Genomic DNA, 115,343 nt, shown 5'->3' with positions numbered 1-115,343 from the left:
AAAAGGTTGTTTGGCAAATTTTATCGACACCAAGCTCTGGTAAAACATCACCAATATAATCGATAAATAACTTATTCGGTGCTAAAATCATAAGCTGCTCAGGGTTAAAATGTTCGCCCATCGTGTAAAGGAAGTAAGATATTCTGTGTAGGGCAATTGTAGTTTTTCCACTACCAGCAGCACCTTGTACGATAATAGGCTGACGAAGATGTGCTCGTATAATTTCGTTTTGCTCCTTTTGAATAGTGGAGACGATTTCTGTTAAACGTACATCTGCTTTTCCAGCTAACGCTTCTTGCAGTAATTCATCGTTTGTTGTTAAATCAATATCCCGTAAATCGAGCAATTCACCATCATTAATTTTATATTGGCGTTTGGCAAATAGATGTCCCTTATGGATTTCTCCACGAACATCATATTCCATATCCCCAAGGCGACCATCATAATAGACGTTTGCTACCGGTGAACGCCAATCGACTATTATAGGCTCATGGGTTTCCCGATGAAACAAAGACGTTTTTCCGATATAAAGAAACTCTTCAGGATCTCCTGTCTTTTGGAAATGAATTCGGGCAAAGTAAGGCTTTTTTTGAATAGCTTCTAAGCCTTCCTTTTGGTTTAGGGCCATTTCAAAGAAACGAGCATTTGCTAAAATATTAATATAGCCCAAACTTGAATCTAAATAATCAAGATCTGCCATTGACTTACGAATATTCTCCTGAGCAGATTGCAAACCTCTTTGTGATTCATTTAAAATTTGCTGCATGTAATTTTTAGTGTAAGCTAGCCGCTCGACTTCAGCCTGAAAATCTGGATGTTGTGCAGTCATTTTTTAGCACCTCCTAAGTACTTGCATTTTCAAATAGATTCTCATACTACTATATATAATATTTACCATCAAGTGAAATTGTAATAGGCTTATTAAGAAAGAAGAGAAATCGAAATTTTAATGGCCCACCTGAGTTGAGAGTTGGGCGAAATAGGAGGTTATCGAATTTGGATATTTTTTCCCATAGAGGCGTTTCGGCACATTACCCAGAAAACACTATGGCTGCTTTTATGGCCGCATCAAAGCTTTCGATTACAGGGATTGAACTAGATGTTCATTTAACAGCGGATAGGGAGTTGGTCGTTATTCATGATGAAACGATCGATCGCACATCTAATGGCTCTGGCTACGTAAAGGATTACACGCTACAAGAGCTTCGTGCATTTGATTATGGTTCATGGTTTTCTTCTAAATTTGAGGAGGAGAGTATACCAACTCTAGGAGACGTTTTAGAGCTATTTGCAGGCACAAATCACCGCATTAATATTGAGCTCAAAACCGATATATTTCCATATAACGGGATAGAAGCGCTTGTAATTAAGGAGGTCGCTGCATATCAAATGACAGAGAGAGTCATTATTTCCTCCTTTAATCATGAATCTATTCAGATCGTCGCACAAAGAGCACCATATATTGAAAAAGCGGCACTGTTTGCGGAAATTTTAGTTGATTTTAACTGCTATACAGCTCAAATACCTGCAGATGCTATCCATGTTAGCCTACCTACAGCATTTCGGAGATCCATTCAAGAAGCTCTTAATGAAGGAGCAACTGTCCGTGTCTATACAGTTAATGATGTCGAGCATGCAAAGCAATTACAGCAGCTTGGTGTACAGGCAATATTTACAGACGACCCGGAAAAGATAGTATCTGGATTGACTGATTAGGAGGGTTGAATGGCAGGGGGGATAGAAATTAGAGTGACGGAAAGAAAAGTCAAAGCGACGGATAGGAAGTTCGGAGGATGGAAAGAAAAGCTGAAGTGACGGATAGAAATTAGGGCGACGGAAAGAAAAGTCAAAGCGACGGATAGGAAGTTCGGAGCGATGGAAAGAAAAGCCGAAGTGACGGATAGAATGGTCAAAGCGACGGATAGGAAGTCCAGAACGACGGAAAGAAAAGTCGAAGTGATGGATAGGAATCAGAGAGACGGATAGAAGAGTCGAAGTGACGGATAGAATGGTCAAAGTCGTGGATAGAACAGCCAAAATCGAGAATCAGCCCCGACAGATTGACGAGGATAGAACCAGCTAAAGCGGCGGATAAAACCGCCAATCGCCGAAAAAGGCGCTATTAAGGGCTTTTTCGGATTTAACGCGCTGAGGTGTGCGAATCAGTGCGTTAAATCCTAGTATGTGAAGAGTATAGTAAGCCATTAATTTTTGGTTCTTACCACTTTGCGCGGTTTTCTTCGATACTGCCTAGCATTTGTTTGATGACAAGTGTTTCGCCATTGTCTAGTAATACGGAGCCGTCGAAATAGCCAAACATTTGATGTACTTCAGATTTTATGAGACCAGCTTTTGTGACGGATACACGTTCGAAAAATGGGGAGAATGTTAATGAAACTTGGTTCGTGAATTTAGTTTTAATTTTCCATCGTTGCATTAAATCCTCTCGATTATAATTGAACAGTACATCCTCATGTATTTTTGTCATTTTACCTTCAACGAAAACAGCATTTTCCGTCATTCCGGTTCCGTCTGTCCATTTACCCCCTAAATTGAGTCCGATTCGTCTGCCTCGAACTCGCTGTGAGGCCATTCCCCAAGTCCATGTGGATTCACGGGGCCAAACGCCACGACTGTATTCTAGGACAGAGAAGTTTTCCTCAGGAGAAAACATAAAACGGCGATTACCAATCGTCACAAACCCAGAAGTGGGGAGTATATGATGCTTACCTGTGAATTGGAATGTTTTACGATTCCAAGGGATGACTACATTCAATGACTCATCTGTAGGCGGATGCTGAATGACAAGCTTTGCACGTAAAACATCTCCATCGAAGTCTGGGATTGAAACGGATAGATGTGTTTCATTTTGTACATATGTCATATCAATCATCATTTCACTATTTTTGAAGGATACTGAATCTAGCACCTGCGTAGGCATTTTTAACTTTCCACCCAATGGAATTGTAATTGTTTTTTCAAAGTAGCGCTGTGTTTCATATTCAAGGAAATAGACGAAGCAGACCGCTGCGTAGTCTAGATGGCTAATAGTAGCTGAGAAGATGATCTCATCGCCATAGACACACCAATAATTCCATTTCTTTTTGCGCATGATATGGCCACTTAAATTGCTGTTTATGAGAGGTTTACGAGCAAATCCAATGGCAGCTGGATTTAAATTACCTTTTTTATCGCATAAAAGAGTAGGTTGTATAATTTCTTTCTCAGCATGCTGCTTCAATTTCAACATCCCTTCTGATTCGTAATATAAAAGCCTATAATTCCTTACCCTTATTGTAGCAAAAACTATCTCAAAATTGGCAATGATAGTGCCAAATAAGACCACATTCGACATTTTTATGAATAAGGACCTAGCTAATAGAAATCCCTCATTATACATATGTTGAACTTAAGGAGGGGAAGCGTGGCAAAAATGTATAACAGACAGGCCGCTGTACAGTATGCAAACTTGTGGTGGAACAGGCGTAATCCAGCATTTCCGAATTTTACTGTTGATTGTACGAACTATATATCCCAATGTTTACTTGCTGGAGGAGCACCGATGCGAGGTGCTCCAAATAGAGGGAAAGGTTGGTGGGTTCAACATGGAAATTGGAGCTTTAGCTGGTCTGTTGCACATTCCCTTAGATGGTATTTGGAAGGCTCTACAACGGGATTGAAGGGTAGGCGTGTACAATCTGCGGAAGAATTAGAACTTGGGGATATCATTTTTTATGATTTCCAAGGGGATGGAAGAGTTGATCATTCCGTAATTGTGACAAGTATCCAAAATGGTATTCCATATGTTAACGCACACACTTCAGATAGCATTAATCGACCGTATTTTTATGAAGACTCAACGGCTTATACGCCAAGCATGACTTATCATTATATTCATATAGAAGATAGTTTTGCTTAAGGTGATAGTAGTGTTAAAGCTCATCATTTTGTGATAATGTGAAAGAGAGAAGATATTAATTTTGCCTTGGCGTAATTGCGTCCAGATTTTGAATTGTGATTACAAAATCCGTGAAATCCGCCAGAGGCTTTATCTTCATTCAGTAGGTATGTGGATACCAAATAAAGGAACTATATCTGAATTTATCTCATCACTTTCAGAGAAGGGAGTCTAGTCTTCTGTACCTGTCGCTTTGCTTTCGGTACAAGAGAGATTTGTAACGGCCGTTTCACTTACGTTACATAAAACATTTGCTGAATGAAGATAAATCTTAATTATTGTAGTGTTTAGAAGGAGATAAGAGTAAATGAGCGAACAAATTTTATCTGTTAGGGATGCGATTATTGAGCGTCGATCTATTAAAAAGTTTAATGGACAGCCGGTAGATCGTGAAGACTTATTGGCCATTATTGACGATGCAGTGTGGGCACCGAATCATGGAAATCGAGAGCCTTGGCGTTTAGTTGTTGCATGTGGTAAGGAGTTAGATGGTCTTCATAATTTATTGCGTGATCTAACGATACCGAAATGGCAGGAGCTTTCAAGTGAAGATTTAGCGAAGCAAATGACGAAATTTACATTACCGGGTGGCTATGCTTTTGTCATCGTTCCAGAGGATGCTCGACAAAAAGAGCGTTTAGAAGATTACGGAGCGGCAAGTATTTTTATTCAAAATATGCAATTGCTAGCTTGGGATAGAGGAATCGGCTCATGTTGGAAAACACCTGGGTTCCTAGATAACCCGAAATTCCGTGCAGCTCTAAAGATTCAGCCAGGTGAGCGCGTGATCGCGATGCTACAAGTTGGCTATTTTGATGAAGTACCAAAAGGGAAAGAACGAAAAAAATCAGTAGATATCGTTTCAATTTTTGGAGAATAACAAAAGTAAAATCCCCTCGTTTAAAATGGACGAGGGGATTTATTTAATTTATTTTTGTAATTCAGCTACCTCGAATAAATAATCACTTAAAACGCGTAATCCTTTATCGAAGTTTTCTAAATGGAAGTGTTCATTTGGTGCATGGAAGTTTTCGCTTGATAAGCCGAAGCCCATTAGCACTACTGGCAATTCTAAAATTTCATCAAAGGCAGCTACGATAGGGATGGATCCACCTCCACGTGTGTAAGCAGTTGGTACATTATATACTTTTTCGTATGAGCGACCAGCAGCTTGGATAAATGGATGATCAAATGGTGTTAAGAATGGGCGACCTTTATCGAATTCAGAGATTGTCACTTCAACGCCAGTTGGCTTATGTTTTTCAATATGTGCTTTTAATAGTGCTACAATTTCATTAGGCTCTTGATTTGGTACTAGACGGCATGTGATTTTTGCGCCAGCCTCAGCAGGAAGCACTGTTTTAATGCCTTCGCCAGAGAAGCCACCAAACACACCATTGATCTCTAATGTTGGGCGTGCCCAAGTACGTTCTAAATAGGAATAACCAGCTTCACCGAATAATTCCTTCACGCCAACTTCTTCCTTCACGGATTCTTCATCGAAACCAAGCCCACGGTAAGCTTCGCGTTCCTCTTCCGATAATGGTAAAACTTTATCATAGAAGCCCTCAACTTGAATTGTGCCATGCTCATCGCGGAAGGATGCTAAAATGTCAGCTAATGCATGAATAGCGTTTTGGACACCGCCACCGTAAAGACCAGAGTGAAGGTCGCCTTTTGCACCACGAACATCGATTTGAACACCTGTTAAGCCACGTAATCCATAGCATACAGCAGGCTTACCAGGGCCATATAAACCTGTATCAGAAATCAAAATTAAATCAGCAGCTAGTTTCTCCTTATGCTCTTCAACATAGGCAGGAAGGTTAGGACTACCAATTTCTTCTTCACCTTCATAGATGAATTTCACGTTCACTGGTAAAGTGCCAGTTGTCGCAAATAATGCTTCAATCATTTTTAAGTGCATAAACACTTGCCCTTTATCGTCACTAGCACCACGAGCGAATAGTTTGTTGTCTCGGATTGTCGGGTTGAATGGCTCTGTTTCCCATAAATTTAGTGGGTCAACCGGTTGTACATCATAATGACCGTAAAATAGAATTGTTGGTTTATCCTCTGCGTGTAACCAATCCGCATAAACAACAGGGTGACCTGCAGTTTGCGTAATAGAGACATTCTCAAGATTTAGCTTTTTAAAAGCATTTGCTAGCCACTCAGCCGCATTTTGTATATCTCCTTTATGCTCTGATAAAGAACTAATACTTGGAATACGTAAAAATTCATTTAATTCATTTAAATGTGCTTCGCGATGTACTGAGAAATACGCATCTAATTGCTGTAAATTTGTCATCTAGCATCCCTCTTTTCAAATATTTCGATAATAGAAATAGTATAGCATAATGTGGTTGGGGAATCTTGTTATAGCAATGGTTTCTAACGTTTCTCTTAATGCGTAGCCTCACAGATGGGCCCTGCAGTGAAGCGGTTCACGGACGCCCCAAGGAAAGCGCCCAGTCGGAACGGAAATCAACAACACGTTATGGCGATGAGAAAAAAGTAGTTATTGAAACTTTTCGTAATTAAACCTCGTAAATACATTTAATGTTTTATTTATACATTAATGGGGGTTGTTGTCGTGAGGGAGTTCGGTAGTCCAGAAGAAGTCATAGATATTTGGTTAAGAGAAGGTTACGAAAAAATTTATGATGCTACATCAAAAGACTTTCAGCAGATCGTCACTTTAGAACAATTCATTGAGCTAAGCACATCTTTTAATAGTGGCGTGGAAAATTATCAATTAGAATCAAAGACGATATTACAAAATTTAACGCATTACGTATGGTCAGATGATAAACGAGAGAAAGTAGTTGTAGCTTCCTTTGATGAACTCAATCAAATACAACGTTTTTATTTAAAGCCTTTTACTACATATCCAAAAACGGACCAACAATATACGAAAAATAAATACATAATGCCAATTAGAGATGAGTGGTTTGTTGTTTGGGGTGGTACGAATGAATTTGTAAATTATCATTATGTATATGAAAGTCAGCGATATGCTTACGATTTAGTAAAAGTTCAAGATGGGGAATCTTATCAAAATAGCCAAATTCGAAATGAAGATTTTTATGCTTTTGACGAAGATCTTATAGCGCCAGCAGATGGTAAAGTCGTAAAAGTTGTAGATGGAATAAAAGATAATGTGCCTGGTGAAATGGATGAACATAATCCAGCAGGAAACTATGTCGTGATTGAACATGCTAATCATGAATTTAGTATGATTGCACATTTTAAAAAGAACTCAATTTTAGTAAAATCAGGAGACAATGTAACAGAAGGGCAACTTATTGGGAAATGTGGAAACTCTGGTAATTCATCAGAACCTCATATTCATTTTCAGGTAATGGATTCCCCTGATCTGGTATATGGAAAGTCCATTCGTATTCTTTTTAAAGATGGTAAGAAGCCAATACAAGGGGATACGGTATCTTAAACATACGAAGCTCAGTTACAGTTGTTATATGTAGCTGACGCTTTGCTTTCGCTACATAAAACATTTTCTGAAAGAAGTTAAAAAAGATCACCATACAATAGATGATCTTGAATACTCCGTTCTCGAGTTTGTTGCTATTTACCAAATAAAAGGAACTAGTTTTTTAGTTGTCTGCTTATATAGTGTAAATTGTTCTCCGTACTTGTTTTGTAAGTAATCATCAGATTTTGGAATATAGCCAAAAACAAATACTAAGAATAAACCTAGAGGGATAAGCAAACTATAAATATTGTTAGAGATTAGCGCTAAGCCTAGTACCCAAAGGCAATCTCCAAGATAATTAATATGAATCGCATATTTAAACAAACCATCTGTATATAGTTTACCTTGGTTTACAGGATTATCTTTAAAAGGTTTTCTAAGTAACTCTGAAATTGTGTTTAACATACTGCCGCCTAAAAATAATATCCAGCCAACAATAAGTACCGTTAAGTTTGCATCCTGATTACTTGTAATCATTAAAATGGGGAAACCTAAATAATAAATCACAAAAGCTATACTGTTCATGATGGCTTCTTGCCATGCAATACCCCTAGGCAACCATATAAACATCATAGCTGTTAATCGTAAAGCTGTAATAATTAAAGCAATAAAAAGTCCTAGTGAAATGCTAGATTTGACATAGGTAATGAAAAGTAAATAATAGGCAATGATTAAATAGATAATCTCAGCAACTAAAATCAAGATTTTTTCTTTTATCGTTGGCTTTTTTATACCGTACATTGTATGACGCTCCCTCATTTATTCTATGGGAAAATATACTTCAATGATATTACTCTCCTCCGGTGTGCTATAGGGGTCCGTTTGATAAACTTCAAACGGGAGCACCGTTCAGTTTAAAGTTATTTTCATCAATCCAAACATGCAGCTTTGTATGAATAGAAGGTAATTCATCGTAAGATCCAATAAGCGTAGCCATTGCACAAAGACCAGGATTAAGCACCCTTGTTTTATTTGTGGCCATTGCAAGGGGTATCGCAATTTCTACATCATAATTTTCAGGTTCATATTCTGAACTATGGAAAATAGCAAGTGGCTTTGCAATAGATGATAAATTTTCAAACAAAATTTTGCTAAACAACTATTAAAATCAGCGGTATTTATTTGTTTTCGTTGAGATAATATATGATAGGTTAAGTGATCCACAAGTTTAACCTCAATCTGATCTAAATAACCCATGATATTTTCCTCTTCTTCTAATAGTTGAATATCATGCTTTAATTTTTTTAACAACGAAGAATAAAATGTAATCTGCTGTGTCAGATTTTCTTGCTTGGCTTTCATTTTAGAGTTAAGAAGTTCGGTATTCTCCCGGTTAGCTAAAATAACCTTAATTTCTTCTAATGAAAATAAATAGCTTTTTAAGCGTACAATCAATAAAGCTGTTTCTAATTGAGAAATATTATAATAGCGATAGTTGTTTTTAGCGTCTATGAAGGCAGGTTTTAAAAGTCCAATTTCATCATAATAACGAAGAGTCTTCAATGTGAAATATGAGATCTTTGAAAACTCACTGATTGTAAGCATAACAATCACCCCCTTTTTTAAATATAATGCTTCCTCTAAGGGGAGGGTCAATCAATGTAGCTAAATTTTTTTATCGTCCCGAATGGATTACGAGACTGAGTCAGGAATAATTTTTTTGGATTCGATTTAGAATCAAGTTGGGTATACACTTAACAGGTGTTAATTTACAAACGAGTATAATTATGTTGTTTAAAAATATTGAATTTTTAGTTTTGTGTTAATGTATTTAATGAACTATATTTTAAGGGGGTTTTTAAATGTCTTCTACGACAACTTTAATCGAAGATTTTCAAAGTTTTTTTAATCGTTTTCAAAAAGTATGGAATGGTTGTAACGCTGATGAAATGAACGCTTTGATTTCACGGGATATAGCAGTACGGTGGGTAGGGCCTGGTACTGATATTTCAGATTGGGGATACGAAGAGACTTGTAACGGTTGGGTAGAGGCATATAAACATTATGAAGGTCATGATCCACAATGGCACTTTAAAGAATTGTATATTACACCTGCATCTGAAAATGAAGTGATTGCAACGTTTTGGGTAACTTTTGAAATGGATGGAAAATTTATAGAGGTAGTGAAATTATTTGTTCAGAGATTTAGGAAAGAACAAAATGATGAATGGAAACTAATAAGGGAATATTGTGAGCATCTAAATTCGGAATCTTTTATCTCAAACTAATAGAGGAATGTACATTTTTATTAAACTTTAATAAGTTTTATTCAACCACTCGTATTTGAGTGGTTTTTATTATGCTCTAAGAAGCGGGGCAGTGTCCCCCAAGAACCCTACTGAGCGTTGGCCAAAGACTTCCACATATGTCGGAGTGTGCTTCCTCGGATTCAAAAAAGTTTTGTAGAAAAAGAAGATTCCAAATATCAATCAAAACAGTACATTCAGCTAAAATAAAAGGTAAATCTATAGCAGAGTGTGTGGATATGTCTATTGATGATTTATTGTCATTTGTACAAGCTATCAATAGTCCAGCCGTATCACTTATTATTGAAGATTTAATTGGAAAACTTGCAAGCTTACAGTTAGTAGGGCTAAATTATCTCACCCTTAACCGAAATATAACAACACTTTCGGGCGGAGAGTCTCAAAGATAAAGATGACAAAGCATTTGACTAGTTCATTGTCTGATGTTTTATACATTTTTGATGAGCCAAGCATTGGCCAGAGAATATTGTTGGCATCAATCGAATTTTCCATGGGGTTGAAGAAAAAAGGAAACACAGTGGTTTTAGTTGATCATGATCCAGATATCATTAAAACGGCTGATCATATCGAGTATGCGGGGGCAAATGGAGGAAGGATAATCCTAATTTCTGATACGCTCACTGGTAAAGCTTTATCAAAAAAACATACAGTCAACACAGACAAAATGGCTTTTCCATCATTATACACTTGATCATGTCAATCTTAATAATGTTCGGGATGCAACAGTCAAAATATCAAAACAGGCTTTAACTGTTGTGACAGGTGTTGCGGGCTCTGGGAAAAGTACATTGATACGTTATTTATTTACTAAAAAGTATCCTAAAACTAGAGTACTGGATCAAAGCCCTATACATGGGAGCAATCGATCCAATCTGCTAACTTATTTCAATGTATTCGATAAAATAAGAGAGTTGTTTGCTCGTGCATCCCATAAAAGTGCATCTTTATTTAGCTTCAATGGAAAAGGTTTGTAAAGGGAAAGGTCATGTAACACTCGACTTGGCCTATATGGGAGACGTTGATCAGGTTTGTGAGAAATGCTATGGGAAAAGATATAACGACGAAGTACTCTCAGTTAAGTGGAAGGGATTGAGCATTCACGATGTACTTCAGCTGACGCCCTTAGATGCCAAAGGATTTTTTAGTGATCAAGGTATTCAAAGGTTTATGGCCAATTTAATTATGGCGAATTTAGGTTATATACACTTAGATCAAAGTTTAGACACCTTTTCGGGTGGGGAGCTTCAAAGGGTAAAAATGGCAAAAATATTGGGCGATCCAAGTAATGACCTTATTGTGTTGGAACATAATTTATCAATTATGAGCCAGGCACAATGGATCGTTGATATGGGGATAGAGGGTGGAAACTTAGGTGGAAATGTTCTTTTTGAAGGTTATCCTATCGATTTATTGGATATAGAAAACTCATATACAGCAAAACATTTACGACGTTATGTGAAAGCAACATAAAAGAAGCTGAATGAGAGAGATCATTCAGCTTTTAGTGTTTATTCACGAATAACCAATAGTACACCACTAAAGATTAATGCAGTTCCAGCCCAAAAGGATAGGCCGATTTGTTCCCCTAGTAATAGCCATCCTAGGAAGGTACCGACAATTGGTTGAAAGAAGAAAAATAAACCACCACTTGCGGCATTAAGCATCTGTAATCCACGATTCCATAGTAAGAAGCCACACGCTGTAGAGATAACGCCTAAGTAGAGTAGGCCACCCCAGATAGATGGCTCTGCCATAGCATGTAAGTCTAATTTTATTAGTCGTGGAATGGCTATAGGTGTTAAGACCATGATAGCGACAAGTGTTCCGTAGCTAGTGACAACGATTTGTGAATACTGCTCTGGTACCCGTTTAATAAGGACAGACATCAATGACCAGGTTAGGGCAGCGATTAGTAGAGCAACCCCACCTAACTGATGGGAGGCATCGATATGTGCATTACCTACGATCATATAGACTCCGAACGTCGCTAGAAGAATAGAAACAGCTTTTTTTAAAGTGATTTTTTCTTTTAAAATAAATCGCGCAAAAACAACCATAAATGCCGGTGTCGTTGCTGTAATGATGGCGCCCATTTGAGCAGTAGACAGCATAGTACCAATTTCTTGGGCAACGATAGAAATCGTATTTCCAATTAAACCAATCATAAAAATTAACAGCCAGTCCCGCTTATCAATTTTCCACGATTGCTTTGTAATAGTGCCAATGATGAACAAAGCGATAATGGCAATCATATAGCGCAGCCATACTAATTCTAAAGGTGGTACGGTATCGACAACTACCTTTACTACTACATACATGCCGCCCCAAATGCTAGCAGCAAGTGATAAATATAAGGAACCTAATAAGGTTTTTTTCATTTTTTCCCCTCCGTTAGCTCTAGACAATGCCTGTCCTTAAAGGAGAAATGATGATTCTCCGTTAAGGGAGAATAACTTCAGGTACATCGTGTTCAAATAATGGTGAAAAGATCATAATAGCCAGCTCCTTTTTATAGTATTTCATTTATCATATAACATTTTTTTGAATTTGATTAGAAAAAAATGGTCTAAACTCGGTCGAACGAAAAACTTAAGTTGCTGCTTCTGAATTAAGTGTTTGAAAGGTATGAAAAATCTGATTTCCTTTGCGCTAGGAATTTCAAGGGAATACTATTGAATATTTAATAAAAAAGAAGAGGGAGGGGCGTGTGATAAAGCTTTTCTCCGAATAATAAATATAGTAATAAAACATTATTTACGAATATTACAAGTGAAAGCATTTAAGCTTACACGATTGTAATGTAATTGAAAGCCAATACGATAGAGTGTAATACATTATTTTGCGAGAATGTGTATAGAAGCAATAACAAGAAGCGGAGGAATACACAATGAATGAAAAATTAGAAGGCGTATATGAGGAATACAATCGTTACATATACCATTTATGTTTAAAACTTACTCGCAATAATGTAGAAGCTGAAGATTTAATGCAAGAAGTATGGGTAAAAGTTGTGCGCTATGAGGATAGCGTTGCCGAGGTAGAGCATATTAAAGCTTGGCTAACAACAATTACAATGAATACATTTAGAGATCGCTATCGTAAAAAAACACGACGTAGTAAATACATGATGAACCAACCTGAAACATTAGACGTACCGATATTAGATTTGGTTCCCAATAATGACATTTCAACAGAAGAAAAAATTGAAAAAGATATTGTTACTAAATTAGTACAGGATAAAATGGGTCAATTAGATACAATCTATCGTAAAACATTATGGTATTTCTACATAGACCAATTTTCACTAGCAGAAATCTCTTCAATTATGAAAGTTTCAATTGGTACTGTGAAATCGCGTTTATTCCGTGCAAAAGCTCGTTTAAAAGAAATGCTAATGGCCGATGCATCCATAGTAGAGTCTGTGCTACCAGCATAATGAAATGCATTGGTCGCACTAGCATAATTACTTAGACGGAAGTATTCGCCCGGCCAATCCAATCCAAGAAAAGATGCATTGCAAAATTATTTTGCGATGCATCTTTTTTTGATGGATTTTTATAGCCTGGAGGATGAACATCGATGGTGGTAAAAGTTGATATAACGTGGACATCGCTGATAGAAGAGCAAGAATCGCTGATAAACCCTCGAACATCGCTGATAGAAGAGCAAGAATCGCTGATAAACCCCCGAACATCGCTGATAGAAGAGTAAGAATCGTTGATAAAGCATCGAATATCGCTGCTAACAGTGTTAGAAACGCCGGTAAACCGAGTCAAATCTTTAATATTGTGTAAGATTTTATACAAAGTTTTTCAACCCGATTTTAGTTTTTCTAAATTTTCCAGCTTATGTTGGAATTCGCAGCTAAAACTGTGAATAGCGCCGCCAACCAAGCAAAGAACGCCGCAAAACCATAGAGTTTCGCCGCTAACCAAGCAAAGAACGCCGCAAAGCCATAAAGTTTCGCCGCTAACAAGCAAGAAACCCCGCTAAACCTCGAAATCCCACCGTTAGGCACAAGACTTTAGTCAAGTCACTTTGCCTGTTCTAACCATCACTCCGGGAGTTATTTCCGTCAAAACCTCGGACTCTGCTGATAAAGCGAAAGGGGTGGGGAATTACCGTAAACTAGCCCAAAAAGAAAAACACCGTAAAAAGTTAGATTGCATGTCTAACTTTTTACGGTGTGAAAATGAAGCGTTTACTCATGTCGATTAGGTTCAGCGTTGAGTAATTTTGCAAAAATATCACGTAATGTTTGTACTTCCTCAGCTGACAGCATACCAAACATATTTTGTATAATTGCGCTAACTTGCTGGCGGGAATCTTCTAAAATATTTTCGCCATCAGCAGTAATTTTCAATTGGGATGCTCGTCGATCCGTTGCATGCTGTGTTTTTTCAATAAAGCCAGCATTAATGAGCTTACTTGTTAAAACAGTGACACCACCTGTCGTCACTTTTAACCGATCAGCAATGGCAGAAGGGCGTTTTGGTCCCTCCTGCGATAAGTAGTCTAAAATTAAAATATGGGATTTTGAAAAGCCGAGTACATTATGGTTATTCCACTCGTTTGCCCACTTACGCTCTATGGAAGATACTACTTCAAACAACGAGGTAATGGCTCTTTCTTTTTCTTGATCCATATAAGGTCAACTCCAAAACTGTTTTAACTTTCTTGTGCCAATCTTGTCATCGCGTTTAACTCATAAGCACGTACTCTTCGTGGAATAAAACGGCGAATGTCCATCTCATTGTACCCAACTTGAATACGTTTTTCATCAATTAAGATTGGGCTTCGTAACATTCTTGGTTGAGCTTGGATGATAGCAAACAACTCTTGGATAGAGAGCTGATCAATATCAACATTTAAATTTTTAAAATCATTTGAGTTAGTTGCAATGATTTCGTCTGTTCCATCTTCTGTCATGCTTAAAATTTCTTTAAATTCAGCAAGTGTTAGTGGATGCGAAGTAATACGTTTTTCTTTATATTCGATTTTGTGATCTTTTAACCATTTTAATGCTTTTCTGGATGAAGAACAGCTCGCTTGTGAATAAATTGTAACTGTCATTCTTCATTCCCCGCTTTCTTTTTTAGAATTATATTTAATATATATCTTATTAGTAAGTTAATTAGGTTATACATATATCTTACTAGTAAGCTATATATAAATCAATAGTTTTTTGAAAATTTTTAAACAGAAATGAATTTTTTCTACTACACTAAAATATACGCATAAAAGAGCGAAAAGTTTCGCGAATTCAGCTTACAATGATGTAAGTTTACTCAATTAATAATAGAAGCTCATAGAAAAAAGAGAGTTGTTCTAATATAGAGAGAAATAGTCTGATTTGAAGGAGATAGCTATATTGTTAATCCACTGATTATTATTATGATTTAATGCAGGTTTTTATGCATAGATAAATAAATTTTTATGTCGGTGCTGAGAAGTGGGCTGTTTTCAGGCTTGAATGGGCAAGGGAACTGCTCAGGTAGGTCAGAGAATAGATTGAGTTGGACAAGGAACAGATCTGGTAGGCCAGGGAACCGCTCGAGTTTGCCAATAAACCGCTCGGGTAGGCCATGGAGCAAATCGGGTTTGCCAATAAACCGCTCGGGTAGGCCATGGAGCAAATCAGGTTTGCCAAGAAACCGCTCGGGTAGGCCGAGGAACTTAATCAGATAGCTCAAAAAACCACTCATGTAGCTCAAAGAACCACCAAATTGCTACAATCGACACTCGACTTCTAGACAAAAAAGAGGGCAGCCCCGATTTGATCCATGAATCACAGCGGTAACTGCCCATATTGATAATATTTCTAGCTTTGTTGTCCTGAAGTAAACCAGTCTTGGACATTCCAAACCTTTGTTGCTAAACCTTCATAGAAATCAGGTTCATGGCTTACTAGTATGATTGTGCCTTTAAATTCTTTCATGGCACGTTTTAGCTCATCTTTTGCATCGACATCCAAGTGGTTTGTCGGTTCGTCAAATAGAAGCCAGTTTGCTTCATCCATCATGAGCTTACATAAACGAACCTTTGCTTGCTCACCACCAGATAAAGAATTAAGAGGGCGAGTAATATGCTCCGTTTTTAGTCCTGCGCGTGCTAATGCTGCACGTACTTGTGCTTGCTCCATAGAAGGGAAGGCATTCCATACGTCATCAATAGGTGTAATTTTTTCAGCTTTTACTTCTTGTTCGAAGTATGATGGGTAAAGATAGTCACCACGAATTACTTTTCCATCTAGCGGATTTATTTTGCCTAACATTGTTTTTAATAATGTTGATTTACCTACACCGTTCATACCAACTAGAGCAATTTTTTCCCCACGTTCAATAGCAAATGTAAGTGGAGGAAGTAACGGCTTATCCTTGTCGTAGCCAATGACTAAGTTTTCAGCCTCTACTACATAACGACTTGAAGAACGTGCCTCTTTAAAGCCGAATTCAGGCTTTACAGCTGTTTCAGGACGATCGATACGCTCTAAACGGTCAAGTTGCTTGGCGCGAGATTTTGCACGACCAGTAGTTGAGTAGCGAGCTTTATTTTTCGCAATGAAATCCTCTTGTTTTTTAATGAACTCCTGTTGTTTTTCATAAGCATCAATATGCTGGCGCTTATTGATTTCAGCAAGCTCTAAAAACTTTTCATATGTCGCTGTATAGCGAGTTAATTTTGAAAATTCTAGTTGGAAGATAACATCCACCGTGTTGTTCATAAACTCGGTATCATGCGAAATTAATAAGAAAGCGTGTGGATAGTTCTTTAAGTAGTTTTTCAACCATGTAATATGCTCTTCATCTAGATAGTTCGTCGGCTCATCTAGTAATAAAACTTTTGGTTTTTCAAGTAATAGCTTAGCTAGTAAAACCTTTGTACGTTGACCACCTGAAAGGGCAGCAACATCACGTTCTAAGCCAATTGCATCAAGACCAAGACCGCGTGCAACCTCTTCAATTTTCATATCAAGAGAATAGAAATCTCCTGCGTCCAGAGCATCTTGCACTTCAGCCATTTGCTCTAGTAAATCTTCTAATTCTTCAGGTGTTGCTTCAGCCATTTTTCCTGTAATTTCATTAAGCTCTTCTTCTTTTTTATATAAAGGAAGAAATGCGTCACGTAATGCATCACGCATAGTTCGGCCAGCTGTCAATACAGTGTGCTGATCTAAATAGCCGTAATGCGTTCCTGGAAGCCATTCAACTTTACCAGTATCGTGGATTGTTTGGCCTGTAATGATGCCCATTAATGTTGATTTACCAACACCGTTTGCACCTACAAGACCAATATGATCACCTTCAACTAGACGAAAAGAGACATCTTTAAAAAGCGTGCGGTCACCGAAAGAATGACCTAAATTTTCAACTGTTAATATTGCCATATACGTTCCTCCGAGAGAGCGGCCTAAGTTTTTTTATGACCGCCGATATCATTTTTATAGTTCTGCTAATTGTTTATTTAATTGCGCTAGCGTTGCTTCCATATTTGCAAGACGTTGCTCTGCTTTTGCTACTTGATCATTATGGCCTGTAGATTCAAGCTTTTCGATGTCGCCTTGTAAATTCATATAATCCATTTTTAATTCTCTAATTTGATATTCAATATCACTTTTTGATGGCATGATGACTGCTCCTTTATGTGTTTAGTTGTATAACGAATGCGTATCAATTATGCCTCGGCATAATTGTGTCCGGAATGGGCTTTGTGTTTGCACAAAGAACTCCTTTTCGATTCCGTGACATCCGCCGGAGGATTTAACTTCTTTCAGCGGGTGTTTGGACACCTGCTGAAAGAAGTAAAAGCGATGGAGGTTTTTTAATCCCCCACCGCTTATTAGTTACTATCAATCGGGTACTAATGTTGCTTGAATTCACTTTTATAATTAAAGATGAAATTCTTCTACATTGTATCATATCCACCTTCAAAGAATCACTAAGTAGAAGCGATATTGTGTCGATCGTAAGCGAAATCTAAAAGTAGTGACTGTAGTGCTTCATTATTACTTGCTAGATTGAGCTGTCGTTGTTTTTTTACAGCTCGTTCGCTTCGGGCCTCATGTAATAAAAACTCCATGACAGCGTTTTGGATTTGTGATTGCTTCATTTTGCGACCAAGTCCAAGGTGAATAAAGCCGTTCTGTTCGCGAGGGAAGGCATGTAATAGCTCAGCCTCAGTTTGTGCAAGAGTAATACAAGGTACACCATAAGAGGCGATTTTATAAGGTGTATAGTTAGCATTGCAAATAATTACATCTGCTTTTGGTAATAGTTTTAGGAGTGCGTTTTTATCACGAAGAATGGCGGTATTACGACGACTAAGCACCATCATTTGCAGATCATCGGTTGCGTGGCGATAGCTTTCATCAATCATCACTGTAATTTGTAGTGGAATTTGTAGCTGCGTTAAGTGTCGAAGAGTACGGTAGGTTAAGTTATGCTCGTCCCCATCCTCAAAAGCAACAACAATATGAGGTGGATTTTCAGGTATTTTACTGTCTGGTCTATCATCAAACTTCTGAAAAGCTTGTGGTAATGCGAAGTTGAAACTCCCCCCAATATAATGGGATGGTAAATAATCTTTAACTTCTTGATAGAGTGCTAGCAATACACAGTCACAGGCTTGGCCACCCTCACCAAAATCATCAAAATGAATGATAGTTTTGCAGAACGGTCGTAAATTTTGGATTTGCCAGCTTTCGGAGTTACGACCATCTCTTACAATTAAATCAGGCTGAATACCTTTCATTTGCTTTGGTAGCTCATCGAAATGTTCAAATAAGATTGGCGAGAGATTTTCATTCATTAAAATTTGAATTCCATCGTTTGAAGGGGTCTTTACAAATATGAGAACTTCTTGATTTGTAAGTAGCTTTGCCAGCGTTGCAACCCGTTCAAAAGGATACAGCCCTTTATCGATACAGCTTTCAATAATGAAAACAATCGTCTTTTTTAGTTCCGTTGTTTGAATTTCGTTTTGCAAATGTATCCCATCCTTTCATCCGTCTATTTAAACTATGGTGAATGATGGGCAAGTATGTGTAAAAAATTAGGATTATTAAATCAATTTTACCGAGGCATAATTGCTAAAAACCTAAAATTAAATGCGTAAGAGCTCTTTCTTTGACCGATAAATAAAGTAGAGTTTGCAAGAAGATACATAGGATTGTTGCAGTTTTTCAGCAAAACTTTTGTTCCGGCAGAGTAACTTTTGGGGCAAATGAGCATAGAAGGGGGTACAACCAATGGGAATGCGCGCAGCGATTGTTGTAGGGGCTACTGGATTAACAGGTACCTCTCTTGTAGAACAATTATGTGAAAATGATGAATACATTTCAGTTACGGTTATTGCACGAAGAGCGCTAGCATTTACGCATCCAAAGCTAGAAGTAAAAATTCGTAATTTTGATGCTTTAGAGGAAAAAGATATCGAATTTGCACATGAGCTTTATTGTTGTTTAGGAACAACAATAAAAAAGGCAGGATCACGTGAGGAATTTGAGAAAGTTGATTTTGAATATCCGTTAACGATTGCTTCATTAGCAAAAAATCGAGGAATCCCACATATGTTAGTTATTACGGCGATGGGTGCAAATGAAAGTTCTCCATTTTACTATAATCGAGTGAAAGGAAAGCTTGAACATGATCTTATGGAGCTAGGCTTACAGAGACTTTCAATTATTCGCCCATCTCTATTGGTTGGCGATAGAGAGGAATTTCGCTTTGGTGAAAAGGCGGGAGAGAAAGCTTTAAAATTAGTAAAGCCATTATTAGTTGGGCCATTAAAGCGTTCAAGAGCTATAGAAGCTTCCCAGGTTGCGAAGGCGATGATCGTTATTGCGCTGTATGGTGATAAACAGTCAGTTACAATTTATCCATCACAGGAATTGGCTAAGCTAGATTTCCCTGAAACGCAGGATGATGATGTTTCAAGAGAGCAATTATTTAATTGGAATAAGCACAATTTATTAGGTTCTAACGATGAAGAAGATAAAGTAAATCGTGAAGTCGTTATTAATCGAGATAAATATAAGATAGAGGAAACCGTTGTAGATAAAGAAGTAAAATTCCAACGTCGTGAGGATAACTAAAGGTCCATTATCGAAATTTAATCAATGCAGACAAGTCGATTGGACAGACTGGGCGACTCTTTGGGGATCAGCGAGTGTTTTATCTGCGCGAAAGCGAAGCGTCAGCAAAAAAGCGCTCAGCCGGAACGGAAATCACCCCCACGTTATTAGCCAAGCATATTTCTTGTGTAGACTCCGTTCCGCCTAAAGACTGAATTTACGGATTTAACTACTACATTTCTTTCCGTGCCTCTTCTCATTTGTTACAATATTATTGTAGAAATGAATGTGGAGGCAAAGTGAAAATGAAAATTTTACTCGTTGATGGCACAATGTTTGGTCGTAAAACTGGTGCTATTTTAGAACAAGTGGAGCAATATATTAAAGAATTAGATGCAGGTTTCAAGTTAGAAATTATGCATTTTAGTCAATATAAGCATCAAATTGTAGACGGTTCACCGCTAAATGATGACATGAAAGAAATGATTCAAAAGTTCGAAGAAGCGGATGCGTATATTATCGCTACACCAATTTTCCAAGCATCGATTCCAGGCGTTTTAAAAAATGCATTTGACTTCTTGCATCCGAAAACAATGCGCTATAAGCCTGTATCGATTGTGGCAAATGGTGGTACGTATCAGCACCATTTAGTAGTAGAAAATCAGTTGAAACCAATTTTAGACTACTTCCGTGCACTTGTAACTCCGAACTATGTATACACACACACATCTCACTTTGATGCAAATAATAATATAGTCGACGAAGATGTTCATAATCGTTTACGTGAATTGGCTCGTGTTTTTGTACAGTATTGTGAAATGAGCAAAACATTGCCGAAAGAACCGATTGATCAACATTAAATTAAAATTCATCCCTTGTGCAGTGGAAAGAAATCACTGTGCAGGGGATTTTTCTTTTCAAGTATCCTTTTACGATGTGATAAAATAGTATTTTAGTGAAACGGAAGGGAGGGCTGCTCATGCAGGACATCGCTATACTAGAAAAACAACGCTGTAGTCTAATATTGACTAATAAGGCGAAGGAAGCGGTAGAGGAATGCTCAGCAAACGAGCATGCCTTTTTTGCCTTACAAAAAACAATCACCGTCTATATCGAAAAGCGCAAAGCAAAAACGGTTGGTGAAACATTTTTATCGATTTATTTTAATGCGGAGCAAAATGAAAAGTTAACCGACGTTCTTGCGGAGAAAACAGCCATTATGGATTGTGTGCTAAAGGTTGAAGGATTATTAGCTACAAATATTCGTTTTGTACATATGCGAGGCCCAATTAATACAAACCGTCGTTTACCGGCAGCATTACAACTTGTCACAAGACCGAATAATGGAGCAGGGATTCCGCTTGATCTTCATAAAAAAATAAGAGAGCTACCAATAGCCGAGGAACGCACAGAATATGTGAAAAAGCGTATCTCAAGCTGGGAAGGCTATTTAAAAATTCAAGAACGCGATGCGACCATTGATGATATTCATACAGAGTTTAAGCAAAGCTATTTTAACGAAGATTTTACTAGGCTGACAATTGTCTGCCCTTATATAAAATCGAAGGAATGGAAGAAGCTTGAAGGGTTAAGTGTGAGCATTCAAGGGGTACGCGGTGAAATTGGACAAGTATTGAAGGCTAATGCAGGGAAGCAGACAATAGAAATTGACTTAAAGCCTTTTGTGCAGGATTTAGCACGTAAAGATCAAATTAACCTTCGTTCAAAGCAAGCGAGCTTTAGTAATTTTGCGACATTGAGTCAAATTAGAAGATTACGCAATGGTTTTACAAAGCTAGAAAAAGGCGAGGCAGTTAACCCTAATTTAGAGACAATACTATTTGAAAAACGCCCAACTGTCCGAGCTTCCAAGCTTCAAGAGGATATTGTTTTTCACAATAATTTAAACGAATATCAAAGGCGGGCTGTTTTAGGAGCATTGTCTGTTGAAGATTTGTATGTGATTCAAGGACCTCCTGGCACAGGTAAGACAACTGTTATTTCTGAAATTTGTCAGCAAAATGTTAAGGCGGGCTTAAAAACACTCGTAGCTTCCCAATCAAATCTCGCCGTTGATAATGCTTTAGGACGACTTCTTTCCAATCAAGAAATTCGAATTTTACGTTACGGTAGAACGGAAAGCATAGAAGAAGAGGGTAAAAAGTTTATTGAGGAAAATGTTGCGCTGCATTGGCGTGAGCAAACTCTCGTAGCGATTGAAGAGGAAATAACAGCTTTTACAGAACGTGAGCAAGAACTAAAATCAAGTATTATCAAGGCTGAAGAAGAGCTAGCAAAGCTTGAGGCGTGGCTTGAGGAGTTAACAAAGGAAATAGCTGCAAAAGAGCAGGCCACAATTGACGAGCCAATTTTACAGCAGGAAATACAAGCGTTAAAGAAAGAATTAAAGGCTGCAAAAGCTGAACAACAGGAGAATGAGGCACATAAAGAGCATTACGAAAAACAGTTGGCGCAAATCGAGCCTGCTGTAAAGTCTCTTGAGCAAACCCTTACTGAAAGCCCATCTATAGAGCAGCTGAAGCTTACTATAGAAGAAACTACTCAAAAAATTGAGCAATTGGAAGCAGCTGCTCAATATAAGGAGCTGCAAGAGCAAAAGCAGCATTTAGCACTGCAGTTCAAAGATATCCAATCGAAATATGAAGAAGAAAATAATCGTCTTCGATTAATGAAGGAAGCCGAACAATATATCAGTAATTTAACGTCCTATGAGCGAATTGAACGATTTTTACAGCACTATCACATTCGTCCATCCTATGTGCTGTCACAGCAAATTAATCGCTTGCAGCATTTAGAGGATGCCAAAGATTTAGAGGCATGGGCAACCATCAATTCACGTTTACAAAAAGCAATCGCAAAGCTTGAATCGTTAGTATCCGAAGAAGAAAAAGAACGTGCCCTTGCTAAAAGTAGAGTGCAGCAAGTTCAATCGTTTTCGTTGCAAAATTTAACAGGTGTTTTTGCACAGCTCAATACAGCCTTTCAAGATGATCAAACACCACCTACCGAGCAAATTGAGCATTTTTTGCTCGGATTATATATGCGTCGTGATTTTGTCTGGCAAAAGGGTGTAGCTCTTAAGCAACAACAAGATCATAAAGATCGGGAGTTTGAGTCCTTGCGTAAAGGTATTGGAGGCCTATTACATCAAGAATGCGCGATTACTAGCTTTGACGTTCAAAGCTTGCAACGACAATTGCAGCCATTTTTACAGCATACAGAACGACTTCAGCAGTTAGCTGAGGCATTCCAATTTGATGCTGAGCCAGAAGAGTCTGTAGAACATTTAAAAATGCTCGTGTCACAATCGAAATCTTCTCTTCAAACAGCACGTCAACAACTTGAGGCAGTGGAGCATGCTAATACACAGCTCCTACCAAAGAAAGCGGCACTTCAAACAGCGCAGACTAGCTTACAAGAGATTGAACTACAGCTAACACAATTAGAAGAAAATATAAAAGAAATTAATATAGCTGGATTGAAGAAGGAGAAGCAGCTCACAGCATGCACAAAGCTTCTACAATCAACACCAGAGCGCACTTCCGAGGAAGTAGTGGAAGCAATGGCATCCTCGCAAACAGCAATAGTGGAATTACAGCGCAAGGAACAGCAACTACCTCTTCGAAAAAAGTTACAAGAGCAATGGCGTGACAAGCTACAAAATGCTACTGAATATGATTTAGATGAAATTCGTAAATTATATGTGCGTCATGCGAATGTTATCGGTACAACATGCGTTGCTTCGGCAAGTAAGGAGTTTATGGAGAACTACCCGACATTTGATGTTGTTATTATTGATGAAGTTTCAAAGGCAACACCACCAGAGCTATTATTGCCAATGCTTAAGGGTAAGAAAGTTATTTTAGTAGGCGATCATCATCAGCTACCTCCACTACTTGGAGACGATACGTTGGAAGAAACATTAAAAGCAATGCTCGATGAAAATCCAAACTTTGACGGCGCACAAGAGTTAAAAAATTTACTGCGTGAATCACTGTTTGAACGTTTATTCAATAATTTACCGCAAACACATAAGCAAATGCTGGCATTGCAGTATCGAATGCATGAAAAAATTATGCACAGTATTACACCGTTTTACGCGAAAGAGGAAAATGGTCTGCAATGTGGTTTGCCAGATTCGGATGCAGCACGAGACCATTGCCTAGAAGGACAATTTGTGAACCGAGATGATCATTTGCTATGGGTTGATATTCCAACTGAAAAACCTTATCTAGAGGAGCAGGTAAAGGGCGGAACGAGTCGTTATAATGAGGGTGAACTACAAACAATTCGACGTATTTTAATAGATATGAACAAGGCTGTTATTGAAGCTAAAACTGCTGGCCGCATGCCTCAAGATGCACAAAAAAGTGTTGGGGTAATTAGTTTCTATGGGGAGCAAGTTAAGAAAATTAATCGCCTTCTACAACAGGAATTACAGCTACCACATCTTCAATTTAGAACCGGGACAGTTGATAAGTTCCAAGGTATGGAGATGGACGTCATATTAGTTAGTATGGTACGTAATACGCCTAAAGGGGGAGACGTTGGCTTTGCAAGAGATTATCGTCGTTTAAACGTTGCCTTATCTCGTGCTCGAGAACTATTATTACTTGTCGGAAGTGCTGAGATGTTTGCCAAACGTGCGAAGCATCCAGATACACGAGAGATGTATAGCAATCTGTTAGAGACCGTGAAATCCTATAACGGCTTGCGTAATCATGAAGGACAGGTGATGTAGATTGTCAAAATTACAGCAGCGCTTAATGCGTGAAATTCAGCAAAATCGAAATATTAAAATCGTCAAAACCAATGAATGGTGCATCCCGATTCGAACAGTAGAAGTAACCTATGAGCCAGTTCGTCGTTCTACTATGGATGTCTTGATGACAATGCTGTTAATGAGCATACAGGAAGCGGATTTTGCAAACGCACAAGAATTAAGTGAGCTATTACTAGTTGATCCGTTATTTATTGAGGATTTAGTATCGTTAATGTCCCGAGTAAGTCTTATTGAGCAAACGGAAGACTTCTATAGATTAACTGCTAAAGGACAGCAGCAGCTGGAACGTGGCATCTTCGAAGAGGAGCTAGATGTCGAAATGGCTAACCTTTACTATAGCCCATGCCATCTTGCATTTCTTGCTGTCGACGAGGACAATATAGAAGAATATGATGACCTACCAGAATTATATCGCTATGTGGATGAAGAGGCTGAGAAGCAGGAGCAATTCGAAGAAGCAATGTTAATAGAAGCGCTACAGCAAGAGGATGAAGAAAAAGCTGAAGCTGGAGCTGGGGCCTCTCAAAAAATAATTTCAAAAATTGTTGAAACAGACGCTAAACAAATCAATGATATCCCATGCCTTGAATTTGTCCTTCACGATAAAGAACAAGATATTTTGTTCGTCCGAGTTTGGAATGCATTCTTAAATCAATGGGATTCACACCTAGAACAACAGCTCACAGAAAAAGAACAACTAAAGTGGCGTGAAAAGTATTTATAAGACAAAAAACGAACGTATGCAGCGTTCGTTTTTTTTGATGGAAGAGTTGGGTGATAAAAACAAAAAGTTAGGAGATAAAATGGTAAATAGCCTCGTTAAATTTTTAAGCTTGCATATATTATTACAAAAAAAGGAGGGGACCGATGTTTACGATTAGTTTATGTATGATTGTTAAAAATGAAGAATGTACTATTGAAAGATGCCTAGACTCCGTTCAACATTTAGTGGATGAAATCAATATTATTGATACAGGCTCAACTGATCGTACAAAAAATATCGTCCGGAACTATACCTCACGAATTTTCGACTTTACCTGGTGCGATGACTTTGCCAAAGCTCGTAACTTTTCTTTTCAACAAGCGACGAAAGATTTTATTTTATGGCTGGATGCTGATGACGTGATCACAACAGAACATCAGCAAAAGTTCCTACAACTTAAACAATCTCTTTTTCATCCTAATGTCGATGCTGTTTCCATGGATTATTATGTAACGCTGGATGCTGATGGCTATGTAGAATCAAGTGAAAAAAGATTTCGTCTCGTAAAACGTGCGCGTAATTTCCAGTGGCAGGGCGCCGTCCATGAATATTTAGATGTAACAGGCCAGCTCTTTCATAGCGATATAGCAATCACACATTTACCAAGAAAAAGTGATATCCATCGCAATATTACTATTTATGAGCGTTTAAAGAAAGAAGGGCACCCATTTTCAGCTAGAGAAACTTTTCATTACGCAAATGAGCTTAAATTTCACCAGCGATTTTTAGAAGCAATCAATCATTATACTATTTTCCTAGATTCCACAAAAGGCTCTGCTGATGATCAAATTCAAGCTTGCTTAAACTTAGCGGATTGCTACCAACAGCTACATGATTCAAAACAAGCAACACAAACTATTTTACAGTCATTATTATATGATCGACCAAGACCAGAAACATGCTGTCGAATCGGTCATTTTTTTATGGAGCAATCGAAAAATAAAGAAGCTATTTACTGGTATTCACAAGCATTACAGCAACCTATAGAGCAGACAATGGCTATACACAAGCACGCTTATTCCACATGGCTTCCACATTTACAGCTAAGCTTGTTATACAATCGCTTGCGTCTCTATGAAAATGCATATCAGCATAATGAAGAAGCACGTAAATTTAAGCCAAAAGATCAGCGCATACTAGACAACCGAAAGTTCTTGTTAAGTCAGTTAAAGAAATAAGGCCGTCATGGAAAAGGAACATCAATAAAATTAATATATATACCGTAACCAATTAACATCGATACAAAAACAACAATTGTCATAAAAATCACATTCCGAGGTCTGAAAGTTCGAGCATCCATTCATTCATCCCCTTTCGATTTTGTGAACATTCTGTTAACTCAGCATATGTTTTGAGCGTTTGAGTATGCAGTCCATTTTCGATATTTTTATTTGAAGCATAGTAAAAGAGCAAATTCACAATTAACGTGAATTTGCTCTTTAAATTAGGCTATTTTCTAAATTGTTGCTTTTCAATTAACGGTGCAGTTTAGCCTAATAAGCAGTAATGGATTCTGTAGATTTTAAATGGTTAAATTGGTTGAAAAAGGAACAAATACTCATTTCGTTCGTCATTATAGAATTAAGGAGGAGGTAAACAATGCTCAGTAAAAAAGGGATATTATCAACATTATTTTCTGTAGTAGGACTTATTTGTGTAGCATGTTTTTATTACTTTCAACTTAATACTGCTTGGCTATTCTTTGTTGGGGCTATTATGTTCGTCATAGGAATAATATTTAGTGTTCAGAGCTTTAAAAAAAGAGAAAAGGGATTTTGGAAGTATTCCCCTATGATTGTTTTTGGGATTTATGTCATTGGCGTTTCATTGTCAATCTTACTACTTGTGTTTATGGGCGAAACTTGAACTACTCCCACTTATAGAAGTGGGAGTTTTCTGTCGGAAAATGATAAAGGTTATATTATAAATTTTCCTCTTAAACAAACGGAGTACTTAACTTGAGGATCGTTGAGTTACATCTTTCTTATTAAATTAACTATTGAAGTTTAGATATTACTTAGGAGGAGAACAGTGAAATTATATAAAATCTTAGGTTCTGTATTTCTTTTGTCAGTATTGATTTTAAGTGCTTGTTCAGGTGATGGGAAAAAATATAATTTTTATGGAGAAGGTAACAATTGGGTTGTTAAGTACGAAACTGAAGTTAATAAAGAAAGAGAACTTGGAGAATATACAATTAAATATATTGGAAAAGAACCTGCACCTGAAGTATTCGCATATAAAATAAAGAGTGCATCGCTTGATGTTGGTATTGCTGAAGACACTTTTAACGAAGAAAATAATGTACATTCAGGTAATGTCGAATGTACAGGTTGTGAAGTTTATACAACTGAAAATGAGAAGATTGAAGCCAAATTGGAGTGGAACGGAAAATCGGAAATTATTAAATTGGACAGTAAATAATAGTGAAAGAAAACTTACAACAAATAAAGACACTCAATATCGATTGTCTTTTCGTATTCAACGAAACCAGCTAATAGATTGTCAATAAAAATCTTTTAAATTAATAAACACTTCATGCTATACTAAAAAGCGCAACCCAAATAACCCTCCAAATTCAATTTGGAAGGTTTTTGTTGTATTTGAAAATGCTGTTACTAAATGGTTTCTTGGAATGGTGTTTTCGTTTTTAAAATCGCATAAATCCAATGTAAAAGCTTAAATTGAAGCTTTGTTTGAATCATAATTCCCGTCATATTTTCATGTTGCCTTGTTAGATGCCGAAGGTTTAATAACTGAACACCACGCTTTTTCTGAGGCGCTAAATCCTCTGTGTAATACAGTTTGCCTAAGTGATAAGCATCAATGGCATCTGTTTTGGTTTTGCGCAAGCTAGAACTTTTTGTTCGGTAAGATACTAGTGGATTTACGATAATGACAATGTATTCTCTTGCTTCTAAAAACTGTACAACTGGGGCATGATAGTGACCCGTTGATTCCAAAACAACAGGTGGCTTCACCCCTGTTTGACGCTCTATATCTAATAAATAACAGTGTAACTCTTCCAATCCATCCACCGTATGATCAACTTTCACGCTGCTTTTATAGGGCATTTTTTATCCAAGAACATTTGAACCTGACTTTCACCTTTTGCGACATCCAGACCAACTACTGGATTCATGTTTATCTCCTCCTAAGGTAGTGTATTGACCGGTAACCTCTATCTAGCTTGTTATTCATATCTTCGCTTGTTATACGAGATCGTAATGTCCCAACCAGCCTAATCATGTGTTAACAAGTAGAGGGCGAACAGTTTAGTTGTCGGGATCTAGTCCCACGGGTGCTTCCGTTCGCCCCCGGCTACTATCAATCTATAAATTGAATAAAAAATAGTCAACCAGATTACTCTGGCTGACTTTATAATACGCAGGGTGCTTTACTTGAAGACAGACCATTGAGCTGCTTGGACAGCTCTTTTTTTATTGTACTAACGGTGCAGATTAGTTGATATTTTAATATCCTTTTTTTAGTAGTATTATGTAATGGTATAAATAAATATTTTTTAAGAGAATTAAAAGTTTATTCAAAAAAAGGATTTATCCTAAAAGGAGTGTTTTTATAAAAATGTTAGGTTTATTTATAGGTATAGTACTTATCATAATAGGATTTTTTATAATTCCTATTGGCTTTGTCCAATTAAAAGATGAATTAGGGGATTATAGTGATAAGCCAATTTATAAAAGAATTTTTGTTTATACTATTGAAATTTTTAGTTTCTTAAACCTTAGTAACTTCATTGGTTGGTTATTGGGTATAGGGTTTTTACTAGTTATTTCAGGTTTCTATTTTGTAATTTTATTTTTTTCTAAATTATAATACTATTTATGGCAATTAATTAGTAAAATTTAGTTGGATAAATTTTAATATAGTGGTATAGTTTACTGGAGGTGAAATAAAATGGGAATTAAATCAACATTAAACAGTTGGAGCAATTCAAATACGATTACAAAAAATATTGCAACGTCAGCTGGTCAGGGAGCAGCAATTGGTGGTATTGCCGGTACAACGGTAACAGCAACTTTTTCCTCTCCTAGATTTACATCTAAAGGTAGTGTTACAGCAGGCGGAGTTGCTGGAGCAACTCTAGGTGCCAATGTGGGTGCCATTAAGGGTGCTGTTACTGGATCAGTGAAATACGCAGCTGGTTCTGCAGCAAAATTTTTTGGATTGACAGACTAAGTAATAATAATTAAAACTGGATGCGGAATTACATAAATGAGCATCCAGTTTACCATTTTTTGGGGTGCTAACTTGATTAACTCGATTACTATTTGTGAAAATATAACTAAAGAATTTAAATCCATTAACGAAAAAAAAATATTTACACCAAAAGATGCTCATGTTTGTGCTTTAATTGAGTTAAGTAAAATAGAAGAGGATACATACATTAATATAGAATGGACAATTGATGATAGTAAACAAGAAATAATCGGCATTTATCAACTACCTTTAATCGGGAAAGAAGATAATTCTAGATTTGCTGTTGCAGGTTTAGATATTCAATTGTTGTTATCAGAGAATATTATATATAAAACTTCTCAAATTAAAGTTACAGTTTACTTAGATAGTAATATTGAGTATAAAATAAGTAATGATTTTATAGTAAAACCCTATATTGCTTACAAAGGGAATAAAATAAAAAGTATAAATTTACATACATCATCCAAAGAATGGGAGATTTAAAAAGTAATCTTATCTCTCAATGTAAAAAAATGCGCATTCAGATTTTGGAATTAAATAGAAACCTTTACGGAAAATACCGGAGGACGATTTTTGATTGTAGCAGACGCTATATTCTTTAGTTGTCCTCTTTTTATTTTAGCCAGAGGAGTGGAGCATAGTAGATATTCTAAAAAATATAGATTGTAAGGCTACTCAAAAAGCCATTGAAAAGGTTTTACAACAAACACCTGAGGATTTGTTGTCAACGATTACAGCGAATTATACGTTAGATATGCCTTCTTATGGAGACGGATTCCATTAAAAAGTTGAAAGTGCAGCGATACGCAATGTAAAGAATTATAAGCAAGCTAAAGCGTTTTTATTTGACAGCTTTTAAAAAAGCTTTCCTTTGTTGTATACAAATCTTTCCCACCTAGCTAATAGCCCATTTCCATTCTCACCATTTCCTAATTCTAAAGCGCGATTTTTACGGAAATCTTTTACCTATTGAAGTTTAGTGCTTGGAGCCCCCTTATCCGAAAATAACAACAGTGGACACTGATAAATCCCCTTCATCCACAGCATCTGTTAGCTTAAGAGAAGCAGTCTAGTCAGTACACGTTCCTGAAGCCGTTACCTCATTACCATTTTGCCATACACGGAATGTCCGCTATTGGATGAAATCTTTAACGACTTCACTACTGGAGTAGCCCAATCAATCGTATAACTGGCAAAGGTATGATTGGTAGTACTAAGCCAACCACATTGCATTCTTAGGGAACGAAAAACTGATACGAATTCGCAGTTTTAAATTCCATTAACTGTAATTGAATGCACGTAATGTCACTGCTGTTGCAGGATAGTATTAATTTCCGGCTATCCAGTCGAAAATAGAAATTCGGAGTAGTATAATTGAATATTTTTACCTATTATAATTCTTTTCCACTTGAAATATTGAACATTTTATAGATTTAGAAATGAGATCTCTTGATGGGTAGAATAAAATGTTAAAGAATTAGAATTTCAATCATTTTAGGAGCTTCATATAGAGGGAAGTGGGAAGATAAAATCTAAGCATACACAATTACAAATAAATTAAGAATATATAATAAGGAGTCTAAGAAGATGGAATTAATTTTACCTTGTATAAATAAAACTAAGGATTTCAGTTATTATAAAGGACTCAAACTTCGCAGACTGAAATCGACAAATAAGCCTTGATATAATTAGGAAGGCTGGCGATCCATTGCTGAAGTTGACTTTTGATTAGTTTTTGGATTTTTGTATTTGTCTTTTTTAGGGTATCTCCAAGAAGCTCGATTAATTGCTGTAAAGCGACAGCCCAATCGAGTTCATTTACCTCATCGCAAAGTTCATAGAAAATGCCACCTAATGTTCGCTGGTCGGTATGGCAGCGATTTTGCCAGGACAAAACGATATATCTAGAAAAAACAATGGTTGTGTGACTGATGAGTAAATCATAAGACATCCCTTGAAACTCTTTTTGAAGTTTCAATAATGATTTGGTTGTCTTAAAGAAGACTTCGATGTCCCAACGCATTCCATAAATACGAATGATTTCTTGTTCAGAAAGCGTACAGTCCGTGCTAAGAATGGCAAGCCACTCGCTCTTTTTATTTCTGTTTCTCATGCAATGACTATTATGAAGACTAAGAAGATAGTTCTAATCAATTTCTACTCCGAACTTATGGTATATTAGACAGTACATAGTTAGTAAAGGAGTACGGGAATATATGGTTAAAAGTGTAGTTATTGCTGAAAAACCTTCAGTGGCACGTGATATTGCAAATGTCTTGAAATGTAATAAAAAGGGGAACGGATTTTTAGAAGGTGACAAATATATAGTTACTTGGGCATTAGGACACTTAGTGACGTTAGCGGATCCAGAGGCCTACGATAATAAATATAAAACATGGAATTTAGAAGACCTTCCAATGTTGCCAGAACGAATGAAGCTAGTCGTGATGAAGCAAACAGGTAAGCAATATAATGCAGTTAAATCACAATTAACTCGTAATGATGTCAATGAAATCATTGTGGCTACTGATGCTGGGCGTGAAGGGGAATTAGTTGCTCGATGGATTATTGATAAAGCGAATGTGAAAAAACCAATTAAACGTTTATGGATTTCATCTGTTACAGATAAAGCGATTAAAGAAGGATTTGCTAATTTAAAACCGGGTAAGAACTACGATAATTTATATGCTGCTGCTGTTGCGCGTTCTGAAGCGGATTGGTATATCGGATTAAACGCGACACGAGCATTAACGACAAGATTTAATGCACAACTGAATTGTGGCCGTGTGCAAACGCCAACTGTTGCAATTATTGCTGCACGCGAAGATGAAATTAAAAATTTCAAACCACAAACATACTACGGTATTGAAGCACAAACAGATTCATTAAAGCTTACATGGCAAGATGCAAATGGTAATTCACGTAGCTTCAATAAAGAAAAAGTCGACGTTATTGTTAAAGGATTAGGCAATCAAGATGCAAAGATTGCTTCAATTGACCGCAAGCCTAAAAAATCATTTGCCCCAGGTCTTTATGATTTAACAGAATTACAGCGAGATGCCAATAAATTATTTGGTTATTCTGCGAAAGAAACTTTAAATATTATGCAAAAGCTATATGAATCTCATAAAGTGCTGACATACCCTCGTACAGATTCACGCTATTTATCATCTGATATTGTAGGCACATTACCTGAGCGTCTAAAAGCATGTGGCATCGGTGAATATCGTACATTAACGAATAAAATTTTAACAAAGCCGATTAAAGCGAATAAATCATTTGTAGATGACAGTAAAGTATCTGATCATCATGCCATCATTCCAACTGAAGGCTATGTGAACTTATCTGCATTCAATGATAAAGAGCGTAAAATATATGATTTAGTAGTAAAACGATTTTTAGCTGTATTATTCCCAGCACAAGAATATGAGCAATTAACAGTACAAGCTCAAATCGGTAATGAGAAATTTATTGCCAAAGGGAAAACTGTAACAGTTGCAGGTTGGAAAGAAGTATATCAAAATCGTTTTGATGATGAAGAATCCACGGATGATGTCAAAGAGCAGCTGCTTCCTCGATTAGAACAAGGACAAGTATTAAAAACGAAGCTAATTGCCCAAACGTCTGGTCAAACAAAGCCCCCGGCTCGTTTTACAGAGGCGACATTACTATCAGCTATGGAAAATCCTTCGAAGTATATGGAAACGAACGATAAGAAACTTGTAGATACGTTGAAATCAACAGGTGGATTAGGGACAGTTGCAACACGAGCAGATATTATTGAGAAGCTCTTTAATTCATTCTTAATTGAAAAACGTGGCGGCAAAGATATTTACATTACATCCAAAGGTCGTCAATTGCTTGATTTAGTTCCTGAAGAATTACGTTCTCCAGCGACAACAGCTGAGTGGGAGCAAAAGCTGGAGCTCATTTCAAAAGGTAAGTTGAAGAAAGATGTGTTCATCAACGAAATGAAAAAGCACACGCAAGAAATAGTCGCTGAAATTAAAGCGAGTGATAAAAAATATAAGCATGACAATATTTCAACAAAGTCCTGCCCGGATTGTGGCAAGCCAATGCTTGAAGTTAACGGTAAAAAAGGCAAGATGCTTGTCTGCCAAGACCGTGATTGTGGACATCGTAAAAACGTATCTCGCGTCACAAACGCACGATGCCCACAATGTAAGAAAAAGTTAGAACTACGTGGTGAAGGCGATGGCCAAATCTTCGTATGTCAATGTGGTTATCGCGAAAAGTTATCTGCATTTGAAGCCCGTCGTAAAAAAGAAGGCGGTGGCAAAGTAGATAAGCGCAGTGTGCAGAAATATATGAAACAGCAAGAAAAAGAAGCAGAACCTTTGAACAATGCTTTTGCAGATTTGTTAAAAGGGATGAAGTTTGATGAATAGTTATAAATAAAAAAGCGGGAGTGTTAAATAAATTAACATTCCCGCCTTTTTATTTGTTATAAACAGAAATTTCAGAAAATATATTGAATTAAGAAAATAGGTATGCTACTGTATGTAACATGAAAATGCAGTTTAAACTTCAAAAAATAAAATAAGAAGGATGTACTTCTTTGATGGATAATCAAACAATTCAACAAGTCATTCAACATAAATATCAGGAGCTTTCAAAGAGTCAGCAAAAGGTAGCGATCTTCATCCTCAAAAATTTGCAGACTGTTGGTGTTCATTCAGCCGCATATGTGGGGGAGAAGGCAGGGGTAAGTGAAACGACGGTTATCCGCTTTTGCTACGCTATCGGATTATCGGGTTATGCTGAGCTGCAGCGTGAGATTACGATGCAGTTATTTAATGAAGGGAATACTAGTAGCTTACACAATTATTTGCAATCAAAGCAGGCACTTTTTGAGACCCCGCGTTTTTATGAAAAAACGATGGAAAAGGATGCAGCGAGTATTTTAAATGTTGCGAAGAACATTAACGAGGAAGATTTTAATCGTGCTTCCATCCTGCTGCATACGAAGAAAAAAATTTATATTGTCGGGAATGGGTCCTCCCATTTAGCGGCACAATGGTTGTGTTTTACGTTAAATATACTACGTCCTAACGTAGTGCTTTTAGAATTTGAAACTAGTGAAATCATTAGAGCTTTACAAGAAATTGATGAGGATAGTGTAGTCATTATTTTATCGTTCCATCGTTATTTTAAAGAACCGATTCAATTTGCAGCCGAAGTTCAAGAAAAAAATTGCGAGATAATTGGTATTACTGATTCTAAAATTGCACCTATCACGCAATATGCGACGATTATCTTTGTGAATGAACAACAAGAAATGTCTACGATTGATGCAATGCCAGCACTGATTTCATTTTTAAATACATTAATTGCAGGTATGACTGCACAAGATCACGACTATTATGAAAATCAACGCGTAAAATATGATGATTTCCAACATAGCTTTTTAGCAAATCGATGGAGTTGAATAATATGAATCAAATTTTACAAAACTTACAGCCGAGATTGGCTGATATTTTTACATATTTACATGAGCATCCGGAAATTAGCTGGCAAGAGAAGAAGACAACGCAATACATCGCTGGTTTATTGAAGGAGGCACAGATGGAGCCTCAATTGTTTGAGGATATGACGGGGCTGTATGTAGATATTGGTGAGGGAATACCGAGAGTCGGATTTCGTACGGATATTGATGCTCTATGGCAGGAAGTAGATGGTGAATTTAAGGCTAATCATTCTTGTGGTCATGACGGTCACATGACGATGGCTATTGGGACGGCACTAGTGTTAAAGAATATGGAGCATTCACTTCCAGGTGCAGTACGTATTCTTTTTCAGCCCGCTGAAGAAAAGGCACAGGGCGCGCGTGCATTCGTCGAGAAGGGGCTTATCGATCATTTAGAATACTTATTTGGTGTCCATGTTCGTCCGTTAAAAGAATTAAGGGACGGAACGTATGCTCCAGCATTGTACCACGGTGCTGCAAAGCTTTTTACTGGGACAATTTTTGGGGAAGAGGCTCATGGTGCACGACCTGAACTCGGCATTAATGCAATTGAAGTAGGGGCTGCATTTGTCGAAGGTTTACAAAAGCTCTGGACAGATCCAAATGTCTCTGCTTCAGTCAAAATGACACAATTTAATGCAGGAGGAACCTCGACAAATATTATTCCGGGGAAAGCAACATTTAGCATCGATGCACGAGCACAAACAAATGAAGTAATGCAAACGCTCACGGATGGTATTGAACGTGTAAAAACATCGATAGAAGTGATGTATGGTGCAAAAATTTCCTTACATGTAGATGCACATATTGTTGCAGCATTAGTGAATGATGAGGCATTACAACATATGAATGCAGCGATTGTTGACGTAGTTGGTGAAAAAGCATGTGCTTCACCAGTCGTCACTCCTGGAGGAGAGGATTTTCATTTTTATACGTATGAACGTCCGAACCTGAAAGCAACAATGCTTGGCTTAGGTTGTGGTGTAACACCAGGATTACATCATCCGAACATGACCTTTAATCGAGAGCGGCTTATTACCGGCGTGAACATTATCACGAGAGCTATTTTACGAGCTTTATAGACCCTAAGGAGGAGAGATAGCAATGATTGACATAAGGGAAATAAAGACAATCGAACAGCTGGAGCAAGTTCAGCAATTGGAATATAACGTTTGGGGCATGCCTTCAATTCCTATTCATCAAACTTTAACAGCTGTGAAAAATGGCGGTATCGTTGTTGGTGCCTATGATGGTGATCAATTAGTTGGCTTTAGCTATGGCTTTTCGGGGTTTCGAGAGGGCAAAAGCTATTTATGTTCCCATATGTTAGGGATAGACGAAAATTACCGCTCTCAAGGAATAGGTGAACAATTAAAATATGCCCAGCAAGCTATTGCTATTGAGAGAGGCTACGATTTAATGGTGTGGACGTTTGATCCGCTGGAAACTCGAAATGGTTTTCTCAATCTGTCCAAATTAAATGGTATTTGTAATACGTATATAGAAAACTGCTACGGTGAAATGCAGGATGGCTTAAATAAGGGACTACCTTCAGACCGTTTTGAGGTGTGTTGGCATATAACTTCTAATTACGTAAGTAAAAATGTTTCAATAGATACGACGGATGCCATACCAGTGGCTAGCTGTGTATTAAATGAACAAGGATTTCTATATTTAAATATAACTGAAAATTTAAAATATAAGGAAAACTCATATACATTGCCTGTACCAAAGGATTTTCAAGCATTGAAGCTACAAGATCCAGCATTAGCATTGGACTGGCGTTTCAAAACGAGATATTTATTACAACGCTTATTTGCACAAGGCTATGCGGCAGTTCAATTGCAGCAACAAGAATATTACAACGAGTATGTCCTCGTAAAATTAGAAACTTTAGATCTGGAAGGGGTAAACCAATATGAAAATTACGGAAATTTACATTAGACAGTTAAAAATGAAATTAAAAGAACCATTTACAACTAGCTTTGGCACATTCGAGGATAAAGATTTTTTAGTTTTAGAGGCCAAGGATGAGGCAGGAACAATCGGTTGGGGAGAATCTGTTGCATTCCATTCTCCTTGGTACAACGAGGAAACATTGCAAACGAATTGGCATATGCTAGAGGATTTTTTAATTCCTCTTATTTTAAATAAAGAGCTTCAGCATCCGGATGAGGTCAATGAGCTATTTAAACCAATTCGCAAAAATAATATGGCGAAATCAACGATTGAAGGTGCTATTTGGGATATTTACGCCCAACAGACGAATCAATCACTGGCGGCCGCACTTGGTGGTAAAAAGGATAACATTGAAGTAGGGATCAGTATCGGTATTCAAAAAACAATCGAGGACCTAATTGCGTTAGTAGATGGCTTTGTGAATGAAGGCTATAAACGAATGAAAATCAAAATTAAGCCATGCTGGGATGTAGAGGTCATGCGTACATTACGTGAAACGTTCCCTGATGTGGCGTTTATGGCAGATGCGAACTCAGCTTATCGTCTCGAAGATGCTGAGACGCTCAAGCAGCTAGATGCTTTTAATTTAACGATGATCGAACAGCCATTGGCGTCGGATGACATCATTGACCACGCAGCATTACAAAAATTAATCGATACGCCAATCTGCTTAGACGAAAGTATCCATTCGTTAGAAGATGCACGTAAAGCTGTTGAGTTAGGCGGTACTAAAATTATTAACATTAAAATTGGTCGTGTTGGTGGCTTAACAGAAGCGAAGAAAATACATGATTATTGCGAGGCAAATAACATTCCAGTTTGGTGTGGAGGCATGCTAGAGTCTGGTATTGGTCGTGCACATAATGTGGCATTAACTACATTATCGAATTTCATTTTACCTGGAGATACTGCAGGTTCAAGCCGTTATTGGGAAAAAGATATCATCGACCCAGAAGTTGTAGTGAAGGACGGTTATATTGAAGTTCCTCAAAAAGCAGGAATCGGCTATGAAGTGAATAGGGAGACAATCGATTTATTCACAGTAGCACAGAAAATATATAAATAATGCGATCTTAGAAAACTTATGGATAGAACTTAAATCATAAGGCGATAGCTCCTACAAGGAATCTACCGTCTTATGGTTTTTAAAAAATAGATAAGCAGGTGGTCTATGAAAAAAAGTTGGCAGATAGGTGGCGCATTTGTAGGATTAATCGTTGGTGCTGGCTTTGCATCAGGACAAGAAATTATGCAATATTTTACGAGCTTTGGTCTTTACGGTATAGCAGGGGGAATTGTCGCAACAATTGCATTTGCCTTTTTAGGGATGAGTCTAGCACAATTAGGAGCGGATTCACAAACGACCTCTCATAAAGAAGTTATCTATCAAATTGGTGGACGGTATGTTGGGGTACTATTAGATATTGTCATTACATTCTTCTTATTTGGCGTTGCGGTTGTTATGTTTGCTGGTTCGGGGTCTACATTCGAGCAAATGTTTAATATAAATCCGATGATTGGTAGTATTTTTATGGTAATCATTACGATTTTAACATTGCTATTAAATGTAAAAAACATTATTAATATAATAGCTTTAGTGACGCCATATTTAATGGGAATCGTTTTTATTATATTAATTTATTCTATTTTCACGATGGACTTAACAATTGCCGAACAGAATGTGTTAGCACAGGAGCAAACATCTGCGTCTTCTAATTGGATATTGGGCGCACTTCTCTATGTATCTTATAACATAGCTGCTGGTACTGCGATGTTAATTGTTATGGGGGGAACGGTAAAAGAGCGCAAGATTGCTGGTTTAGGTGGTCTTCTTGGTGGCGTAATGCTCGGTGTTTTAATCATACTTATTAATATTGCTTTGTTCGTTAAAATGGATGCAGTTGGTGGGACGGCAATGCCAACATTAGAGCTAGCAAAACAAATTCATCCTGTAGTAGGTATTTTAATGTCTATTGCTCTATTAGGCATGATGTACAATACAGCTGTAGGAATGCTTTATGCATTTACAGTACGTTTTATAGCGCCTGACCATAAAAGCTTTAAATTGGGTATTGTGGTAATAGGCTTAATAGGCTTTGTCGCGAGTTTAGTAGGGTTCACGACATTAGTTGGAAAGGTATATTCAACAATGGGGTATTTAGGCTTTGCACTAATCATTGCTATTATCATCTCGTGGCTACGTAAAATACCAAAAGCTTCATAACTATATTTTTGAGATTCTCTAGTGTTTTATACAGCGCTAGGGAATTTTTTTGGATCTTAGTAATGAAATCAACTTGAAAATCATACAGTAATTGTATGTTTTTTAATCTTCATTCAGCAATGTTTTATGTAACGTAAGTGAAACGGCAGTTACAAATCTTTCTTGTAGCGACAGCAAAGCGACAGCGGCCAATTACACCAAGGCGAAATAAATTCGTGGGGATTTTAAAAAATTCTGCTTTGTGTAAAATAAATTCTCGTATTTTTAAATAAAATCTATCTCGGTGCTAGACACTAATTTTTGTGAATGCTATATTAATAGTGTCATAGTTTTTTTATAATTAAGAAAAATCAGGTTTCGCCACCGATAGATGGGATGGCATTTTATACGATATGCGTAAGTTGATTGGAAGGTTGGACGATTTCTTGGGGATCAGCGTCACAGATGAAACCCAGCCGGAACGGAAATCAACAACACATTATGGTGATGACTCAAACTTTTTCTAGTTATAAAGAGTGATGGAGTAAAGAGTTATAAGAAGGATGATAGATGCCTATGGTAAAGAAAACGTTAAAACAACGCATTGTTGACGCTTCTGTAGTGCTATTTCAGCAAGATGGCTATCATAATGTCACTGTTGATCGCATTGTTGAATATATTGGTGCATCAAAGGGTGGATTTTATCATAATTTTAAATCGAAAGATGAGTTGTTGTATGAAATTCACGATGTATTTATTTCCTATGTTATTAAACAATCACAGGAGGCATATGACAAATACGATACACCGATTACACGTTTATGTGCAATGCTGCAAACACTGACTCAAGTATTTGATGTGTATCAAGCACATATTACTGTTTTTTATGAGGAAAGTCGTGCCTTGCCAGAGGAATATAGTGAAATTATTCATAATAAACGAGATCAATATCGGGATATTTTACAAAAAGTCATAGAGGAAGGCCAACAAACAAAGGATTTTCGTACAGAACTACCTTGTACTATTGTAACGATGGCTATTGTTGGGATGATTAACTGGACATACAAATGGTTTAAGCAATCTGGTCCATTAACAATGGAGGAAATTACAGAGGTCTTTACGGATATGGTATTGCGTGCGATTGTCACTGAACAAGCAGTGGAAGAAGCAGTTCAATTTATGGTCAAAGAGAAGCCAGAAGCAAAAACTGGTTTTATTAATAGTTAAAACAAACCGACTAGTCGGTATTAACTATTTCAATGGGTGTTTAAACACCCGTTGAAATAGAGGAACTCAGTCTAAAACCGCCATGTCCTGTGGCAACGACTGAGTGACCAACATTACGTTGGCCCAAAGCCTCCGGCCGATTCCGGACGCTATTATGCCGAAGTATAATTGATTTTTTGCAACTGTCATCTGAACGAAATCCGCTATGGCACATTAAACATTAGGGGGACTGGGGATGAACTTTGAACTAACGAAAGAGCAAGCAATGATTCGAGACATGGTGCGTGATTTTGCTGAAAATGAAATTAAACCGTATGCTCGTGAGGTTGACGAGACATCGACGATGAGAATAGAGAGCTTTAACAAGATGGCAGAGCTAGGCTTATTAGGTATTCCATTTCCTGAAGAGTATGGTGGTTCAGGCGGAGATACTGTTTCCTACGCACTTGCTGTTGAAGAAATCGGTCGTGCGTGTGGTGGCACAGGATTAAGCTATGCAGCAGCAGTTAGCTTAGGTGCTTCGCCTATTTATAATTTCGGTACAGAGGAGCAAAAGCAAGAATGGCTTGTTCCATTAGCGAAGGGAGAAACATTAGGTTCGTTTGGTCTAACAGAGCCTAATGCTGGTTCAGATGCTGGTGGGACACGTACAACAGCCGTAATTGATGGTGATGATTACATCATTAATGGTGAAAAATGCTGGATCACAAATGCTGGCCATGCACGTCAAATTATTGTGACGGCAGTGACAGGTAAACGTGAGGATGGTAAAAAAATCATCTCAGCTATCATTGTACCAACTAATACTCCTGGCGTAACGATCAACTGCAATTACGACAAAATGGGCGTACGTGGCTCCAATACATGTGAGATTATTTTGCAAAATGTTCGTGTACCAAGGGCTAATCTTTTAGGGGATGAAAAACGTGGATTTAGCCAATTTTTAAATACTTTAGACGGCGGACGTATTTCCATTGCAGCATTATCTGTAGGAATTGCACAGGCAGCTTATGAGAAATCATTAAAATACGCAAAAGAACGTGAACAATTTGGTGCACCAATTTCAAAACTTCAAGCAATACAGTTTAAATTGGCCGATATGGCAATGGAGATAGAGCTTGCACGTACGTTAGTACATAAGGCGGCATGGCTTAAAGATCAAAAGAAACCATTCGGGAAGGAAGCGGCAATGGCAAAATTATTTGCTTCTGAAATGGGCTTCCGAACTTGTAATCAAGCCATTCAAATTCACGGCGGTTCAGGCTATATGAAAGAATACGATGTAGAGCGTCATCTGCGTGATATTAAGTTAATGGAAATTGGTGAAGGAACGTCTGAAATTCAACGTCTCGTTATTTCTCGTTTAATAGGCTGTTAATCATCTTAGGTAGCTAAAAGGAGGATTTTCATGGCGGAACTTGTGTATCAAACTATTGGTCAATTGCTAGATGAACAAGCGGAAAAGTATCCACAGCGGGAAGCATTAGTGTATGCAGACAGGGATTTACGGATGACCTACGAGGAGCTCAATCGGCAAAGTCGTTTAGTAGCTAGAGGGTTAATGGCTCTTGGAATAGAGAAGGGCGAGCATATTGCAGTATGGACGACCAATGTCCCGGAATGGGTACAGTTGCAATTTGGTACAGGTAAAATGGGTGCTCCAATCGTCACTGTCAACACTAATTATCGCTCAAGCGAGTTGGAATATTTATTGAAGCAATCCGATGCAAAAACGATTATTTTAATTGAAAATTATCGAGACCATTCTTTTATGAATACACTGCAAGAGTTATGTCCAGAGCTTGAACATTGTGAACCGGGTAATTTGCAATCAAAGCGACTACCTTTATTGAAAAATGTTATTTTAATTGGCGAGACAAAATACCCCGGAGTGCTAAACTGGGCTGATGTGTTATCGGCTGCAGCGCAAATAACAGAGGAGCAATTAGATAAAAGACAGCAAGAGCTTCATTATGATGATGTTATTAATGTTCAATATACTTCGGGAACAACAGGTTTTCCGAAAGGTGTTATGTTAACGCATTATAACTTAGTCAATAATGCGATTAATATTGCAGAATGTATGGATTTAACTTTCGAAGATCGTTTATGCATCCCTGTCCCATTCTTCCATTGCTTTGGCTGTGTAATTGGAACATTAGCCATTACGACTAGTGGCGGGACGATGGTACCAGTGCAGGAATTTTCAGCTACTGAAGTGCTACAAACAGTTGAAAAAGAGAAATGTACAGCGTTACATGGTGTACCAACGATGTTTATTAGTGAACTTACTTTACCGAATTTTTCGTCTTTTGATCTATCAACGTTACGCACTGGAGTAATGGCAGGCTCTAATTGTCCTATTGAGGTGATGAAAGCCGTGATCGACAAAATGGGAATGAAGGATGTTACTATCTGTTACGGACAAACAGAAGCCTCACCTGTTATTACACAAACGAGAGCAGATGATCCGCTATTGTTAAAGGTAGAAACCGTTGGTCGTGCATTACCGAATTTGGAAGTTAAAATCGTCGTTCCTGGTACAGACGAAGAAGCAGCGCCAAATGAGCAAGGGGAACTATGTACGAGAGGCTACCACGTTATGAAAGGTTACTATAAAAACGAAGAAGAAACGCTTCTTGCAATTGATGGGGCTGGTTGGCTGCATACCGGGGATTTGGCAACGATGGATGAGGCGGGCTATGTCCGTGTAACAGGACGTTTAAAAGATATGATTATTCGGGGTGGTGAAAATATTTCTCCTCGGGAAATTGAAGAATTCCTTTACACACACCCGAAAATTGCAGATGTACAGGTTGCGGGTGTTCCTGATCCTGTTTATGGAGAGGAAGCGGCAGCTTGGATCATTTTGCGTGAAGGAGAGCAGGCAACAGAGGAAGAAATTCGGGATTATTGTCGGGATAAAATATCTAGACATAAAATACCACGACATATTTTCTTTATCGACGACTATCCGATGACTGCATCAGGAAAAGTTCAAAAGTATAGATTACGAGAGAGTTTTGTTCCAGCAGTGAAGTAAGAAGGGGGCCGGTGTTATGTTCAAAAAGGTTTTAATTGCAAATCGTGGAGAGATAGCAAGACGTGTTATTAGAACATGCAAACGACTTAATGTCCTAACAGTTGCGGTGTATTCTGAGGCGGACGCTGAAAGCTTACATGTTAAGGAAGCGGATGAGGCGTTCTGTATCGGAAAACCACCTGTTGCACAAAGTTATTTAAATATTGATCGTATTCTGGAAGTGGCGAAGGAAAGCGGTGCTGAAGCTGTTCATCCAGGCTATGGCTTATTATCAGAAAACGCTGAGTTTGCTAAACGTTGTACAGAGGCAGGCTTAGTTTTTATTGGGCCTAGCGCAGACGTTATTGCTTCGATGGGTAGTAAATTAGAAGCCCGGAAAACGATGAAGGCGGCAGGTGTACCAATTGTTGAAGGCGTAGAGAAACCTGTGAAAGATGTAACAGAAGCTATTGAAATTGCTTCCCGTCTAGGCTATCCGATTATGTTAAAAGCCTCTGCTGGCGGTGGGGGTATCGGAATGCAACTCGTAGAAAATGCAGAGGGATTGGCAAAAGCCTTTGAGGGAAATCAAAAGCGTGCACAGTCATTCTTTGGTGATGGCACGATGTATATGGAACGATTTATTGCTAATCCTCATCACGTCGAGGTACAAATTATTGCGGATCACGATGGCAATGTCGTACCGCTATTTGAGCGCGAGTGCTCGATTCAACGCAGAAATCAAAAAGTAGTTGAGGAAGCACCATCTCCTTTCATTTCTGAAGAAACAAGAAAAAGTATGCTAGATGCTTCAGTCAAGGCAGTTCAGCATATTGGCTATGTGAATGCTGGAACGATTGAGTATTTAGTAGATGCAGAGCAAAACTTTTATTTCTTAGAGATGAATACGCGCTTACAGGTTGAACATCCGGTGACTGAGGAAATTACGAAACTAGATCTTGTAGAGGAGCAATTAAAGATTGCGGCAAAACAACCATTAGCATTTACGCGCGATAGTATAGAAAGAAAAGGGCATGCGATTGAAGTACGCATCTACGCCGAAAATCCTTCGACCTTTTTCCCTTCTCCAGGTACAATCACGGCTTTTGAATTACCAACAGGTGAAGGTATTCGCCATGAATGTGGCGTAGAGGCTGGCACATCGGTAACACCTTTTTACGATCCGATGATTAGCAAATTAGTTGTGTGGGGAGAAACACGAGCAATTGCGTGTGAGCGACTTATTGAGGCACTTAAAGCGTATAAAATAGAAGGAATTCAAACAAATATTCCAATGCTACTGAAAACAGTCACACATGAACAATTTTTAAAGGGCTATACAACAACTAAATTTGTAGATGAATATTATCTACCTCAATTAGCAGAGACAAAATAAAACCTCTGGACGTATTGTTTATCTGTGCGAGGGCGAAGCGCCGAAAGCGAAGCGACAGCAACGACAATTACGCCAAGGCGAATTTGATAAAAGCATTCGCACTTAAATATTAGTGCGAATGCGTTATCAGTACATTCATAACATTTGGAGGGATTACAATGGCAACAGTTAAAGCGAGCATGGCAGGAACAGTATGGAAAATTGTTGTAGCAGAGGGCGAGAAAGTTACAGCGGGACAAGATGTGGCAATTTTAGAGTCGATGAAAATGGAGATTCCTATTGAAGTAGAGGAAGATGGCGTAGTCACAAAAATCATTGCGAACGAAGGGGATTTCATTAACGTTGATGATGATATTTTAGAAATTGAATAAGGAGGCTTCTTTATGCAGCTACCAAAGCATGTCACGTTAAAGGAAGTAGGGCCTCGTGACGGTTTGCAAAATGAGAAAACACATCTTGCAACTGCCGATAAAGTGCAATTAGTAAATTTACTTAGTCAAACTGGATTAAATTATATTGAGGTAACTTCTTTTGTGCATCCGAAGTGGATTCCACAGCTGGCAGATGCAGTGGAGGTTCTTCAGGCCATTAAACGCCAAAAAGATATCACATATGCGGCACTCGTACCGAACATGCGGGGCTTAGAACGTGCATTGCAGGCTGAAGTAGATGAAGTGAGCGTATTTATGTCAGCAAGTGAAAGCCATAATCAAAGTAATATTAATAAAACAATTAATGAAACATTTCCGATACTACAGGAAGTTGTGGTAGGGGCAAAGGCAGCGCATAAAAACGTACGAGGCTATATCTCAACAGTAATTGGGTGCCCGTATGAAGGCTACATACAACCAGAAAAGGTTTTGCGAGTAACAGAAAAATTATTAGAAATGGGCGTCGATGAAATTTCGCTCGGTGACACGATTGGTGTTGGTGTACCGACACAGGTGGAAAATCTTTTAGAAGAATTGCTAAAAAGATATCCTGCAGAAAATTTCGCGATGCATTTTCATGATACACGTGGCACAGCGCTAGCGAATATTGTTCAATCTTTAAAAATGGGGATTACGAAGTTTGATAGTGCGCTTGGTGGACTTGGCGGCTGTCCGTATGCCAAAGGAGCATCAGGTAATGTAGCTACGGAAGATTTACTGTATTTATTAGATGAAATGGGTATTACAACGGGTGTAGAGCTGGATAAAGTGCTAGAGGCTGCGCTATTTATTGAACAGAAACTAGGGAAGGTCGTTGCCTCTAAACAAATGGCGATTGCCCGTAATGAAAGGAGTGCGAGCCAATTATGACGCAACTCGTTCGTTTTGAATTATTAGATGGTAGCATTGGGCTTATTACACTTTCCAGACCTGAAGCTGCAAATGCAATGTCTGTACAACTACTCCAAGAACTGAGCTCGACACTCGACAACATAAACGGTGATCCGGCAGTGCGAGTCGTTTTACTAACGGGGGCAGGGGAAAAAGCTTTTTGCGCAGGAGCAGATTTAAAAGAACGTAAAGGGATGCCAGACCAACAAGTAAAGCAGATTGTGCAATTAATCGGTGCAACAGTGGCAAAAGTAGAAGCACTCGCTCAACCAGTTATCGCCGTATTAAATGGTGTTGCTTTTGGTGGCGGACTCGAACTAGCATTAGCCTGTGATTTACGTCTTGCAGCTGCACATGCAAAGATGGGCCTTACGGAAACATCTCTCGGCATCATCCCAGGGGCAGGAGGCACACAACGACTTCCACGACTAATTGGCATTGGAAAAGCGAAGGAATTAATTTATACAGCACGTCGACTAAATGCAGAGGAAGCGAGAAGCTACGGTATTGTGGAGTATGTTCATGAAGGACATGAAGTACTAGAAAAGGCTCAGCAGCTTGCACTCGAAATGGCAAAGAATGCTCCACTTTCTTTAGTACAGGCGAAAATCGCCATGAATCAAGGAGTTGAAGTAGATTTAGCTACGGGTTTAAAAATCGAATCACTTGCATATAATGCTCTGATTCCTACAGAAGATCGATTAGAGGGCTTACTTGCTTTCCAAGAAAAACGAACACCGCAATACTTAGGGAAATAAAAGCTCTGATGATAGACTTTGAATGGTTTTAAAGTAGGGATTTTAAAACAATGAAATCCAAACATATCGTTTAAATTCTCAGTACGGAAGTAAAGTTATACAAAGTGCTAAGGCTTAACCGAATGGGCAAAAGGAGGAATTAAATATGAGCAATGTACCGACAGAAAATACGACTAAAACAATGAAGGAACAAGTTTTAGCAGGCGGTCTGCCAAAATATCACGATAAAAATGCGCAGCAAGGAAAATTATTTGTACGTGAACGACTCGAATTATTATTAGATGATGGGCTGCAATCAGAGGATGGCTTGTACGCAAACTGCTTAGTTGGTGACTTACCGGCAGATGGCGTTGTAACAGGAATCGGTAAAATCCATGGCCGTACCGTTTGTGTATTAGCAAACGATTCGACGATTAAAGCTGGCTCTTGGGGTAAACGTACAGTAGAAAAAATGATTCGTATTCAAGAAACAGCTGAAAAGTTAAATTGCCCATTACTGTATCTAGTCGATTCGGCAGGTGCACGTATTACTGATCAATTAGAAATGTTTCCTGGCCGACGAGGAGCAGGACGTATTTTCTATAATCAGGTCAAACTATCAGGTAAAATCCCTCAAATATGCTTACTGTTTGGACCTTCTGCAGCAGGAGGCGCATATATCCCTGCATTCTGCGATATTGTAGTTATGGTAGAGGGCAATGCATCGATGTATTTAGGATCCCCACGTATGGCGGAAATGGTTATTGGTGAGAAGGTAGATTTGGAAACGATGGGTGGAGCGAAAATGCACTGTTCCGTTTCCGGTTGTGGAGATGTGCTTGCTAAAACCGAGCAGGAAGCAATTGCCTATGCCCGTAAATATTTGAGCTACTTCCCGAACAATTATGCAGAGCGCGGAAAGGTAGAGGCTCCAAAGCCACCAGCTACATTCGATAAATCGATTGAAGAGCTAATACCAAAAAATCAAAACGTTCCTTTTGATATGTATAAGCTAATTGACCGTATTATAGATGAAAATACGTTTTGCGAAGTAAAAAAATTATTCGCTCCAGAATTAATTACAGGACTTGGGCGCATTAATGGGCAATCCGTTGGAATTATCGCCAATCAACCGCGCGTAAAGGGTGGCGTTTTGTTCCACGATTCAGCTGATAAAGCAGCAAAGTTCATTTCACTTTGTGATGCGTTTAATATTCCGCTTCTTTTCCTTGCAGATGTACCAGGCTTTATGATTGGTACGCAAGTTGAAAAAGCTGGGATTATACGTCATGGTGCGAAAATGATTTTCGCAATGAGCGAGGCAACAGTCCCTAAATTAACGGTCATTGTTCGCAAGGCATATGGTGCAGGGCTGTATGCAATGGCAGGTCCTGCTTTTGAGCCAGACTGCTGTATTGCGCTTTCTAACGCGCAAATTGCTGTAATGGGCCCAGAGGCAGCGGTCAATGCAGTATATGCAAATAAAATCGCTGAACTTCCAAAAGAGGAGCAAGCGAACTTTATTGCAGAGAAACGCAAGGAATATCAAGAGGAAATCGATGTCTATCGTCTAGCTTCAGAGCTCATCATTGACGATGTTATTGAGCCAAATGATTTACGAAAAGCACTTGAATCACGTTTAGAGTTGTATATGTCAAAATATTTATTATTCTCGGAACGTAAACATGGAGTAAATCCAGTATAAAGTCTGAAAGAATGCTGTCTCAGTTTAATTGAGGCAGCTTTTTTTGCATCACCAAAAGCCAAGGATGGTATTTTGTTAAAATTTGTTTTTTTCTCTTTTCTAATTGAATCTGGACAAACGTATAGTAAAGGGGGAAAGTATTCCTAATATGCTTTAAAACGCTTCACCCATCTTATTTTTGCCACTTGCATGGGGAAGGGAGGCATATTAAAATTATGAGAGGATACAGGAGGTAGGTTGTACAGGCATGACAAAAAATAATATACAGGGTAGTGCCAAGCTACCGTTACCTTATCGTTCATTGATAGATACATATTATTTACCAATCAAGATAATAGGTTGGATATTTTTTTGTATTTATTCCGTTATAGCTTTTTATAAACTAGTTATTGATCGACTAGTGAATGTAATTATTATTTTATTTAATGGCGAATATTCTCTAGACGAATTAGGGCTGTTTGATTATAGTGACTGGCGTTTAACCACAAATTTTATTCCCTTTGATACAATTCTTCGCTATATAAATTACTCTCAGTATTTTAATTTGGATATCATTATTATTAATTTACTAGGCAATTTATTGATATTTACCCCAATGGGCTTTTTACTTCCATTATTATCAAAAAAGTTTCGTAAAGCGCGGACAGTTATTTGGGCAGGCTTTTTCTCTAGTCTAGCGGTAGAAACAATCCAGTTTATTTTTACGGTTGGGTCGGCTGATATTGATGATTTAATTTTAAATACACTCGGTGCATGGCTTGGTTACTTAGCCTATAAAAGTATACTTATTAAACCTAAAAAAGACAGATAGAAACAGTCCTTGTTATGGGGCTGTTTTTTTAGTGGTGAATTAACACCATTTATAAAGTGGTAACGATAATAAATTTTATTGAAATTAAATATTGAAATACTAAATGAATATAATATTGAGGGTTTTGTTAGGTCTTTGTACTTATTTCGTTGAAAGTGAAATATTTCTTTAGGAGCTTAGTATTAATTTGCTCTTGAATTTGGTAAAGAAAATTCCGATAATTAGGGTACAGAAACTATTCTGAAGGAATAGATAAAGTTAATAGAGGAAATTATCATATCTATTATTTAACTTGCATATTAAATAAGAAAGCCGAGGTGAATCATATGAAACTATCTAGTTTAATAGAACAAGAAAGAATATCATCACACTATAATCGTAAAAAGATTTTACAGCGAAAACAAGCTGGTGATGCATATCGAAAAAGTGCACTGTATTTTCCACCAAAGAAAAATCCGTTATTGCTTGAGCTAGAAAATTTACTTTTAGGGCATACAGACCAAGAACTCTTTGAGCAACAAAAAGAGGAGTCCAAAGAGGTCACACCTCAACAGCAAGCAATCATTCAAGATATGCAACAGACGAAAAATGTGTTCGCACATGAGCAAATGCAAAAGCAATATTCACAGGTAGAGCGTGTAAATGAGGAAGCGCCTATAGTAGATGATGCGAATGCCAAGGAAACGTTACAAATTTTAGAGCAGGTGCGGAATACAGCGCTGGGACCCGCGCAGCCATCACCACAGGATTTACGTGTAGCGGCAAGTGCAAATGCTCAGATACAGCACATGCAAGCGCAATTCAATGGTCAAGAGGTAGATGACAGTGAGCCAGCTTTTGTACGAGAAGATATTAAAGTCAAAGTACCAGAACGTTTTTCGAAGGAATTGAAATTAGATCCATTTGTAGATACAATTTTCGGTAAGAGTTATGCGGAGGCATACAAGGTGCGAACATTTAAACACGCTTCTGAAAAGTATGCCACTCATATTCAAATGGCAAAAGACGGCTATCGACCGAGAAATGACTCCTTGATCTCCATGATAGCCTAATGCTGCAGATGGGAGATTTTTGATATGGCAAAAGCAAAGCATGCGAAAACAAATGCGATAAGATTATTGGAGCAACAAAAAATACAATTCGAAGTAATTGAATATGAGACTGGTGACGGCCAAGTTGACGGAATTTCGGTTGCTGAAAAAATTGGTCACCCAGTTGCTCGTGTTTTCAAAACATTAGTAGCAAAGGCAAGTGCACAAAAGCTTTTTGTATTTGTTATTCCTGTAGCAGATGAGCTTGATTTAAAAGCAGCTGCAAAGGTTGTAGGAGAGAAAAAAATCGACATGCTCCCGGTCAAGGAGTTACTAGGCTATACAGGCTATGTACGAGGCGGATGCTCTCCAGTCGGCATGAAGAAGCTTTATCCAACTGTCATCGATTCGTCGGCCCGAGAGCAAGGAAATATTATAGTGAGTGCCGGGAAAATTGGTATGCAAATCCACTTACAGCTAGATGATTTAGTCGCTGTGACAAAAGCAAAGATTGCATCAATCACTACTACCCAAGAATGAAATGCTGGGTAGTTTTTTAATTGATAATTTGTAGCGGTAAACTGCTCGGCACAGAAGGAGATAACTCAGGTAACCCAATAATGTTACTTTTTTGTTTTTTTTATTGTAGGGACAGGAGCAAATATAACCGTTACTATCAATCCAAAATATAAAGGATACTTTAAAAATTCATTTGTTGAATAGCCCAATAAATAAGGCATACCTAAAAACATCATTATTATACCAATGGCAAACAAAACAATCCTAACTTTTTTACCATACATCTCCCTCCAAACTTAAGCTAATGTTAACTGACCTGCATCACAGGCATAATTGCGTGTTTAATTAAAAAATTTGTTCTTGTTATTTTTGATGTAGCTAATGACAATTGCAAAGTAAATAACAGCTATGAGATTAATGATACTTAATGTAAGACCTGATGGTTCGGACCAGGGAAGTACAAAAAGCCAAAATACTACTAAAATTGAACTCAGTACATATATCCATTTGAATAGATATGTCATTGTTAATTCCCTCTCTTCTTCTTTGATGCTTGTAGCTTTCAAGGAATTGTCTCCTTTCATTAATTCGTCAATACTAATATTGAATAAATCACTTAATGCAATAAGCGTTTCAATATTGGGATAACCTTTTTTAAGCTCCCATTTAGAAACGGATTGTCTGCTAATGTTTAATTTAATGGCTAATTCTTCTTGTGATAAATTATGCTTAAGCGTTCTTCTTTTAGCTTTTTATAGAACTCTATGATTTCAACTCCTGTCATTTTATTTTTACTATAGCTTATGTAAGAATCGCAAAGTAGAATGATGTAATCTAAGAGTAGCAAACAGTTGAAACAGATGGTTGCTATTTACGCAATTAGGTACTTTTGGTGAAAATAGATAGTTTTAGAATACTGAAAATGGGTTCTTTTCGTTTACCATAAAATATGGTGTGTATGTATATTATATCCATAAAAACTTAATAATTCGACTTTATTTAGGGTATCCCTTTTTTACTACCTCGTTAGTTTAATGGATTTATTCGAGAGGCTTTTATTGGTGGCACTCTATGGGCATGAACTTATTTTATTAAATAGGAAGCTACTTTTATGTGTAAAAATTAAAAATAGCTCTTCATTTTTTTTAAGGTTCCTTCATATAATGCAAGGCATAAGATAAAGGGGGATCGAAATTGAACGGAAATGTGACCTACTATTATGGACACGCACTGACTGGGCAAGGAATTAAACATTTATATAAAGAAATGATGGATGAGGCTGAATTAGTTTATATTTTACAGGGTGCACCGACGTTTAAAGGATCAGAACTTCTTAAAGAGCTTGGGTATTTTTATGTAAAGCAAGGCTTTGCGGTGGAGTGGTATAAGCATGCTTTGCTGGAGGATATTGTTGAGGCAGTGTATGTTCAAGGATGTAATCGACTATTTGTATGGTCATCGGGTTGGGGGATTGAACCGGTTTTCCTTGGAACAAAGCATCGGGTAATGTCATTTTATGATTGCTTAGAAGAAATCCAGCTTGAAAGAGTTGGCGAACAGCTCGCTACTGCAATGACGGAACGAGAGTCATGGCGTGAGAAGTGTATTTCGAAGCTTAACAATGCAAAAAAGATCCATGATGATTGGGAAGTAGTCACTCAGAGTTGCATGAACTGGCAGGCATTGAATGATCAGGTTGAAAATTTAAAGACAGATGTTTTCCAATCAATCGTCTTAAATAAAACAGGAGTGCGCACCCATCGCTTACTCGGAACATTAACACCGAGGGGTACCGAAAATACCGTAGATAGCATAACAAAAAATGTATCTAGAAGATTGATGATCAAAGGGAAGCCAGGTACAGGTAAATCTTCTTTAATGAAAGGTTTAGCAGACGAAGCAAATGCAAGAGGGCTCGATGCACAAATTATTTGGTGCGGCTTGGATTCAAATTCAGTGGACATGGTCATTATCCCGGAATTGAATTTCTGTATTTTTGATAGTACAGAGCCTCATATCTTTGACCCACAGGACGGAAGACTAGGGGATGAAATTTTCGATATAGGGAAACATTGCGCAATTTCACAGGAGGCAGAAGTTCAAATTGAAGATATTCGGGCAAAGTATAAAGAGGCGATGCAGGATGCAATGGGCTATTCGAAGCGTTACGCGGAAGCGGAGTATACTATCCGGCGATTATTAGATAATTGTGTATCATCATCTCTTTGGCGAGAAAAAACTGCCCCACTATTCGAAAGATTAACAAAGTAATTTTTCTAATAGTATGCTTGTGCTACACTAGGAATTAGAATAGTGTTCTTAGGAAAGGATGATACGCTTGTCAAAAGTATTGAATGCATTTTTAGATGAAAACCTAAAAGCCTTACACGATCAAGGCTTATACAATGAAATTGATCCAGTAGAGGGAGCAAACGGACCAATTATTCAGGTGCGTGGCAAAAATCTAATTAATCTATCATCAAACAATTATCTGGGTTTAGCAACGAATGAAGATTTAAAGCGTATTGCCAAAGAAACAATTGAGACATACGGTGTAGGGGCTGGAGCAGTTCGTACGATTAACGGCACACTTGATTTACACGTAAAACTAGAGGAAAAGCTTGCTGAATTTAAAGGGACTGAAGCAGCGATCTCTTACCAATCAGGTTTTAACTGTAATATGGCAGCTATTTCAGCTGTTATGGATAAAAATGATGCAATTCTTTCAGACCAATTAAACCATGCGTCGATTATTGATGGCTGTCGTTTATCACGTGCGAAAATCATTGCTTTTAATCACTCTGATATGGACGATTTACGTGCAAAGGCAAAGGAAGCAAAAGAATCAGGCTTATATAATAAAGTCATGGTCATTACGGATGGCGTATTCTCAATGGACGGTGATATTGCAAAACTACCAGAAATCGTTGAGATTGCGAAAGAGTTTGATTTAATCACATACGTCGATGATGCACACGGATCAGGTGTAACAGGTAAAGGAAAGGGGACTGTGAAGCATTTCGGTTTAGAAAAAGAAATTGACTTCCAAATTGGTACACTTTCTAAAGCAATTGGTGTTGTTGGCGGATATGTAGCAGGTAAGAAAAATTTAATTGACTGGCTTAAAGTGCGTTCTCGTCCATTTTTATTCTCAACAGCATTACCACCAGGTGACGTAGCTGCGATTACAGCAGCAGTACAAATGTTGATTGACTCAACAGAGCTTCACGATAAGCTATGGGAAAATGGCGATTACCTAAAAGCGGGTCTTGCTAAGCTAGGCTTTAATATCGGTGAATCTGAAACGCCAATAACACCATGTATTATTGGTGATGAAAAGCTTACGCAGGAATTTTCTCGCCGTCTATTTGAAGAGGGCGTCTATGCTAAATCAATCGTTTTCCCAACGGTTCCAAAAGGCACAGGACGTGTTCGTAACATGCCTACAGCGGCACATACAAAAGAAATGTTAGACGACGCTCTAGCAATCTACGAAAAAGTCGGACGTGAACTAGGCGTTATTCAATAAATAAATGGGGCTGCCTCAATAGTGAGGTAGCCCTTTTATGATGGATAGAAGTGTCAAAGCTACGGAAAGCACCAGCGAAGTGACGGATAGAAGAGCCAAGGTGACGGATAGAACCGTCAAAGTCGTGGAAAGAACAGCCGAAATCGTGGATAGAACCGTCAAAGTCGTGGAAAGAACAGCCAAAATCGTGGATAGCCCCGATAGAGTGATGGAAAGAAACGTCAAAGCGACGGAAAGCCGCCCCGAAGTGATGGATAGAAAATAGAGCGAAGGAAAGAAGAGTCGAAGTGATCGAAAGAATGATCAAAGCGACGGATCGAACCGCCAAAGTCGTGGAAAGAACAGCCAAAATCGTGGATAGAACCGTCAAAATCGTGGATAGAACCGTCAAAGTCGTGGAAAGAACAGCTGAAATCGTGGATAGCCCCGACAGAGCGATGGAGGGAAACGTCAAAGCGACGGAAAGCCGCCCCGAAGTGATGGATAGAAGATAGAGGGAAGGAAAGAAGAGTCGAAGTGATTGAAAGAATGATCAAAGCGACAGATAGAATCGTCAAAGTCGTGGAAAGAACAGCCAAGATCGTGGATAGAATCGTCAAAGTCGTGGATAGAGCAGCCGAAATCGTGGATAGCCCCGACAGAGTGATGGAAAGAAACGTCAAAGCGACGGAAAGCCGCCCCGAAATGCAGGACTGCTTTAATTTTGAATGAATGACGTACGCTGCTTTTAGCGTTCATCAGTATTAATTCATTTACAGTCGGCTCCATTCTTTTTCACCAATGTGATATCACGTAGTCCTTTTATAGATATTGCCCCCGCTAATGCGATAGAAACTTTTAATTCATCATATAAATTCGTCATTACTTTTTCGATTCCTTGCTGTCCTTCTAATGCAAGTCCGTAGACGAAGGGACGACCAATGGCAACAGCATCTGCTCCTAAAGCGAGTGCCTTAAGGGCATCCATTCCACGATACACACCGCTATCTAAAATAACTGGAATTTGTCCCTTTACAGCTTTCACAATGTCAGGAAGTGCATCAAGTGAAGCAATTACGCCATCCAGTTGGCGGCCACCATGGTTGGATACGATAATGCCGTCAATGCCGTTTTCTATTGCTAGTTTTGCGTCTTCAGGATGCAAGATCCCTTTTAACAAAATAGGGAGATTCGAACGGTGCTTTAATTCACGTACATTGTCCCAATTTAATGTTGGATGGAATATATTTTGCAATACGCCTTGTATATATGACTCGAATGAATCATCTGGTAAGGAAGCGGTAAAAACAGGGTCATTCATATAGTTTCCTCGTGCATACCCAAGCTTTAATGGTGAAAATTGATTACGAACATCCTCTTCACGCCAGCCAAGCATGACTGTATCTATAGTTAACACGATAGCCTCAAAACCAGCAGCCTCGGCTCGAGCGGCCATGCTATAGGCAATTTCCTCATTTGTTGACCAATATAATTGAAACCATTTAGTAGCAGTGGGAGCTGTTTGTGCCACATCCTCGAGTGCATAGCTTGAAACTGTGCTTTGAATATAAGGGATTTTTAATTGATCAGCTGCACGTGCAACGGCTAGCTCTCCTTCGTCATGCGCCATTTTGTTCATGCCAACAGGGGCAAATAAGAACGGAGTTGGATATATTTTTCCGAACAGTTCAATCGATGTATCAATACTTGAAACATCTTGTAAAAAGCGTGGAATGATAGAGTATTTTTCAAAGGCTGTACGGTTATTCCTTAATGTTTGCTCGCCGCCAGCGCCTGAACGGATGTAACCAAACGGACCAGCTTCCAATTTTTCTGCAACTGCCTTTTCTAAATCTGTAAAGCAAATAGGGAAGGGGGCTTGTGCATTAATATTTTTTAACAGTAGATCGCTATGTGTTGTTTTTGTCATCATAAACCTCCTACTAATCTTTCTTTAACTTCGCAGCAAAGCGATTACCTAGTGATTGAATACTCTGCACGAGGATGATTAAGATAAACACTGTCGCATACATCACGTCAACCTCATAGCGTAAATGGCCGTAACGGTATGCGAGATCACCTAGACCACCAGCACCAACCATTCCTGCCATTGCTGTTGCTCCTATAAGACCGATTGTGGCAATCGTTAAACCTAAAATAATGGATGAACGAGCTTCACGTAATAAGACGTTCCAAATAATATGACGACGTTTAATACCCATTGCTGTATAAGCTTCCACAACACCTGGATCAACTTCTAAAAGTGCTGTTTCCATAAGTCGCGAAATATAAGGCGCTGTATAAACAACAAGCGGCACAATAACACCTTTTACACCAATAGTTGTGCCGACGATTAGCTTCGTGAACGGTAAAATGAAAAATAGTAAAATAATGAACGGTACAGAGCGAATAATATTAATAAATAAATTGAAAAATTGGTAGAGAAATTTATTTTCAAACGATTGCCCCGGGCGAGTTAAAACGATTAAAAGCCCCAAAGGAATCCCAATTAAAATAGAAAAGAATAATGAAATCCCTACCATTTGGAAGGTTTCGAGAATGGATTTCCCAATAACATCTGACCAATCTGCAAAGAAGCTTTGAATGCTAGTCATGTAATTCGCCTCCTAATACCTCAATGCTTACCCCGTTTTCTGTAAAATACTTAAGTGCTTTTTCTACGATATGTGCTTCACCGTGTAGATGCACGACAATATTACCGACAATGCCATTTTTTAATTCTATGATATTGGCTGATAAAATATTTGGTTGCACATCATAAACTTTACTCACTTCTGCTAGTAATGGTTTCCCCGTACTTTCTCCAAGGAATGTTAAACGAATAACACTTCCCGAAACATTTAATTGTTTGATAAGAGAAGGGGATACATTACGTTGAGAAATGGTATTTAAAAATTTTCGTGTTGTTGGATGCTGGGGCTTCGAAAATAGTTCTATAGCAGAGCTATATTCCACAACCGCCCCTGATTCAAGAACAGAAACGGCATCGCAAATTTTTTGAATAACATTCATTTCATGTGTAATAAGTAAAATCGTGATGCCTAGCTCACGATTAATTTTCAGGAGAAGCTCAAGAATGGCGTCCGTTGTTTCGGGGTCGAGTGCACTTGTCGCTTCATCACTAAGCAAAATCTCAGGCTCTTGGGCAAGGGCACGTGCAATAGCGACACGTTGCTTTTGACCACCTGAAAGTTGGCTAGGATAACTATCTAATTTCTCCGTTAGGCCAACAATTTCTGCATATTTTGCAACGCGTTTTTTTACTTCAGAGTCGTTATAGCCAAGAAGCTTTAATGGTATCGAGATATTGTTGTAAACAGTCGCTGTTTTTAAAAGGTTAAAATGCTGGAAGATCATCCCGATTTTTTGCCGAGTTTTGCGAAGGTCGTTTAGAGAAAGGGAAGTAAGATCTACATGATCGATGAATACTTTTCCTGTTGTCGGACGTTCTAATAAATTCACACAGCGAATGAGGGTACTCTTTCCTGCACCACTGTAGCCAATAACCCCATGGATTTCACCTTTTTTGACATGCAGGTTAATACAATCTACTGCTTTGACGATACCATTTTTAGTTTTAAATTCTTTTGTTATATTTTCTAGTTGAATCATAAGGTGATATCTCCTTTCTAAGTCCTTCGATAAAGCAAGAATCTGCTAGCTTTCCTGTAGGAGTCTCGCAGATTCTTGAGATACTTAATCGTCACTTACCAGCTTGGAATTATGGAGCCTTGGAATTTTTCTTCAATAAATTTGCGTACCTCATCAGATTGATAAGCTTCAACAAATTTTTTGATCGTTGGGTCATCTTTGTTTTCAGCACGCACCACAATGTAGTTCACATATGGAGAGTTCGTAGATTCTAAAAGAATGGAGTCTTTTTTAGGATTAATGCCAGCATCAAGAGCGAAGTTTGTATTAATGGCGGCTACATCTACTTCACTAAGCTGTTTAGGAATTTGTGCAGCCTCTAATTCAATGAATTTCAAATTCTTTTTGTTTTCTTCCACATCGCGAATAGATGCTGTTAAGTCTGCGCCGTCTTTTAATTTAATGATGCCTGCCTCTTGAAGAACAAATAGAGCACGAGCCCCGTTCGTTGGATCATTCGGTAATCCGAAAGTAGCACCATCAGGAACGTCATCCAATGATTTATATTTCTCGGAGTATATGCCCATAGGAGTTAAAATTGTTTTTCCTACTGGCACTAAATCTGTTTTGTGATCTTTGTTAAATGCATCGAGGAAAGGCTCGTGTTGATAGCTGTTTACATCAAGATCACCCTCGGCTAACGATGTATTTGGTAAAACATAATCAGAAAACGTTTTTAGTTCTACCTCTAAGCCATTTTCTTTGGCAACTTTTGCTGCAGCCTCTGCAATTTGTTCGTGTGGACCAGAAGTTACACCTACTACAATCTTATTTTCATTAATCGTCTTATTTTGACTATCCTTACTATTTTCTTTAGTACCACAGCCCACTAATGCTGCTACTAATGTAAGACTTGCTAAACCTAATAAAATCTTGTTTTTCTTTTTCATGAAACATACCTCCAAAGTTGTTTTATCGGTAATAAAAATAAAAAAACTCTCTTAAAAATTAAGAGAGGCTCATGAAAAATTGTCCTCTCTTATCTTTCAAACAATGATTGTTTGCTGGAATTAGCACCTTCCTTAAAAAAGGAGGTTGCCGAGCTTCATAGGGCCAGTCCCTCAGCTACTCTTGATAAGAGATTTATAATATTTTTTTGTAAATCCGATAGAACTAATATAAATTATAGGATATAGTAAGTCAAATGAATTTTTAAAATTTTTCATTTTATTATAATATTTAGTCGCGAAAGAAGAGAGAGAGAAAAAACTGTCCCTATAGCAAGTCTGAGCTAATGGAACAGTTTTTGATTGAAATGTTCACGGGCTAAATAAGTTTAATTTTTCAATTCTGCTGATTGCTTCACGTAAGCGGTCTTCGCTAACAAGTAAACCAACCCGTACAAAGCCTTCACCATATTGACCGAAGCCATTGCCAGCAGCTACTGCGATATCAGCTTTGTCGAGCAATATATCGGCAAATTGTTCACTCGTAAAACCTAGTGGAACAGGGAGCCATGCAAAAAAAGAGCCTCTCGGTACTGTTACTTGCCAACCAATTCGCTGAGCTTCTTCGATCAGGACGTTTCGTCGACGCTCATAAGTCGCTCTTAGCTTATCTGCGCAACTCTGGGAAGCAGTAAGTGCAACTGCCGCGGCATGTTGTACGGCAGGAAATTGACTACAAAAAAGATGATCTTGAATAAGGTTAATGGCTGCGACAATGTCGGGGTTACCAACTGCAAAACCAATGCGCCAGCCTGCCATATTATACGTTTTGGATAATGTATACATTTCGATACCGACATCTTTAGCACCATCAGCTTGCAGGAAGCTGATAGGTTTATTGCCGTCAAATCCAATCGCTCCGTAGGCAAAATCATGTGCGACGATAATGTTGTGCTCTTTTGCAAAGCGTACTGTTTCCTCGAAAAATTCAAATGTTGCAGTACCGCCAGTTGGATTATTCGGGTAATTCAAGTACAGCAACTTCGCCTTTTCTTTTACTTCATCGGATAAAGCATTATAAACTGGTAGGAAATCATTTTCTGCGAAAAGAGGCATAACTTCAAAATTAACATCACCTAATACGACACCAGATAAGTAATCTGGATATCCAGGATCAGGTAATAGCATAGTGTCACCAGGGTTTAAAACAGCTAACGGTAGCTCAACAAGGCCAATTTTCGTACCACCGAGAATAGCAACCTCTGTTTCAGGGTCAATGTCCACATTGTATTCACGTTTGTAGAAGCTTGCTGCTGCTTGGCGTAATTCTGCTATGCCACGAAATGGAGAGTATTGATGATTTTGAGGATTTTCTGCCGCCTCCTGTAATGCCTTAATAATGTGTGAAGGGGTGGGTTGATCTGGATTACCTTGACCAAGATTGATAACATCACGTCCTTCAGCAAGAGCAGCGTTTACTTTTTGCACAAGTGCTGCAAAAAATTGAGTTGGGAGTTGCTGTAGTTTTTTTGAGAATTCCATGCATGTCCACCTTTTTCAGAATATAATAATTATTAAAGATATGATGCTCATAATATTACTTTTTTTAGTAATTGTCTAGAGTATTTTCAGTTAACTAAAAATTAAAAAATGACCCAAATGAGGTGGGAAAATTGAACAAAGTCTCGTATTTTATCGTCAATGCTTTTACTACAGAGCTTTACAAGGGAAATCCCGCAGCAGTATGTTTACTTGATTCAACGATACCTGAGTCGATCATGCAGAAAATTGCTCAAGAGATCCCAGTACCGACAACTGCTTTTGTTCAAAGGAAGGATAATCATTTTTTTCTTAGATGGTTTACGCCGGCAAAGGAAATACCGATTTGTGGACATGGAACAGTCGCTAGCGCTTTTTTACTTTGGAAACAAGGGATTGTACCTATTAATTCTTCCGTTATATTCCAGACTGTAAGTGGCCCTTTGCAAGCAAATTGGTTCAATGAATTAGTCGAAATAACAATTCAAAAGTATCAGTTAGAAGAGAATGAATGTCCTTTGGAGCTTGAAGAATGGCTAGGTGTGAAGCCAACATATGTAGGGAAAACTGAATTGGATTATATAGTGGAGTTAAGTCACGAAGAGTATATTGCAGATTTCAAAGCTGATTTTCAAGCGATGAAACAGTTCCCGGTACGTGGTGTTTGTATTACAAGTCGTTCTAAAGATGAGGGAATTGATATTGTCTCAAGATTCTTTTCTCCAGCGCAAGGCATCGATGAAGACCATGTAAATGGTTCCACTCATGGTGCGCTAGGACCTTACTGGTGTGCAAAATTATCAAAAGAAAGCATCGTGAGCAAACAACTTTCAAAACGCGGTGGCTTATTGTACGTTACACCAAAAATAAAAGATGTTGCTATTGCGGGTTCTGCAGTTCAAGTATTAAGTGGTGAAATAATAATCTAAATATTGAGCTTAAACCATGGAAGTCAGGTTGATTTATTGTAGTATAAATACAGAACAGTACTGTCTAGAGGAGGAATAGCAATGAAAATTGGTTGTATTCAATTAAACGTAGGCTTTGGCAAAGTAGAAGAAAATTTTGCTCGCGCTGAGGACAAAATTCGTGAAGCGGCAAAACAAGGTGCAGAAATTATTGTGCTGCCAGAAATGTGGAATTCAGGCTATGCTCTTGAAAAATTGTCAGAGCTTGCAGACGTGGATGGAGAGCGTTCGAAAGCATTTTTATCAAACCTAGCGAAAGAGCTTGGCGTACATATTGTTGGTGGCTCGGTTTCAACGAAGAAGGGCGATAAATTTTACAACACGATGTATACGTTCGATAAAAATGGTGTGTTAGTAGGGGAATATAACAAGGCACATCTTTTCCGTTTGATGAACGAGCATTTATATTTAGAAGCTGGGGATGAAATGAATCGCTTTGCCCTTGGAGATATCGAGGCTGCAGGCGTGATTTGCTATGATATCCGCTTCCCGGAATGGCTACGCGTCCACGCCTTAGCGGGGGCAAAAGTATTGTTCGTGCCGGCACAATGGCCGACACCACGTATCGATCATTGGAAAACATTACTGCAAGCACGTGCCATTGAAAATCAATGCTTTGTGATCGCTGTTAATCGTCTTTCTAGAAAGGTAGAGAACTTTAATGGTCAATCAATGATAATTCAACCGTGGGGCGAGGTGCTGTGGGCTGGTGCAGAGGACGAAGAAGTAGCTGTTATCGACGTGGACTTTTCAATTGTCGATGAAGTAAGAGGCAGAATTCCTGTTTATGACGACCGCAGACCTGGATTATACAACGGAGTAGTTACCGAAAACTAAAATCTGCTAGCACGCTCAAAAGGTCAAAAGATGTTGAGCGTGCTAACCGATGAACAGAAGAACATCGCTGATAAGGAGGAGAAAATCGCTGATAAGCAGATGAACATTGGTGATAAGTCTGCGAGCAACGCCGCTAACCCGATGAACATCGGCACTAACCATGCGAATAACGCTGTTACCACTGCGAATTTGCCGCTACCCAGGAGAACATCGCTGATAAGCAGATGAATATCGGTGATAACCGAACAACGCCACTAAACGGATGAATATCGCCGCTACCCATGTGAACAACGCCGCTAAACGGATGAATATCGCCGCTACCCATGTGAACAACGCCGCTAAACGGATGAATATCGCCGCTACCCATGCGAACAACGCCGCTAAACGGATGAATATCGCCGCTACCCATGCGAACAACGCCGCTAAACCAATGAATATCACCGCTAACCCAGCGAACAACGCCACTAACCCAATCAACAACTAAGAAATTAACTTTTCTCCTCAATTAAAGAATTGGCAAGCAACATAAATTCAAGTGTAATTCGATTATGGCCCTTCATGAAATTTTCCCCTAAGAGATTTTCAAGCTTTTTTAAACGATGGTAGAGTGTTTGGCGTACGATGAACAGTTGGTTGGCTGTTTGTTGTTTGGAGCCATTTGTTTGTAAGTATACTTGTAGAGTTTCTAGCAGCTTACTGTTATATTTTTTGTCGTATTCAATAACAGGCTGCAAATAATCTTGAATCACTTCCTGTAAATTGACTTGCATCTGTAATTTATAGATGAGGTGATACAGATGTAAATCATCGTAAAAATAAGAAGTTGTTTGTACTTTACTGCAAATATACAATGTTTCGAGTGCCGTTTGATAGCTCTTTGGTATCTCTTCTACGTCTGCAACTACCTTGCCAATGGCGATTTGATAATCTTGGGCCATTTGTTTTTTATAAAAATCGGTTTTCTGAACGGAAGAAACTAACGTATTTAATACTTCGCGACTCGATTTGCTATCCTTCTTATGGAGTAAAATAAAAATGACATAGCTTTTTCTTTCAAATAAAAATGGTATAAATCCATTTTGCTCAAAAAGGTTTCGATAGTAGAGCTTACTATAGACAATATCCTCCTGCACCTTAGAGACTGCATTAGGAATCGCTAAAATAAAAACGGCTCCGCTAGTAAGCTTATAGTTAGAATGATGGGTTACGATAAATTTATAAATTTCCTCTTTCGATAGTTTTTGGTCGATCCAATCCGCTAAAATAGAGGCATCCTCAATGTCCCTTTTCTCTTCAATATAAAATTCTCTCATTAACAGCTGCGCTAACGCAGTAGCTGTACGATCTAAAATAAGTAATTCGAACTCAGAGAATAGACCATCTTCCCTATAGAGCGTTAAATCTGCATAATGCTGGTCAAATATAAAGATGGGCTCATTTTTAACTACGGGTGCTGACTTTTCCAGCGAAACTAGTTGTCGGCGCTTAGTATGCGGCATATTAGGAAAAAAGATAGGCTCTCGACCTTTAATAGAGAAGATAATTTGTGTCTTCAATTCATGATACATATTTTGTAAAATTTCTTCTGCGTTTTGTCCTAATAAAGCATTTTTATTTAATGTTTGAGAGTAGGATTCTAAAGTAGAGATCATTAAATATTGCTGATTCATAATTTGACTATGTAAATCCTGTGTAATACGGACGAAAGGAACTGTGTCATGAAAAACGATAATAGGGAAGCTATGACGGTTAGCAAGAGCTACAATCACTTCCGGAATGGTCTGTATAGAAGTCCCATATTCAATGCACAATGCCGCGCAATTTTTTTCGATTAAAGATTCTACGAAAAAGATAAAGTTATCGATGCTGTGCTGAAGGCTAATCCCTGTTGTTAAAACTAATTCATCACCAGCTAGAAAATTATCTACTTGTATAACTTCAATGACATGGGCCCACTTGACAATGCGTAATAATCCATCCTCACCAGCTACAACCTCCGCGCTTTGGAAGTGTGTGTTTTCTAATACATCCTTCACTTGAAGCTTAAATTGACTCATGTTAACCTCCCGCCTTTTAACATTAGACATTTTCTAGTTTTCTCATTGATGTGTTGTTTTTGCTGAAATTAACTTAAATATTGTATTTTTAGAATGTTTAGTCTATTTTACATTATGTTTAAAACAAATGCATAGAATTTTACAGTTTGTCTATACCTTCGTTTCAATGTAACATGTAAAATTTTTGTAAGCGGTAATCCAATCTATAAAAGAGGTGAACAGATATGGAGCAACAGACGCATTTACAAAGAGGGTTAAAGAAAAGGCATATGACGATGATCGCTATTGCGGGGGTTATCGGAGCAGGCTTATTTATGGGAAGCGGTTCAGTGATTAACTTAGCCGGACCCGGCGCAATTTTATCTTATATCTTTGCGGGTATTATCGTTATTCTTGTCATGCGAATGCTTGGGGAAATGGCAGCTGTCAATCCAACAAGTGGATCATTTGCGCATTATGCACATGAAGCAATTGGTCCTTGGGCTGGCTTTATGATTGGTTGGTTATATTGGTTTTTCTGGGTTGTTGCCATTGCTTTAGAGGCAACAGCAGCTGCTGCGATTATTCAATATTGGTATGATGGCATTCCTTTATGGCTACTAAGTCTTATATTAACTGTAGCACTTACTTTAACAAATGCCCTTTCCGTAAAAGCTTTTGGTGAATTTGAATATTGGTTCTCTCTTATTAAGGTTGTAAGTATAATAGCATTCCTAGCACTTGGTGCATTTATTATCTTTGGAATCGCACCTAATTTTGATGCGATAGGTACTGCTAATTTAATCGGTGAGGGTGGCTTTTTACCGAATGGATTTGGTGCTGTTCTGATGGGTGTAGTCATTGTTATTTTCTCCTTTATGGGCACAGAGATTGTTGCGATTGCAGCAGGGGAATCTGACGAACCGTTAGCAGCGGTGACAAAAGCTACAAATTCAATTACTTGGCGTATTTTGATTTTCTACGTTGGGTCGATAACGGTAGTTGTCACATTATTACCTTGGCATTCCTCAAGTATTTTAACGAGTCCCTATGTAGCAGTATTGGATTACATCGGCATTCCCGCAGCTGCGCAAATCATGAATTTTGTTGTCTTAACAGCGGTTTTATCGTGCTTAAACTCCGCGCTTTACGCGACATCTCGAATGGTATTTTCTTTAGCGGAGAAAGGGGAAGCCCCGAAAGCATTTTTGAAATTAAATAAAAAGGGAGCACCTGTTAATGCCATATTAGCAGCGACATTCTTCTCTTATATTGCTGTTATTATGAACTATGTTTCACCAGATAAAGTATTTATGTTTTTACTTAGTTCATGTAGTGCAATTACGTTGATTCTTTATTTAATCATTGCTTTTTCACAATTAAAAATGCGACGGAAAATTGAGAAAGAAAATCCCGAACTATTAAAAGTGAAAATGTGGTTATTCCCCTATTTAACGTATTTCACTATATTAGCTACAACAGCATTACTGATCGCTATGTTCTTTATTGAATCGATGCGTTCGCAAATTTTATTTACATGTATTGTAGTAGCGGTCGTGATGATTTTCTATTTAGTCACACAGAAGAAAAAATGGTTAAAACCGGTAGAGGAAGCAAGTGCTATTTTCCAAAAGGAAGAATTGGATCTTGAATAATGATAACTAAGGAGTGGGGAAATTATGACAGTTCAGCAAAAAGTGAAAACGCTTACGCATTTTATCAATGGTGTTGAAACAGCAGGTACTAGTGGTCGTTACTCGGAAGTTTATAATCCAACAACAGGAGAGGTCATTGCGCAAGTTCCGTTAGCGACTAGAGATGAGGTAAAGCAAGCTATCCAGTTAGCGAAAGTAGCATTCCCTGCATGGAAAAAGACATCGATTGGTAAACGGGTGGAGGTTTTGCATCGTTTCCGTCAGTTGTTAGTTGAAAGACAAGATGAGCTCATCGAAATAATTTGTGAGGAAAGTGGGAAAACGAAGGAAGATGCTAAGGGTGAAATTGTTCGTGGCATTGAATCTGTAGATATGGCAATAAGCGCCCCGCAAATGCTGAAAGGGGAATACTCGGTTAATGTAGGCGGCGATATTAATGCCTTTTCTGCAAAAGCTCCACTTGGAGTTGTTGCAACAATTGCTCCATTTAATTTCCCTGTTATGGTCCCGCTGGCGATTACAAGTATGGCAGTTGCGGTAGGAAATGCAGTTATTTTAAAACCGTCTGAGCGTGTGCCAATCTCAGCCTTATATTTAAGTAACTTATGGAAAGAGGCAGGACTGCCAGATGGAATTTGGACAGTCGTGAATGGTGATAAAGAGGCGGTTAATGAACTGCTAGAAAATAAAGAGATACAAGCCATTTCATTTGTTGGATCAACACCTGTTGCGGAGTATATTTACCAAACGGGCACGAAGCACAATAAACGAGTTGCTGCATTTGGTGGCGGGAAGAACTTCATGATTGTCATGCCAGATGCAAACCTAGAGCAAACGGCTAATGCCTTTTTAGGTGCAGCGTATGGAGCAGCGTCTCAACGTTGTATGGCTATTTCAGGAGCAATCGTCGTCGGGAAAGATACTGAACAACGCTTTACAGAGATAGTAAAAGAGAAAATCTTAAAATTAAAGGTTGGCCCATATACAGATGACGAGGTAGACTTTGGCCCAGTTATTACGCAGCAATCAAAAGATACCATTCTTCGATATATCAACGGTGCTATTACAGAAGGGGCTAATCTTGTAACGGATGGTCGATGTCCGAAAATATGTGAAACATCTAAAGGCTTTTATCTTGGTCCGACATTGATAAATGATGTAACGCCAGAAATGACTATTTTTAAAGAGGAGGTTTTTGGCCCTGCACGTATTGTTGTAGGCGTTGAAACCTTACAAGAAGCTATTGATTTGATTAATGATCACGAACTTGGGAATGGTGTCACGATGTTTACGGGTAGCGGCTCGGCAGCGCGCAAATTCCAAGAAGAAATTGAAGTAGGTATGGTAGGCGTTAATGTTCCGATTCCGATTCCAGTTGGCTATCACAACTTTGGAGGATGGAAGCGCTCTAAGTTCGGTGAAGGGCATATGTTTGGGCCAGACCAAGCACGATTCTTTACGAAAGCGAAAACAATTTCTGAACGCTGGCCAGATGCAACAGAGGATACAACAAGTTCATTTGCGTTCCCAAGCAATAACGATGTGAATAAGTGAAAAAACATGAAGGGGTGTATAGATATGGTTCAAGTAAATCTTAAAAGTGATATTTTAAAGAAAGATGAACAATATGTATGGCATTCAATGAAACCCTATAATCCACAAGCAACATATGTAGTAGAAAAATCAAATGGTGCAAGGATTGTTGATACAGATGGCGTTGAATACATCGATGCAATGGCAGGATTGTGGTGTGTAAATGTAGGTTACGGTCGCAAAGAATTAGCAGATGTAGCACATGAGCAAATGATGAAAAATGCATATGCTCCTTTATCGCAGGGACATTTACCAGCAGTTGAACTGGCTGAAAAGATTAATGAAATGCTTGGTGGAGATTATGTTATATTCTTCTCTAATAGTGGGTCAGAGGCTAACGAAACTGCGTTTAAAATTGCGCGTCAGTATCATCAACAAAAAGGGGAAAGCTCTCGCTATAAAATAGTTTCTCGCTACCGTGCATATCACGGAAGTTCTTTTGGTGCATTGGCTGCGACAGGGCAAGCGGAACGAAAATATAAATATGAACCATTATCTCCTGGCTTTATCCATGTAGCACCACCTGATCAATATCGGGAACATGAAAGTAATACACTTGCCCCAACAGAATTAGCAAGCGTCAAGGCTGTAGATAAGACGATGACGTGGGAGCTAAGTGAAACAGTAGCCGCGATGATTTTAGAGCCGATTATTACAGGTGGGGGAGTCATCATGCCTCCGGAGAACTATTTAAAGGGCATTGAAGAAGTGTGTAAAAAACATGGAGCTTTAATGATTGTAGACGAAGTAATTTGTGGCTTTGGTCGAACAGGTAAGCCATTTGGATTTATGAACTACGGTGTTAAACCTGATATTATTACGATGGCAAAAGGAATTACAAGTGCCTATTTACCATTATCAGCTACAGCAGTAAAACGGGAAATTTATGAAGCATTTACCGAGTCAGATGCATACGGTTATTTCCGTCATGTCAATACATTTGGCGGATCACCAGTCGCATGTGCGGTCGCATTGAAAAATATTGAGATTCTTCAGCAAGAAGCATTATTTGAAAGATCTAATGAGGTTGGAGCTGCTACTCTGCAAGCACTTCAGCAAGCATTGAGTAATCATCCGAATGTTGGGAATGTTCGCGGCAAAGGTTTATTAATTGGCATTGAGTTAGTTTCAGATAAAAGGTCGAAGGAGCCTTTACCAATAGATAAAGTAAATGCTGTTATTGCTGCCTGTAAGGCGCAGCGTGTTATTATCGGTAAAAATGGTGCCACTGTTGCAGGCTTTAATAACGTTTTAACATTATCTCCACCACTTAATATTGTACAAGAGGATCTTGATACAATTATAAAAGTTGTCATTGATAGTATTCATAAAGTGAAGCTTTAATTAGTAGGAACTCTCTAACTCGTTTTCGCTTCTACCAAAAAGCAAAGCTGTCTCAAAAGTCGTAGTAAAACTTTGAGACAGCTTTTTGATTGTCTTATAGCATGAGAAAGGCGAGACGCACTATGAGTATGAACAAAACAATTCCTGCCAGGAATAATAATAATAAAATTCTCTTTTTTAAAATATTGTTCATACAAACCTTCACCTACTCCTTTGTTGTTGTTTTAAACATGTAGCCGCTATAAGAATTGTAGATAATCATCACAATGCCCATTAACATAAAATTTGATATGAGGGAACTACCGCCATAACTTAAAAATGGCAAAGTCATACCTGTTACAGGTAAAAGTCCAATTGTCATACCGATATTTTGTGTAATTTGGAAGGCTAATAAACTAGCAATGCCTGCTCCCATTAGTGTCATAAATGGGTCCTTTGCTTCTACTGTAATGAGAACAATACGGTAAATAACAAAAAACAGAAGAGTAATGACAAATGCTCCTCCAATGAACCCGAACTCTTCAGCGATGTTGGCAAAAATGAAATCGGTATGCTTTTCCACGACATAGACATTATTTTTCATGTAACCTTTTCCAGTAAACTGCCCTGTACCAATGGCCGAAAATCCCTGCCTAGTTTGATAAGATGAATCTGGATACTCATTAGGCTGCAACCAGCCGTAAATTCGAGAAATTTGATGTCCTGATAATTTATTTAAAATTTTATCTGTGAAAAATTCATTGAATTTTACATAAAGAATAACCACAACGCTGAGAATTGATACAGGAATAGCAGTAAAGAAGATCAGCAATTTTTTTTGTATACCTGAAAAGAAAATCATCGGTATAATCATCGACATATAGATCATCGCCATACCCGTATCAGGCTGTTTATAGACAGCAAGCGTAGGCGGGAGGGTGATAGCAGCAATTATGAAAAGGAGCCGCATATCCGTTAAAAAGGTAGGGTGCACATATTTCTCTCGATGTGCAACAATGACCTTACTGACAACAATTAAAAGCGCGAACTTTAAAAACTCTGACGGCTGAAACGACCCCAAAACTGGAATTTGGTACCAACGCTTCGCCTCATTGACAGTTCGGGCTATACTTTCGGGTGAAATAAATAAAGCAAATGTTAACAAGACCATCGCCCAATAAAATGGCCATCCAATTTTTTTTAGTTGCTCAATATCAAGCGTTGCTACTCCATACATAACTAAAAATCCGATTAGGTAATAAAAAAACTGCTTTATAATAAACGAGCTTGTATACTGCTCAAACACCGTACTGCTGGAATGAACAAAGAGACAACTTATAATACCGAGCAATGACAAGCTAATGACTAAACTTTTATCTAATTTATTAATTTTTAACATTCAAACACCTCCTTTTTAGCACACTATTAATAGACAACGATAGGAAATGCAATAGGTTGCAAGTTAAATGATTATTACAAAAATTACAAATCGCAAACTAATTTTACATTAGACACTCTTAATTTATGGGTAAGATACCGTATGATTGATTTATATCCCGAGCAAAGCAATGGGGGTACGAGGAAAGTGAAGCTTTTCATCACAATGTGAAGGTAATTTCCGAATCGAACTGATATGTTCCTGATGGTATTTTTAAATGAGGACTAATATCACGCTACCCTGAGGGGAATATGCGCCGATTATATTAGGAGTAATGGGATAATTTTCACAACTTTTCGTACAATCTTTACAAAAACATAACACTGGCTTTAAATCTTCATACTATCATTATTGGTAAGAGTTGGAGAAGGAGCCGAGATGATGCATTTTTTTCGATACATAATGGTGAAGGACAAGTTACTTATACTGATGATTGTTTGTGTACTATCAAATGTATTGCTAGGTATTTTTAGTGTTGATTATTTACGGAAAATGTCATGGCATGCAAGTGAAAGCTATACTGAAGGACTTGTACCGATCGGATGGTTAAATGAACTAGAGGAATCACAACGACAATTAGATTATTTAGTAGATTCAGCCGGAGCTTATCAAGAAATGACTGTCATTTTAAAAAACGCTGAGCAGCCTTTAGAACATTTAGTAAGTCTAGAAATCGATAAAAAGATGAACCATCAGATAAAAAAATTTAAAACTTTACTTGCACAGCAGGTAGAAATGATCAATAACTATAAACAATTGGGCCAAAAAGAACAGCAACAATTTTATAGTCAGTCTTATTTATCTGTAAGCCAGCAAAGTCATTCATTATTAGAAGAAACTCAAAGCTATTTGGTTCAGCGGGCTAAAGAACAGCAACAGGCATACCAGAAAGATGTGCAATTTGGTTATTGGCTATTAGGGGGAGTATGTTTATTTGTTGTTTTGTTAGTAATCTGTATAGGTTTTGTAGCAACAAAAGCTGTGAATATACCAACGCGTCAATTGAAGTCATTATTAAAGCGTGCGGAGCAGGGGGATTTCACAGCGAATGCCAGTTATGTGGCGCAGGATGAGCTGGGCGAGGTAGTATTGTCTTATAATCAGATGACAACAGAGGTGAAAAGACTACTTCATACAGTATCAAAAAGTGCACATGAGGTTGAAGAAATGACTGGGAAACTGCAGGAATCCTCCGAAAAATCGTCTAACACGACGCACAAAATTGCAAAGGATATACAGTCTATTTCAGATTCAACTGCTGCTTCTACTAAAAAATTAGCTTCGAATACAGCATCTCTAGAGGAAGTGCTAAATAGTGTGCAAGTAATTTTAGAGAAAGTGCAGGTTGTTGAAAATTTTGCTCATAAAACTGCGAGTGATGCAGAAAGTGGTACGGAAATTGTACAGGCGAATTTAACTCAAATACAGGCCATTAAACTCGCAGTTGAACAATCGAATACGGCCATTTTTAATCTTGTAGAGAGAGCAGCTACAATCGATCAAATGGTTGAAGTAATTGAAAAAATTACTGCGCAAACAAACCTTCTAGCCTTAAATGCATCTATTGAGGCTGCTAGGGCAGGGGAGCATGGTAAAGGATTTGCGGTGGTGGCCAATGAAGTTCGCAAGCTTGCAGAGCAAACCGTTCTTTCAACCCAAACGATTACGTCCATTGTACAAAATATTCATTTAGATTCCAGCTATGCTGTGCAAATGATGGAGGGTGTGTTAGTCGCAACTGAAAAGGGAGTGCAGGTTACAGGAGATACGGCAACAAGCTTCGATCATATTTTAGAAAAAGTACATACAATGAAGCCATATATAACGGAAGTATCTACGACTATTCAAGAAATTGCCAACCATACGAAAAAGGTTAGTGAAGATGCGGTAATGTTAACATCATTTTCTGATACGAATGCAGCATCCACTAAACATGTAGCTACATTAACAGCCGATCAATTAACAGCACAGCAGCAATTCCATGATTATATTAAAGAGCTACATAAGGTATCAAAAGTTTTGCAAATAGCCGTAAAGCGTTTCCGTATTTAATAAGAACAAAAGGATCTTCTTTGTCAACAAAGGAGGTTCTTTTTTTGAGTGGTATTAAACAAAATTTATATCGCTTGAGTGTACACCTGAGTCGTACATATGTATTTTATATGTTTTTCTAGCACAATATTTTATAGGTCTCATATACTGTTGGTAAAGGATTTTTTGCTCTGTTTTTAAAAATTGAAAATATTGTGGTTGTATTTTTAATATGAACACTTTATAATGAAATTCATCAGAAATGTTATTAAATCAATGTTTGATTATATATTATTGTACTTTCGGAAAGTACAATTGTTCACAGGTGGAGGTTTGGAGAAATGGAAAAGATAATGGTTACAGGAGCACTAGGTCAAATAGGTTCTGAGCTTGTAGAAAAACTTCGTGGTATTTATGGAGAGGACAATGTGTTAGCGACAGATATCCGGAAGCTTGAGCATTCTAAAGGTCCATTTGAAGTATTGGACGTGACGGATGGACAAAGAATGCATGATTTAGCGAAAGATTTTGGTGCAGATACAATGATGCATTTAGCGGCGTTATTATCGGCAACCGCAGAAAAAAATCCTTTGCTAGCGTGGAATTTAAATATGGGCGGTTTAATGAATGCGTTGGAGGTTTCGCGTGAATTAAGCTTGCAATTTTTTACGCCGAGCTCAATAGGCGCATTTGGTCCATCGACACCAAAGGATAATACGCCACAGGATACATTACAGCGTCCAACAACAATGTATGGGGTAAATAAAGTTGCTGGTGAGCTGTTATGTGATTATTATTTCAATCGTTTTGGTGTAGATACTCGCGGTGTACGCTTCCCTGGGTTAATTTCATACGTAACTCCTCCTGGAGGCGGTACAACAGACTATGCGGTAGAGATCTTCTATGAGGCGATCAAGCAAGGGAAGTATACATCTTATATTCAAGAAGGTACGTATATGGACATGATGTACATGCCAGATGCATTGCAAGCTATTGTAGATTTAATGGAAGCCGATAGTAGCAAACTAATACATCGCAATGCCTTTAATATCACTGCAATGAGCTTCGAGCCATCTGAAATTGCAGCGGAAATTAACAAGCATTTGCCACATTTTCGTATGAATTATAATGTAGACCCGGTTCGTCAAGCGATAGCAGATAGCTGGCCAAATTCTTTAAATATAGAAGCCGCACAAAAAGAATGGGGCTTTAAAGCGCAGTATGATCTAGCAAGAATGACAGTTGATATGCTAGATAAATTAAAAATTAAACTACAGACAAAAGCCTGTTCATAAATAAAAATTCCTAAAAGTGGGGCGAAGAATTTAGTTTTCTTCGTCCTTTAATGTGAATGCTGGCTGATTCCGGATGCAATTATGCCGAGGCATAATTGATATGGAATATTTCTGTTTCAAGTGAACGTTATACTACACCTTCATCGAGAATTGACTTCAAACAGTGTTAAAATGCTGGAAGATACAGACTATGTGAAGTGGTTGAAGGAGTGGAGGCTGGGGGACTCCTTGGGGATCAGTGTCACAGATGAGACAACGCGAGTGAAGCGGCTCATCGGACGTCCCCAGAAAGCTTGTCAGCAACTAATGTTTATCTGTGCGAAAGCGCAGTGTAACGAGGCGTCAGCAACAAATGATTTTATCTGTGCGAAAGCGCAGCAACAGCAACAACAAAGCGCATAGCAGGAACGGAATTCACCCCCTCGTTTTGCGTAGTTTTTCAACAACATGGGATGAAGAAAACGATTTAGTTTTCTTCATCTCTTTTTAATTATTATTATTTTTTTAGAAAAAGTTAACAACAAAAAAGGGAATTATTGGATGGTACCGTTAGGAAAATGCGGATTTACAACGCTAAGCCCATTTTCAAGAAGATTCCCCCATTTTTAACAACGTTAAGAAAGTTTTAGTGGTCTTAAAGAATCTAATGAGATCACTTTTTCCGATTTAAAATGGTATTCTCCTAGTAAATTAATATGTTCCCAGCCTAAAGGTGACATATAATCTTCATTAAAACTACCTGTCTGTTTTTGATATTCAACTGCTTTTGTTAGATGTAGAGTATTCCAGATACTAATGGCATTGATAATTATGTTTAAAGCACTGGCCCTTTGAAGCTGATGTTGATATGGTTCGTTCCCTAAGCTCTCCTTGTTTCCGAAGAAAGTAGCTCTTGCCGCCCATTCATGATAAAGATTGTTTTTTCTATTCGTTCCATTTCGCGTAAGGCTGTAGCTAAGCTGTTTTGTCTTGAATAGACCTAATTTCCCCATAATAAGCAGCCATTGCCCTTGCCTCCCACACCATTCTTTCAAGTGTAGTGAAAGCAGGTAATATGATTTTGTTTTTTCTTAGAAAATCGATGCATTCATGTAGTAGATGAATAGCATCACCATTTTCCAAAGCCAATTGATGAAGGTGCTTAAATGTCATTCGATATTCTTTTAGAGTAAAAGTTAAAAAGTTGTATTCACTACGAATTTCTTTCAAATGATCCCAAAGTGTATTTTCTCTTTGAGGATAAAGACTAAGCGAAGATGGAGTAGCGCCGATTTGTTTCGATATATAATGTATGACTGAATCCGGGATGTTTTTGATATGAGTGTATGGCCAACCGGGATACCGAAGAACGGCTAATTGAACAGCGAACCGTAAACGGTTTTCTTCTCTTCCAATAGAGTGTACTCTATTGATACAAGTGTAGGAGACTGATAAAAACCTAATTAAGAGCGTCTCATAAGACTTGTCTCAAAAATGAGGTGATATTTTGCGAAAAATCGGTTATATACGTGTCAGTTCAACTAGCCAGAATCCTTCAAGGCAATTTCAGCAACTGAATGAAATCGGAATGGATATTATTTTTGAAGAAAAAGTTTCTGGAGCAACAAAAGATCGTGAGCAACTTCAAAAAATGTTAGAGGATATACATGAAGGTGACATCATTTATGTTACGGACTTAACTCGGATTACTCGTAGTACACAAGATTTATTTGAATTAATCGATAACATACGGAAAAAGGCAAATTTAAAATCCTTAAAAGATACATGGTTAGATTTATCAGAAGATAATCCCTACAGCCAATTCTTAATTACGGTTATGGCGGGTGTAAACCAATTATAACGTGATCTTATCCGTATGCGGCAGCGCGAAGGGATTGAACTGGCTAAGAAAGAAGGAAAGGTTAAAGGTCGGTTAAAGAGTACCATAAAATCATGCAGGAATGAATTATGCAGTAAAGCTTTATAAAGAGGGAGATATGACTGTAAATCAAATTTGTGAAATTACAAATGTGTCTAGGGCCTCATTATATAGAAAGCTATCGGAAAGGAACAGTTGATGAGTTATACCAAAAATCGGAAATATATAATAGAAAATAAATTCCTTATAGAGGTGGAATTATATGCCTAAAATTGACAATATGTTAGCAATTCTATGGATGCTTCGTTCAGGTGAAAAAATTACTGCAAAACAAATTTCAGAAAAGTTAGAGATGAATATAAGGACTGTGTATCGTTATATTGATACAATTTCAACAAGTGGCGTACCTATAATTTCAGAACCAGGACATAACGGTGGATACACTTTATTGAACAATTTTATTGAGGCTCCTCTTTTTTTTGATTTTGAGGAGCAAACTTCACTATTTCACGCTGCTGTTTTTGCAGAAGAAGCCGGATATTATGGAGGTGAAGCACTAAATAGGGCCATTTCAAAACTAAGTAAATACTCAAATCAAGAGCAGGAGACAAAGATAAACCAACATTTAACTAGTCTTGAAGTAATAAGTCGATTAAGTTCACTCTCTATGGAACCTTTTTTGAAAGAGTTGGAGCAGGCCGTAGTTGACGGGTACTCAGTAAAAATTCTTTACCATAGAAGTGGCGAAAAGCAATTAAATTATAGATTGGTCGATCCGTACAGAATTATCTATTGGAATAATAAGTGGTATGTGATTGGATTTTGTCATCTTAGGAATGATATCCGTAGCTTTAGAGTAGATCGAATTGAAAGTTTAACGCTAACTGAAAATAAGTTTAACCGGCCAGAAAATTTTTCAGCACGTGACTTTTTTATGAAAAACCTCCTTCCAACTATAGAAGATATGGAAGGGATTACTTCTTTAGTTATTAATGGAAATGAAAGTACGCTGAATGATGTTTGCCAACATTGGTTTTTAGGACATTATTTACATGAACGAAATTTAAATCAAGCAGTTTTCCTTCTTGAAAAAGATATAGTACATACATATATACCTTATTTACTTTTACCGTTCGGTAAATCTATTCAAGTTATTGAGCCAATAAGTCTAAAGAAAAGACTTGTTGAAGTTCTGTCGGAATTAATACAATTTCATCAAGTATGATAACTTCCCTGACGTTAGCTGTCAGGGAAGTTATATTATAATTGCTATATAAATTGTGATTGGGAGTGTTATTGGATGCAAACAAAAAAAGTTTATCTATATGTATTTAACACAATGTCAGACTGGGAATATGGATATTTAATTGCCGAACTAAACACAGGAAGATATTTCAAAAAAGATATAGCACCTTTAAAAGTAGTTACAGTAGGAGCTAATAATGAAATTATTACTACGATGGGGGGACTGAGCATAAAACCAGATATTTCTCTTGATGAGTGTACTCTTGAGAGTAAAGATCTTTTAGTTTTGCCTGGAGGGAATACTTGGGGAGAAGTTATTCATCAACCAATCATGAAAAAAATTGGCGAAGCTTTAAAGCTTGGCACTATTGTTGCTGCAATTTGTGGTGCAACTGAGGCCCTTGCGAATATGGGATACCTAGATTCTAGAAAGCATACAAGCAATAACTTAGAGTATATTAAAATGGTTTGTCCTAATTATAAAGGAGAAAAATTTTATGAGATGGGACCTGCTGTATCTGGTGAGAATTTGGTTACTGCATCAGGAGTAGCTCCTCTGGAATTTGCGATGGAAGTACTGAAAAAATTAGATGTATTTGCACCAGATACATTATATTCATGGTATAACCTAAATAAGACTCACAAACCTGAATACTTCTTCCAGTTAATGAATTCAATAAATAAATGAGCTAAAAAAATCAACTTAGCAGATATTACCATGCTCTAGAAAATGTCAAAGCATGGTTTTTGAATATAACTTAAAAATGCTTATGGAGTAATGAAAAATCCTTAACGTTGTAAATCCGCATTTTCCTGACGATACCCCTTGGAATACATAGCGTATTTTGTGATTTTACAATATAATAATATTCAGAATATTAATAGTATTCAATCAAAATATCTCTATTAATATTTCACAAAGGTAATGTAAAGGGAGTTCACAAGACGAAGGGATGGATGGTTATATGATGCAGACGCCGTTAGTATTAACAAACTTTTTTAAACGAGCAGAAAGCTATTTTGCTAGAAAGACTATTATTTCACGGACGGGCCCACAGAAGATTCACCGTCTAACATATGGACAATGGGCGAAGAGGACCCGTCGTTTAGCGGATGCGCTTACAAAGCTAGGGATGACAAGAGGAATGAAAATTGGCTCCTTTGCCTGGAATCAGCATCGCCACTTAGAGGCTTATTTTGCGGTACCGTGTTCTGGCGCTATTTTGCACATGGTGAATATTCGTTTATCAGAAGAACATTTAATTTATATTATTAATCATGCAGAAGATGAAATTTTAATAATTGATGTAGATTTGCTACCAATTATTGAAAACATTGCACCTGAGCTTAAGACAGTAAGACATTATATTATTATGACGGATGAGGATACTTTGCCAGAAACGACATTACCGAATGCATTATCATATGAGGATTTATTAGCAGCAGCAGATGAAAACTATGAGTTCCCAGAGGATATAGAAGAAGAGGAGCCTGCTGGTATGTGCTATACAAGTGCTACAACAGGAAATCCAAAAGGGGTTGTGTATTCACATCGGGGTTTAGTGCTACATAGTATGATGCTAAGTATGTCTGATTCAATGGGCATTTCTGAACGTGATGTCGTGATGCCGATTGTACCAATGTTTCATGCAAATGCTTGGGGTTTACCGTTTGCAAGTGTCAATGTGGGTGCTACACAGGTATTGCCTGGCCCGCAATTCACATCGGCAATTATTTTGGATTTAGTAGAGCAGGAGAAGGTTACATTAACAGCTGGAGTGCCGACAATTTGGATCGGCGCGTTGCAGGAACTAGAGAAGCTTGAGCGAGATATTAGTTCGTTACGAGCTATTTGTTGCGGTGGCTCTGCTTCACCTACTCGACTTATTCGTACATTTGAAGAGCAGTTTGGCATTCCATATATCGTCGTGTATGGAATGACTGAAACAACGCCGATTGTAGCGTTATCAAATTATATGTCTTGGATGGATGATTGGCCAATTGAAAAGCGTATTGAATCGCGAGCAATGCAAGGAATGACAATGGCCGGTATAGAATCGAGCATTATTAATGACAGTGGCGAAGTGCCATGGGATGGAGAAACAATGGGTGAGTTACGCTTGCGAGGTCCATGGATTTCACACGAGTATTATCGTGATGAACGTACAAATGATGCATATCGTGACGGCTGGTTATATACAGGGGACATTGCGGTAAGAACAGAGGATGGCTTTATCAAAATAACAGATCGTACAAAGGATTTAATTAAATCGGGTGGAGAGTGGATATCCTCAGTTGATTTAGAAAATGCGTTAATGACCCATGATGCTGTTTTGGAAGCGGCGGTTATTGCAATTCCGCATATTAAATGGCAAGAACGCCCGCTAGCTTGTGTAGTATTGAAGGAAGGAATGGCGGCAAGTGAAGAGGAGCTTCTGGCATTTTTAGAAAGTCAATTTGCAAAATGGTGGGTACCGGATGATGTAGTATTTTTAGATGAAATTCCAAAAACATCAGTTGGAAAGTTCCTGAAGGCAAAGCTTCGAGATAATGTCGCAGAAATTTATCCGAAATTAGCTTCATTTGTATAGTTAAAAGAGCGATTTCCACAAAGGGAAGTCGCTCTTTCACTTTTTATCTACTTAACATTTGAAATACTTGTTCTACGTCTTTGTCTCCGCGGCCAGAGATATTGATAATAATGCTCTCTTCCGGTGATAATGTTGGCGCAAGTTTTAGTGCATGAGCAACTGCGTGGGAGCTTTCTAGTGCCGGAATAATTCCTTCAACCTTTGACAGCACTTGGAATGCTTCAAGCACTTCTTCATTCGTCACCGTTACATATTCTCCACGACCAATTGTTTTTAAATAGCTATGCTCTGGACCAGCTCCAGGATAATCTAGTCCAGCAGCAATTGAATACGTTGGTAGTGGATTGCCTTCTGCATCTTGCAGTACTAAACATTTGAAACCGTGTAATTCACCGGGTGTTCCTTCATTTAATGTAGCTGCCTTATCGGGTTCAATGCCGATGAGGCGAACATTTTCATCTGCAATATATTCTGCAAACGCACCGATCGCATTACTGCCGCCACCAACACAAGCAAGTACTGCTACTGGTAGCTTGCCTTCTTTTTCTATAATTTGTTCACGACTTTCACGGCTAATGACGGATTGGAAATGCTTGACCATTGAAGGGAATGGGTGAGGTCCTACAGCAGAACCTAGTAAATAAAAAGTCGTCTCATAGTTTTCCACTAAGTCAGCAAATGCTTCATCCACAGCATCCTTTAGTCGCCCTTGACCTTTATCAACAGCTACTACCTTTGCACCAAGAAGCTCCATCCGGAAGACGTTTAATGCTTGACGCTTTGTATCCTCTAAACCCATATAAATTGTGCAATCCATTCCGAACATTGCACAAGCCGTTGCTGTTGCTACACCATGCTGACCCGCACCTGTTTCGGCGATCACACGATTAGCACCCATGCGCTTTGCTAATAAAATCTGTCCAAGGACGTTATTAATTTTATGTGAACCTGTATGGTTAAGATCTTCACGCTTTAAATAAATTTTTACGCCGCCTAATTGTTTTGTTAAATTTTCAGCAAAATAAAGTGGAGATTTGCGCCCAATATATTCATGGAAATAATAATCTAGCTCTTTATTAAAGTATTCATCGTCTTTATATTTTTGGAAGTTTTCATCTAAAATATTTAATACATTTTGAAGTTCATCAGGAACAAAGCTTCCACCAAATTCACCGAAATATCCTTTTTTCTCTACTACTATACTCATCTTCTCTCGACTCCTCTTTTCTAATTTTCCCATAAAAAAAGTCACTACAATCCTTCTGTAAAAAGGACGAGTAACCGTGGTGCCACCTTCATTCGCATAAATTGCGCGCTTTCGTACTCCGGTAACGGGGAGTAAATTCGTCCTCACATTTGATGAGGCTGCTCCAAAGCCCATTCGCAAGTACGTACTACTGATTTGCACCACTATCAGCTCTCTTTAAGTACGCCCGCTTGCTACTATTCTTTTTCTTAGCATTTATTGAAAAGAATTGTAAATTATTTTCAGAATATTGTCAAGAATAGTAGCAAGAAAATAAAAAAAGAGGCTGGGACATAACTAGCTTCAATTAGTGAGAAATCCGAATTTGAATGAATTCAAATTCGGATTTCTCTAATTTTTTATGTTGTCTCTAGATAGCTTTTAGCTAATGGCTGTGAATTTTCTTAAATTCACGGCCATTAATGCGAGGCCCATCTCGTTTTCAACCTTCGATTTTCCTCGTACAGAAAATCGGGTGAAACGCAAATTAGCCTTCAAGAATCCAAAAACTGGTTCCACATCAATTTTACGTTGACGATAAAGGGTACTCGTTTTTTCTTCTGAAAGCTTTGCTCTCACATATTCTTTTTGTTGTTCCCACTTCTCATTCACCATTAACTTACGATTATTTCCTTCTTTTGCTTTTGTACATAATGAACGGAGGGGGCATCCGGAACAGTCTTCACATTCATATACCTAAAACTCACGCGCGAAAACATACTTATCCGTTTTCGTGGTACGATATTTAAATACAAGATGTTGTTGGTTTGGGCATGTGTATTCTATCATTTTCTTCATCATAATCCCAGTTCGCTGTATTGAATTCGTTTTGCTTATACTTTTTCTTCTGTTCTTTTACATACAAGTTGTACGTGATTAAGGCTTCTCGCTTACGATTCGAAAGGATATCATCATAATTTTGTTCACTGCCATATCCAGCATCTGCGACGATATGTTTTGGTAGCTTAAAATAATGTTGTCCGATTTCATCTAAAAATGGGATTAATGTACGTGTATCCGTTGGGTTTGGAAAAATGCTCTGTAGGCAAGCGCATACTGACCTTCTGTTGCCACTTGTATGTTATAACCTGCCTTCAATTGACCATTTTTCATATAGTCATCTTTCATACGCATAAATGTCGCATCCGGGTCTGTTTTCGAGTAACTATTTCGTTCGTCAAAGATTTCGAAGTCTCTTTGGTATTTTAGTTTGCGTTCAATATAGTCGACTAATTGTTTGCGGGCTTTCTTTGGAAATTTCCGTTCCGTTCCTAAAGCCTTTCGCTCTGCTACATCTGATGAGTCCTCAATTTTTCGATCATATTCAGAAATCACTTCATCTACTTTATTGACCATTTGAGCGAGGTCTTCCAATGCTAATTCCTTTTCATTTTCCCATTCAATTTCTGGGATGATTTCTTTTTCAAGTAGTTCATCGTATAGCTGGTTTGACTTTTCAATTAGTCCGTTATGATATTTCTCAATCGACTTTTTCCACACGAATGTAAATTTGTTCGCATTTGCTTCAATCTTAGTTCCATCAATAAAAATAGCTTCCTGATCAATTAATTTTTCCTGTACTAGCTGGCAGCGGAATTGAACGAAGCATTGACGAATCAACTCTTTCACCTCTGGTTGAACACGGAATCGATTGATTGTGCGGTAGGTTGGTTCATACCCTTGAGCTAGCCACATCATCCGAAGACTATCTTTTAAAAGAGCCTCAATTTTGCGCCCTGAGAAGACAGATTGCGTGTAGGCACATAAGATAATGTTAAGCATCATGCGTGGATGGTAGGCAGGACAGCCCTCATTTCGAAGGAATGGTTCAAACGCTTTGGACGGGATACTTTCGACTAAATGGTGGACATGGAAGACAATATCATTCTTTTGTAACTTCACTTCTAAATCTAAAGGCAAAACTAATTGATTCATGTTATAATCTTTAAACATAAGGATCCTTCTTTCTGTATAATTTGGTTGTGGTGACTTAATTTTATCAGAAGTGGTCCTTATTTTTTATGAAAAAAATTTAAAGCCGGTGAAATTTTACTGATCGTAAAATTTCACCGGCTTTTTAGTTTAGAGAGGGGTTATGTCCCAGCCTCTTTTTTAATCAGTAGGTAAAACATAACCACTGAAGAAGTAGGGAGTAATGGCAAAGGTCAAACCTTGTCATTACTCCTTTTTTGATTGAATGACTTTTAATATGCATACAAAATTTTATACATTGTTGATTTGACAGCGTTTTTTAATTCAACTTTTTATATTCTCAGCTTTTATTTTTTGTCTTTCTAATTCGACTTTCTCCAGTTCCACTTCTAGTTCCCTATGCTTAATCAAATACTCTTTTTTTATTTGATAAACTTTAATGAAGCTTAAAATCACAATAATAAAAGCAAATATCAACATTAATAATTGCATATTCGAGAAATACAAACAATACACCTCACTTTCTATATATATATTATATAAAGTATACATTAATTCGGTTATTATGTATAATGGAGGAAATAATGCAATTTATTATCCATAAATGTATTATTTTACCAAAAAACAAAAAAGGAGAATTAGGATGAAAAAATTTACCGTTTTTATTTGCAGTTTGATACTTACTTTGATTGTATCTACAGTTTCACCAAGTTTTGTACATGCCAATGAACTAGCAAGTAAAGAAAGTGCTTTAGCCGAATCAGTATTATATAACTTTAATACTAAAAAACTAGAATTTGATGAAGAGGCTGCTAATGAAGTATATAATTTCACAGATGAAGAATTAAATTATTATGAATCTTCTCTAGAATCACTAACTCCTGAAGAAGTTAGTAACAAACTTTTAACATTAGGGATAGACATGGAAAATTATGATGGCAACATAATTTATAAAGAAGATGAAAATGGTGAAATTCAAGAATTTGCCGTTATAGCGTGGCTTGCAGGAATTGGTTTTGTTTCTTTTGTTGGATATTTTTTCTGGGATCGATATCTTACACATAAAGAAAAAATGAATTATATGAATAGATGTTTTGATCAGCACGGAAACCCAATAATTGACTCAAGAGATAGATCTGGTTCAAAAGTACAAACCAATGAAGCAGAAGCTGAAAGAATTGGTGGGTATAATTTTGCATGCGAAAAACCATAAAAAGAAGAAATAACATGTGAGGAAGGTATACAGGAAAGAAACTGGGACATAAGTGTTTCAGCCAACAAAAAAACCGAACTATTCAATGAAACGCTTATGAAGTGTTTCGGAATAGTTCGGTATTTCTATTTACGTGTTTTATTAATTTAGAAATTATTCGACTTTTCGAAGGAACCATTTAGTTATGTCCCAGCTTCGTTAAATTAAATTTTTGAAGTTTAAGCGTTTATTCAATGTATACATAATCGGTGCACCGACCGCTAAGACAACAAATTCACCTGCGGCAACAGTTAACCATGCCCAGAAGAATGGTAATTCTAATGCAATGTTCAATTCAAAAGCAATGATGAACATTGTGCATGTAAATAATAATGTATTAATGACTAAACGTGCCCAAATATTTTTGACAAATTTACAAATAAGAATGAACAACCCAAGGGTAATCATTGAATGGGCTACACCAAAATACAAATCGATAATGCCATTTGGTGAAAATAGATTGGAGATAAATACACCAATAATGATTCCGAAGGTAAAGCGTGGATTAAACGCAACTAGATGATTAAACATTTCTGATATACGGAACTGCACCTCTGTAAAGCCAAATGGGGCGACTAACAATGTAATAGCAATGTAAAGAGCTGCAATTATGCCACTCGTTGTTAAAAATTTTACTTTCATATACATTTCTCCTTAGTTTTTTTGCGTGGGATGGTTACGAACCACGTGAAGCAAATGCAATCATATCAATGTTTATGCTTATTTGTAAATAGCAATGAGTAAAAAAAAACGCAGAAATTCATAGTGCTAAAGGTAATATTTAGCCCTTGTTCGTTGTGCTCATTAGTGGGGATTAGAATTTGGAATCCATAAGAAGAGGGCTTGTACAGTTGCTTCATTACAGATGGAATGAATGAAACTGAACTATAGCTGAGAAGCAACCGTGAACATTAAAAATGGTCATAGTAAAAAGAACTGATCTAAGCAGTTCTTTTAACAAGTGTAGTTTTCAGTAGTTTTTTAAAACACTAAATGCTTGAGCAAATTTTTGGGCGAAGATTAATGGGGGCTCTATTGATTGAAAATGAACGTATAAAATTACTGGATCTGAATATATCCAGTGATTATGGACGGCACTAATAATTAAATTATTTTCTGCAAGTACCTTAACAAATGGTGTTAATTCTTCTTGAAGTACTACAACTTCACCTAAGTTAAGTGCATTTCCATATATATCGAGTGATTCGAACGTTATTCCAGCATGAAGTGCACTACGACTTGGGCGACCTTGAATCGTAACAGTAAGATTTCGATTAAGCTTTACTGAACATACACCATGTTCAATAGAAGCTTTTCCATTGGCAATCTGAGCAAATTTTGTACACATATCTTGAAAGCTTTGCATTTAGACACCTCTGCTTTTTTAAACTTCTATAATGAGGATGCCTTGGTGCGAAAGTAGTAGAGGTCTCTGATTGGGATTTATTCATCTAAAACATTTTTAATTTCTCCTATTTCAAAAATGATATCGTCTAGTTGTTTTTTGAATTCATCTGTATATTCTAGTTCTCCATCTAAATCTTTTGTATATTCCAAGGCATTTAGGGCAAAATCTAGAGCAAATGCAAATAGACTGTCACAAAGATTAGAAATGATTGAGTCAATATCTCCTACATTTGCATTTTGTTTCTCTTGTGAATAAGAAGGTTGATTTAAATCGATTTCTTCATTGTTCATGGTATTCCTCCTTTTTGAAAGCAGCATTAGTCTTATTTGCATCATATGCATTAAGTGTAAAAAAGGAGACTGAATTGTGTAGATCAATCTTGTTAGCAATAAATAAAATGTAACCATTAAGGGAGAAAGTACTCGCAGGTTGATTTTATTCAGCCATCCAAGGTGTTACTCAAACGCACGTATGCTTCCCAGATATCCCGTTACCCTAAAGTAGTTGGTTAGTAGATGTCTTGTAGAAGTAGTAGCGAATAAATATAATAATTTGAAAGCCTGACATTTCTTATGGAGAATGTCAGGTTTTTAAGTTTTGTATATAAATTACTTGAAAAATCAATAGCAGAAAAATAACTTCGCGAAATTTGTCAAAAAAATTTTTGTTATATTAGAAAAAGAAATCGGTTTATAGAAATAGTGTAGTTTAGTGGTTTAAAGTGACAAATTGAGTGAAAAAATAAAATATTTTGTTAAGTTTAATAGTCAGAACATTCATAATGTTATTGACGAACCTATATAATAACGATAATATAGCGATAAGTTCACACTTTGTTTGGATAAAGTGTGATAAATATTAGAGATATATTGGGGGGATTATTTGTGAAAAGCAATTTAAGAAAGCTTTCGTTCCTGTTATTTGGAGTAGTTTTAATGCTTGCTGCTTGTGGTAACAGTGGATCTAGTTCATCAGATTCGAAAGAGAACGACAAGAATAATGCTAGTGAGAGCAGCAATGCAGATGACAAAACATTTAAGATTGGGATTACTCAAATTGTTGAGCATCCATCTTTAAATGCTGCAACTGAAGGTTTCAAAAAAGCAATTGAAGAATCTGGCTTAAAAGTTGAATACGATCCGCAAATAGCGCAAGGAGATAATAGTCTTAACACGACTATTGCAAACAATCTAGTAAGTGCCAACGTAGATTTAATCTTTGCTAACTCTACGCCATCAGCACAAGCGGCGGCGACAGCTACTAGTGATATTCCAATTGTCTTCACTTCTGTAACGGATGCTGTTGGCGCACAGCTCATTGAATCTATGGAGAAGCCAGGGAAAAATGTAACAGGAACGATTGATTTACATCCTGATACTATTTCGAAAACAGTAGCATTCTTAAAGGAACTAGGTGCGAAAAAAGTAGGTATGGTATACAACGCTGGTGAGCAAAACTCAGTAGCACAAGTAAAAGAAGTGAAAAAAGTTATGGCTGAGCAAGGCCTAACAGTAGTTGAGGCATCTGCGGCAACTTCTGCAGAAGTAAAACAAGCTACTGAATCATTAATTGGTAAAGCGGATGCATTCTATATCATTACTGATAATACAGTAGTTTCGGCTCTTGAGTCTGTAATTGATGTAGCAAACTCTAATAAATTACCACTAGTTGTTGGAGAGCTCGACTCTGTAGCACGTGGTGGCTTAGCTGCATATGGTTTTGAATATTATGACATCGGTTATGAGGCGGGGCAAATGGCTGTGAAGATTCTAAAAGGTGAAGCAACACCTGCTGATATTCCAGCACAATACCCACAAAAATTAAAACTATTAATCAATAAAAAAGTAGCGGATGATTTAGGGATCAAAATGAAAGATTCTTGGGGTGCAGAGCTGTTAGAAAAGTAATGACTGACATGATTATCTTATGGAACGAAGCGGGGGAGAACTAAAACTGCCCCCGCTTTATCTACTTTTTAGAATAAAAAATGAAGTCATTATGAGGAAGGATTAGCGCTATATATAGTTACGAGCGAATAGAGTACATTGCATTAATCCCAATTATGGTGGGGTAATCCTTTCTAGTTTCATCTTATTAGAATACTAAAAATTATGGTTCATATTGAAAGTTGATTGGAGTAAGGCTAGGCGACTCCTTAGGAAGTAGCGATAGAGGAACGCAGGCTTATCGAACGCCCCAGAAATCAATTTCAAGTTATGATGTTGAGCGAAATTATATTTATTAAGAAATTATTAGGAGATGATGAACTATGTTTTTAGCAATATTTGGCGCGATGGAGCAAGGGATCATCTATGCAATTATGGCACTTGGTGTGTATTTAACATTCCGTGTGTTAGATTTTCCAGACTTAACGGTTGATGGAAGCTTTGTAACAGGGGCAGCTACAGCAGCGACAATGATTATGCTTGGCTACCACCCTATCTTAGCAACTTTAGTGGCAATTGTTGCTGGATTTATTGCTGGATGTATGACAGGGATTCTTCACACAAAAGGAAAGATTAATCCTCTATTATCGGGGATTTTAATGATGATTGCTTTGTATTCTATTAACCTACGAATTATGGGATCAACTGCAGAAAATACGATAGGTCGTCCGAATATTCCACTATTAAATTCAGAGACTTTATTTTCAAAGTTTCAAGTGTTTTGGAATGATTTGGGGATCGATGCTGCTTTAAATAACCTATTAAAAGGCTTCGGCGTTCAGAAAATACCTTCAACATGGAGTACGATAATCGTAGTTTTAATCATTACGATTTTAATTAAATTCATTGCAGACTGGTTCTTAAAAACAGAGGTTGGATTGGCTATTCGGGCAACCGGTGATAATAAGCGTATGATTCGTAGCTTTTCGGCAAATACAGATACACTTATAATTTTAGGGCTAGGACTTTCTAATGCACTTGTGGCATTTTCTGGAGCTTTAATCGCTCAATATTCAAAGTTCTCAGATGTCAGTATGGGGATTGGGATGATTGTGATTGGTCTTGCATCTGTTATTATCGGTGAAGCAATTTTCGGTACAAAAACGATTATGCGCACAACTTTCGCTGTCATTGCTGGAGCGATCATTTACCGCATTATTTTAGCATTAGCATTACGAGTAGATTTCCTTGATTCAGGAGATATGAAATTAATAACGGCTATCATTGTTATTATAGCGTTAGTTTTACCACAATTTATCAATAAGGGTAAGGAACGAAAACGAAAGGTGAAGCGTGCAGCAGAGAGAACACGCGTAAAGACGGTAGAGCAGGGAGGGAAGCGCCTTGCTTAAATTAAGCGGCATTAATAAGATTTTTAATGAAGGTACGCCTGATGAAAAAATAGCACTCGCAGAAATTAATTTGCATTTGAAGCTAGGGGATTTCGTCACAATTATCGGCAGTAATGGTGCTGGTAAATCGACTATGATGAATATGATTTCTGGCGCGCTAACACCAGACTTTGGCACGGTTTCAATTGATCGGAATGAGGTTACTACATTGCCAGAATATAAGCGTTCTCACTATATCGGTCGAGTATTCCAGGATCCGATGGCTGGTACAGCGCCAACAATGACGATTGAGGAAAATTTGGCATTAGCTTATTCACGGAATAAGAGTAGAGGCATGCGCTTCGGTGTTGATAAAAAGCGTCGTGAATTTTTCAAGGAATCGTTAGAGATGCTGGGTTTAAATCTTGAAAATCGATTGTCTGCAAAAGTTGGCTTACTTTCTGGAGGGGAGCGTCAAGCTTTGTCACTTTTAATGGCAACATTTACGAAGCCTTCGATTTTATTGCTAGACGAGCATACTGCGGCACTTGATCCATCTCGTGCAGAGTTAATCACACGTATTACGAAATATTTAGTTGAGAAAGACAACTTAACGACATTGATGGTCACGCACAATATGCAACAAGCATTAGATTTAGGAAATCGACTGATTATGATGGATAAAGGTCAAATTATTTTAGAGGTCGGCGAGGATCGCAAGCATGAATTAACCATCCCAGATTTGATGGCAGAGTTCGAACGTATCCGCGGAGAGAAAATGAACTCAGACCGTGCGCTACTAGGATAATAAATGATAAAACGCTCATACCTAGGTGTGGGCGTTTTCGATTGTTGTCGATATTTTTTGGAAGTTGGGGGATAAACAATCAAAGTTCTCGATGAATGTGCATTATAATCTAGCTAAAGGAGGTCAACATATGTTACTGAAAAAGCGGGGAGTTTCATCGAAGCAACGCGTGTTAGAAATGATTGAGAGGCGATTACCGAAATCTCACACTAAGTATGATTATTTTCAAGAAATGCTAGGAAGAACTAAGGCTGGCATTGCTGGTGAGCAAAGGGTAGATCGAGAATGGCAGGAAATCTATTTGGAGCATCCGTATTATTTATTGCATGATGTAGAGCTTGAGGCTGAGAGTGCTGGTGGATCGGCACATCAAATGGATACATTATTTATGTCCCAACATTTTGTGCTAATCGTTGAAATCAAAAATATCGTTGGTCATGTAGAATATATGGAAGATAACCATCAATTTATTCGAATTACTTCTGATGGCAGAGTAGATGGCTTTAGAAATCCCTTTGATCAAGTGAAGCGCCATGCTAGATTTTTGCGTCGGCTATTTCAAATGAGTGGTCATCATATACCTATTGAATATATAGTCATTTCTGCAAATCCGAATATGATTATGACGTCCAGTTTGTCCGCACACCCGATAATTCATGTGAGTGGCTTGGCTGAGAAGGTAGAGCAGTTGTTTAAGCAACATCAACAAGTCTATCTAAGTAAAGAAGTTTTAAGAGAATTCTCTGAGCAAATTCTAACGATGCATAAACCGACACAGTGGACGCTAGATATGATTGTGGATGAACTAAAGAAAGGTGTATTATGCTCTAAGTGCGATTATCGATTTGTCATGCACTATCGTCAAGGTAAGTGGCGGTGTGAGAATTGTGGTGGGAGAGATGATCAAGCATTTAATAATGCACTGAAAGATTACCGTCATATGTATGGTGAATTTATATCCAACAGTTTATTTCAAGATTTTTTCGGTATCTCTTGCGCTAAAACGGTATATAAAATATTGAAGTCTTTGCAGCTTCAAGAAGTAGGTGCAAAAAAGGATCGAAAGTATATTATTAAATAGTATATAGTCTATCAACGCGGTCAGATAGACTGTATTTTCTAAAATATTCCGATAAATTAATAAATCATTCCGATAATATCTGAAATTGTTCCGATAAAATACAAAATCATTCCGATAAACCCCTTATCCACACAAAAAAGCCACACTCACGCAAGTAGTGTGACCCTTTATGTTAGACTAGTAAGCCAAATAGTTGAATGTCGTTGTTTACTTCTTTGTATTTGAAGCCGAATTCATCCATGCGAACAAGTAATCCTTCGTAGTCTTCACGATTGCCAAGCTCGATACCAACTAGGGCAGGACCACTTTCTTTGTTGTTTTTCTTTGTATATTCGAAAGTTGTAATGTCATCATTTGGACCTAGCACACTTGTTAGGAATTGGCGAAGTGCGCCTGCGCGTTGTGGGAAACTAACGATGAAGTAGTAGAGTAAGCCTTCGTGAATTAAAGACTTTTCTTTAATCTCCTGCATACGATCGATGTCATTATTACCACCACTAATGATGATAACAACTGATTTCCCTTTAATTTCCTCTTTGTAGGAGTCGAGTGCTGCTACTGATAATGCTCCAGCAGGCTCTGCGATAATAGCGTGTTTATTGTAAAGATTTAAAATCGTTGTACATACTTTTCCTTCAGGTACTAGTACGATATCGTCTAAGTAGCGACGACAAACGTCATATGTGTGGTTACCGACGCACTTTACCGCAGCACCGTCTACAAATTTGTCAATCCAATCAAGTGCCACTGCACCGCCTTCTGCAAAAGCAGCCTTCATACTGCCCGCTCCGGTAGGCTCAACACCGATAATTTTGCTATTAGGGGAAAGGTTTTTCACATAGGCAGAAACACCTGACATTAAGCCACCGCCACCAATACTACCAAACACGTAATCAATCGGTTCTTCCATGTCATTCATAATTTCAACAGCGACCGTTCCTTGTCCAGCAATGACATCGAAATCATCAAATGGGTGAATAAAGATTTTATCGTGTTCATCACAGTAAGCAAATGCGCTTTTTGCAGCATCATCAAAGGTATCACCTGCTAAAATAATTTCTGCATAATCACGACCAAACATACGCACTTGGTCAATTTTTTGCTTAGGTGTTGTTTGAGGCATAAAAATACTTGCCTGAATTTTCAATTGAGCACAAGCGTAGGCCACACCTTGGGCATGATTACCCGCACTCGCGCAAACGACGCCAACTTTACGAGCCTCTTCTTCAATTTTTTTAATCTTATAATAAGCCCCACGAAGTTTAAATGAGCGTACATGCTGTAAATCTTCGCGTTTAAAATAAATATTAGCTCCATATTTCTCGGATAGATAGTCATTTTTTTGTAGCGGCGTGTGCACCACTACGTCTTTTAAGAAATGATGTGCAATCAAGATATTTTCTACCTGCACAGTTCTAGTGTCAGCAGCTTCCATAATATTCATCCTCCGTATACGTATAAAACATTTATCTATGATAGCACATATTATAAGCTTTTTGTCATTAATTTTTAGTAAATTCTAAATTTTCGGTGTCTGTTTTGTCTAGGAAACTACAAAATGCAGAATAATTAAATTTCTACGAGAATTTTTTTGTAAAAATAAAGGATGCATACATTTCCTCATAACAAAAATGGTCAAGCATATAATAGAATACCTTAGGACAAGTAGGAGGGTATATAATTGGAAATCATTCAAGGAATTCTATCTACATACATGCAATTTTTCAATTGGGAAATGTGGAAAGAGATTTTAACTGACCCTGTCTCTTGGGGGTTAATATCAACATTAATTATAATAGAAGGTTTACTTTCAGCAGATAACGCACTTGTATTAGCAGTGCTAGTGAAGCATTTGCCAAACAAACAACGCAAACGGGCATTAATGTACGGTATGTTGGGGGCCTATTTTTTCCGATTTTTATTTATCGGGATAGGTGTTTATTTGGTAGAATTTTGGTTTGTTAAATTGCTAGGAGCCCTGTATTTAGGTTGGCTATGTGTTGCTCATTTCTTACAGATAGGGGAAGCGGATAGTACTAAAGAGATGAAAAAAACAGGGTTATTGGTTCGCCTTTTTGGAACTTTTTGGGCAACGGTTATTTCTGTGGAACTGATGGATATTGCTTTTTCAATTGACGCGATTTTTGCTGCTTTTGCGATATCCAATCAAATTTGGATATTACTAATCGGGGGAATGTTAGGTATTTTAATGATGAGAACTATTGCTGGCTTATTTTTAATCGTTATAGAAAAAATACCAGAATTAGAGGCAACAGCATTTATTATTATTGGGATTATTGCACTGAAAATGCTAGCCAGCGTCATCGGTATTCACGTCCCACATTATATGTTTTTTGTTGTGTTAATTGTTATTTTCTCAATAACTTTCATTATTCATTTTTTAAAAAAGATGAGGGTCGCTTAATATAAAACGGCTCTGTTCTCAATGAAGAAAGAGGACAGAACCGTTTTATTGTTATTTTACATATTGATCAGGATTCACAATATAGAACTTTTCAATATTAAGCCAGCTTTCACTCATTGGCTCGCCGTCATCAACACGTTTTTCTGTTTCTTGCATCATCCAAGCAGTTTGAGATGCATGTGCTTGTAATGCTTTAATTTTATCCATCCTCATTTCACGTATATCGTTGACAACATGTGGCTCTCCATTTTTTTCGATCGTATCATTTGCAAAGGCACAACCTAACACTTGTGGACGTGCAGCTTTTGGCATACGACGAACAGCCTCTACTACGGCACGTGCTGTAGCTTCATGGTCAGGATGCACTGCAAAATCAGGTAAGAACGTAAAGATAAGAGAAGGCATTAGCTCCTCAATTAAATCTTCAACAAGCTTTACCATTTTTTCATCGTCTTCAAATTCAACCGTTTTATCACGGAAACCAAGCATACGTAAATCTTGTATGCCCATAGCCTCTGCTGCTGCAACAAGCTCCTTACGTCGAATTTCTGGCAAAGATTCACGTGTTGCAAAAGGTGGGTTTCCTAAATTACGCCCCATTTCACCTAAAGTTAAACAGGCATATGTAACCGGTGTATTCATTTTCTTTGTATAATAGGCAATTGTTCCAGCAACTGAAAAAGCCTCATCATCTGGGTGAGGGTAAACAATTAAAATATGACGCTGTGGTTGTAAATTCAAAAAGTCGTCCCCCTTAGTAAGTAAATGGCGTTTCGCTAATTTCGAGTGCAATCGCCAATTTACCTGAGTAGTCTAGTCCAGCCATTAATAAACGGCCTAAATCATCTAATTCAAAATGTGTGATGCCTTGAGCATAAACCCAGCCATGTGCCATTTTTAACCCGACACGATGGGGTGAATCATCTACCACTTTAGCAAGTTCATAATTGATTTTTGCATTGCGAATAAAAGCACCTGCATTGAAAAATTTTTCATCATAGTGTGCTGCATAAGAACCGTTTGTCGTCTCAAGATGAATATAAACGTCTTTGTTGGCGAAAGAATTCAATAATTCCTGCAACGTCTTTACTTGTACTTCTTGCATCTTAACACTCCTCTCGATTATTTCTCCTTTAAGTATAGTAAAAATAATTCACAAAGGGAAATTGAATGCCTATGTAACACAACATCATTAATATACTTCACCTCAAATGAATCTCGAAGGCTTGTTTAACGTCTTTCAGTGGGTCCACATATATCAATGAAATAGGGGAACTCAGGATAAGAACTTATCATTCTGTGAAACGCCTGGGTGACCAACACCGTGCTGTGCTGCCGCTCTGTTTTAGTACGCATGAAACGCTGTCGTTAAATTGTGCTTCGCTTTATTGTTGCTGCCTACGCTTTCGCAAAAAAAAACCTCTGAGCTAAAGTTTCCGAACGTATTCGTACCGGGGCATAAATGATTCCATTTTTTAATCTATGGAGATTTTTAAGCAATACTCTTGAAAAAATTATAAAAATATATCAATATAATGAGTGTGAAAGCAATTTTGTACAAAATGTGTCGTTTTGTATTGTATACGGTTTCACAAACGAAAAGATACTGAACACTATTTCTTCCTTAACAGAGGAAAGGCAGCGCATAATGTTGAAGGGGATTTTAAACTAGGTAATAACGAATTCTATCTTGGTACAATAGATGACGTTCCTTCAATATTGGTATGTATAGCTATAAAAAGGGAAGAAGACTGAAAGCTCATTATCATAGTATAATAAAAAAAGCCGTGATTCTCTTTTATGACGGAGAATCGCGGCTTTTTATAATTAGCGGTTTTTGGAGGTATGTATTTGTTAATATCGGTTGAGTTTCCGTTCAATGGAATCTAGACGGTTATTAAGATGTGATAGATGCTTATGCATTTGTCTAAATTGTACACTTTGATTTCGCGCGTCGGATGTTCTTGCTTGTTCATTTGCCTCTTCTTCCTGCAATGCTAAAATGGTGGAGAGGGTTGCTAATGAATACCCTATTGTCAAAACCATTGAAGATATTAATTCTACTTTGGTAGAGGTTATATCTCCACTTTGAATACCTGTATCTTCACCTAGGAGACCAGCTTCTTCACCAGCTAGAAAATTTCCTTCTCCATTTGGGGCTTGTTGTTGTCTACGTCTTACCATTTTTCTCCCTCCCATATACAGCTAATATATGGCATATGAAGCAGTAGCGTATCTTGTCCAGAGAATTAATAAAAAAACAACGGTTAAAAATTCTTAATTTTCGGATAATTCAATTGCTTTTTATAGAAAAATAGAGCAATATAGTAGAAATAAACAGTTGTTTTTAGGGGGAATAGATGTGAACAAAAACTTTAAATATTGTAAAGATTCTAGAGTTATGCGTACAAGTCGAGTTTTTCCGAATGATATTAACAATCATAATACACTGTTTGGCGGTCGATTGATGAGTGACATCGATCAAGTAGCTTCCATTTCCGCTGCTAAGCATAGCCGTAGAGATTGTGTGACAGCCTCAACGGATTCTGTAGACTTCCTGCATCCAATACGCCCGACCGATTCTGTCTATTTCGAATCTTATGTAACGTGGACAGGGACATCTTCAATGGAAGTTTTCGTAAAGGTCATTTCTGAGAATTTGAAAACAGGAGAACGTAAGGTAGCAGCAACAGCATTATTAACCTTTGTTGCATTAGATGAAAATAATAAACCAGCCCCAGTTCCATCTGTTATCCCAGAAACAGTAGAGGAGACAAAACTACATGAAACGGCATCTGAACGAGCAAAGGCGCGTGCAGATCGTAAAAAGGAAAGTAAGGCATTGGCTCAATTCATTTCGATGAACGATCCATGGGATTATCGGCTCGAAATGATGGAGAACTACTATATGTAAAAAAGGCATCTGAAACTAATCAGATGCCTTTTAGTTATTATGCCGAGGCATAATTGAGTCCGGAATCGGCTTTGTGCTTGCACAAAAACTTCTTACCGTCCCATGACATCCGCAAGAGGCTTTAACTTCTTTGTAGCGGATGATTGGACCCACTGAAAAGTGACTTAAACCCGCACGTATCTCATCACCTATAGGGTGGGGTGTACCTGTCGCTTTGCTTTCGCTACCAAAACACTTGTACCTGTCGCTACGCTTTCTGTCAAAAGACATCTGTAGCTGACGCTTCGCTTTCGCTACCAAGACATCTGTAGCTGACGCTTCGCTTTCGCTACCAAAACACTTGCTGAAAAAAGTTAGATTTCTATTACTGTTACTTGTGGTGCGCCAAAACGAGATTTTGCACCGTGCATAACTGGTCCTACATAGTCGTTTAATGCCCAACCGTGAGCGATTGCAGCTGAAACGAATTCTTTTGCTTCAATTACAGCTTCTTGTACTGAAAGACCGTTTGCAAGGTTTGCTGTTACGGAAGCAGCAAATGTACAGCCAGCCCCATGGTTATAAGTTGAAGCTACTTTTTCAGATTCTAATAAGTAGAATTTTGCACCGTCGAAGAATAAGTCAGTTGCTTTTTCAGTAGCTAACGCTTTTCCACCTTTAATCACAATGGCTTTGGCACCAAGGTCGTGAATTTTACGAGCGGCTATTTTCATTTCTTCGATTGTTTTAGGTGTCCCAGTACCAGCTAATTGGCCAGCCTCAAATAGGTTAGGTGTTGTAACTGCAGCTAATGGTAAAAGATGTTGAATCATTGCATCTGTATTACCAGGGTTTAATACTTCATCTTCTCCTTTACATACCATTACAGGGTCAATGACCACGTTTGCAGTACCAGATTTTGCGATAGCATCACCTGCGATACGAATAATCTCTTCTGTTGACAGCATACCAGTTTTTATGGCGTCAATGCCTGTTGAAAGAGCAGTATCGATTTGTTTTTGTAAAAGCTCTGTTGGTAATGGTGTTACGTTATGAGTCCAACCGTTTGGATCCATTGTTACGACAACTGTTAATGCCACCATGCCATATGTGCCGTGCTCCTGAAATGTTTTAAGATCGGCTTGCATACCTGCGCCACCTGATGTATCTGAACCAGCAATCGTTAAAGTTTTTTTTAGAGCCATGTGGAATATCTCCTTTATAGATAAAAGTTTTAAAATTATCATCTAGTATAGTCTTATTCTGATGCTGTAAAAATAGTCAGAGTTAGATAATTTTAGAAGGTCAGTTCAATTTCTTTTAGTAGAAGTCTTCTATTTCTATAGACAGTGAGATAAATTTGGGTTTTTCTCACTTTCATCTGAAAGAAGTTAAAGCCTCCGCCGGATGTCACAGAATCGGAAAGGAGTTAATAAAGGATGTTAGCCTAAAACTATCGATCTGTGCGATAACGGCTAACTGACCTGCATCGTTGCCGCTACGTTAGCACTGCGCTTTCGCACAAAAAACAATTGCAGGCCTAAGCGTAAAGTCGATTTTGGACGCAATTATGCCAAGGCATAATTGAACTGGATACTTGAATTCAACATTATTTTTTTGTACCGTTGTAAGAAGAGAGAGGGGCTTATATTACAATGAAACAAGTATTCCCGAATGATTGGCAAGCAATACTTGCAGAAGAAATAGAAAAGACATATTACACAAAGTTACATCAATTTGTAGATGATGAATATGCAACACAAACAATTTATCCACCGATAAATGACATAATGAATGCATTTAATACGACGGCTTATCAAGATGTAAAGGTCGTAATTTTAGGTCAGGATCCGTATCATGGACCAAACCAAGCACATGGATTAAGCTTTTCGGTCATGCCGGGAATCAAACATCCACCAAGCCTACGAAATATGCTACAAGAATTACAAGATGATCTTGGCCATCCAATCCCTCAAAATGGAACATTAACAAAATGGGCGCAGCAGGGAGTAATGTTATTGAATACTGTATTAACTGTTCGAGCAGGTCAAGCAAATTCTCATAAAGAACAAGGATGGGAGCAATTTACCGATGCTGTAATCGATAAATTAGCATCAAGAGATAAACCAATTATTTTTGTGCTTTGGGGTAAACCAGCACAACGTAAAAGACAATTAATTCGTAAATACTCAACATCACATTTAATTTTAGAAGCACCTCATCCAAGTCCACTAAGTGCTTATCGAGGTTTTTTCGGCAGTAAACCATATTCGAAGATTAATGCACAGTTAGTAGAATGGGGAGAGCAACCAATTGATTGGAATCTAGCATAGATGACATAAATCGATATCTTCATTCAATAATTGTTATATTAGCGAAAGCAAAGCGACAGTTAGACCAAGGCGAAATTGATGCACATCACTCATCGTTTCGTGTTACAGTTAATAATAGAAGAAAGTGAGGAACAACGATGAAGGTAAATTGTTTCAAATGTCAATATTTTAAAGTAACGTGGGACCCACAAACTCCACGGGCATGTGTAGCATATGGCTTTAAAACGAAGCAAATACCATCTGTTGTCGTTAAACAATCCTCTGGCACAGACTGTTTAAAATTTGTGTCAAAAGCAGAAAGTGGGAGAATGCAATGATTCCTTATCAAGCCGTTATTCAACAACTTGAAAAACAATTATTTGGTGTTAAAAATGTTGGAGACGAACAGCAAATTCGTGAAGCCTTTACGGCAATCCGAGCATTATGTGATGTGGTATTAGACTCATCTGACGATATTTCTAAAGCCCAGTCAAAACATCTGCCACAAATGCTAGTGTCAGAACCGAAGCAAACAAGCTTATATACTGCAAAAATTGAAGAAGAAGACGGAGCAAATGGTGATTCAATTTTTGACTTTTAATTATCTTCTTCAGCGAAGACGCCCACCTCTGAAGGTGGCTAGATGAATGCGGATGTGGTTCCTTTTCAGTAGGTGTCCCAATGCCTGCTGAATGAAGATAAAGCCTCCGGCGGATGTCATGGATTTTGAACGGAATAAATTGTGCAACACATTCAAAATCAGGACCATAGTCTATCTGCGCGAAAGCGTAGCGACAGCGGCAATTGCGCCAAGGCGAAATTGATTAAAGGTAGGGATAATGACATGAAAAAATTTATCGTATTAGGTGCACTCCACGGCTTTTTAGCAGTGGCATTGGGTGCATTCGGTGCACATGCTTTAAAAGAGGTTCTAGACGATTATAGTCGCGGAATTTGGGAAACTGCTGTTCAGTACCAAATGTTTCATGCCACGGCTATACTGGTGATTGGCATATTGATGAGCTCGAAACTACTAGGTGAAGTAAAGCAGTTAAATTTAGCTGGAATCTTTTTTAACCTAGGTATTGTCTTCTTTTCAGGAAGCTTATATGTACTGGCAATCAGCGGCGTTAAAGTTCTAGGTGCCATAACGCCAATCGGTGGTGTTCTATTTTTAACTGGCTGGGTTCTAATTATAGTTGCTGCCCTTAAACATGCGCGATGAAAGTTGAATATAAATATTTTTCCAAAGTTACTCCTTTGCACTATGTGTGAAGGGGTTTTTGTTTTGTTGGGAACTAGTAACGGTTCAAGAGAATGTTCCTTCGTAATGAACAATATAATTACTATACAATGGTTAGTTTTAATTCCTATTGTTTTTGTAAGGATTTATAGTACACTATAATTATCAAATAAGTTCGATAAATAGGAAGTGAGGTTTTGTGATATGGAGAAGCTTTTTACTTTACTAGATCATAACTATGATGAAATGGTAGCGATTCGTCGTCATTTACATGAATACCCGGAATTATCCTTTGAGGAAGTGGAAACTCCAGCCTATGTAGCTGCTTTTCATCGAGCATTAGGACATGAGGTTCGAGAGCGTGTAGGTGAACGTGGTGTTGTTGCTACTTTACGCGGAGGGAAGCCAGGTAAAACAGTGGCATTACGCGCTGATTTTGATGCACTGGCAATTTGGGAGGAAAATGACGTCCCTTATAAATCAAAAGTGGATGGTAAAATGCATGCATGTGGACATGATGGTCATACTGCAACATTACTAGGGCTTGCTAAAGCACTTCATGCAATAAAGGATGATATTGCGGGCAATGTAGTATTTATTCATCAGCATGCAGAAGAAATGGCGCCAGGTGGAGCAAAGCCTATGATTGAAGATGGATGTCTAGACGGGGTAGATGTTATTTTCGGTACACATTTATGGGCACCAACACCGTTAGGAGATATATTGGTGAGAGACGGGGCGATTATGGCTGCTGCGGATAAAGTGGAAATTACGATTCATGGCAAAGGTGGTCACGGTGCGGAGCCTCATCATTCTATTGATGCAGTTACTCTTGCGTCACAGTTTGTAGTCAATGCACAGCAGATTATATCTCGACGTATTGATCCATTAAAGTCAGCTGTCTTAACGATTGGTCATTTGGAGGCGATTAATCCTTTCAATGTTATTGCCGAACGGGTAGTATTAGCTGGAACAGTCCGTACTTTTGAAGAGCAGGTACGTAAACAAATGGAGCAAGAACTTGAGGCTATTTTAAATGCCACTTGTTTGGCATTCGGTGCAAGCTATGACTATCGTTATACAAGAGGCTATCCACCTGTGTATAACCATGTGAAAGAAACAGAATTTATTGCACAACTTGCAGCAGATATACCAGGAGTAGAAAATATTATCACGTGTCCACCATTTATGATTGGTGAGGACTTTGCGTATTATTTAGAGAATGTACCAGGAACATTTTTCTTCACAGGTGCTAAAAAGCCAGAGTGGGAAGTAGCATATCCTCACCATCATGCACGCTTTGACTTTGATGAACGTGCAATGTTGATTGCTGCCAAAACATTAGGAAAAGCAACATTGCAGTTTTTACAAGAAAATCAATAGTAAATAAAAATTGGCATGCTAGGAGATATCCTAACATGCCAATTCTTTTGATCTAATGGCAAATATCCACGCAGATTCCTCGTTTCATACTACTAACACATTTGCGACGCATGCAAGGATACGAGACTCAATGGGAAGTCTAACGAGATTTGCAATGCGACGAAGCTTAAGTAAAGCGGAGCGAAGGAGCAAGCCGATTCTGTTCTTATTTTATTCGCATATAGAGGAGCGGGATATTACCATAAAGAAAATATGAATTTTTGAATAGCTTTTTCTTATGGATTTTGGTTAAAATAAGCCATTTCTTCATCATATTCAGCGAAATCAAAGTAAATCATTGGGAAAAGGAAACGATGATTCGATTTGAGTTCACGTAAAATAACATGGTCTCGACCGGCTGCTTCTACAACGCCTCGCACAGTTTTTGTGTTTTTTCCTTGCTCAACCGCATGCTCGAAGGAAAAATGGAAAGTTCCAGGCTTTCCGCGATTTAATCGGAAAATATTCTCAATATACGATTGCTCCCGTCCAGGTGGTCGTGCTCCAGTCGTCTGTGGAGGCATTACCTGTGGCGGCATTTGTTGTTGCGTTGTCGGTGTCCAATAATAAGGCATCATAAGTTATCAACCTTCTTTCTTTTAGATTTGAGGACAATTTTCTTCGGTTGGCGAGAAGAAGCAATGTGCTTTGAATCTTCCCGTATTCCACTGACCATACCATTGTGCTGGACAATCTCCCCCAGGTCTGAAAAACCATAGAAAACGAGTCGCCGGATGGAATCTTTCGCCTTGAATAACTCTCTTCGCTAATCGAAGGTCTTGATCACGTGCTCGTTGATAAAAGTAGCCTTTTTGTGTCGCTTCAAAGCCTCCAGGACGCTGAAAAACCATTTGTTCAATTGTACGAACATCCGTAAAATCTAAACAATCGGCTCGTACACGATTGACGCCAACATTGCTGACCATCAGCATACCTAAATTTCCTTCACCTTCTGCCTCAGAGCGCATAAGCCTTGCTAGCATGGCTGTTTGTGCATCATTCGTCTTTATAACGGCGATTTTCACTCCTCCTCGCAGACAGTATATGCATGATGGTATTGTAGACATGTTTAATTTTAACTTTTTTCAGTAGATGTCTTGGTAGCGAAAGCGAAGCGTCAGCTACAGAAGTCTCCTACCTCTATAGGCGGTAAGCTAAGTTACTTTTCAGAGGATGTCCAAACGCCTGTACCCGCTGAAAGAAGTTGAAGCCTCCGGCGGCGGATGTCACGTAATCGGAAAGGGGGTCTTAAAGGATGTTAGCCTAAAATTATCGCATTCATGCGATAACCGCTAACTAACCTGCATCCTGCTGCTGATGCTACGCTTTCGCGCAAAAAACATCTGCAGGCCTAAGTGCAAATCTGATTCTGGACGTAATTATGCCGAGGCATAATTGATTGAAAGAAATTCACAATTTAAAAATGCTACGCATATATTAGTAATAACGAGTAGTCTGTAAAATAGAGCTAAACTTTTAAAAAAATATTCAACACCAAACGTATGTTATATAAGTTGATTGGAGTGAAGATGAGCTCCTTGGGAAACAGCGTCACAGATAAGACCCCGAAGCGCAAATGGGTAGGGGAACGAAGGCAAAAAGCATCACGTCCTGTGGTAACGCTTCGTGATGAACATCCTGTTGCTGCGCTACGCTTTCACACAGAAAACACTTTTTCCTCCGATGTCGCAAGGAAACCCCACGTTATGGTGATGAGCCAAAATTTTTAAAAAATGGGTAAATAGAGATAGGAAATATAATGGGGAACGTGAGATAGGGAATTGCATGTGTATTGAATACATGTGAGGTGATAGGGTATGGAGTTTGGTGTTTGGGTAGGCATTTTGTTAAGTGCTGTGCTGGCATTTTTAGTAGGGAGTTTTTACGGACAGCCACTCCATTGGTATCTCTTTATATTAATAATTGAAGTAGGATTTTTTATCCATACGATTATACTAATTTTAAAGGTTAAGGATGAAAGGTCTTGAGGTATGAAAATAAGAAAGTGTCATCGCAGTTTGTGGCACTTTCTTATTTTTTTTGATTGAGTAAATGCAATCTAATGTTTTGCAAGTATATTAAAAATAAACTGTGACATACTAAAGTGGAAAATTATTTTTTGCTTTTATGAAGGAGTGTTATAATGCATAGTTTTGGTACGTTTGTAGCAATTATCATAAGTGCATTCATGGCAGTTGGTATAGCAGAATACTATCATCAACCATATAATTGGTATTTAGTTTTTCTTATGATTCTAACTGGCTTTTTTATTCATACAATTATTTTAATATTGGAATCAGAGAACAGCGAAGAAAGTGAATATTAAAAAATGCGAGTCCACTACTATGGACTCGCATTTTTATCTTCATTCAGCTGAAGACTCCCACCTTATGAAGTCAGAGAGATGAATGCCGATGTGGATCCTTTTCCAAACATCTACTGAATGATGATAAAGCCTCCGAACGCAATGACGTCAAGGCGAAATTGATATTTAAAAGCATTTTAGACAGTTAAGAATTTCACAAGTTTTTCGTTATCAAGAAGGTTACCAACGAAGAATGCACCAAACTCACCGTAGCGAGCTGAAACTTCATCAAAACGCATTTCATATACTAATTTTTTGAATTGTAGTACGTCATCTGCGAATAGTGTTACGCCCCATTCATGATCATCGAAGCCAACAGAACCAGTAATGATTTGTTTAACTTTACCAGCATAGCCACGACCAATCATACCGTGAGAACGCATTAAAGATTTGCGTTCATCCATTGAAAGCATATACCAGTTGTCATTGCCTTGACGACGTTTATCCATAGGATAGAAGCATACATGCTTAGCACGTGGAAGTTCAGGATATAGACGAGCACGCACATGTGGATTTTGGTAAGGATCTTCGTCTGAATCACCTGCTAAATAGTTAGAAAGCTCTACAACAGATACATATGAATATGTAGGAATTGTAAAATCAGCAATCGCCAATTTATTGAATTCAGCTTCAAGCTCTTGTAGCTCTTCCATTGTTTCACGTAATGTCATAATCATAAAGTCAGCTTTTTGACCAACGATTGCGTAAAATGCATGAGAACCTGTTTTAGCGATATCAGCTTCGTTTAATTTTTCTAAATATGCAATGAATTCTTCTACTGCTGCTTGGCGTTCCTCAGCAGAAACTAGTTTCCATGAAGCCCAGTCAAGTGAGCGGAAATCATGTAAAGCGTACCAACCATCTAAAGTAATTGCTGCTTCATTCATTATTAAGAACACTCCTTTATAAGTGAATATCATTCAAATTTAGTTTATCATAGTTTGTACAAATTCCCTAAGTTCATGAGTACATTTCACGAATTTGACACCTTCGATAGATAATGTATTCTAAAGAGAATAGATGTAGATAGAGGAGTTCCAATCATGAAAAGTATTTTACAACAGCCGATTTGGCGTTTTTACGATCAATCCATTAGTGCAAAGCAAAGATCGCCACTTGAATCCTTTGCAACAGACGATACTTTATGTCAGTTAGTAGGGCAATTAGCTTCTCCACCAACTATACGTACATGGGTACATGATGCATCGGTTGTGCTTGGTATTCAGGATCACCGTTTACCATATATCCAGCAGGGCATGGATTTGCTCAAAGAACGTGGATATGATCCTATTGTACGCAATTCAGGCGGATTAGCAGTTGTGCTTGATAAAGGTGTACTGAATATTTCTATTGTTTTATCTGAACAAACGGTAGCGCTAAGCATTAATGATGGCTATGATGTCATGGTAGCTCTAGTAAAAGGATTGTTCCCTGAAGTATCGGATCAAATTGAAGCCTATGAAATTGTAGGCTCCTATTGTCCAGGTTCTTATGATTTAAGTATAGCAGGGAAGAAATTTGCTGGTATTTCTCAGAGACGCTTACGTCAAGGAGTAGCAGTGCAAATTTATTTATGTATTGAAGGCAGCGGTTCTGATCGAGCAGCACTCATTCGTGACTTTTATGAGGAAAGTCTAAAAGGTGAGGAAACAAAATTTACGTATCCTAATATCGTCCCTGATGTGATGGCGTCATTATCTGAACTTATTGATGCATCATTAACAGTGGAAGCCGTTGTTATTCGTTTACAGCAGCTTCTTCACAATATGGCAGAAGAAATTCGGGCTGAATCTTTTCATGATGAAGAATTAACGCAATATGCGTTTTATTTACAACGTGTTTTAGATCGGAATATGAAAATGCTTGAACCAAAGTGAAGCATAATCGTGAAGGTACCAAATTCAAAGAAAAAAAGCGATGCTGCTAATTAAGCGCATCGCCATTTTCTTGTGTATAAGGGCTACTTGTAACAAGATTTCCGTTTTTCTCCATTTTGAAAACAGGTGCAATTCGTTCTTCCTCTTCATCTAGTGTTACTAATCGTCTTGCACGGTTCATAATTTGTACAAACTGCTCGTAATCTTTTCGAATAGCTCGATTTTCCTCTTCAAGCTGTGTAATTGTCTTCTCTAGTTTTTTATTTTTCTCGGATGTTACGTGTACTAGTTGTCTCCATTTTGAAGACTCATTACCTATTTCACCAGAGTGCTGTAAACGTAGTAAATAGGCTATAACAATATCAAGATTTAATGCAGATAGAGGAATTGATTTACCCTCTGCGGCACTACTATTAACTGTAAACATACTAGAAGCACGACGTCTTGCTGGAGCTCCTAACACTCGCATTCTTTCTTTTCTTTCTTTTTTTGCTTCTGATAATTGTTCCTCGTATTCTTTACGAACAACAGCATTCCAACGAAAACCACATGCAGCAGCAGTACGATTTAAAGCATCACCAGCTTCTTCAAAGGCATTTAATTGTGTACTACCTTCCGTGACATGGCGAATTACCGCCTCAGCTAATAATTCATCGTTTTCTTCTAACCAAGCATCTTGTCTTACTTTACTCATATTAAAATCCTCCCACCTTTATTTGGAACTTTTATTTACAATTAGCATGACCAATCTTTTAACCTTTTATTCATCTATGTGGAAGGAATTATTATGCTTGAATACAAGGGGAAAAATGCGATACAATACCCGATGTAGGTTTGTACGTATGCTACATACTTAACTATGTGAAGTCATACGTTCAATAGAAACGAATTTTTGAATCATTATGCCTCGGCATAATTACGTCCGGAATCGGCTTTGTGCTTGCACAAAGAACCTCATCCCGATTCCGCGACATCTGCCGGAGGCTTTAACTTCTTTTAGCGGATGTTTGGACACCCGCTAAAAAAGTGATCTAAAACCGCATTTATCTCACCACCCATAGAATGGGAGACTTCTGTAGCTGACGCTTCGCTTTCGCTACCAAGAGATCTGCTGAAAGAAGTTAAAAAAATACTATATAGAAAGGGTTGTTGACAAAATGGCAAACGAATTTAAAGTTTGCGATGAATGTCAGGCCGTTAACTTAAAAACGTTAATTCCAAAATTAAAGGAAATCGATCCTGATGCAACCATCGAAATTGGCTGTCATTCTTATTGTGGCCCAGGACGTAAAAAAACATTTACCTTTGTAAATAGCCGTCCTGTTGCTGCATTAACGGAAGAAGAACTAATGGAAAAGGTTTTAGCAAAGTTAAAAAAATAAGTAAAAAAAACGCTATCTTCACTAGTCTAGTTGAAGATAGTTTTTGTTTTTTGGATTTTTAATATCGACGGATGGAAGAGTCTGAGCGAAGGATAGAACTGTCAACATCGTGGATAGAACCGCCGAAGTCGTGGATAGAACTATCAACATCGTGGATAGAACCGCCGAAATCGTGGATAGAACTATCAACATCGTGGATAGGACCGCCGAAGTCGTGGATAGAACTGTCAACATCGTGGATAGAACCGCCAAAGCGACGGATAGAACCATCAACATCGTGGATAGAACCGCTGAAGTCGTGGATAGAACCATCAAAGGAGTTTTATGCTGCTCCATTGCTTGGGAATTAGGTCAATAGAATCCTAAATTAAGACGAGAATACAGCGATTTAGGTTGATAGTCTCTATAATTAAAAGTAAATATGTATGCTAGTCCTATATTTATCGCATATAATAGAACAAATAGGAAACGGGGGTGCTGTACAATTGACACATTATGCAAAAGCAAAATTACAAGAGGAAAAAGTATTCAAGGATCCAGTGCATCGCTATGTGCATGTACGGGATCAAGCGATTTGGGATCTAGTTGGTACGAAAGAATTTCAGCGATTACGACGCATTCGCCAGCTCGGTACAACGTTTTTAGTGTTCCATGGAGCGGAGCATAGCCGTTTTAGTCACTCGCTTGGCGTTTACGAAATTGTACGCCGCATAGTAGATGATATATTTGTAGGTCGTCCTGAATGGGATGAGGATGAACGATTGCTTGTGCTTTGTGCAGCCCTATTACACGATTTAGGGCATGGGCCATTTTCACACGCTTTTGAAAATGTCTTTGAGCTTGATCACGAATTTTATACAAGACAAATTTTACTCGGCGATACAGAAGTGAATGCAGTATTAAAAAAAGTATCAGCTGATTTTCCAGAGAAAGTATCACAGGTAATTGAAAAAACATATCCGAATAAGCAGGTCGTCAGTTTAATATCAAGCCAAATAGACGCAGATCGTATGGATTACTTACAGCGTGATGCTTATTTCACTGGCGTAAGCTATGGTCATTTTGATATGGAACGAATTTTAAGAGTGATGCGTCCGCGAAAAAATCAAGTCGTTATTAAGACGACGGGCATGCATGCGGTAGAGGATTATATAATGAGCCGCTATCAAATGTACTTACAAATTTATTTCCACCCAGTATCTCGCAGCGCAGAGGTTGTTTTAAATAATATTTTAAAACGCGCTAAAGAACTAAGCTTAGCAGGCTACAAATTTAAGCATGAGCCTACACACTTTTTAGCGTTTTTCCGTAACTCAATTACGCTTGAAGACTATCTTGCATTAGATGAAAGTATTCTTTTTACATATTTTCAGCTTTGGATGCAAGAGGAAGATGCTATATTAAGTGACTTAAGCCGCCGTTTTGTTAATCGAAAGTTATTTCAGTACATCGATTTAGACCCAGGTGTTGAGTTGGATAAATATCAAAAACTCCAAGAACTCTTCAAGCAAGCTGATTTAAATCCAGAATATTATCTTGTCCATGATACGACGGCAGATCTACCTTATGACTTTTATCGACCTGGAGAGGAAGAAGTGCGTGTTCCTATTTTCCTAGAAATGAAGAATGGAGAGCTACGAGAGCTATCGCGTGAATCTATTATTGTTGATTCTATTTCTGGCCGCATGAAGCGAGATCATAAAGTCTATTTCCCACTAGATTTCTTAGAAGACAACAGTACCCATTCCGATATTAAGAAGCAAATATTAGCCATACTTCAAGGAAAAGGGAAAAAATAAAAAAATTTTATGTATAAAAATATGTATATAAAATAATTAAAATAAATAGTATTCCAACATACAAATAGTGAAAAACAGTGAAAGTACTCTAATGGAGTTACTTTCACTGTTTTTTTGTTGTGTATAAAGATGAAAAAAATGGAAAAAATATAAAATTTTTTAGAATTTTTTAAATAAAAAGTCCGTGATTGTTTAGAAAATGTTTAGTATTATCTTTTATAATGAGCCTAAAACCCTATAGGGGGTGAGGCCTATTGTTGAAGGTGTCACAAAAGTACTATGTATACATTCTAATTGTACATCGAATATACATAAGTCATCATGAATACCTACTCTGAGTACTTAATAGAATGTATGACGACAACTGAATAGGAGGAAAGAGAGATCAACCGATGTTTGTAGCATACCTTTACAACATGTAGAAAGGATGCAACGTCGTCAGCAAACACCAACAGGTATCCCTCTGAACTTAGAAAAGGAGAGAAACATGAGGAAATTTAAAAAACTAAACATAGCAATAATCTTATTGCTACTCGTATTCCAAACAGTGCTATCACCGATATCAGTGTTTGCGATTGAAGACACCTCTTCAACACCATTAGAGTCTGAGCAACAAGATCACAACCAAGAAATCGGAAAAGATGGTAAAGAATCTAGTGATATTACTAGTATAAAAAATGGAGAAGGTGGCACAGAAGATAAAAATCCAAGTGAGGTTGATAAAAATCCGAGTACAGTAGATAAAGATCCAAGTACAGTAGATAAAGATCCAAGTACAGAGGATAAAAATCAAAGTACAGAAGATAAAAATCAAAGTACAGATGACCTTAAGGGCGAAGGGGAAGATGCTAACAAACCAGTAGAGGGTGAATCACCACAGCTATCGAATGAACAAATAACACCTGGTCTACCTGTTGATAGAGAAGATCCTAATTTTAAAGAGAAAATCACTTTAAAAATTAATGGGGCAGAAGTTTCTGGAACATCGGCACAAGGAAAAGTTGGAGATTTTGTAGAATTTAGAGTGGATTTAGGTTTAGTCCCAGGTCACCAATATAGTGCAGGTTCTAGTTTAACTTATACATTGCCGAGTCAATTTGCAGGTCTAAGTGGAGACACACCATTATATTATCAAGGTGCTTTAATTGGTAATGTAGTTGTTTCAGGGCAAACTGCTACTCTTACATTCACGGATAAAATTCGTGATGAAGCTAATGCGGGTACAATAGTAGAAGATGTTTATTTCACTATTAAAGGTGAACTACAATCTGTAGGTGATGGTTGGTTACAGAATATTGAAGTGCCAGGATACCAGACGATTGAATTGAATTTTCAACCAGCTAATAGCGGTCAAGCAGTTTCTAAATCAGGTAAAGCAGACCGTGATGGTAAAAATAGTGAATTTATTACTTGGACAGTAGATGTTAATACGAACTTAGATGTGAATAGTAATACTGGTAATACTACATTTACTGACACATTAATTAATCAGCATAGCTTTGAAGGCATTCCAACTGTAACAGAATTAAGTATTTCTCCAACGGGAGCTATATCAGTAGGTAAAGAATTAACACCAGCACCAACGACAACTATTAGCGATAATACAATGACAATTGACTTACCTAATAAGGAACATACAGGTTACCGTATTACTTATACAACAAAAGTTGGCGATCCGGGTAATGTTGAAAAGGCAAACTTTGGTAACGTTGCTACTTACAATGGAACATCAACAAAAACAATTTATGTGAATGTTGAATTTGGCACACCTTTAGAAAAGTCAAGTTCAGGTCCTAATATTGCTGATTTAACAACAGAATGGAAGATTAAATACAACTTTAATAAGCGTAATATTCCAGCAAAACAGGCAATATTAACTGATACATGGGATGAGACACAAATTTTAGCCGGAAATGTAGACGTTTATGATGAGAATGGTACGTCTGTTGCTAAAGAAAAATATAAATTAACTCATAATGGAACAAATGGTTTCGAATTGTCGTTTAATGACGATGTAACAGAAGCATACGTTATTAAATACAAAACTAAACCTGACGATGGTGTATATCCGACAACTGAAATTACAGTAAAAAATACAGTTACTCGTGAGGATGGTTTGGAAAGTATCGCCTATTCTCATTATAAAAAGAATGAACTAGTATTAGACAAATCTGCTCTTGGCGTTGACTACCAAAATAAAACAATCTCGTGGAAGATTGTGGCGAACCAAGCGAAATATGCGTTGAAAGCTGGGACAATATTTGAAGATACGTATGGTGATTCATTACTAAAATTAAAAGATGGTAGTTTAACAGTCACAGTTGATGGTAAGGAGTTTAAAGACTTTACTTTAGATAAAACAGAAGTTGACGGTAAAGAAACAGGATTTATTCTTAAATTAGAACAGCCTGTTAATGGTGTAATTGAAATTAACTATACAACAGATTATGAAATTAAAGATATTGGTACAAATGATCGTACTTACACTAATACTGTGAAATTGAAAGACACTGGTATATTTAAATCGGAGTCGTCTGATTCAGCAACGCAAAAGGTTAAAGAAGAACAAAAAGCAAATGGTAAAAAAGAAGGTTATTATAACTATGAAACAAAAACATTCCATTGGGATGTTGAGCTAAACTTTAACTACAATGAGTTCGAGGATGCGGTGTTTAAAGATACACTAGATCCATCTCAAGAAGTGACTAGTATTACAGTAACTGAAGGTGAATTAAATTCAGCGGGAGAGTTTGAACCAGTCTCATCAAAAAAATACACTAATAAATCACCTAACAAAAATGAAATCGTGCTCGAATTAGGACCGATTAAAGGACCTTATAAGGTGACGTATACATCAAAAGATGCTGATGGTGTATTCCCACATGGTTCAGACATTACAATTAGTAATAAAGCAGCATTGTATGAAAAAACAAGTACTAAGCCTAACGCGGAATGGGAGAAAGATGTATCGGTTGCTCATACTAAGAACATCTTAGATAAAACAGGCAAACAAGTAGGTAATTCTCCGCAAGTTAACTGGAATTTTAAGTTTAACTATGCTCAGTCACAATTAAATAACATCGTTATTACTGACACTGTAGATAAAGACAGCGAAGGTAATCCAAACCAATTGATTTTAAAAGATTCATTTAAAGTATATGAAATGAATTTTACAGGAACTAATCCAACACCGACTCGTGGTAAAGAAATTAGTTTATCAGATGCTAATTTTAACGTTGATATTGAAAAAGGTACGTTTACATTAAAATTACCTAATGGTGATAAAGCATATTACGTTACGTACTCTACAGTATTTATGGGAGCATCAGGTGAGAGTTTAAACAACACAGTAGATGTTGCTTATACTAGTACAGATGGTGAACATGGTCAGGATGTATTTAATAAAAACAACTTCACTTATGATGGTGGTGGTAAAGTTGGTAAAGTACCATTCGTCATTATCAAAACAGATGCAGCAACTGGTTTACCAATGGAAAACGTTAAGTTTGACTTACTAGGACCATACACAGGTAACACCGTGTTAGCGTCAAAAACAACACGTGCAGATGGCTATTTAAACTATGGCTTAAAATTAGCGCCAAGTACTGCTGGTAAGAAATATAAAGTAATTGAAGAAACACAGCCAGGCTATGAGCCATTAACAAAAGAGTTTGAACTTGATGAAAAGGAAATCGAAACATCAGGAAAGTATGCTGGTTTCCAAGTGATTGAAATTGAAAACAAACCATTAAGTGGTTTAGCGTGTACAGAATTTGGATTAACAGTATACGATATTGACGGTAAATTAGTTAATGGAACAGTAACATTAGTAAGTGAGGCGACGGGTTTATCAGAAAATCATCCCGTTGAAAACGGTAAAGTTACTTTTACTCCAGACCAAGTTAAAGCTGGTCAATACGATGTTTATGATTCAAACGAAAATAAGCTAGGTAGCGTTACAGTGAAATACGATGATAAATGTAAGGATGAAAATGTAATTCAACCAGCACCTAAGTGCGAAAACTTCACAATCGTGGTTGAAGATACAGACGGAAATATCCGTACAAATATTAAAGAGTTAACATTAAAATCAGGTACTACAGAAGTAAAGGCATCAACAGACGCATCAGGCAAGTTTATTTTTGAATCAAACAAAAATAATCCTACTAATGGTGTAAAGCCAGGCGAGTATCTGGTGTACGAAGGTAAACAATTTTTAGGAACAGTAAATTTAACGTATACAAAAGATTGTGGGCATGAATTTATCATTAAACAATTACCAAAATGCGAAGAGTTCAAATTAACAGTAAAAGATGTTGATGGTAATAAAATTACGGATAATACTACAAAAATCGTTGTTAAAGATGCTGCCGGTAAAGAAATTATTAATACAACAACTAAGACAGGTGTTATTGTATTACGGGATTTAGACCCAGGTACTTACACAGTTGAAGTTGGTGGTGAAAAAATTGGTACCTTCCAAACAAATATCGAATGTGAAAAATCAATTCAACCAGCACCAAAATGTGAACTATTCACATTAACGGTGAAGGATGAAAATAATAAACCACGTCCGAATGTTAGCAATATCACAATCAAAGATGAAACAGGCGCAATTATTGCTACAAACCAAACGACAAATGAATTAGGGCAAATTACTATTGAGCCTAAAGAAATTCCTTCTGGTAAATATCGTGTATATCAAGGTGATCTATTCATTGGTCAAATAACAGTTAAATATTCAGAAAGTTGTTATGCAGAAGTCTCAGCAGCACCTGCATGTCCTGAGTTTACATTGACTGTACAAACTAAGTTTGGAATGCCTAATGCGAATGCAAAGATCACAGTAAAAGATGCTAATGGAAATATCGTTAAGGGTGTAGACAATAGTGAAGTTCTAACAACTAGTATTACTGGAACGGTTGTATTGCCAAACGAAGCTATTAAACAAGGAACGTACTATGTATATGAAGGAAGTAGTTTAATTGGCGCATTTACTGTAAAAGATACATGTTCTGCATTAGTAAAACCAAACCCTGATCCAGGCCCAGGACCAGGCCCAGGACCGGGTCCAAACCCTGGCCCAGGACCTGGACTAAAACCAGAACCGGAGAAGCCAGTTGATCCAAACAAGCCAAAACCAGAACCAGAGAAGCCGGTTGATCCAAACAAACCAAAACCAGAACCAGAGAAACCAGTTGATCCAAACAAGCCAGCTCCAGAACCAGAGAAGCCGGTTGATCCAAACAAACCAAATCCAGAACCGGAGAAACCAGTTGATCCAGAAAATCCAGGTAACCCAACAACAGATTCGAAAAATCCAAAAAATCCTGGAAAACCTGAAACAACAAAACCTGGAAAACCATCTGTACAAGAAGTCATTGACCAAGGGAAAGACTTAAAGCCATACAATCCTTCTACAGCAAATAAAGACACTTTAGATGCATATAAGGATTTCCTCGATAAATACAACAAGTTATCTAAAGAGGAACAGGAAGAAGTGGCAAAATCACTTGATATTGACAAAATCAAAGCAGATGCTAAAGAAATGGAAGCGCAGTTAAAGGCGCAAGGTAAACTGCCACAAACAAATGGAGCAAACCAAACAGCTCTTACACTAATTGGTGTGGCTCTCGTTCTAGGTGCATTATTCTTATTGCGTCGTCGCAATACAGAAGTAAAATAATTTTCAACGTACAGGTAATTGTACTTTGAGTCAGATTTGGTAACACTTTCATAAAATGTTACACATTCAATAAAAAGCACGTTACTAAAAACGAAAAGTTTAGTAATGTGCTTTTTTATTTTTGTATAATTTTTTAAAGGATTGTATTGGTATGATTATTGTCCAAAAGGAATAACGAGTAAATATCAATTATTAGTATTTAAAGTTAGCCAACCTTTTCTTCCGTCACAAACAGAGAAAATCACCAATATTTTATAGTAACCATTTTTTTAATCTCGCTAAATTTTCTTCTAGAAATAACGCATTTTTTTCAATTCCTCGACGTTTACACCATCCAATACTATTGAATGCATCTGTAAATCGATAGAAAGGTAATACATTTTCTAAGTTAATTAATGGCTTGATACTGTTATAGCCTTCTTGATATGCATTATACAAGTTAACATCAACACTTAAAAAATCTCGATACAGTTTGGTAAAATCGATTTCTGTTGAACCAAATCTTACGCTTTCAAAATCTATTATTCCTGAAACTTTGTCATTATCAACAATTATATTTGCTGGACGAAAATCCATATGTACAAAGCTTGGCCCATCTGGAGACGGGAGCTGTTGTTTCATCTTTTCAAATTTTTCAATGGATTTTTTAAATAATTGTTCATCCAAAATGTCCTTTACATCTTCAGCAAAACTATAAAATTGGTGTTCAACAAAATTTGACCAGTTCGTAAATTCATTTTTTATACCCGTTAACACTTTATTTGCAGGAGGACGAGTAGAATGCATTTCAGCATGAAGAACCCCGACTTGGTACGCAACTGATGGTGTAGCCTTAGATGTTAACGGTTTTCCTTTTAATTCAGATAATAAAAAAGCTCCAGCACACTCCGCATCACCAGACCAATAATCTAACATTACAGGAATGGAAACTCTTCCTTTTAAGATTTCATAAGCTTCTAACTCTCGCTGATACTTCAATTTTGAAAAAGGAATTTTCAAAAAAACATTTTCACTATTAGACAAAGTACATTTATAAACTGTTGAACTAAAGGAGTCTTCAACCTCATTAATTGATACTACCTGCAATCCAAACTGTTGAATGACACGATTTAACATTTAATTTTCCCCTTTTTAATAAAATCCTACCATAGAAATACTCTTGTTTTTTAACAATATCTACATTACAACCTTTCTTCAACAAACCAGCCGTTTGTTAAATAAGGTGCGATTTTATACCCAATTTTATTAATTTTAACAATTATTCCTAAATATAATATTAATCACAAATAAAAGCTAAACTAATGCAGAAATTAGTTTAGCTTAAAAATAACTCGTATTAATGTTTTTTATACGACGGATTGTAATATTAAGTGCAACACCCAGAAGTCAATATAAAGGAAGCCCATAACGACCTCGTGTAGAATGTAGTTACCACACCAACATTCAAACGGAGGAATC

Annotated in this window: 109 protein-coding genes, 6 pseudogenes, 2 riboswitches and 1 other annotated feature (1 of these 118 running past the window's edge); of the genes and pseudogenes, 73 read left to right on the top strand and 42 right to left on the bottom strand. The window is 37.7% G+C overall.

Annotated features, from left to right (window positions below; all coding sequences use genetic code 11):
* A protein-coding gene (gene helD / locus C7Y47_RS14805; protein WP_142509475.1) for an RNA polymerase recycling motor HelD crosses the window boundary here: on the bottom strand, positions 1-829 show its 5' end (the start). 1,397 nt of this gene lie to the left of the window's left edge; 829 of the gene's 2,226 nt are visible here — the first part of the coding sequence; it begins with the start codon at positions 827-829; its stop codon lies beyond the left edge, outside the window.
* A 167-nt stretch (positions 830-996) separates the two neighbouring features.
* Here helD and C7Y47_RS14800 point away from each other — a divergent pair, with 167 nt between their 5' ends.
* Positions 997-1,716, top strand: a complete 720-nt coding sequence (locus tag C7Y47_RS14800; RefSeq protein WP_142509474.1) for a glycerophosphodiester phosphodiesterase — start codon at positions 997-999, stop codon at positions 1,714-1,716.
* 502 nt (positions 1,717-2,218) lie between these two features.
* On the opposite strand, the gene C7Y47_RS14795 is transcribed toward C7Y47_RS14800, so the two are convergent.
* The gene (locus tag C7Y47_RS14795; protein WP_142509481.1) at positions 2,219-3,241 is read right to left on the bottom strand and encodes a DUF2804 domain-containing protein; all 1,023 of its coding nucleotides are present in this window, start codon (positions 3,239-3,241) and stop codon (positions 2,219-2,221) included.
* 183 nt (positions 3,242-3,424) lie between these two features.
* Between C7Y47_RS14795 and C7Y47_RS14790 the strand changes: the two genes are divergently transcribed.
* Both C7Y47_RS14790 and C7Y47_RS14785 read left to right on the top strand, forming a co-directional pair.
* The gene (locus tag C7Y47_RS14790; RefSeq protein WP_132360098.1) at positions 3,425-3,919 is read left to right on the top strand and encodes an amidase domain-containing protein; all 495 of its coding nucleotides are present in this window, start codon (positions 3,425-3,427) and stop codon (positions 3,917-3,919) included.
* A gap of 346 nt (positions 3,920-4,265) precedes the next feature.
* Positions 4,266-4,838, top strand: coding sequence for a nitroreductase family protein (locus C7Y47_RS14785; RefSeq protein ID WP_142509473.1), 573 nt, complete (start codon positions 4,266-4,268; stop codon positions 4,836-4,838).
* A gap of 48 nt (positions 4,839-4,886) precedes the next feature.
* Here C7Y47_RS14785 and C7Y47_RS14780 read toward each other — a convergent pair whose 3' ends face one another.
* Positions 4,887-6,269: a dipeptidase gene (locus C7Y47_RS14780; RefSeq protein ID WP_142509472.1), complete on the bottom strand. Its 1,383-nt coding sequence runs from the start codon at positions 6,267-6,269 to the stop codon at positions 4,887-4,889.
* Between the two features lie 285 nt (positions 6,270-6,554).
* On the opposite strand from C7Y47_RS14780, the gene C7Y47_RS14775 reads away from it, so the two are divergent.
* Complete coding sequence (locus tag C7Y47_RS14775) at positions 6,555-7,412, top strand: M23 family metallopeptidase (RefSeq protein WP_255505193.1); 858 nt, start codon at positions 6,555-6,557, stop codon at positions 7,410-7,412.
* Between the two features lie 138 nt (positions 7,413-7,550).
* Here C7Y47_RS14775 and C7Y47_RS14770 read toward each other — a convergent pair whose 3' ends face one another.
* Complete coding sequence (locus C7Y47_RS14770) at positions 7,551-8,195, bottom strand: methyltransferase family protein (RefSeq protein WP_142509470.1); 645 nt, start codon at positions 8,193-8,195, stop codon at positions 7,551-7,553.
* Positions 8,196-8,213: 18 nt separating this feature from the next.
* Positions 8,214-8,999, bottom strand: a pseudogene (locus C7Y47_RS14765) (MerR family transcriptional regulator).
* 257 nt (positions 9,000-9,256) lie between these two features.
* On the opposite strand from C7Y47_RS14765, the gene C7Y47_RS14760 reads away from it, so the two are divergent.
* From C7Y47_RS14760 to C7Y47_RS25245, 5 genes are all read left to right on the top strand, one after another.
* A complete protein-coding gene (locus C7Y47_RS14760) occupies positions 9,257-9,682 on the top strand; it encodes a DUF4440 domain-containing protein (protein WP_142509469.1) in 426 nt (141 codons plus the stop codon).
* Between the two features lie 257 nt (positions 9,683-9,939).
* Complete coding sequence (locus C7Y47_RS25260; protein WP_221887675.1) at positions 9,940-10,110, top strand: hypothetical protein; 171 nt, start codon at positions 9,940-9,942, stop codon at positions 10,108-10,110.
* Positions 10,111-10,112: 2 nt separating this feature from the next.
* Positions 10,113-10,412 carry a hypothetical protein gene (locus C7Y47_RS25255; RefSeq protein WP_221887674.1) on the top strand — a complete coding sequence of 100 codons (300 nt, stop codon included), beginning with the start codon at positions 10,113-10,115 and terminating at the stop codon, positions 10,410-10,412.
* 64 nt (positions 10,413-10,476) lie between these two features.
* Positions 10,477-10,695 carry a hypothetical protein gene (locus C7Y47_RS25250; protein WP_221887673.1) on the top strand — a complete coding sequence of 73 codons (219 nt, stop codon included), beginning with the start codon at positions 10,477-10,479 and terminating at the stop codon, positions 10,693-10,695.
* On the top strand, positions 10,643-11,191 hold the full coding sequence (locus C7Y47_RS25245) for a hypothetical protein (RefSeq protein ID WP_221887676.1): 549 nt from the start codon (positions 10,643-10,645) through the stop codon (positions 11,189-11,191). Before C7Y47_RS25250 ends, C7Y47_RS25245 begins: the two co-directional genes overlap by 53 nt.
* A gap of 38 nt (positions 11,192-11,229) precedes the next feature.
* Here the strand turns inward: C7Y47_RS25245 and C7Y47_RS14750 are convergent, their stop codons facing one another.
* Entirely contained in the window at positions 11,230-12,099 is an 870-nt protein-coding gene (locus C7Y47_RS14750) for a DMT family transporter (RefSeq protein ID WP_142509468.1), read from the bottom strand.
* Positions 12,100-12,608: 509 nt separating this feature from the next.
* Here C7Y47_RS14750 and C7Y47_RS14745 point away from each other — a divergent pair.
* Positions 12,609-13,157: an RNA polymerase sigma factor gene (locus tag C7Y47_RS14745; RefSeq protein WP_132360114.1), complete on the top strand. Its 549-nt coding sequence runs from the start codon at positions 12,609-12,611 to the stop codon at positions 13,155-13,157.
* A 31-nt stretch (positions 13,158-13,188) separates the two neighbouring features.
* Here C7Y47_RS14745 and C7Y47_RS14740 read toward each other — a convergent pair whose 3' ends face one another.
* The 8 genes from C7Y47_RS14740 to C7Y47_RS14710 all read right to left on the bottom strand — a co-directional run bounded on the left by C7Y47_RS14740 (position 13,189) and on the right by C7Y47_RS14710 (position 18,706).
* Positions 13,189-13,527, bottom strand: a complete 339-nt coding sequence (locus C7Y47_RS14740; protein WP_142509467.1) for a hypothetical protein — start codon at positions 13,525-13,527, stop codon at positions 13,189-13,191.
* Positions 13,528-13,553: 26 nt separating this feature from the next.
* Positions 13,554-13,697 (bottom strand): hypothetical protein, encoded by a 144-nt coding sequence (locus C7Y47_RS24975; protein WP_185903500.1) that lies wholly within the window; start codon positions 13,695-13,697, stop codon positions 13,554-13,556.
* A gap of 225 nt (positions 13,698-13,922) precedes the next feature.
* Positions 13,923-14,366 carry a MarR family winged helix-turn-helix transcriptional regulator gene (locus C7Y47_RS14735; RefSeq protein ID WP_142509466.1) on the bottom strand — a complete coding sequence of 148 codons (444 nt, stop codon included), beginning with the start codon at positions 14,364-14,366 and terminating at the stop codon, positions 13,923-13,925.
* A gap of 23 nt (positions 14,367-14,389) precedes the next feature.
* Positions 14,390-14,794 (bottom strand): transcriptional regulator Spx, encoded by a 405-nt coding sequence (gene spx, locus C7Y47_RS14730; protein WP_142509465.1) that lies wholly within the window; start codon positions 14,792-14,794, stop codon positions 14,390-14,392.
* 326 nt (positions 14,795-15,120) lie between these two features.
* Positions 15,121-15,426 (bottom strand): hypothetical protein, encoded by a 306-nt coding sequence (locus C7Y47_RS14725; protein WP_142509464.1) that lies wholly within the window; start codon positions 15,424-15,426, stop codon positions 15,121-15,123.
* Between the two features lie 116 nt (positions 15,427-15,542).
* Positions 15,543-17,108: an ABC-F family ATP-binding cassette domain-containing protein gene (locus C7Y47_RS14720; RefSeq protein WP_142509463.1), complete on the bottom strand. Its 1,566-nt coding sequence runs from the start codon at positions 17,106-17,108 to the stop codon at positions 15,543-15,545.
* Positions 17,109-17,162: 54 nt separating this feature from the next.
* Positions 17,163-17,348 carry an SE1832 family protein gene (locus C7Y47_RS14715; RefSeq protein ID WP_132360124.1) on the bottom strand — a complete coding sequence of 62 codons (186 nt, stop codon included), beginning with the start codon at positions 17,346-17,348 and terminating at the stop codon, positions 17,163-17,165.
* Positions 17,349-17,659: 311 nt separating this feature from the next.
* Positions 17,660-18,706 (bottom strand): PseG/SpsG family protein, encoded by a 1,047-nt coding sequence (locus tag C7Y47_RS14710; protein WP_142509462.1) that lies wholly within the window; start codon positions 18,704-18,706, stop codon positions 17,660-17,662.
* A 262-nt stretch (positions 18,707-18,968) separates the two neighbouring features.
* Here C7Y47_RS14710 and C7Y47_RS14705 point away from each other — a divergent pair, with 262 nt between their 5' ends.
* The 7 genes from C7Y47_RS14705 (at position 18,969) to C7Y47_RS14675 (ending at position 27,784) form a co-directional block, all read left to right on the top strand.
* Positions 18,969-19,814: an NAD(P)H-binding protein gene (locus tag C7Y47_RS14705; RefSeq protein WP_142509461.1), complete on the top strand. Its 846-nt coding sequence runs from the start codon at positions 18,969-18,971 to the stop codon at positions 19,812-19,814.
* A gap of 284 nt (positions 19,815-20,098) precedes the next feature.
* Positions 20,099-20,653 (top strand): NADPH-dependent FMN reductase, encoded by a 555-nt coding sequence (locus tag C7Y47_RS14700; protein WP_142509460.1) that lies wholly within the window; start codon positions 20,099-20,101, stop codon positions 20,651-20,653.
* A gap of 119 nt (positions 20,654-20,772) precedes the next feature.
* Positions 20,773-24,555 (top strand): DEAD/DEAH box helicase, encoded by a 3,783-nt coding sequence (locus tag C7Y47_RS14695; protein ID WP_142509459.1) that lies wholly within the window; start codon positions 20,773-20,775, stop codon positions 24,553-24,555.
* Between the two features lies 1 nt (position 24,556).
* A complete protein-coding gene (locus C7Y47_RS14690) occupies positions 24,557-25,321 on the top strand; it encodes a hypothetical protein (protein ID WP_142509458.1) in 765 nt (254 codons plus the stop codon).
* Between the two features lie 143 nt (positions 25,322-25,464).
* Positions 25,465-26,538: a glycosyltransferase gene (locus C7Y47_RS14685; RefSeq protein WP_142509457.1), complete on the top strand. Its 1,074-nt coding sequence runs from the start codon at positions 25,465-25,467 to the stop codon at positions 26,536-26,538.
* Between the two features lie 421 nt (positions 26,539-26,959).
* Positions 26,960-27,226 (top strand): hypothetical protein, encoded by a 267-nt coding sequence (locus tag C7Y47_RS14680; protein ID WP_142509456.1) that lies wholly within the window; start codon positions 26,960-26,962, stop codon positions 27,224-27,226.
* Between the two features lie 165 nt (positions 27,227-27,391).
* Positions 27,392-27,784, top strand: coding sequence for a hypothetical protein (locus C7Y47_RS14675; RefSeq protein ID WP_142509455.1), 393 nt, complete (start codon positions 27,392-27,394; stop codon positions 27,782-27,784).
* A gap of 254 nt (positions 27,785-28,038) precedes the next feature.
* On the opposite strand, the pseudogene C7Y47_RS14670 reads toward C7Y47_RS14675, so the two are convergent.
* Positions 28,039-28,502 (bottom strand): annotated as a pseudogene (locus tag C7Y47_RS14670) (IS110 family transposase); the annotation flags it as partial.
* A gap of 443 nt (positions 28,503-28,945) precedes the next feature.
* Between C7Y47_RS14670 and C7Y47_RS14665 the strand changes: the two are divergent.
* The 3 genes from C7Y47_RS14665 (at position 28,946) to C7Y47_RS14655 (ending at position 30,064) form a co-directional block, all read left to right on the top strand.
* Positions 28,946-29,197, top strand: a complete 252-nt coding sequence (locus tag C7Y47_RS14665; RefSeq protein ID WP_142509454.1) for a hypothetical protein — start codon at positions 28,946-28,948, stop codon at positions 29,195-29,197.
* Between the two features lie 81 nt (positions 29,198-29,278).
* Positions 29,279-29,560, top strand: a complete 282-nt coding sequence (locus C7Y47_RS14660) for a hypothetical protein (RefSeq protein WP_142509453.1) — start codon at positions 29,279-29,281, stop codon at positions 29,558-29,560.
* A 72-nt stretch (positions 29,561-29,632) separates the two neighbouring features.
* Entirely contained in the window at positions 29,633-30,064 is a 432-nt protein-coding gene (locus tag C7Y47_RS14655; protein ID WP_142509452.1) for a hypothetical protein, read from the top strand.
* A 1,162-nt stretch (positions 30,065-31,226) separates the two neighbouring features.
* Here the strand turns inward: C7Y47_RS14655 and C7Y47_RS14650 are convergent.
* A pseudogene (locus C7Y47_RS14650) lies at positions 31,227-31,694 on the bottom strand (IS4 family transposase); the annotation flags it as partial.
* 103 nt (positions 31,695-31,797) lie between these two features.
* Here C7Y47_RS14650 and C7Y47_RS14645 point away from each other — a divergent pair.
* The 17 genes from C7Y47_RS14645 (at position 31,798) to ybaK (ending at position 51,022) form a co-directional block, all read left to right on the top strand.
* Positions 31,798-33,990, top strand: a complete 2,193-nt coding sequence (locus C7Y47_RS14645) for a DNA topoisomerase III (protein WP_142509451.1) — start codon at positions 31,798-31,800, stop codon at positions 33,988-33,990.
* A gap of 173 nt (positions 33,991-34,163) precedes the next feature.
* Positions 34,164-35,030 (top strand): MurR/RpiR family transcriptional regulator, encoded by an 867-nt coding sequence (locus C7Y47_RS14640; protein WP_142509480.1) that lies wholly within the window; start codon positions 34,164-34,166, stop codon positions 35,028-35,030.
* A 5-nt stretch (positions 35,031-35,035) separates the two neighbouring features.
* Positions 35,036-36,151, top strand: coding sequence for a M20 peptidase aminoacylase family protein (locus tag C7Y47_RS14635; RefSeq protein ID WP_142509450.1), 1,116 nt, complete (start codon positions 35,036-35,038; stop codon positions 36,149-36,151).
* A 22-nt stretch (positions 36,152-36,173) separates the two neighbouring features.
* Complete coding sequence (locus tag C7Y47_RS14630) at positions 36,174-37,013, top strand: GNAT family N-acetyltransferase (protein WP_142509449.1); 840 nt, start codon at positions 36,174-36,176, stop codon at positions 37,011-37,013.
* Positions 36,988-38,094 (top strand): o-succinylbenzoate synthase, encoded by a 1,107-nt coding sequence (gene menC / locus C7Y47_RS14625; RefSeq protein WP_142509448.1) that lies wholly within the window; start codon positions 36,988-36,990, stop codon positions 38,092-38,094. The genes C7Y47_RS14630 and menC overlap by 26 nt, the downstream gene beginning before the upstream one ends.
* Before the next feature lie 105 nt (positions 38,095-38,199).
* A complete protein-coding gene (locus C7Y47_RS14620) occupies positions 38,200-39,252 on the top strand; it encodes a YkvI family membrane protein (protein WP_142509447.1) in 1,053 nt (350 codons plus the stop codon).
* A 555-nt stretch (positions 39,253-39,807) separates the two neighbouring features.
* Positions 39,808-40,458, top strand: a complete 651-nt coding sequence (locus C7Y47_RS14615) for a TetR/AcrR family transcriptional regulator (RefSeq protein WP_142509479.1) — start codon at positions 39,808-39,810, stop codon at positions 40,456-40,458.
* Positions 40,459-40,693: 235 nt separating this feature from the next.
* Positions 40,694-41,836 (top strand): acyl-CoA dehydrogenase, encoded by a 1,143-nt coding sequence (locus C7Y47_RS14610; protein WP_142509446.1) that lies wholly within the window; start codon positions 40,694-40,696, stop codon positions 41,834-41,836.
* A 30-nt stretch (positions 41,837-41,866) separates the two neighbouring features.
* A complete protein-coding gene (locus C7Y47_RS14605; protein ID WP_142509445.1) occupies positions 41,867-43,501 on the top strand; it encodes an AMP-binding protein in 1,635 nt (544 codons plus the stop codon).
* A gap of 16 nt (positions 43,502-43,517) precedes the next feature.
* Entirely contained in the window at positions 43,518-44,876 is a 1,359-nt protein-coding gene (locus C7Y47_RS14600) for an acetyl-CoA carboxylase biotin carboxylase subunit (protein ID WP_142509444.1), read from the top strand.
* A 158-nt stretch (positions 44,877-45,034) separates the two neighbouring features.
* Positions 45,035-45,247 (top strand): acetyl-CoA carboxylase biotin carboxyl carrier protein subunit, encoded by a 213-nt coding sequence (locus C7Y47_RS14595; RefSeq protein ID WP_142509443.1) that lies wholly within the window; start codon positions 45,035-45,037, stop codon positions 45,245-45,247.
* A gap of 12 nt (positions 45,248-45,259) precedes the next feature.
* The gene (locus C7Y47_RS14590) at positions 45,260-46,177 is read left to right on the top strand and encodes a hydroxymethylglutaryl-CoA lyase (RefSeq protein ID WP_142509442.1); all 918 of its coding nucleotides are present in this window, start codon (positions 45,260-45,262) and stop codon (positions 46,175-46,177) included.
* A complete protein-coding gene (locus tag C7Y47_RS14585) occupies positions 46,174-46,956 on the top strand; it encodes an enoyl-CoA hydratase (protein WP_142509441.1) in 783 nt (260 codons plus the stop codon). Before C7Y47_RS14590 ends, C7Y47_RS14585 begins: the two co-directional genes overlap by 4 nt.
* 145 nt (positions 46,957-47,101) lie before the next feature.
* A complete protein-coding gene (locus tag C7Y47_RS14580; RefSeq protein WP_142509440.1) occupies positions 47,102-48,640 on the top strand; it encodes an acyl-CoA carboxylase subunit beta in 1,539 nt (512 codons plus the stop codon).
* A gap of 247 nt (positions 48,641-48,887) precedes the next feature.
* The gene (locus tag C7Y47_RS14575) at positions 48,888-49,451 is read left to right on the top strand and encodes a VanZ family protein (RefSeq protein ID WP_142509439.1); all 564 of its coding nucleotides are present in this window, start codon (positions 48,888-48,890) and stop codon (positions 49,449-49,451) included.
* Between the two features lie 326 nt (positions 49,452-49,777).
* Entirely contained in the window at positions 49,778-50,503 is a 726-nt protein-coding gene (locus C7Y47_RS14570) for a hypothetical protein (protein ID WP_142509438.1), read from the top strand.
* Between the two features lie 24 nt (positions 50,504-50,527).
* Complete coding sequence (ybaK, locus tag C7Y47_RS14565; protein ID WP_142509437.1) at positions 50,528-51,022, top strand: Cys-tRNA(Pro) deacylase; 495 nt, start codon at positions 50,528-50,530, stop codon at positions 51,020-51,022.
* A gap of 83 nt (positions 51,023-51,105) precedes the next feature.
* Here ybaK and C7Y47_RS14560 read toward each other — a convergent pair whose 3' ends face one another.
* Together C7Y47_RS14560 and C7Y47_RS14555 are read right to left on the bottom strand one after the other, a co-directional pair.
* Positions 51,106-51,285, bottom strand: a complete 180-nt coding sequence (locus tag C7Y47_RS14560) for a hypothetical protein (RefSeq protein WP_142509436.1) — start codon at positions 51,283-51,285, stop codon at positions 51,106-51,108.
* 57 nt (positions 51,286-51,342) lie between these two features.
* Positions 51,343-51,690, bottom strand: a complete 348-nt coding sequence (locus C7Y47_RS14555) for a helix-turn-helix domain-containing protein (protein ID WP_255505194.1) — start codon at positions 51,688-51,690, stop codon at positions 51,343-51,345.
* A 505-nt stretch (positions 51,691-52,195) separates the two neighbouring features.
* Here C7Y47_RS14555 and C7Y47_RS14550 point away from each other — a divergent pair.
* Genes C7Y47_RS14550 through C7Y47_RS14530 form a run of 5 tightly spaced genes read left to right on the top strand, consistent with a single transcriptional unit; the run spans position 52,196 to position 55,241 of the window.
* Complete coding sequence (locus C7Y47_RS14550) at positions 52,196-53,272, top strand: nucleotide kinase (protein ID WP_142509435.1); 1,077 nt, start codon at positions 52,196-52,198, stop codon at positions 53,270-53,272.
* A gap of 58 nt (positions 53,273-53,330) precedes the next feature.
* Positions 53,331-54,530, top strand: coding sequence for a glycine C-acetyltransferase (locus tag C7Y47_RS14545; protein WP_185903499.1), 1,200 nt, complete (start codon positions 53,331-53,333; stop codon positions 54,528-54,530).
* A gap of 37 nt (positions 54,531-54,567) precedes the next feature.
* The gene (locus C7Y47_RS14540; protein WP_255505188.1) at positions 54,568-54,795 is read left to right on the top strand and encodes a hypothetical protein; all 228 of its coding nucleotides are present in this window, start codon (positions 54,568-54,570) and stop codon (positions 54,793-54,795) included.
* A gap of 22 nt (positions 54,796-54,817) precedes the next feature.
* Positions 54,818-55,024, top strand: a complete 207-nt coding sequence (locus C7Y47_RS14535; RefSeq protein WP_142509434.1) for a hypothetical protein — start codon at positions 54,818-54,820, stop codon at positions 55,022-55,024.
* A 22-nt stretch (positions 55,025-55,046) separates the two neighbouring features.
* Positions 55,047-55,241, top strand: a complete 195-nt coding sequence (locus tag C7Y47_RS14530; RefSeq protein WP_142509433.1) for a hypothetical protein — start codon at positions 55,047-55,049, stop codon at positions 55,239-55,241.
* Positions 55,242-55,278: 37 nt separating this feature from the next.
* Here the strand turns inward: C7Y47_RS14530 and C7Y47_RS14525 are convergent, their stop codons facing one another.
* The 5 genes from C7Y47_RS14525 to C7Y47_RS14505 all read right to left on the bottom strand — a co-directional run bounded on the left by C7Y47_RS14525 (position 55,279) and on the right by C7Y47_RS14505 (position 60,610).
* On the bottom strand, positions 55,279-56,439 hold the full coding sequence (locus tag C7Y47_RS14525; protein WP_142509432.1) for an alpha-hydroxy acid oxidase: 1,161 nt from the start codon (positions 56,437-56,439) through the stop codon (positions 55,279-55,281).
* 13 nt (positions 56,440-56,452) lie between these two features.
* On the bottom strand, positions 56,453-57,124 hold the full coding sequence (locus tag C7Y47_RS14520; RefSeq protein WP_142509431.1) for a methionine ABC transporter permease: 672 nt from the start codon (positions 57,122-57,124) through the stop codon (positions 56,453-56,455).
* Positions 57,117-58,142, bottom strand: a complete 1,026-nt coding sequence (locus C7Y47_RS14515; RefSeq protein WP_142509430.1) for a methionine ABC transporter ATP-binding protein — start codon at positions 58,140-58,142, stop codon at positions 57,117-57,119. Before C7Y47_RS14515 ends, C7Y47_RS14520 begins: the two co-directional genes overlap by 8 nt.
* A gap of 95 nt (positions 58,143-58,237) precedes the next feature.
* Positions 58,238-59,071, bottom strand: a complete 834-nt coding sequence (locus C7Y47_RS14510; protein WP_142509429.1) for a MetQ/NlpA family ABC transporter substrate-binding protein — start codon at positions 59,069-59,071, stop codon at positions 58,238-58,240.
* 86 nt (positions 59,072-59,157) lie between these two features.
* Positions 59,158-59,262: riboswitch (SAM riboswitch) on the bottom strand.
* A 178-nt stretch (positions 59,263-59,440) separates the two neighbouring features.
* Complete coding sequence (locus C7Y47_RS14505; protein ID WP_142509428.1) at positions 59,441-60,610, bottom strand: pyridoxal phosphate-dependent aminotransferase; 1,170 nt, start codon at positions 60,608-60,610, stop codon at positions 59,441-59,443.
* Positions 60,611-60,741: 131 nt separating this feature from the next.
* Between C7Y47_RS14505 and C7Y47_RS14500 the strand changes: the two genes are divergently transcribed.
* The 3 genes from C7Y47_RS14500 (at position 60,742) to C7Y47_RS25240 (ending at position 62,896) form a co-directional block, all read left to right on the top strand.
* Positions 60,742-61,536 (top strand): PhzF family phenazine biosynthesis protein, encoded by a 795-nt coding sequence (locus C7Y47_RS14500; protein ID WP_142509427.1) that lies wholly within the window; start codon positions 60,742-60,744, stop codon positions 61,534-61,536.
* 81 nt (positions 61,537-61,617) lie between these two features.
* Complete coding sequence (locus tag C7Y47_RS14495) at positions 61,618-62,412, top strand: carbon-nitrogen family hydrolase (RefSeq protein ID WP_142509426.1); 795 nt, start codon at positions 61,618-61,620, stop codon at positions 62,410-62,412.
* Between the two features lie 262 nt (positions 62,413-62,674).
* Positions 62,675-62,896, top strand: coding sequence for a hypothetical protein (locus C7Y47_RS25240; RefSeq protein WP_142509425.1), 222 nt, complete (start codon positions 62,675-62,677; stop codon positions 62,894-62,896).
* 4 nt (positions 62,897-62,900) lie between these two features.
* Here C7Y47_RS25240 and C7Y47_RS14485 read toward each other — a convergent pair whose 3' ends face one another.
* On the bottom strand, positions 62,901-64,469 hold the full coding sequence (locus C7Y47_RS14485) for a PucR family transcriptional regulator (protein WP_142509424.1): 1,569 nt from the start codon (positions 64,467-64,469) through the stop codon (positions 62,901-62,903).
* A gap of 224 nt (positions 64,470-64,693) precedes the next feature.
* Here C7Y47_RS14485 and C7Y47_RS14480 point away from each other — a divergent pair, with 224 nt between their 5' ends.
* From C7Y47_RS14480 to C7Y47_RS14470, 3 genes are read left to right on the top strand one after another with little or no spacing between them, the layout of a single operon-like run.
* Positions 64,694-66,103: an amino acid permease gene (locus C7Y47_RS14480; protein WP_142509423.1), complete on the top strand. Its 1,410-nt coding sequence runs from the start codon at positions 64,694-64,696 to the stop codon at positions 66,101-66,103.
* A 24-nt stretch (positions 66,104-66,127) separates the two neighbouring features.
* Positions 66,128-67,657 (top strand): CoA-acylating methylmalonate-semialdehyde dehydrogenase, encoded by a 1,530-nt coding sequence (locus C7Y47_RS14475; protein ID WP_142509422.1) that lies wholly within the window; start codon positions 66,128-66,130, stop codon positions 67,655-67,657.
* Positions 67,658-67,681: 24 nt separating this feature from the next.
* Positions 67,682-69,040, top strand: a complete 1,359-nt coding sequence (locus tag C7Y47_RS14470; RefSeq protein WP_142509421.1) for an aspartate aminotransferase family protein — start codon at positions 67,682-67,684, stop codon at positions 69,038-69,040.
* Positions 69,041-69,245: 205 nt separating this feature from the next.
* Here C7Y47_RS14470 and C7Y47_RS14465 read toward each other — a convergent pair whose 3' ends face one another.
* On the bottom strand, positions 69,246-70,418 hold the full coding sequence (locus C7Y47_RS14465; protein ID WP_142509420.1) for an FtsW/RodA/SpoVE family cell cycle protein: 1,173 nt from the start codon (positions 70,416-70,418) through the stop codon (positions 69,246-69,248).
* Positions 70,419-70,835: 417 nt separating this feature from the next.
* Between C7Y47_RS14465 and C7Y47_RS14460 the strand changes: the two genes are divergently transcribed.
* The 3 genes from C7Y47_RS14460 to C7Y47_RS24965 all read left to right on the top strand — a co-directional run bounded on the left by C7Y47_RS14460 (position 70,836) and on the right by C7Y47_RS24965 (position 74,185).
* On the top strand, positions 70,836-72,509 hold the full coding sequence (locus C7Y47_RS14460; RefSeq protein WP_255505187.1) for a methyl-accepting chemotaxis protein: 1,674 nt from the start codon (positions 70,836-70,838) through the stop codon (positions 72,507-72,509).
* 320 nt (positions 72,510-72,829) lie between these two features.
* Positions 72,830-73,783, top strand: coding sequence for an L-threonine 3-dehydrogenase (locus C7Y47_RS14455; protein WP_142509419.1), 954 nt, complete (start codon positions 72,830-72,832; stop codon positions 73,781-73,783).
* 228 nt (positions 73,784-74,011) lie between these two features.
* Complete coding sequence (locus C7Y47_RS24965; RefSeq protein ID WP_185903497.1) at positions 74,012-74,185, top strand: hypothetical protein; 174 nt, start codon at positions 74,012-74,014, stop codon at positions 74,183-74,185.
* A 212-nt stretch (positions 74,186-74,397) separates the two neighbouring features.
* Here the strand turns inward: C7Y47_RS24965 and C7Y47_RS26270 are convergent, their stop codons facing one another.
* Positions 74,398-74,775, bottom strand: a complete 378-nt coding sequence (locus tag C7Y47_RS26270) for a Tn3 family transposase (RefSeq protein WP_142509418.1) — start codon at positions 74,773-74,775, stop codon at positions 74,398-74,400.
* Between the two features lie 7 nt (positions 74,776-74,782).
* Positions 74,783-75,226 (bottom strand): annotated as a pseudogene (locus C7Y47_RS26265) (DUF4158 domain-containing protein); the annotation flags it as partial.
* 43 nt (positions 75,227-75,269) lie between these two features.
* Between C7Y47_RS26265 and C7Y47_RS14440 the strand changes: the two are divergent.
* From C7Y47_RS14440 to C7Y47_RS14425, 4 genes and pseudogenes are all read left to right on the top strand, one after another.
* A pseudogene (locus C7Y47_RS14440) lies at positions 75,270-75,840 on the top strand (recombinase family protein).
* A 63-nt stretch (positions 75,841-75,903) separates the two neighbouring features.
* Positions 75,904-76,866, top strand: coding sequence for a helix-turn-helix transcriptional regulator (locus C7Y47_RS14435; protein ID WP_142509417.1), 963 nt, complete (start codon positions 75,904-75,906; stop codon positions 76,864-76,866).
* Between the two features lie 75 nt (positions 76,867-76,941).
* Positions 76,942-77,574 (top strand): type 1 glutamine amidotransferase family protein, encoded by a 633-nt coding sequence (locus C7Y47_RS14430; RefSeq protein ID WP_142509416.1) that lies wholly within the window; start codon positions 76,942-76,944, stop codon positions 77,572-77,574.
* Positions 77,575-77,851: 277 nt separating this feature from the next.
* Entirely contained in the window at positions 77,852-79,477 is a 1,626-nt protein-coding gene (locus tag C7Y47_RS14425) for a long-chain fatty acid--CoA ligase (protein WP_142509415.1), read from the top strand.
* A gap of 43 nt (positions 79,478-79,520) precedes the next feature.
* Here C7Y47_RS14425 and trpB read toward each other — a convergent pair whose 3' ends face one another.
* Both trpB and C7Y47_RS14415 read right to left on the bottom strand, forming a co-directional pair.
* Positions 79,521-80,684, bottom strand: a complete 1,164-nt coding sequence (gene trpB, locus C7Y47_RS14420; protein ID WP_142509414.1) for a tryptophan synthase subunit beta — start codon at positions 80,682-80,684, stop codon at positions 79,521-79,523.
* 59 nt (positions 80,685-80,743) lie between these two features.
* Positions 80,744-80,943: a binding site (T-box leader), on the bottom strand.
* A 161-nt stretch (positions 80,944-81,104) separates the two neighbouring features.
* A pseudogene (locus C7Y47_RS14415) lies at positions 81,105-82,676 on the bottom strand (IS1182 family transposase).
* Between the two features lie 622 nt (positions 82,677-83,298).
* Here C7Y47_RS14415 and C7Y47_RS14405 point away from each other — a divergent pair.
* The gene (locus tag C7Y47_RS14405; RefSeq protein ID WP_142509412.1) at positions 83,299-83,868 is read left to right on the top strand and encodes a hypothetical protein; all 570 of its coding nucleotides are present in this window, start codon (positions 83,299-83,301) and stop codon (positions 83,866-83,868) included.
* Between the two features lie 198 nt (positions 83,869-84,066).
* Here the strand turns inward: C7Y47_RS14405 and C7Y47_RS14400 are convergent, their stop codons facing one another.
* The 3 genes from C7Y47_RS14400 to C7Y47_RS14390 all read right to left on the bottom strand — a co-directional run bounded on the left by C7Y47_RS14400 (position 84,067) and on the right by C7Y47_RS14390 (position 85,605).
* Positions 84,067-84,549, bottom strand: coding sequence for a QueT transporter family protein (locus C7Y47_RS14400; protein ID WP_142509411.1), 483 nt, complete (start codon positions 84,547-84,549; stop codon positions 84,067-84,069).
* Between the two features lie 6 nt (positions 84,550-84,555).
* A riboswitch (PreQ1 riboswitch) is annotated at positions 84,556-84,600 on the bottom strand.
* A gap of 277 nt (positions 84,601-84,877) precedes the next feature.
* Positions 84,878-85,273 carry a DUF1259 domain-containing protein gene (locus C7Y47_RS14395; protein ID WP_142509410.1) on the bottom strand — a complete coding sequence of 132 codons (396 nt, stop codon included), beginning with the start codon at positions 85,271-85,273 and terminating at the stop codon, positions 84,878-84,880.
* A gap of 77 nt (positions 85,274-85,350) precedes the next feature.
* Positions 85,351-85,605 (bottom strand): hypothetical protein, encoded by a 255-nt coding sequence (locus C7Y47_RS14390; RefSeq protein ID WP_142509409.1) that lies wholly within the window; start codon positions 85,603-85,605, stop codon positions 85,351-85,353.
* Positions 85,606-86,199: 594 nt separating this feature from the next.
* On the opposite strand from C7Y47_RS14390, the gene C7Y47_RS14385 reads away from it, so the two are divergent.
* From C7Y47_RS14385 to C7Y47_RS14370, 4 genes are all read left to right on the top strand, one after another.
* Complete coding sequence (locus C7Y47_RS14385) at positions 86,200-87,222, top strand: ABC transporter substrate-binding protein (RefSeq protein ID WP_142509408.1); 1,023 nt, start codon at positions 86,200-86,202, stop codon at positions 87,220-87,222.
* 362 nt (positions 87,223-87,584) lie between these two features.
* The gene (locus C7Y47_RS14380) at positions 87,585-88,613 is read left to right on the top strand and encodes an ABC transporter permease (RefSeq protein WP_142509407.1); all 1,029 of its coding nucleotides are present in this window, start codon (positions 87,585-87,587) and stop codon (positions 88,611-88,613) included.
* Positions 88,606-89,400 carry an ABC transporter ATP-binding protein gene (locus C7Y47_RS14375; protein WP_142509406.1) on the top strand — a complete coding sequence of 265 codons (795 nt, stop codon included), beginning with the start codon at positions 88,606-88,608 and terminating at the stop codon, positions 89,398-89,400. The genes C7Y47_RS14380 and C7Y47_RS14375 overlap by 8 nt, the downstream gene beginning before the upstream one ends.
* Before the next feature lie 130 nt (positions 89,401-89,530).
* Positions 89,531-90,481 (top strand): nuclease-related domain-containing protein, encoded by a 951-nt coding sequence (locus C7Y47_RS14370; RefSeq protein ID WP_185903496.1) that lies wholly within the window; start codon positions 89,531-89,533, stop codon positions 90,479-90,481.
* Between the two features lie 172 nt (positions 90,482-90,653).
* Here C7Y47_RS14370 and ilvA read toward each other — a convergent pair whose 3' ends face one another.
* Positions 90,654-91,916, bottom strand: coding sequence for a threonine ammonia-lyase IlvA (gene ilvA / locus C7Y47_RS14365; protein WP_142509404.1), 1,263 nt, complete (start codon positions 91,914-91,916; stop codon positions 90,654-90,656).
* Positions 91,917-92,162: 246 nt separating this feature from the next.
* On the opposite strand from ilvA, the gene C7Y47_RS14360 reads away from it, so the two are divergent.
* The gene (locus C7Y47_RS14360; protein ID WP_142509403.1) at positions 92,163-92,906 is read left to right on the top strand and encodes a TerC family protein; all 744 of its coding nucleotides are present in this window, start codon (positions 92,163-92,165) and stop codon (positions 92,904-92,906) included.
* Between the two features lie 51 nt (positions 92,907-92,957).
* Here C7Y47_RS14360 and bshB2 read toward each other — a convergent pair whose 3' ends face one another.
* The 3 genes from bshB2 to C7Y47_RS14345 all read right to left on the bottom strand — a co-directional run bounded on the left by bshB2 (position 92,958) and on the right by C7Y47_RS14345 (position 95,090).
* A complete protein-coding gene (gene bshB2, locus C7Y47_RS14355) occupies positions 92,958-93,647 on the bottom strand; it encodes a bacillithiol biosynthesis deacetylase BshB2 (protein WP_142509402.1) in 690 nt (229 codons plus the stop codon).
* Positions 93,648-93,660: 13 nt separating this feature from the next.
* Positions 93,661-94,011: a YojF family protein gene (locus C7Y47_RS14350; RefSeq protein ID WP_049667947.1), complete on the bottom strand. Its 351-nt coding sequence runs from the start codon at positions 94,009-94,011 to the stop codon at positions 93,661-93,663.
* 749 nt (positions 94,012-94,760) lie between these two features.
* Positions 94,761-95,090, bottom strand: a complete 330-nt coding sequence (locus C7Y47_RS14345; protein ID WP_255505185.1) for a hypothetical protein — start codon at positions 95,088-95,090, stop codon at positions 94,761-94,763.
* A 178-nt stretch (positions 95,091-95,268) separates the two neighbouring features.
* Here C7Y47_RS14345 and C7Y47_RS14340 point away from each other — a divergent pair, with 178 nt between their 5' ends.
* Complete coding sequence (locus C7Y47_RS14340; RefSeq protein WP_142509401.1) at positions 95,269-95,820, top strand: acyl-CoA thioesterase; 552 nt, start codon at positions 95,269-95,271, stop codon at positions 95,818-95,820.
* A gap of 353 nt (positions 95,821-96,173) precedes the next feature.
* Here the strand turns inward: C7Y47_RS14340 and thiD are convergent, their stop codons facing one another.
* Positions 96,174-97,004 (bottom strand): bifunctional hydroxymethylpyrimidine kinase/phosphomethylpyrimidine kinase, encoded by an 831-nt coding sequence (gene thiD, locus C7Y47_RS14335; protein WP_142509400.1) that lies wholly within the window; start codon positions 97,002-97,004, stop codon positions 96,174-96,176.
* A gap of 450 nt (positions 97,005-97,454) precedes the next feature.
* On the opposite strand from thiD, the gene C7Y47_RS14330 reads away from it, so the two are divergent.
* From C7Y47_RS14330 to C7Y47_RS14310, 5 genes are all read left to right on the top strand, one after another.
* Positions 97,455-98,132: a uracil-DNA glycosylase gene (locus tag C7Y47_RS14330; RefSeq protein WP_142509399.1), complete on the top strand. Its 678-nt coding sequence runs from the start codon at positions 97,455-97,457 to the stop codon at positions 98,130-98,132.
* Between the two features lie 137 nt (positions 98,133-98,269).
* Positions 98,270-98,449 (top strand): uracil-DNA glycosylase, encoded by a 180-nt coding sequence (locus tag C7Y47_RS14325; protein ID WP_142509398.1) that lies wholly within the window; start codon positions 98,270-98,272, stop codon positions 98,447-98,449.
* On the top strand, positions 98,446-98,712 hold the full coding sequence (locus C7Y47_RS14320; protein ID WP_142509397.1) for a YwdI family protein: 267 nt from the start codon (positions 98,446-98,448) through the stop codon (positions 98,710-98,712). Before C7Y47_RS14325 ends, C7Y47_RS14320 begins: the two co-directional genes overlap by 4 nt.
* A gap of 243 nt (positions 98,713-98,955) precedes the next feature.
* Positions 98,956-99,336, top strand: a complete 381-nt coding sequence (locus C7Y47_RS14315; protein WP_142509396.1) for a DUF423 domain-containing protein — start codon at positions 98,956-98,958, stop codon at positions 99,334-99,336.
* A gap of 222 nt (positions 99,337-99,558) precedes the next feature.
* Positions 99,559-100,737, top strand: coding sequence for a M20 family metallopeptidase (locus tag C7Y47_RS14310; RefSeq protein ID WP_142509395.1), 1,179 nt, complete (start codon positions 99,559-99,561; stop codon positions 100,735-100,737).
* Between the two features lie 275 nt (positions 100,738-101,012).
* On the opposite strand, the gene gerQ is transcribed toward C7Y47_RS14310, so the two are convergent.
* Both gerQ and C7Y47_RS14300 read right to left on the bottom strand, forming a co-directional pair.
* Positions 101,013-101,354 (bottom strand): spore coat protein GerQ, encoded by a 342-nt coding sequence (gene gerQ / locus C7Y47_RS14305; RefSeq protein ID WP_142509394.1) that lies wholly within the window; start codon positions 101,352-101,354, stop codon positions 101,013-101,015.
* Between the two features lie 21 nt (positions 101,355-101,375).
* Positions 101,376-101,795 (bottom strand): cell wall hydrolase, encoded by a 420-nt coding sequence (locus C7Y47_RS14300; RefSeq protein ID WP_142509476.1) that lies wholly within the window; start codon positions 101,793-101,795, stop codon positions 101,376-101,378.
* Between the two features lie 798 nt (positions 101,796-102,593).
* Here C7Y47_RS14300 and C7Y47_RS24960 point away from each other — a divergent pair.
* Both C7Y47_RS24960 and C7Y47_RS14295 read left to right on the top strand, forming a co-directional pair.
* Positions 102,594-102,764 carry a hypothetical protein gene (locus C7Y47_RS24960; RefSeq protein ID WP_185903495.1) on the top strand — a complete coding sequence of 57 codons (171 nt, stop codon included), beginning with the start codon at positions 102,594-102,596 and terminating at the stop codon, positions 102,762-102,764.
* Positions 102,765-102,919: 155 nt separating this feature from the next.
* Positions 102,920-103,102 (top strand): hypothetical protein, encoded by a 183-nt coding sequence (locus C7Y47_RS14295; protein WP_142509393.1) that lies wholly within the window; start codon positions 102,920-102,922, stop codon positions 103,100-103,102.
* Positions 103,103-103,278: 176 nt separating this feature from the next.
* On the opposite strand, the gene hemQ is transcribed toward C7Y47_RS14295, so the two are convergent.
* Positions 103,279-104,028 (bottom strand): hydrogen peroxide-dependent heme synthase, encoded by a 750-nt coding sequence (gene hemQ / locus C7Y47_RS14290; protein ID WP_142509392.1) that lies wholly within the window; start codon positions 104,026-104,028, stop codon positions 103,279-103,281.
* Between the two features lie 156 nt (positions 104,029-104,184).
* Here hemQ and C7Y47_RS14285 point away from each other — a divergent pair, with 156 nt between their 5' ends.
* A complete protein-coding gene (locus C7Y47_RS14285; protein WP_142509391.1) occupies positions 104,185-105,018 on the top strand; it encodes a lipoate--protein ligase family protein in 834 nt (277 codons plus the stop codon).
* A 46-nt stretch (positions 105,019-105,064) separates the two neighbouring features.
* On the opposite strand, the gene C7Y47_RS14280 is transcribed toward C7Y47_RS14285, so the two are convergent.
* On the bottom strand, positions 105,065-105,712 hold the full coding sequence (locus C7Y47_RS14280; protein WP_142509390.1) for an RsfA family transcriptional regulator: 648 nt from the start codon (positions 105,710-105,712) through the stop codon (positions 105,065-105,067).
* 463 nt (positions 105,713-106,175) lie between these two features.
* Here C7Y47_RS14280 and C7Y47_RS14275 point away from each other — a divergent pair, with 463 nt between their 5' ends.
* The 3 genes from C7Y47_RS14275 to C7Y47_RS14265 all read left to right on the top strand — a co-directional run bounded on the left by C7Y47_RS14275 (position 106,176) and on the right by C7Y47_RS14265 (position 113,885).
* Entirely contained in the window at positions 106,176-106,400 is a 225-nt protein-coding gene (locus C7Y47_RS14275) for a DUF1450 domain-containing protein (protein WP_049667962.1), read from the top strand.
* A 425-nt stretch (positions 106,401-106,825) separates the two neighbouring features.
* On the top strand, positions 106,826-108,199 hold the full coding sequence (locus tag C7Y47_RS14270; RefSeq protein ID WP_436970110.1) for an HD domain-containing protein: 1,374 nt from the start codon (positions 106,826-106,828) through the stop codon (positions 108,197-108,199).
* Positions 108,200-108,686: 487 nt separating this feature from the next.
* A complete protein-coding gene (locus tag C7Y47_RS14265) occupies positions 108,687-113,885 on the top strand; it encodes a collagen binding domain-containing protein (protein ID WP_185903494.1) in 5,199 nt (1,732 codons plus the stop codon).
* Between the two features lie 252 nt (positions 113,886-114,137).
* Here C7Y47_RS14265 and C7Y47_RS14260 read toward each other — a convergent pair whose 3' ends face one another.
* Positions 114,138-115,001: an aminoglycoside phosphotransferase family protein gene (locus tag C7Y47_RS14260; protein ID WP_142509387.1), complete on the bottom strand. Its 864-nt coding sequence runs from the start codon at positions 114,999-115,001 to the stop codon at positions 114,138-114,140.
* Positions 115,002-115,343 lie beyond the last annotated feature (342 nt).

It is taken from the genome of Lysinibacillus sphaericus (assembly GCF_006864135.1).
Classification (GTDB): Bacteria; Bacillota; Bacilli; order Bacillales_A; family Planococcaceae; genus Lysinibacillus.
Note: the sequence above shows the minus strand (reverse complement) of the source record. Positions and strands in the feature narration are given on the sequence as shown.

What these genes read in the sequence shown, in the direction of transcription:
- C7Y47_RS14665 (WP_142509454.1), top strand. Translation starts at nt 28,946, where the DNA reads ATGTTAGGTTTATTTATAGGTATAGTACTTATCATAATAGGATTTTTT.
- C7Y47_RS14315 (WP_142509396.1), top strand. Translation starts at nt 98,956, where the DNA reads ATGAAAAAATTTATCGTATTAGGTGCACTCCACGGCTTTTTAGCAGTG.
- C7Y47_RS14695 (WP_142509459.1), top strand. Translation starts at nt 20,773, where the DNA reads ATGCAGGACATCGCTATACTAGAAAAACAACGCTGTAGTCTAATATTG.
- C7Y47_RS14640 (WP_142509480.1), top strand. Translation starts at nt 34,164, where the DNA reads ATGGATAATCAAACAATTCAACAAGTCATTCAACATAAATATCAGGAG.
- C7Y47_RS26270 (WP_142509418.1), bottom strand. Translation starts at nt 74,775, where the DNA reads ATGGGGAAATTAGGTCTATTCAAGACAAAACAGCTTAGCTACAGCCTT.
- C7Y47_RS14685 (WP_142509457.1), top strand. Translation starts at nt 25,465, where the DNA reads ATGTTTACGATTAGTTTATGTATGATTGTTAAAAATGAAGAATGTACT.
- C7Y47_RS14605 (WP_142509445.1), top strand. Translation starts at nt 41,867, where the DNA reads ATGGCGGAACTTGTGTATCAAACTATTGGTCAATTGCTAGATGAACAA.
- C7Y47_RS25260 (WP_221887675.1), top strand. Translation starts at nt 9,940, where the DNA reads ATGTCTATTGATGATTTATTGTCATTTGTACAAGCTATCAATAGTCCA.
- C7Y47_RS14615 (WP_142509479.1), top strand. Translation starts at nt 39,808, where the DNA reads ATGGTAAAGAAAACGTTAAAACAACGCATTGTTGACGCTTCTGTAGTG.
- C7Y47_RS14310 (WP_142509395.1), top strand. Translation starts at nt 99,559, where the DNA reads ATGGAGAAGCTTTTTACTTTACTAGATCATAACTATGATGAAATGGTA.
- C7Y47_RS14510 (WP_142509429.1), bottom strand. Translation starts at nt 59,071, where the DNA reads ATGAAAAAGAAAAACAAGATTTTATTAGGTTTAGCAAGTCTTACATTA.
- thiD (WP_142509400.1), bottom strand. Translation starts at nt 97,004, where the DNA reads ATGGCTCTAAAAAAAACTTTAACGATTGCTGGTTCAGATACATCAGGT.
- gerQ (WP_142509394.1), bottom strand. Translation starts at nt 101,354, where the DNA reads ATGATGCCTTATTATTGGACACCGACAACGCAACAACAAATGCCGCCA.
- C7Y47_RS14400 (WP_142509411.1), bottom strand. Translation starts at nt 84,549, where the DNA reads ATGAAAGTAAAATTTTTAACAACGAGTGGCATAATTGCAGCTCTTTAC.
- C7Y47_RS14260 (WP_142509387.1), bottom strand. Translation starts at nt 115,001, where the DNA reads ATGTTAAATCGTGTCATTCAACAGTTTGGATTGCAGGTAGTATCAATT.
- C7Y47_RS14575 (WP_142509439.1), top strand. Translation starts at nt 48,888, where the DNA reads ATGACAAAAAATAATATACAGGGTAGTGCCAAGCTACCGTTACCTTAT.
- C7Y47_RS14495 (WP_142509426.1), top strand. Translation starts at nt 61,618, where the DNA reads ATGAAAATTGGTTGTATTCAATTAAACGTAGGCTTTGGCAAAGTAGAA.
- C7Y47_RS14485 (WP_142509424.1), bottom strand. Translation starts at nt 64,469, where the DNA reads ATGAGTCAATTTAAGCTTCAAGTGAAGGATGTATTAGAAAACACACAC.
- ilvA (WP_142509404.1), bottom strand. Translation starts at nt 91,916, where the DNA reads ATGGAAGCTGCTGACACTAGAACTGTGCAGGTAGAAAATATCTTGATT.
- C7Y47_RS14590 (WP_142509442.1), top strand. Translation starts at nt 45,260, where the DNA reads ATGCAGCTACCAAAGCATGTCACGTTAAAGGAAGTAGGGCCTCGTGAC.
- C7Y47_RS14405 (WP_142509412.1), top strand. Translation starts at nt 83,299, where the DNA reads ATGAAAAAATTTACCGTTTTTATTTGCAGTTTGATACTTACTTTGATT.
- C7Y47_RS14460 (WP_255505187.1), top strand. Translation starts at nt 70,836, where the DNA reads ATGATGCATTTTTTTCGATACATAATGGTGAAGGACAAGTTACTTATA.
- spx (WP_142509465.1), bottom strand. Translation starts at nt 14,794, where the DNA reads ATGACAGTTACAATTTATTCACAAGCGAGCTGTTCTTCATCCAGAAAA.
- C7Y47_RS14330 (WP_142509399.1), top strand. Translation starts at nt 97,455, where the DNA reads ATGAAACAAGTATTCCCGAATGATTGGCAAGCAATACTTGCAGAAGAA.
- C7Y47_RS14645 (WP_142509451.1), top strand. Translation starts at nt 31,798, where the DNA reads ATGGTTAAAAGTGTAGTTATTGCTGAAAAACCTTCAGTGGCACGTGAT.
- C7Y47_RS14520 (WP_142509431.1), bottom strand. Translation starts at nt 57,124, where the DNA reads ATGACTAGCATTCAAAGCTTCTTTGCAGATTGGTCAGATGTTATTGGG.
- C7Y47_RS14750 (WP_142509468.1), bottom strand. Translation starts at nt 12,099, where the DNA reads ATGAAAAAAACCTTATTAGGTTCCTTATATTTATCACTTGCTGCTAGC.
- C7Y47_RS14395 (WP_142509410.1), bottom strand. Translation starts at nt 85,273, where the DNA reads ATGCAAAGCTTTCAAGATATGTGTACAAAATTTGCTCAGATTGCCAAT.
- hemQ (WP_142509392.1), bottom strand. Translation starts at nt 104,028, where the DNA reads ATGAATGAAGCAGCAATTACTTTAGATGGTTGGTACGCTTTACATGAT.
- C7Y47_RS14325 (WP_142509398.1), top strand. Translation starts at nt 98,270, where the DNA reads ATGAAGGTAAATTGTTTCAAATGTCAATATTTTAAAGTAACGTGGGAC.
- C7Y47_RS25240 (WP_142509425.1), top strand. Translation starts at nt 62,675, where the DNA reads ATGAATATCGCCGCTACCCATGTGAACAACGCCGCTAAACGGATGAAT.
- C7Y47_RS14595 (WP_142509443.1), top strand. Translation starts at nt 45,035, where the DNA reads ATGGCAACAGTTAAAGCGAGCATGGCAGGAACAGTATGGAAAATTGTT.
- C7Y47_RS14545 (WP_185903499.1), top strand. Translation starts at nt 53,331, where the DNA reads ATGATACGCTTGTCAAAAGTATTGAATGCATTTTTAGATGAAAACCTA.
- C7Y47_RS14780 (WP_142509472.1), bottom strand. Translation starts at nt 6,269, where the DNA reads ATGACAAATTTACAGCAATTAGATGCGTATTTCTCAGTACATCGCGAA.
- C7Y47_RS14620 (WP_142509447.1), top strand. Translation starts at nt 38,200, where the DNA reads ATGAAAAAAAGTTGGCAGATAGGTGGCGCATTTGTAGGATTAATCGTT.
- C7Y47_RS14585 (WP_142509441.1), top strand. Translation starts at nt 46,174, where the DNA reads ATGACGCAACTCGTTCGTTTTGAATTATTAGATGGTAGCATTGGGCTT.
- C7Y47_RS14505 (WP_142509428.1), bottom strand. Translation starts at nt 60,610, where the DNA reads ATGGAATTCTCAAAAAAACTACAGCAACTCCCAACTCAATTTTTTGCA.
- C7Y47_RS14350 (WP_049667947.1), bottom strand. Translation starts at nt 94,011, where the DNA reads ATGCAAGAAGTACAAGTAAAGACGTTGCAGGAATTATTGAATTCTTTC.
- C7Y47_RS14345 (WP_255505185.1), bottom strand. Translation starts at nt 95,090, where the DNA reads ATGGTAAGACGTAGACAACAACAAGCCCCAAATGGAGAAGGAAATTTT.
- C7Y47_RS14465 (WP_142509420.1), bottom strand. Translation starts at nt 70,418, where the DNA reads ATGTTAAAAATTAATAAATTAGATAAAAGTTTAGTCATTAGCTTGTCA.
- C7Y47_RS14660 (WP_142509453.1), top strand. Translation starts at nt 29,279, where the DNA reads ATGGGAATTAAATCAACATTAAACAGTTGGAGCAATTCAAATACGATT.
- C7Y47_RS14435 (WP_142509417.1), top strand. Translation starts at nt 75,904, where the DNA reads ATGCCTAAAATTGACAATATGTTAGCAATTCTATGGATGCTTCGTTCA.
- C7Y47_RS14475 (WP_142509422.1), top strand. Translation starts at nt 66,128, where the DNA reads ATGACAGTTCAGCAAAAAGTGAAAACGCTTACGCATTTTATCAATGGT.
- C7Y47_RS14610 (WP_142509446.1), top strand. Translation starts at nt 40,694, where the DNA reads ATGAACTTTGAACTAACGAAAGAGCAAGCAATGATTCGAGACATGGTG.
- C7Y47_RS14600 (WP_142509444.1), top strand. Translation starts at nt 43,518, where the DNA reads ATGTTCAAAAAGGTTTTAATTGCAAATCGTGGAGAGATAGCAAGACGT.
- C7Y47_RS14770 (WP_142509470.1), bottom strand. Translation starts at nt 8,195, where the DNA reads ATGTACGGTATAAAAAAGCCAACGATAAAAGAAAAAATCTTGATTTTA.
- C7Y47_RS14720 (WP_142509463.1), bottom strand. Translation starts at nt 17,108, where the DNA reads ATGGCAATATTAACAGTTGAAAATTTAGGTCATTCTTTCGGTGACCGC.
- C7Y47_RS14745 (WP_132360114.1), top strand. Translation starts at nt 12,609, where the DNA reads ATGAATGAAAAATTAGAAGGCGTATATGAGGAATACAATCGTTACATA.
- C7Y47_RS14425 (WP_142509415.1), top strand. Translation starts at nt 77,852, where the DNA reads ATGATGCAGACGCCGTTAGTATTAACAAACTTTTTTAAACGAGCAGAA.
- C7Y47_RS14295 (WP_142509393.1), top strand. Translation starts at nt 102,920, where the DNA reads ATGCATAGTTTTGGTACGTTTGTAGCAATTATCATAAGTGCATTCATG.
- C7Y47_RS14430 (WP_142509416.1), top strand. Translation starts at nt 76,942, where the DNA reads ATGCAAACAAAAAAAGTTTATCTATATGTATTTAACACAATGTCAGAC.
- C7Y47_RS14280 (WP_142509390.1), bottom strand. Translation starts at nt 105,712, where the DNA reads ATGAGTAAAGTAAGACAAGATGCTTGGTTAGAAGAAAACGATGAATTA.
- C7Y47_RS14570 (WP_142509438.1), top strand. Translation starts at nt 49,778, where the DNA reads ATGAAACTATCTAGTTTAATAGAACAAGAAAGAATATCATCACACTAT.
- C7Y47_RS14480 (WP_142509423.1), top strand. Translation starts at nt 64,694, where the DNA reads ATGGAGCAACAGACGCATTTACAAAGAGGGTTAAAGAAAAGGCATATG.
- C7Y47_RS25255 (WP_221887674.1), top strand. Translation starts at nt 10,113, where the DNA reads ATGACAAAGCATTTGACTAGTTCATTGTCTGATGTTTTATACATTTTT.
- C7Y47_RS14760 (WP_142509469.1), top strand. Translation starts at nt 9,257, where the DNA reads ATGTCTTCTACGACAACTTTAATCGAAGATTTTCAAAGTTTTTTTAAT.
- C7Y47_RS24960 (WP_185903495.1), top strand. Translation starts at nt 102,594, where the DNA reads ATGGAGTTTGGTGTTTGGGTAGGCATTTTGTTAAGTGCTGTGCTGGCA.
- C7Y47_RS14320 (WP_142509397.1), top strand. Translation starts at nt 98,446, where the DNA reads ATGATTCCTTATCAAGCCGTTATTCAACAACTTGAAAAACAATTATTT.
- C7Y47_RS14580 (WP_142509440.1), top strand. Translation starts at nt 47,102, where the DNA reads ATGAGCAATGTACCGACAGAAAATACGACTAAAACAATGAAGGAACAA.
- C7Y47_RS14735 (WP_142509466.1), bottom strand. Translation starts at nt 14,366, where the DNA reads ATGGATCAAGAAAAAGAAAGAGCCATTACCTCGTTGTTTGAAGTAGTA.
- C7Y47_RS14470 (WP_142509421.1), top strand. Translation starts at nt 67,682, where the DNA reads ATGGTTCAAGTAAATCTTAAAAGTGATATTTTAAAGAAAGATGAACAA.
- C7Y47_RS14705 (WP_142509461.1), top strand. Translation starts at nt 18,969, where the DNA reads ATGGGAATGCGCGCAGCGATTGTTGTAGGGGCTACTGGATTAACAGGT.
- C7Y47_RS14525 (WP_142509432.1), bottom strand. Translation starts at nt 56,439, where the DNA reads ATGACAAAAACAACACATAGCGATCTACTGTTAAAAAATATTAATGCA.
- C7Y47_RS14455 (WP_142509419.1), top strand. Translation starts at nt 72,830, where the DNA reads ATGGAAAAGATAATGGTTACAGGAGCACTAGGTCAAATAGGTTCTGAG.
- C7Y47_RS14380 (WP_142509407.1), top strand. Translation starts at nt 87,585, where the DNA reads ATGTTTTTAGCAATATTTGGCGCGATGGAGCAAGGGATCATCTATGCA.
- C7Y47_RS14270 (WP_436970110.1), top strand. Translation starts at nt 106,826, where the DNA reads ATGCTAGTCCTATATTTATCGCATATAATAGAACAAATAGGAAACGGG.
- C7Y47_RS14265 (WP_185903494.1), top strand. Translation starts at nt 108,687, where the DNA reads ATGAGGAAATTTAAAAAACTAAACATAGCAATAATCTTATTGCTACTC.
- C7Y47_RS14275 (WP_049667962.1), top strand. Translation starts at nt 106,176, where the DNA reads ATGGCAAACGAATTTAAAGTTTGCGATGAATGTCAGGCCGTTAACTTA.
- trpB (WP_142509414.1), bottom strand. Translation starts at nt 80,684, where the DNA reads ATGAGTATAGTAGTAGAGAAAAAAGGATATTTCGGTGAATTTGGTGGA.
- C7Y47_RS14680 (WP_142509456.1), top strand. Translation starts at nt 26,960, where the DNA reads ATGCTCAGTAAAAAAGGGATATTATCAACATTATTTTCTGTAGTAGGA.
- C7Y47_RS14725 (WP_142509464.1), bottom strand. Translation starts at nt 15,426, where the DNA reads ATGAGTGGTTTTTTGAGCTATCTGATTAAGTTCCTCGGCCTACCCGAG.
- ybaK (WP_142509437.1), top strand. Translation starts at nt 50,528, where the DNA reads ATGGCAAAAGCAAAGCATGCGAAAACAAATGCGATAAGATTATTGGAG.
- C7Y47_RS14515 (WP_142509430.1), bottom strand. Translation starts at nt 58,142, where the DNA reads ATGATTCAACTAGAAAATATAACAAAAGAATTTAAAACTAAAAATGGT.
- C7Y47_RS14635 (WP_142509450.1), top strand. Translation starts at nt 35,036, where the DNA reads ATGAATCAAATTTTACAAAACTTACAGCCGAGATTGGCTGATATTTTT.
- menC (WP_142509448.1), top strand. Translation starts at nt 36,988, where the DNA reads ATGAAAATTACGGAAATTTACATTAGACAGTTAAAAATGAAATTAAAA.
- C7Y47_RS14700 (WP_142509460.1), top strand. Translation starts at nt 20,099, where the DNA reads ATGAAAATTTTACTCGTTGATGGCACAATGTTTGGTCGTAAAACTGGT.
- C7Y47_RS14390 (WP_142509409.1), bottom strand. Translation starts at nt 85,605, where the DNA reads ATGAACAATGAAGAAATCGATTTAAATCAACCTTCTTATTCACAAGAG.
- C7Y47_RS14715 (WP_132360124.1), bottom strand. Translation starts at nt 17,348, where the DNA reads ATGCCATCAAAAAGTGATATTGAATATCAAATTAGAGAATTAAAAATG.
- C7Y47_RS14285 (WP_142509391.1), top strand. Translation starts at nt 104,185, where the DNA reads ATGAAAAGTATTTTACAACAGCCGATTTGGCGTTTTTACGATCAATCC.
- C7Y47_RS14785 (WP_142509473.1), top strand. Translation starts at nt 4,266, where the DNA reads ATGAGCGAACAAATTTTATCTGTTAGGGATGCGATTATTGAGCGTCGA.
- C7Y47_RS14630 (WP_142509449.1), top strand. Translation starts at nt 36,174, where the DNA reads ATGATTGACATAAGGGAAATAAAGACAATCGAACAGCTGGAGCAAGTT.
- C7Y47_RS14560 (WP_142509436.1), bottom strand. Translation starts at nt 51,285, where the DNA reads ATGTATGGTAAAAAAGTTAGGATTGTTTTGTTTGCCATTGGTATAATA.
- C7Y47_RS14370 (WP_185903496.1), top strand. Translation starts at nt 89,531, where the DNA reads ATGTTACTGAAAAAGCGGGGAGTTTCATCGAAGCAACGCGTGTTAGAA.
- C7Y47_RS14540 (WP_255505188.1), top strand. Translation starts at nt 54,568, where the DNA reads ATGATGGATAGAAGTGTCAAAGCTACGGAAAGCACCAGCGAAGTGACG.